Here is a 111,088-nt window from a genome sequence, read left to right as displayed (position 1 = left end):
GCCGTGCTACAGAGCGCCGCGAGCAGCAGGAATCTTCGCATTCTTGGAGCCTTCCTTGAGGGACCGCGCCAGTGTAGTGGCTTCGTCCGAATCCGCCATAGGAGAGGAAATAGCGGTCGAAGTTTCTGCCGCTCTGGGTTTACACTGGCCGCGTTCTTGTCGGGGTGCGCTACGAGGCGCTGAGATCGGGTAGTCCCGGATCCCGTTGAACCTGATCAGGCTAGGCGCGCCGCATGGCGGTGCGTCAACCTGCGTAGGGAACAAGAGGGCGTCCGCTGTCTCCATCCGTGGTCGCCATCCGTCCGGGCTTGCGTCTCCTTGCGTGCCCACCCTTCGTCCAGGTTCTTCCCTCGGCAACGCGCCCACCAGGAGAGCCTCGATGAACAAGCAGAACAACGTCACCGACTTCACCCGCGTCGACCGCCAGTCCACCCAGCCGCTGCCCAATTCGCGCAAGGTCTATCTGACCGGCTCGCGTCCCGACATTCGCGTGCCGGTGCGGGAAATCTCCCTCGCCGATACCCCCACCGCGTTCGGCGGTGAAAGGAACGCCCCGGTGTGCGTCTACGACACCTCCGGCCCCTACACCGATCCGGCGGTGCGCATCGACCTGCGCAAGGGCCTGCCGGACGTGCGTTCGCGCTGGATCGAAGAGCGTGGCGACACCGAACTGCTGACCGGTCTCTCCTCCGACTTCGGCCAGGCGCGCCTCGCCGATCCGAGCCTGGCCGCCCTGAGATTCGACCTGGCGCGCCAGCCGCGGCGGGCCAAGGCCGGGCGCAACGTCTCCCAGATGCACTATGCCCGCCAGGGCATCGTCACGCCGGAGATGGAATACATCGCCCTCCGCGAGAACATGAAGCTGCAGGAAGCCCGCGCCGCCGGCCTGCTCGGCAATCAGCACCGTGGCCAGAGTTTCGGCGCCAGCATTCCTCGGGAGATCACGCCGGAGTTCGTCCGCGACGAAGTGGCTCGCGGCCGCGCCATCATCCCGGCCAACATCAACCACCTGGAGCTGGAGCCGATGATCATCGGCCGCAACTTCCTGGTGAAGATCAATGGCAACATCGGCAACAGCGCCCTGGGCTCCTCCATCGAGGAAGAGGTCGAGAAGCTGACCTGGGGCATTCGCTGGGGCGCCGACACCGTGATGGACCTGTCCACCGGCAAGCACATCCACGAGACCCGCGAGTGGATCATCCGCAACTCGCCGGTCCCCATCGGCACCGTGCCCATCTACCAGGCCCTGGAAAAGGTCGATGGCGTCGCCGAGGAGCTGACCTGGGAGCTGTTCCGCGACACCCTCATCGAGCAGGCGGAGCAGGGCGTGGACTACTTCACCATCCATGCCGGGGTACGCCTGCACTACGTGCCCCTGACCGCCAAGCGCGTCACCGGCATCGTCTCCCGCGGCGGCTCCATCATGGCCAAGTGGTGCCTGGCGCATCACAAGGAAAACTTCCTCTACACCCACTTCGAAGACATCTGCGAAATCATGCAGGCCTACGACGTGAGCTTCTCCCTGGGTGACGGCCTGCGTCCGGGCTCCATCGCCGACGCCAACGACGCCGCCCAGTTCGGCGAGCTGGAAACCCTCGGCGAGCTGACCAAGATCGCCTGGAAGCATGACGTCCAGACCATGATCGAAGGTCCGGGCCACGTGCCCATGCAGCTGATCAAGGAAAACATGGACAAGCAGCTGGAGTGCTGCGACGAGGCGCCGTTCTACACCCTCGGCCCGCTGACCACCGACATCGCCCCCGGCTACGACCACATCACCAGCGGCATCGGCGCCGCCATGATCGGCTGGTTCGGCTGCGCCATGCTCTGCTACGTGACGCCCAAGGAGCACCTCGGCCTGCCCAACAAGGACGACGTCAAGACCGGCATCATCACCTACAAGATCGCCGCCCATGCCGCGGACCTGGCCAAGGGGCACCCCGGCGCCCAGATCCGCGACAACGCCCTGTCCAAGGCGCGCTTCGAATTCCGCTGGGAAGACCAGTTCAACCTGGGCCTGGACCCGGACACGGCGCGCGCCTTCCACGACGAGACCCTGCCCAAGGACTCGGCCAAGGTGGCGCACTTCTGCTCCATGTGCGGCCCCAAGTTCTGCTCGATGAAGATCACCCAGGAGGTCCGCGACTACGCCAAGGAAAACGGCCTGACCGACGAGCAGAAGGCCATCGAGGCCGGCTTCCAGGAACAGGCGGCGCGTTTCAAGGACGAAGGCGGCGTGATCTACAAGCAGGTCTGACGACCGTAGGTTGGCGCTGAGCGCAGCGAAGCCCAACAATGCCCGGCGTCACCCAACGACGTCGGGCGCCCTCAACCCCTTGCTCAAGAGACCCATCATGGCCCAGGCCCCCGGCCTCTATATCCCCACCGTCCCCGTTCCGGCGGACCGCCGCATCCTTGGCGGGCGCGATCTCTTCACCCTCTGGTTCTCCCTGGGCATCGGCCTCATGGTGGCGCAGGCCGGCGCGCTGCTGGCGCCCGGGCTGGGCCTGGCCGATGGCCTGCTGGTGCTGGTGCTCGGCACCGGGGTCGGGGTGCTGCTGCTGGCGGCGGCCGGCCTGGTGGGCAGCGACACCGGCCTGGCCGGGATGAGCGCCCTGGGCCAGAGCCTCGGCCAGCGCGGCGCGCTGTTGCCGGCGGTACTCAACATCACCCAGCTGATCGGCTGGGGCGCCTTCGAACTGGTGGTGATGCGCGAGGCGGCCAGCGTGCTGCTGGGCAGCTGGGGCCTGCAGGCCTGGTCCTCGCCCGTGCTCTGGACCCTGGTGTTCGGCGCCCTGGCCACGGCCCTGGCGGTGGCCGGTCCGCTGACCTTCGTGCGCCGTTTTCTCAGTCGCTGGGGCATCTGGCTGCTGTTGGGCGCCTGCACCTGGCTGACCCTGGACCTCTTCCTGCGCGCCGACCTGGCCGCGCTCTGGCAGCGCCCGGGCGACGGTTCCCTGACCCAGGCGCTGGGCTTCGACCTGGTGGTGGCCATGCCACTGTCCTGGCTGCCGGTGATCGCCGACTACACCCGCTTCGCCCGCACCGGCCGCAGCGCCGGTCGCGGCGTCCTGCTCGGCTACTTCTGTGGCAACCTCTGGCTGATGGGCCTGGGCTTCGCCTATACCCTGGCCTTCGCCAGCGGCGGTGAAGCCGACGCCCTGCTACGCGCCCTGGCCGTGGCCGGCCTGGGCCTGCCGCTGCTGCTGATCCTGCTGGACGAGTCGGAAAACGCCTTCGCCGCCTATCACTCGGCGGCCGTAGCGACGGGTTTCCTGGCCCAGGTGAAGATCTGGCAGCTGACCCTGGCCATCGGCATCCTCTGCACCCTGCTGGCGCTCCTGGTGCCCCTGGCCCAGTACGAACACTTCCTGCTGCTGATCGGCTCGGTGTTCGCCCCGCTGTTCGGCGTGGTGCTGGTGGACCACTTCCTGCTGCGCCGCCGCAAGGCTCCGCAGCGGGTCCGGGCGCTGCGCCTGGAGTCCCTGATCGCCTGGGCCCTGGGCGTGGCCGTCTACCACCTGCTGCCGACGCTGCTCCCCGCCTGGGGCGCGACCCTGCCAGCCGTCGTGGTGGCGGGTACCGCGCAGGCGCTGCTGGGGTTGAAGCGAGTTTAGCGTCCGGCCGTTGGGCTTCGCTGCGCTCAACCCAACCTACGCCTAACTGCCCCCTCTCCCGCTTGCGGGGGAGGGTTGGGGTGGGGGCAAGTCGGCACGCGTGGATGAGGCTGCGCCGTCATCCACCCTACGACTGAGTCGGACCTGTCGGGCTTCGCTGCGCCCAACCCAACCTACGGCGGCCGACGTGACACCGCAGGTTGGGTTGAGGCGGCTCCATCGTCGAAGCCCAACAACGCGGACTACGGCTGGCGGCTTTTGCCACGCCCCGGGAAATACTCGCCCTTGAGGATGCCATTGAGCTTGGGATAGGGGATCTTCAGCTCCGGGTGGCCCATGGCGTAGGGGGCGATGCTGCCGATGTCGTACTTGAGCGTCAGGGCGCCGAAGTCCAGGGCCACGTTGTTGGTCTTGAGGAAGGGCCACTGCTGGCGGAACTCGGCATCGCCGACGCCATTGCTGACCATCCAGGCCTCGCGCGACAGCTGCGCCAGCCGCCAGAACTCGGCTTCCTGCCCCGGCACCAGCATGTCGCCCAGGGTGATCTGCCGGTTGAGATGGCGATCCCAGGTGACGAAGTCGCGGCCGGCCAGGCCATGGGCGCCGCCATTGGCCAGGTAGCTGGAGAATTCGATGATCACCAGGCCGTCATGCTGTTCACGCACCTTGGCCTGCAGATAGCTGCTCCAGCGTGGCTGCGCCTTGGCGAGGAAATCCCGCTCGTAGCTCCCCAGCGAGGCCGGGATGGGCGCACCCGGCTCGGCGCGGGCCAGGCCCAGCAGGTGCCGCTGCACCAGGGCGTCCAGGGCCGGGTCGCCGAATTCGACGTAGTCGATGTTGATCAGCGGGCAGTCTTCGCCCTGGCAACCGGTCGGGCGGTGCTCCCAGGCCTGGTGGCGAGGCGTGAGAGGTTTGTCGAGGTTGGGGCCGAAGACGCTTTGGCAACCACCGAGCAGCAGGCCGGCGAGCAGGAGGAGCGGGCGGATACGCATGGGATTCCTTGTCATGGAAACAGAGAATGACGGCTTTCGAACCCGTCTGGCCCCATAAGTTTGCCAGGGCCGGGCGGAGGTTTCCCGGCTTGTTGTCCTTTTCGCGACTTGGCGCGCCAGGGGCTGCACGAGTGCAGGCGGCACGCTAGGATGATCTGATCACTCTTCAATCAGCGCTGGAGCGCCCATGACCGAAGCCAACGAATCCCAGGCGCCCGCCGTTGAAATCCTGAGCCGCGAGATCTGCTTCCAGGGTTTCTATCGCATGGCCCGCTTCCGGTTGCGCCATCGCCAGTTCTCCGGCGCGCTGGGGCCGGAACTGGAGCGCGAGGTCTTCGTGCGTCCCGATGCCGTCTGCGTGCTGCCCTACGACGCCGTGCGCGACGAGGTGGTACTGATCGAGCAGTTTCGCGTCGGCGTCATGGAAAAGACCGCTCATCCCTGGCTGCTTGAGCCGGTGGCGGGCTTGGTGGACAAGCAGGGCGAGGCCGTCGAGGCGGTCGCTCATCGGGAAGCCGAGGAAGAAGCCGGGCTGACCTTGCAATCGCTCTGGCCCATCTCCACCTACTTCCCCTCGCCTGGCGGCAGCGACGAACAGGTCTATCTCTACCTGGGTCGCTGCAGCACCGCGGATGCCGGCGGCGTCCATGGCCTGGAGGAGGAGGGCGAGGACATTCGCGTCCATGTCTGGTCGCTGGACGAGGCACTGGCAGGGGTTCGCGACGGTCGAATCAATAACGCAGCGGCAATCATCGCCCTGCAATGGTTGGCGCTCAATCGCGCCGAGGTACGGGGGTTATGGGGCTGAAACTGCGAGATCGCTATCGAGTTGACCTGCCGGGCCTGCAGGCCACGTGCGAGGCCAACTACGTGCGGCTGATGCGGCTTCTGCCCAAGATGCGCGAAGCCGTGGTATCGCGCCGCGTCATGTTGTCGCAAGGCGAGCGCCCGCTGGGCGTGCTCGCCCTGGAAGTCACCGAGGCCTGTCCCTATACGACGGTCCTGCGGGTCCGCCAGGAACTGGGGTTGCCCTGGTTGCCGGTGCCCGAACTGGAAGTGCGCGTCTATCACGATGCGCGGATGGCGGAAGTGGTGTCGGCCGGGGCCTCCCGGCACCTGCTCGGGCGCTATCCCTATCCCAATCAGGCCATGTATCAGCCTGACGAGAAGAGTCAGCTCAATCTGTTTCTCGGCGAGTGGCTGAGTCACTGCCTGGCCTGTGGCCACGAAGCTGAACCTATCCTGCAGCGATGAGCACTGGGGCGCAACGCTGACAGCCGTAGCTTCCCTCACGCTGTGCAAGCTGCGAAAATGTGAAGCATGCACGCAAGTTTCCGGGAACTTTTCTGCACCCTGCCTGCGCTCGTTGTCCCCTTATGCCCCTAGGAGGCTTTGGTGAGTTTGCCGGATAGTGTCAACGCTCCCCTCGTCGTCCAACTGACCGATAGTCATCTGTTTGCACGCGCCAATGGCCGGTTGCTGGGTATCGATACGGCAGCCAGCCTGCAGCAGGTGGTGGCGCAGGTGGTACGGGAGCAGCCACGCATCGATCTGCTGCTGGCCAGCGGTGATCTCTCCCAGGACGGCTCCGTGGCCTCCTATCAACGCTTTTGCGAGCTGACCGAACCCCTGGCTGCGCCCATGCGCTGGCTGGCCGGCAACCATGACGAGAACGCGCCCATGGCCAAGGCCTGTGGCAATCGCGACTTCCTGGAAACCGTCACCGACCTGGGCGCCTGGCGCCTCGTCCTGCTCGACAGCACCGTGCGCGGCTGCGTGTTCGGCGAACTGGAGCAGGCGCAGCTGCTGGCCCTGGACGAGGCCCTGAGCGCCGCGCCCGAGCGTCCGGCCCTGATCTGCCTGCACCATCACCCGGTACCCGTGGGTTGCGGCTGGATGGAGCCCCTGGGCCTGCACCGGGCGGACGAGCTGTTTGCCGTGCTGGACCGCCATCCCCAGGTCAGGGTGGTGCTCTGGGGGCACATCCACCAGGAGTTCGATCAGCTGCGCAACGGCGTGCGCCTGCTGGCGTCGCCGTCCACCGGTCTGCAATTCGAGCCGGGCAGCGAGGACTTCAAGGCGGGCGACCAGGCCCCGGGCTACCGCTGGTTGCGCCTGTTGCCCGACGGCACTCTGGAAACCGGTGTCTCGCGCCTGCAACAGCACACCTTCACCGTGGATCACAGCGCCGCGGGCTACTAGGGCTGACGCCGGTCGGCTGCCTTGGTCGCGAGGGTCGAAACGGGTTACCCTTTACCTGTTTTTTTATCCAGTAGGAGCGGCCCGATGCCGTCGATCCTCTATATCCATGGCTTCAACAGCTCACCCGCGTCCCTGAAGGCGCGGCAGCTCACCGCCTGCATGAGCCGACTCGGCCTGGCGGACCGCCTGCGCGCGCCGGCGCTGCCCAATGATGCCGACGCCGCCTTCGCCCTCCTGGAGCGCGAACTGGCCGAGCTGGACGCCCCCTTGCTGGTCGGCAGCTCCCTGGGCGGCTACTATGCCACCGTCCTGGCCGAGCGCCACGGGCTCAAGGCCGTGCTGATCAATCCGGCGGTCCGGCCCTGGCGCTTCATGGAGCACTACCTGGGGCCCCAGCGCAATCACCATACCGGCGAGAGCTGGACCCTCACCGAGGCCCACGTCGAGGCCATGCGCGCGCTGGAAGTCGCGGCGCCGGCGGATCCCGAGCGTTTCCACGTCTGGCTGCAGACCGGCGACGAGACCCTCGACTACCGCGACGCCGAACGCTACTACGGCGGCTGCACCCTGCGTATCGAGCAGGGTGGCGACCACGGCTTCCAGGGCTTCCATCGCCAGCTGCCGCTGCTGCTGGAGCTGGCCGGCTTCGACCCGGCGCTCTGGCGCGAGCTGGATTTCAACACCTTCGAATAGAGACCCCATGGCCACGCAGAACGCCTATAACGCCGACGCCATCGAAGTCCTCTCCGGACTCGATCCGGTGCGCAAGCGCCCTGGCATGTACACCGACACCTCGCGGCCCAACCACCTGGCCCAGGAAGTCATCGACAACAGCGTGGACGAGGCCCTGGCCGGTCATGCGCGGCAGGTGCAGGTGATCCTGCACGCCGACAACTCCCTCGAAGTGATCGACGACGGCCGGGGCATGCCGGTGGACATCCATCCGGAAGAGGGCGTCTCCGGCGTCGAGCTGATCCTTACCAAGCTACATGCCGGTGGCAAGTTCTCCAACAAGAACTACCAGTTCTCCGGCGGCCTGCACGGCGTGGGCATCTCCGTGGTGAACGCCCTGTCGACCCGGGTCGAGGTGCGCGTCAAGCGCGAGGGCAACGAATACGGCATGGCCTTCGCCGATGGCTTCAAGGCCAGCGAACTGGCCGTGGTCGGCAGCGTTGGCAAGCGCAATACCGGCACCAGCGTGCACTTCTGGCCGGATCCCAAGTACTTCGATGCGCCCAAGTTCTCCGTCAGTCGCCTGAAGCACGTGCTCAAGGCCAAGGCGGTGCTCTGCCCGGGCCTGGCGGTGAGCTTCCACGACGAAGCCAGCGGCGAGCGCAGCGAATGGCATTACGAAGACGGCCTGAGGTCCTATCTGATCGACACCGTGGGCGATGCCCTGCGGCTGCCCGAGGCACCCTTCCACGGCAGCCTGGCCTCGTCCCGGGAAGCGGTGGACTGGGCACTGTTCTGGCTGCCCGAAGGCGGCGAGTCGGTGCAGGAAAGTTACGTCAACCTGATTCCCACCGCCCAGGGCGGCACCCATGTGAACGGCCTGCGCCAGGGCCTGCTGGATGCCATCCGCGAATTCTGCGAATTCCGCAACCTCTTGCCGCGCGGCCTCAAGCTGGCCCCGGAAGACGTCTGGGAGCGCATCGCCTTCGTTCTCTCGATGAAGATGCAGGAGCCGCAATTCTCCGGCCAGACCAAGGAGCGCCTGTCCTCCCGCGAGGCCGCGGCCTTCGTCTCTGGGGTGGTCAAGGACGCCTTCAGCCTCTGGCTCAACGCCCATCCGGAGCTGGGTCAGCAGATCGCCGAACTGGCCATCAACAATGCCGGCCGCCGCCTCAAGGCCGGCAAGAAGGTCGAGCGCAAGAAGATCACCCAGGGGCCGGCGCTGCCCGGCAAGCTGGCCGATTGCGCCGGTCAGGATCCGATGAGATCCGAGCTGTTCCTGGTGGAGGGCGACTCCGCCGGCGGCAGCGCCAAGCAGGCGCGCAGCAAGGAATTCCAGGCCATCATGCCGCTGCGCGGCAAGATCCTGAATACCTGGGAAGTGGACGGCAGCGAGGTGCTGGGCAGCCAGGAGGTGCACGACATCGCCGTGGCCATCGGTATCGACCCGGGCAGCGCCGACCTGAGCGGCCTGAGATACGGCAAGATCTGCATCCTCGCCGACGCCGACTCCGACGGCCTGCACATCGCCACCCTGCTGTGCGCGCTGTTCGTGCAGCACTTCCGGCCGCTGGTGGATGCCGGCCACGTCTATGTGGCCATGCCGCCGCTGTACCGCATCGACCTCGGCAAGGAGGTGCACTACGCCCTCGACGAAGCCGAGCGCGACGGTGTCCTGGATCGCCTGGCGGCGGAAAAGAAGCGCGGCAAGCCCCAGGTGACCCGCTTCAAGGGCCTCGGCGAGATGAATCCGCTGCAGCTGCGCGAGACCACCATGGACCCCAACACCCGGCGCCTGGTGCAGCTGACCCTGGAGGACGTGCCCGGCACCCTCGAGATGATGGACATGCTGCTGGCCAAGAAGCGATCCGGCGATCGCAAGAGCTGGCTGGAATCCAAGGGCGATCGCGCCGAAGTGCTGCTTTGAGCGCCTGACTCATTGGTCGTGCCCATCGCGGCCATGGGCCGCTCCTCCGGTAGGAGCAACCCATGGCCGCGATAAAGGCACGCCATCCGATTACCGACGTAACACCAAAGGATTCCCATGAGTGCACCCCTCGACCTGAGCCTGGATGGCGTCGAACGCCGTTCGCTGGCCGACTTCACCGAGCAGGCGTACCTGAACTACTCCATGTACGTCATCATGGACCGCGCCCTGCCGCATATCGGCGACGGCCTCAAGCCGGTCCAGCGCCGCATCATCTACGCCATGAGCGAACTGGGCCTGGACGCCGACGCCAAGCACAAGAAATCCGCCCGTACCGTGGGTGACGTGCTCGGTAAGTACCATCCCCATGGCGACTCGGCCTGCTACGAAGCCATGGTGCTCATGGCGCAGCCGTTCTCCTATCGCTATCCGCTGGTGGATGGCCAGGGCAACTGGGGTGCGCCGGACGATCCCAAGTCCTTTGCCGCCATGCGCTACACCGAGGCGCGGCTGTCGCGCTATTCCGAGGTGCTGCTCAACGAGCTGGGGCAGGGCACCGTGGACTGGGTGCCCAACTTCGACGGTACCCTGAACGAGCCGGCCGTGTTGCCGGCACGGCTGCCCAACCTGCTGCTCAACGGCACCACCGGCATCGCCGTGGGCATGGCCACCGACATCCCGCCGCACAACCTGCGCGAGGTGGCGGCCGCCTGCGTGCGCCTGCTGGACGATCCCATCGCCGGGATCCCCGAACTGCTCGAACACGTGCCGGGCCCGGACTTCCCCACCGAAGCCGAGATCATCACCCCCCACGCCGACCTGCGCAAAATCTACGAGACCGGTCGCGGCTCGGTGCGCATGCGCGCCGTCTACCGCCGCGAAGATGGCGACGTGGTCATCACCGCGCTGCCGCACCAGGTCTCCGGTTCCAAGGTGCTGGAGCAGATCGCCGCCCAGATGCAGGCCAAGAAGCTGCCCATGGTGGCGGACCTGCGCGACGAGTCGGACCATGAGAACCCGACCCGCATCGTCATCGTGCCGCGCTCCAACCGCATCGATGCCGACGAGCTGATGCAGCACCTGTTCGCCACCACCGATCTCGAATCCAGCTACCGGGTCAACCTCAACGTCATCGGCCTGGACGGCAAGCCCCAGGTCAAGGACCTCAGGCAGATCCTCCAGGAATGGCTGATCTATCGCATCGGCACCGTGCGCCGCCGCCTGCAGTTCCGCCTGGACAAGGTCGAGCGTCGCCTGCACCTGCTGGATGGCCTGCTGATCGCCTTCCTCAACCTGGATGAGGTGATCCACATCATCCGCACCGAAGAGCATCCCAGGCAGGCGCTGATGGCCCGCTTCGAACTCTCCGAGGACCAGGCCGACTACATCCTCGAGACCCGCCTGCGCCAGCTGGCGCGCCTGGAAGAAATGAAGATCCGCGGCGAACAGGCCGAGCTGCTCAAGGAGCAGAAGCGCCTGCAGACCCTGCTGGGCAGCGACAAGAAGCTGCGCAACCTGGTCCGCGACGAACTGATCAAGGATGCCGAGACCTATGGCGACGCCCGCCGCTCGCCCATCGTCGCCCGGGCCGAGGCCAAGGCCCTGTCCGAAACCGAGCTCATGCCCACCGAGCCGGTGACCGTGGTGCTTTCCGAGAAGGGCTGGGTGCGCCAGGCCAAGGGCCATGACGTCGATCCGACCGGGCTGTCCTACAAGGCCGGCGACGGCTTCAAGGCAGCGGCCCTGGGCCGCTCCAATCAGTTCGCCGTCTTCATCGACTCCACCGGCCGCAGCTATTCCGTCGCCGCCCATTCGCTGCCGTCGGCGCGTGGCCAGGGCGAGCCCCTGACCGGACGCCTGACGCCACCGCCGGGGGCCAGCTTCGAGTGCCTACTGCTGCCGGATGACACCGGTCTCTATGTCATGGCGTCGGACGCCGGCTACGGCTTCGTGGTCAGGGGCGAGGACCTGCAGGCCAAGAACAAGGCCGGCAAGGCGCTGATCAGTCTGCCCAATGGCGCCAGGGTGCTGCCGCCCAAGCCGGTGTCCTCTTTGGAAGACACCTCCCTCGCGGTGGTCACCAACGAGGGGCGGCTGCTGGTGTTCGCCATCACCGAGCTGCCGCAACTGGCCAAGGGCAAGGGCAACAAGCTGATATCCATTCCCGGCGATCGGGTCGCCAAACGCGAGGAATACGTGATCGATCTGGCCGTGGTGCCGGCCGGCGCCTCCCTCACGCTGCAGGCCGGTAAACGGCCCTATACCCTCAAGGGCAGCGACCTGGAGCACTACCGTGCCGAGCGCGGCCGGCGGGGCAACAAGCTGCCACGGGGCTTCCAGCGGGTGGACTCGCTGCAGGTGGAAACTTGAGCCGCCCGCGGTCAGCCGCTAGCATAGCCCGGATTTTTTCGACCAGGACTCGCTGGGCCTTGATGCCCGTCGAGAGAGAGCCTCGATGAAACGGATGTGTCTTGCCAGGCTGGCGCTCGTCGGCCTGCTGGCTGGCCTGGGTGGCTGTGCCAGCCTCGACCCCAGCCACTACTACCAGCTCGATGGCGGCAATGCGCGTGCGCCGGCGAGCAGTGAGCGCGGCCTGGCGGTGTGGATCGAAAGCCTGCAACTGGCCGACTACCTGCAGCGCGACGTGCTGCTGGAGCGCCAGCCCGACGGCAGTCTCAAGACCACCCGCGATCACTGGGCCGGACCGCTGGACGCCAATGTGCGCCAGTTGCTGCAGCGCCAGCTCGCCGGTCGCCTCAATAGCGGCCGGGTGGTGGTGGGCGAGCAACCCGCAGGCTTCGATCCGCAGTACCGGGTGGAACTGGTGGTGACCCGCCTCGATGCGGGTGACCAGGCGCCTGCCACCCTCGATGCCAGCTGGCAGTTGCGCGACGGCCAGGGCCGGCTGCTGGACACCGAGGTGATCCACCTGCAGACCCGGCACGCGGGCGATCGCGCGGCCCAGGTGCGGGCCCAGGGCGAATTGCTGCAGCAACTGTCGGCGCGGCTGGCCACCGATCTCACCAAGGTCGCCCAGCGCGGCCGCCGCGAGACCGAGATGGCGCGCAAGGAGCCGAAGAAACTTGTCGAAGAGGCCCAGGCTCGGCCAACGCTGCCGGCCGTGGTGCCCATCCGCACCGGCGCCGAGGTCTACCGCTTCTGACCCGACCAGGCTCCCGCGCGTCGCCGCGCGGGAGCCTTCGGCGGCGCTCGATGCTCTATCCAGCAGGACCCTCAAGCCCCGGAGGTTTCATGACGCTGCCCCTGTTTCCGCTCAACACCACCCTGTTTCCCGGTTGCCGCCTTGATCTGCAGCTGTTCGAAGCCCGCTATCTGGACATGCTCGGTCGCTGCCTCAAGCAGGGCAGCAGCTTTGGCGTGGTGACCATCCTCGAGGGCCGCGAGACCGGTGCGGCGCCCAATCGTCTGGGCGCCTATGGCTGCGAGGCGCTGATCCGCGACTGGCAGCAGCAGAGCAACGGCCTGCTGGGCATCCGCATCGAAGGCGGACGGCGCTTTCGCCTCCTGAGCCAGGAAGAGCAACCCGATCACCTGGTGGTGGGTGAGGTGGAGTGGCTCCCCGAGACCGATCCCCAGCCGCTACGCGATGGCGACGCCGACCTGATGGCGCTGCTGGCGGCCCTGGCCCAGCATCCGATGGTGGCCAGCCTGGATATGGGCGGCGAGGTTGTCGACCGCCAGGCACTGGGCTGCCAGCTGGCCTACCTGCTGCCGTTCGAGACGCACCTCAAGCTAGATTGGCTGGGCATGAGCGATCAGGGCCAGCGCCTGGCCGACATCGAGCGCCATCTGGTGGATCTGCAAGGTGATTTCCAGGCCTGAGAGCCTGTACATGATCTGCTGGGCGTAGGCCAAACGGCGTTTTAAAACGCCCTGGAAGGCCAGCCCCGCCTGGGCGGCCCCGCATTACCCTACGTAAACCCGAGCGCGGGTCCGATCCGCTTTCTCAGGCGTTTTTGCGGGGCCGCCTGGGCCTTGTCTGGCGCTAGCTCGCAAGATTCCGGACAGGCTCCAGGCCCAAACGCCGGGCAAAAGAAAGCCCGCCGGGCAGGGCGGGCTAAAAGTGCTTTGGGGGCACTCGATAAGACTCTGGCACTTTGCCATAAGTTCAGTCTTATGAGATCAAAGTGCCAGTCTTGCTGATTCAGCCTGCCAGCAGCTTGATGAACTCGCGATTGAAGGCCGGAATGTCGTCTGGCTTGCGGCTGCTCACCAGTTGACCGTCGACGATGACCTCCTGGTCCTGCCAGGTGGCGCCAGCGTTCTTGAGGTCGTCGGTCAGCGAGGGCCAACTGGTCAGGGTCTTGCCCTGCACCAGGCCGGCGGAGATCAGCAGCCAGGCACCGTGGCAGATGACGGCGACCGGCTTGCCGGCGTCGGCGATCTGCTTGGTCAGCTGCTGGGCCTGCGCGTCGATGCGGATGGTGTCGGCATTGACCACGCCGCCGGGCAACAGTACGGCGTCATAGTCGCCGGCATTGGCTGCGGCGAAGGTGAGGTCCACCGGAAAGCTGTCGGCCGGCTCGGTGCCGTCCCAGCCGCGCACCTCACCCTTCTCGGCGGAGATGATGTGAGTCTGGGCGCCCGCCTGTTCCAGGGCCTGCTTGGGGCCGGTGAGTTCGGCCTGTTCGAAGCCGTCGGTGACCAGGATGGCGATTTTCTTGCCGTTCAGGGATGTAGCCATGGTTGCGGATACCTCGATAGTAATTCGGTCAGGCTAGCCTTTTGCCAGCGCTCCTGAATCCGGCTCGTTTTGCCGCTGCTAAGTTCCTTCGTCGCGCCCGATGGCATCGCCGAGCGGCGCGGAGTAGATTTGCGACATCCATCGCAGAGTAGTCCCCATGTCCCAAGCGTCCCCTCAGCTGACCGAGGAGCAGATCCGTCAGGCCCTGCAAGGCATCAGCATTCCCCCGCAGCCGCAGATCATGGTGGATCTGCAACTCGAACAGCTCATGCCCAACCCCGATCTCAAGGTCATCTCCCGCCTGATCGGCCAGGATCCGGGGCTCTCCGGTGCCCTGCTCAAGCTGGTGAACTCGCCGTACTTCGGCCTCAGCAACCGCATCACCTCGATCCAGCGGGCGGTCAACCTGCTGGGCAGCCAGTCGGTCATCAACCTGATCAACGCCCAGTCGATCAAGGGCGAGCTCACCGACGAGACCATCGTCATCCTCAACCGCTTCTGGGACACCGCCCAGGACGTCGCCGAGACCTGCCTGAGCCTGGCCAAGAAGACCGGCTATCCGACCCCGGACGAGGCCTATGCCCTGGGTCTGTTCCACAACTGCGGCATCCCGCTGATGCTCAAGCGCTTCCCCAACTACATGGCGGTGCTGGAAGAGGCCTATGCCAGCGTCAACGAGCAGGTGCGGGTAGTGGACGTGGAGAACCGCATCTTCAGCACCAACCATGCCGTGGTGGGCTATTTCATCTCCCGCTCCTGGCGCCTGCCGGAACACGTCGGCCAGGCCATCGCCAATCACCACAACGCCCAGTCGGTCTTCGACGAGGACTCGTCGGCCGACATCCAGATCAAGAACCTGCTGGCGCTGCTGAAGATGGCCGAGCACATCTGCCGCTGCTATCGCGCCCTCGGTGGCCAGGACGAGGATCACGAGTGGCAGGCCATCGCGCCGCGGGTACTGGATCACGTCGGCCTGTCCGAGTACGACTTCGAGTCGCTCAAGGAGACCATCCTTGAAATGGGCAGCGGCCGGATCAATTACTAAGGCATCTGCAAGCCTCCTGGACCTCCATGCCCGAACTACCTGAAGTCGAAACCACCCGCCGGGGCATCGAGCCCCATGTCGTCGGTCAGCGCGTGCGCCGGGTCATCGTCCGCGATGGCCGGCTGCGCTGGCCGGTACCCGAGGACCTGGACGTGCGCCTCTCCGGGCAGCGCATCGAGGCCGTCGAGCGGCGGGCCAAGTACCTGCTGATCCACGCCGAGAGCGGCACCCTGATCGGCCACCTGGGCATGTCCGGCAGCCTGCGCCTGGTGCCGGCCGACCAGCCGCCGGCCAAGCACGAGCACGTCGACATCGAGCTGGAATCCGGGCTGTCGCTGCGCTACACCGATCCGCGCCGCTTCGGCGCGCTGCTCTGGACCCAGGATCCCCATGCCCATGTGCTGCTCAGCAAGCTGGGGCCCGAGCCGCTGACCGAGGCCTTCGACGGCGGTCGGCTGTTCGAGCTGTCGCGCGGGCGCAGCATGGCGGTCAAGCCCTTCATCATGGACAACGCCGTGGTGGTGGGGGTGGGCAACATCTACGCCGCCGAGGCACTGTTCGCCGCCGGCATCGATCCCCGCCGTGCCGCCGGCAGCGTTTCCCGGGCGCGCTACGAGCGCCTGGCCGAAGAGATCAAGAAGGTCCTGGCGCGCTCCATCGAGAGCGGTGGCACCACCCTGCGCGACTTCATCGGCGGTGACGGGGCGCCGGGCTATTTCAAGCAGGAGCTGTTCGTCTACGGGCGCAAGGGCGAATTCTGCAAGGTCTGCGGCACGGGCCTGCAGGAGATCCGCCTGGGCCAGCGCGCCAGCGTCTATTGCCGCAAGTGCCAGCGATGAGGCCCCTGGTCGGGGTGGTCCTGCTGACGCTGCTGAGCGGGGAGGTGGCCTGGGCCGATGCCGACAATGGCCGCAACCTCTTCCTGCGCCGCTGCCACAACTGCCATTCGGTGGGGCCGGGCGCCCAGTCCGGCTTCGGCCCCCAGCTCAACGACCTCGTCGGTCGCCAGGCCGGGAGCCTGGCCGGCTACAACTACTCCGACGCCATGCGCCAGGCCGGCTTTGCCTGGGACCGCGAGGCCCTGGCGGCCTTTCTGCGCGATCCCGAAACGAAGGTGCCAGGCACCAAGATGAGATTCTGGGGCATCGGCGACGCCGAGGACCTGCGCGACATCGCCGACTACCTGGAGACCCAGCACGGCACTCCCTGAATGCCGGGCTAGTGGTCGCCCCCACCGGCCCCCGGCTTGGCCGCGAAGGGCGGCTTGGCCAGCCAGATGATCAGGAACAGGCCCATGAAGATCCAGCCGAGCAGGGTGAAGTAGTCCACCGTGGAGAGCATGTAGGCCTGGCTCTCCACCACCTTGTCCAGCTGGGCATAGGCCTGCTGCGACGGCCCGCCGAGGGCGTCCAGGTAGTGCTGGGTGGCCGGGCTGTAGACGGTGACGTCCTCGGTCAGCTGGGCATGGTGATGGATGGCGCGGCGCTGCCACAGCCAGGTGGTCAGGGAGGAAGCGAAGCTGCCGCCGAGGACCCGCAGGAAGGTCGCCAGGCCGCCGCCATCCGCCAGCTCCGACGGCTTGAGGCTGGACAGCAGGATGCTGGTGGTGGGCATGAAGAACAGCGCTACGCCCAGGCCCATGAAGGTCTGCACCTCGGCGATGTGGCGATAGTCCACCTCGTTGTTGAAGGTGGCGCGCATGAAGCAGGATGCCCCGATCACCAGGAAGGAGCCACCGGCCAGCAGGCGCAGGTCGGTCTTGTGCGCGAACTTGCCCACCAGCGGCGAGAGGATCACCGGCAGGATGCCGATGGGCGCCGCCGCCAGACCGGCCCACACCGGGGTATAGCCGAGCTGGGTCTGCAGCCACTGGGGCAGCAGCAGGTTGATGCCGAAGAAGCCCGAATAGCCCAGCACCAGCGCCAGGGTGCCAAAGCTGAAGTTGCGATAGCGGAACAGCCGCAGGTTGACGATGGGATGCTTGTCGGTCAGCTCCCAGATCACCAGGGCGGTGAGGGCCACGGCGGAAAAGGCCGCGCCCAGGCAGATCAGGTTGGATTCGAACCAGTCCAGGTCGTTGCCCTTGTCCAGCACCACCTGCAACACGCCCACACCCAGCACCAGGAGGATCAGCCCGACGTAGTCGATGGGCTGGTGCACCAGCTTTTCCGGCTTCTTGCCCAGCTGGCTCCAGACCACCAGGGTAGCGAAGATGCCGATGGGGATGTTGATGAAGAAGATCCACGGCCAGCTGTAGTTGTCGGTGATCCAGCCGCCGGCGATGGGGCCGATGATGGGCGCCACCACCGTCACCATGGCCAGCAGCGCCAGGGCCATGCCGCGCTTGGCCGCCGGGAAGATCGCCAGCAGGAGGGTCTGGGCCATGGGATAGAGCGGGCCGGCGACGAAGCCCTGCATGGCGCGGAAGATCACCAGCTCGGGCATGGAGGTGGCGATGCCGCAGAGAAAGGAGGTGATGACGAACAGCACTACGGCGGCCATGAACAGCTTGACCTCGCCAAAGCGGCGCGCCATCCAGCCGGTCAGCGGCAGGGCGATGGCATTGCTCACGGCGAAGGCGGTGATGACCCAGGTGCCCTGTTCCGAACTCACCCCGAGGTTGCCGGAAATGGTGGTCAGGGCGACGTTGGCGATGGTGGTGTCGAGCACCTGCATGAAGGTGGCCAGGGACAGGCCCACCGTGGCGAGCACCAGGCTCGCCGGGCGAAAGGCGTTATCGCTCATGACGGATTACCAGAAGGGGTGGACGGGGAGGCTCGCCAGGAGCCTCCTTGGCTGTCAGCGCTTGGCGACGCCCGCAGCGCGCGCCGCCGGACCGTTGTTGTGAACGATCTGCTGGATCAGCTGATCGGCATCGGCCAGCTGATGGTCGTAGACGTCGGTGCTGTAGCGCGGCTGCTGCGGCGTGGTGGTGGGCAGGCGGGCGCCGTCCTGGTCGTGCAGGTCGACGTCGACCACGGTCGACAGGCCGATGCGCAGCGGGTGCTTGTCCAGGTTGTCGCCTTCCAGGCGGATCCGCACGGGCAGGCGCTGGACGATCTTGATCCAGTTGCCCGTGGCGTTCTGCGCCGGCAGCAGCGAGAAGGCGCTGCCGGTACCCACGCCCAGGCTTTCCACCACGCCGCGATAGCGCACGTCGTCGCCATAGAGGTCGGAATGGATTTCCACCGGCTGGCCGATACGCATCTCGGCGAGCTGGGTTTCCTTGAAGTTGGCGTCGATCCAGATCTGGTCCAGGGGCACTACGGCCATCAGCGCCGCGCCGGGCTGCACGCGACTGCCGACCTGCACCGAGCGCTTGGCGACATAGCCGCTGACCGGCGCCACCAGGGTGCTGCGGGCATGGTTCAGATAGGCCTGGCGCAACTGGGCGGCGGCGGCCTTGACGTCCGGGTGCGAGGCGATCTCGGTGTCGTCCACCAGCGCCTGGTTGGTGTCCAGTTGCTGCTGGGCGGAGGTCAGGGAGCTCTGCGCCGCGACCAGGGTGTCCCGGGCATGGGCCAGTTCTTCCTTAGAGATGGCGCCGCCCTTGGCCAGTTGCTGGCGGCGGGCGTAGTCGGCGCGGGCCCGTTCGACCTCGACGCGCCGCGCGGCCACCTGGGCCTTGTAGCTGTCGACGTTGCTGTACAGGCCGCGCACCTGGCGCACGGTCTTGGCCAGATTGGCCTCGGCGCTCTGCTGGGACACGGCGGTGTCGCTGGGGTCGAATTCCACCAGCGGCTGGCCCTGACGCACGAAGTCGCCATCGTCCACGGCGATGCGGGTCACGGTGCCGACGACCTGGGGCGTGATCTGCACCAGGTTGCCGTTGACGTAGGCATCGTCGGTGCTGGCATGGAAGCGGCCATAGAACAGGTGGTAGCAGTAGACGCCCACGCCAGCCAGGATCACCACCAGCAGCAGAAGCAGCAGGAGGACCTTGCGTTTGCCGGAGCGCTGCGGTTTCTGCTCCTGGGCATTGTCGTTGGGGGTTGCGGCGGAATCGGCCATGGTCGGGCTCTCGGTATCAGTGTGTGGCCGCTGCGGCGGGCGCCGGCGGCAGTTCGGACGGTTGGAAGCCGCCACCCAGGGCCTGCATCAGCAGCACGCCGCTGTCGACGCGATCGGCCTGGAGGCTGGCCAGCTGGCGCTCGGCCTGCAGCAGTTGCTGCTCGACGGTCAGGGCGTCGAGGTAGTTGCCAATGCCAGCGCCATAGCGCTGCATGGCGATGTCGAAGGAGCTCTTGGCGATGTCGCGGGCCCGTTGCTGCTGGACGATCTGCTGATCCAGCGAACGCTGGCGGGTGATGGCGTCAGCGATGTCGCCCAACGCCTGCACCAGGGTCTGGTTGTACTGGGCCACGGCCAGGTCGTAGTCGGCGTCCCGGCTGGCGAGATCGGAGCGACGGCGACCGCCGTCGAAGATCGGTAGTGACAACGCCGGACCCACGTTGAAGAAACGCGCCGGACCGCCGAACAGGGCATCGCCAAGGATGGCCTTGCTGCCGGCCGCTACCGTGAGGTTGAGGTTGGGATAGAAGTTGGTCTTGCTGGCGGCGATGTCCTTGCTCGCGGCCTCCACCCGCCAGCGGGCGGCGATCAGGTCCGGGCGACGACCGGCCAATTCGGCGGGCAGCTGGCCGGGCAGGTTGACCGCGGCGGGAGCTATCAGCTTCGGCCGCGGAATCTCGGCGCCACGGTCGGGCCCCTTGCCCAGCAGCACGGCGAGGCGGATCTGGGCCGTACGCACCTGCTGCTCGGCGGCGGTGTGGGCCGAGGCCGAGCTGGCTTCCAGGCTCTGGGTCTGCTGCAGCTGGTAGTCGCTGTCGAGACCGGCGTCCACCCGGCGCTGGGCCAGATCGAGCATGCCGCGCGTACGCTCCAGGTCCTGCTGGGCTACGTCCATATTGGCGTAGGCCAGGCCGAGTTGGTTGTAGGCGCGGCTGACGTTGGCCGCCAGGGTCAGGCGGGCGGCCTGGCGATCCACCTCGCCGGCGCGAGCACGGCCGAGAGCGGCTTCCCAGGCGGCGCGCTGGCCACCCCAGAGGTCGAAGCTGTAGCTGCCGCTCACATCGAACTGGCGCAGCGTGCTGTAGCGTTCGCCCTGGCCGACGGGATCGTCCGGCCGTGCGAGGCGCGAACGGGTGACGCCGCCATTGGCGTCGATCTGCGGATAGCGGTCGGCATCGGCGGCGAGTACCGCAGCATCGGCCTGGCGGCTGCGTGCATCGGCTTCCTGCAGCGAGGGGCTGTCACGCAAGGCCTCGCGGATCAGGCTGTCGAGTTGCGGATCGCCCAGCCGGGTCCACCAGTCGGCGCTCGGCCACTGGGCGGGGGAGAGGCGATCGCTGGCAAAGGTGGCTTCGCCCTTGAGCGTCGCCGGGTCCACAGCGCGCCCCTGGGTGTGCAACCCCTCGGACGACACGCAGCCGGCCAGCAGCAGGGCGGCGCAGAGGGCGGTCAATGGCAGGCGAAAGGTCATGGGTCAGAGGTCTCCAGAGGTCTCCGGCAACAGGCCGGAGGGGCTGAGCAGGCGGCGGAGCAGGCGTTCAAGGTCGTCCAGCTCCTGGCGGTCCAGGCACTGGGTAAGGTCGTTGAGGGCGTCGACGCCGATCTGCATGAGTTCACTGCTCAGGGCCTTGCCCTGTTCGGTCAGTTCCAGGCGCACCTGGCGACGGTCGCTCAGGCTGCGCACGCGGCGCAGCAGACCCTTGGCTTCCAGACGATCGAGCATGCGGGTCATGGCGCCGCTGTCCAGCGACAGGCAGCGGCTGAGTTCGGCCGGGGTGTCGGTCAGGTCGCGGGCGAGCAGCAGCAGCACCTTGAACTGGGCAGCCGTGATGTCGTAGGGCACCAGGTGACTGTCCAGCAGGCGATCCTTGTACTGATTCGCCAGGTGGATCAGATGGCCTACGGAATAGCGCAGGGGAAAGTTGCTACGGTCGAAATGTGACATTGCAGTATCTGCCCAGGCAATGAAGCGGATCCAGAATACTGCCTAGGCAGTGAAATATTCAGACACCTTTGCGCAGGGGAGAGTTGCGCATTTTGAAACAATTGGAAAAGTCCCTTGGCGAACCCTTGTCCTGTAGCGGCCCGGACGTCGATCATGGGGGCAACTTCGCCGTGAACCGAGCCATGACGCCTCACTTGGATCTAGACCGCCTGCGCCAGGCCCTGGTGCCCTTGCAGCATGACCTGCCGCCGAATCTTGATCACCAGGCCTATCGCCGCCATTACCGCCTGGCGGACAGCCTCGCGCGGCCGGAGGTGACGGTGGCCCTGGGCGCGCTGGCCGCCGGCGGCTACCGGCTCGCGGTGCAGGGCTGGTGGCCGCGCGAGCCGCGGGGCAGCCTGCTGATGCTGCATGGCTACTACGACCATATGGGCCTCTATGGTCACGTGGTGGACTGGGCCCTGTCACGGCGGTTGGCGGTGCTGGCCTGCGACCTGCCCGGACATGGCCTGTCGAGCGGGGCCCGCGCCAGCATCAACGACTTCGCCGAATACCAGACCGCCCTGGCGGCCCTGATCGCCGAGGCCCGGCGCCTGGACCTGCCGCGGCCCTGGCACCTGCTCGGCCAGAGCACCGGCGGCGCCATCCTGCTGGACTATCTGCTGCGCGGTGAGCCCGCCCCCGAACTGGGCGAGACGATCCTGCTGGCGCCCCTGGTCAGGCCCCACGCCTGGCGCCAGGGCCTGTGGACCTATCGCCTGGTGAAGCCCTTCGCGCGCGCCCTGCCGCGGCGCTTCTCGGTGAATTCCGGGGATCCGGCCTTTCTCGACTTCCTGCAGCGGGACAGTCTGCAGCCACGCGAGCTGCCGGCGCAGTGGGTGGGCGCCCTGGCGCGCTGGATTCCGCAACTGGAGAGGGCGCCGGCCAGTACCCGGAGCCTGCTGGTGATCCAGGGCGAGCAGGATTTCACCGTCGACTGGCGGCACAACCTGGGAGTGCTGGAGGCCAAGTTCGCGCGGCCCGAGGTGCTGCGCCTGCCGGAGGCGCGGCACCATCTGGTCAACGAGACCGAGGCCCTGCGCCAGCGCTATTTCCGCTGGCTGGACGACCGTCTCGTCTGAGCCGTCCTACTGGCCGCCGCCACCCAGGCCGGCGCGCAGGGCAGCCACGGCGGCGCGGTAGTAGGCGCTGCCATTGGCCGAACTGGCGAAGTCGGCGAACTGGCCGAGTTCGCTGTCGTTCAGGGTGCGATAGACATAGAGCAGGGTGTTCTCCAGGTCACCGGCATTCATCTGCTGGATGAATCGCTGGCGCTGCTGCTCGATCATGCCTCCGGACTGCTGCTGGCCCATCAGGCCCGGCAGCATCGAACTCAGGCTGTCGGCGGCGAGGCCCGCCAAGGCCACGCTGACCTCGGCCCCGGCTTCGCGCACGGGCAGGGCGGTGGCCAGGCGCTTGGCCTGGGCACGCCGGGCCGGACTGGCCTGCATCTGGGGTACGCCATTGGCGTTCTTGGCCAGTTGATCGCTGCGAGTGGCGGCGATTTCCGCGGCGACCACCTTGCGTCCCACCGGTGACTGGAAAAACTGCAGTGCGGGGCCGTCGGCAGGCAGGCTCTGGCGCAAGGCGGCCAGGGCGCGCTGATCGATGGCCGCGGCGGTGTAGCGCTTGTTGCTGTTGTCCACCAGGCTCTGGTAGAGCGCCGGCGGCAGGCTGTTCTGGTAGCGCTGCTGGGCAGCCTGCAGGGCGTCGCGGAAGTGTCCGCGCTGCTCGGGCCAACCTGCGGCCTGATAGAGACTGACCGTATCGTCGGCCAGGGCGGGCAGGCTGATGGCGAAAAGCAGGGAAGCGAACAAAACGCGCATGGACACCTCGGGCAGCGGCGCGGAGCCGGAAAGTCCGCCATTGTCGGCAACCCCAGGCTGGCTGTCGAGGCGCTCATCCCGGGCATTCGTCGCCTGGTCAAGGCAGGCGCGCAGCCGTGGCCGACTTCTCTTACACTCGGCATCCCGCCGGCCTGGCCCGGTTCTGACGGTTTCCGCGATGGCTCTGCACCCCGAGCATCCCCTACTGCAACGTATCGTCGACGATCTCGCCGAGCACGGCTGGTCACGGCAGAGCATCTTCCTGCCCCTGGACCTCACTGCCGAGCTGGCCGCCGAGTGCCGGTTGCGCCACGCCCGCGGTGAGCTGGAGCGCGCCGGCATCGGTCGCGGCGAAAGCCCGCTAATCCGCGAAGGGGTACGAGGCGACCATATCGCCTGGCTGGAGCCGGACGATGCCCATCCCGGCGTGCAGCGCTATCTGCAACTCATGGACACCCTGCGCGAGGCCTTCAACCGCTCCCTGTTCCTGGGGCTGGAAGACTACGAGAGCCACTTCGCCTTCTATCCGCCCGGCGCCTTCTATGCACGCCACCTGGATCGCTTCCGCGACGATGACCGGCGCATGGTCTCCCTGGTGCTCTATCTCAACGACGCCTGGTTGCCGGAGCAGGGCGGCGAGCTGCGGCTCTATCTGGACGAGCAGCGCCAACAGGATGTCCTGCCCCTGGGCGGCAGCCTGGTGTGCTTTCTCTCCGGCCAGCTGCCTCACGAGGTGCTGCCGGCCACCCGCGAGCGGCTGTCGCTGACCGGCTGGTTCCGCCGGCGGGGCGACAATCCGCTGCAGGCTTAGGTAGGTAGACTGGCGGCGGACCGGGAGGACACATGGAAAAGATACTGGTGAGTCGCTGCCTGCTGGGGCATCGGGTGCGCTATGACGGCGGCGCCCACGGCCCCTTCGACCTGCTGGCGGTCTGGCAGGCGCAGGGCCGTATCGTGCCGCTCTGTCCGGAAGTGGCCGGTGGCCTGCCCACGCCCCGTCCGCCGGCGGAAATTCCCGGCGGCCAGGGTGGCGCAGTGCTCGACGGTCGGCTGCCGGTGGTGACCGATGGCGGCGAGGACGTGACCCTGGCCTTCGTCGCCGGGGCCGAGGCCGCGCTCGAACTGATCGCGCGCCATGGCATCCGCCTGGCGGTGCTCAAGGCGCGCAGTCCGTCTTGCGGCAATGTGGAAAACTACGACGGCAGCTTCAGCGGCACCCGGGTGGCGGGCGAGGGCGTCACGGCGGCGGCGCTGAAGCGCGCGGGCGTCGCCGTCTTCAACGAGACCGAGCTGCATGAGGCGCAGCGCCTGCTCGCGGCGCTGGAAGGCAACGCCTAGAGGGTCTCCGGCTGGCGGCCCAGCAGACTCTGGAAGTGCGCCTTCTGTACGAAGCAGCCCTTGGGAAAGCGCCAGCCGACCAGTTCGCCCGGCCGCTTTTCAAGGTTCTGGGCAAAGACGGTGGCGCCCATGGCACGCGCCAGGACGGCATATTCGCGCAGCGGGACCTTAACGACAGGAACATCCGGGCTGATCATGGGCGCTCTGCTGGGTGGGTCGCCCACGGTCGAAACGACGATCGCGGCAAGCCCACAGGTGACTTGCCAGGCTTATCGGCATCCCTGCGCGGAACTTCAGCCCGCGGATGAAAAAGCCCGGTCTAGTCGGCGGCTCTGGGCGTCTCCGGCAGGAACCAGTTCATCAGCAGCGCGCACAGGCCGCCGGTGGCGACGCCGGATTCCAGTACCGCTCTCAAGCCGGCCGGCATATGGGCGAGAAATTCCGGTACCTGGGAAATGCCCAGCCCCAGCGCCAGGGACACGGCGATGATCAGCAGCGCGCGTCGGTCCAGCTCGACGCTGGCGAGGATGTTGATCCCCGAGGCGGCGACCGCGCCGAACATCACCATGGCCGCGCCGCCGAGCACCGGCTCGGGCACTGCCTGGATCACCCCGGCCACCGCCGGGAACAGCCCCAGCAGGACCAGGATGGCGGCGATCCACAGGCCGACATGGCGACTGGCGATGCCGGTCAGCTGGATCACCCCGTTGTTCTGCGCGAACACCGAACTGGGAAAGGTATTGAACAGCCCGGCCAGTAGCGAGTTGGCGCCGTTGACCAGCACCCCGCCCTTGATCCGCTGCATCCATAGCGGACCCTCCACCGGTTCGCGGGAGACCTTGCTGGTGGCGGTGATGTCGCCGATGGCCTCCAGCGAGGTCACCAGGTAGATCACCAGCAGGGGCACGAACAGCGACCAGGAAAAGCCCAGGCCGAAGTGCAGCGGCATGGGGATCTGCACCCAGGCGGCCTCGTGCATGCCGGTGAAATTCAGCCGACCCAGCCAGGCTGCCAGGGCATAGCCCAGCAACAGGGCGACGACGATGGCGCTGCTGCGCAGGCCGCGCAACGGGAGGCGATTGAGCACCACGATGGTGGCCAGCACGGTGCCCGACAGCAGCAGGTTCTCGCCGTTGGCGAAGGTGCCGTTGCCCAGTGCTGCGAAGCCGCCACCCATGCTGATCAGGCCGACCTTGATCAGCGTCAGGCCGATCATGAGGACCACGATGCCGGTCACCAGCGGGGTGATGAGGCGCTTGACGAAGGGCAGCACCCGCGACACCCCCATCTCGACGAAGGAACCGGCCATGACCACGCCGAAGATGGCCGCCATCACGGCCTCCACCGGGGTGCCGTTCTTCACCATCAGGGCGCCACCGGCGATCAGCGGGCCGACGAAGTTGAAGCTGGTGCCCTGGACGATCAGCAAGCCGGCACCGAAGGGCCCGAAGCGACGACACTGGACGAAGGTGGCGATACCCGAGATCACCAGCGACATGGACACGATCAGGTTGGTATCGCGCGGCGAGACGCCCAGGGCCTGGCAGATCAGCAGACCGGGGGTGACGATGGGCACGATGATCGCCAGCAGGTGCTGGATGGCAGCGAGCAGGGCGATCAGCGGGCGCGGTCGGTCCTGGGGACCATAGAGCAGTTCGGAGCGGGAAGGCTGGGACATGGGCGGAGTCGTCGCGGAAAAAGCGCCGATCTTACCGGATGCTCGCCCCGTGGCGCAGGGTCTTCGGCCAGGACGCAGCCGCCGGCCCGGAGGCGGCGGCTGTGTTTGCGTGGTTACAGGATGAAGCGGGCCACGTCGCGATTGAGGTCGGCAGCGTGATGCTGCAGGGAGCGCGACTGGCGTTCCGAATCCTCGGCGCCGCTGGCCAGGGTGTCGCCGAGGCCCTTGATGGTGATGACGTTGCGAGTGATCTCCTCGGTGACCGAGGTCTGCTCCTCGGCTGCCGTGGCGATCTGCAGGGACATCTCGGAGATGACGCCGGCACTCTGGGCGATCTCTTCCAGGGCGCTGGAGGCGCGTTCCACGTCGGCGACGCTGCGCTCGGCGATGGCCATGCTGCTGTCCATGCGCTGCACCGCCTGGCGGGTCATCTGCTGCAGGGTGCCGATGGTCTCGTTGATCTCCCGGGTCGACGCCTGGGTCCGCTGCGACAGTGTCCGCACCTCGTCGGCGACCACCGCGAAGCCCCGGCCATGCTCGCCGGCGCGGGCCGCTTCGATGGCCGCGTTGAGCGCCAGCAGGTTGGTCTGCTCGGCGATGCTCTGGATGCTGTCCAGCACCTTGGCGATGGCCTGGGAGTGGTGGTCCAGTTCGCCGATCACCCGGGTGGCGTCATCCACTTCCCGGGCCAGGCTGTTGATGGATTCCTTGCTGGTCTGCACCAGGGTCAGGCCCTGGGCGGTGCTGTCGGAAGACTGGCGGATGGCCTCGGCGGTCTGCTCGGCATTGCGGGCGATCTCCTGGGTGGCGGAAGCCATTTCCGTAACGGCCGTGGCCACCAGGGTGATCTCCTGCTGCAGGCGACCCAGCTCCTGGGTGGCCGCGGCGCTGCGTTGCAGGACCTTTTGCGATTCGGCGTCCACGCTCCGGGCATGCTGGCGCACGCCACCGATCAGGCCGTGCAGGCTGGCCACGAACTGATTGAAGTGGCCGGCCAGACCGCCGACCTCATCGGTGCTCTGTACGGCGATGCGGCGGGTCAGATCGCCCTGGCCATCGGCGATCACCTGCAGGCCGCTCGAGACCACGCCCAGGGGCCGGAGCAGATAGCTGCACAGCAGGTTGATGAGCAGCAGCGAGCCACCCAGCACCACGGCCAGGATGGCGAGGCTGATCCACAACTGGCGTTGCAGCGGTGCCATGAGCACGCCGCTGTCGACGATCATCACCAGGGTTTCGCCATTGTGATTCATGGGCGCGGCATAGAGGCGCTGGCCGGCGGCGGTTTCGACATGGCGCTCGCCGGGCGCCTGGGCCAGGCGCTGGAGGGTGTCCGCGTCGAGCTGAGGAAAGAGTTCGGTGATCGGCTTGGCCAGCAGGGCGGCGTCCTCGTGGCCCAGGACGATGTTCTGGCCGTTGACCAGCACGGCGCTACCAGCGCCCGGTAATTGCACGCGCTTGAGCTGGTCGAGGATGTCGCCGATGCTGACGTCCGCGCCAAGGATCGCCGTGGTCTTGCCCGCCGACTGCAGCGCCCAGCCCAGCGACAGCACGTTCTGCTTGGTCGCCGCCGCCACGGTGGGAATGGAAAAGAACACCTTGCCGGGATTCTGCTGCGCCTGCTGGTACCACAGCCACTTGCGCGGATCGTTATTGTCCGGCGGCAGCTGGACGCCATTGGCATTGACCTGGCTGCCATCGCTCCGGGCATAGAAGACGTTGTCGAAGGCGCCGGAGTTCTTGACCTGGTTGAGCCCGGCCGGAAGGTTCGCCTCCTGGGTGTCGGCGGCCAGGGCGCCCAGCGCCGCGGCCTTGCCGTCCAGCCACTGGCGAACCCCGCCGTTGAAGACGAAGCTGACCGTTTTCAGCTGCTCGACCGTGGAGGCTTCCAGCGCCGTTCGGGTATTGAAGAAGTTGATGGCGGTAAGACCCACCCCCACGACCAGGACGGCCGCGGTGGCAGACAACGAGAGTTTCTGTTTCAACGACAAGGCAGGCACGGCGGGGTGACTCCGATAATTAATTAATTGTCGGACTTTATCGGTGCCTGCCGGAGATAACTTGAGCGGCCAGTCAGGTTTTTGCGGTGGGGCCGGATCAAGGGCGATCAGGCAGGCCCCGGGGCTCCCGCTCAGCCGTGGCCTGGGAGCGCCGGGGCCTGGCCTGCGCCTAGGCGGCGACCGTCTGGGCGCCGGTCATCAGCGCCACGGCGTCGGCCATCGAGTGCTGGCGCGGATCGATCACCGTCAGCCGGCGGCCCAGGCGATGGATGTGGATGCGATCGGCGATCTCGAACACATGGGGCATGTTGTGCGAGATCAGCACGATGGCGATGCCGCGGGCGCGCACATCGAGGATCAGCTCCAGCACCTTGCGCGACTCCTTCACCCCCAGCGCCGCGGTGGGTTCGTCGAGGATGATCACCTTGGAACCGAAGGCCGCCGCCCGGGCCACGGCTACGCCCTGGCGCTGGCCACCGGACAGGGTTTCCACCGCCTGGTTGATGTTCTGGATGGTCATCAATCCCAGTTCGGAGAGCTTTTCCCGAGCGATGCGCTCCATTTCCTTGCGGTCCAGGGTGCGGCAGAGGGTGCCCAGCAGCCCCGGCTTGCGCAATTCGCGACCCAGGAAGAGGTTGTCGGCGATGGACAGCGCCGGCGACAGCGCCAGGTTCTGGTAGACCGTCTCGATGCCGGCCCGCCGCGCCGCGATGGGCGAGGCGAACTGCACGGGCTGGCCCTCGAAGCGGATCTCGCCTTCATCGGGCCGCAGGGCACCGGAGATGGCCTTGATCAGCGAGGACTTGCCGGCGCCGTTGTCGCCGATCACGGCGAGGATTTCGCCGGGCAGCAGGTCGAAGTCGGCGTGGTCGAGGGCGGTGACGCGGCCATAGCGCTTCACCAGGCCACGGGCCATGAGCAGGGGTTCGGTAGTCATCAGCTGGCCGCCTTTCTGATCCATTGGTCGATAGCCACGGCCGCGATGATGAGCGTGCCGATCAGCAGATAGGTCCATTGCACGTCGGTGCCCAGCAGCCGCAGGCCGAGGGCGAAGACGCCGACGATCAGGGCGCCGAACAACATGCCGAGGATGGAGCCGCGGCCGCCGAACAGCGAGATGCCGCCGATCACCACGGCGGTGATGGACTCGATGTTGGCGAACTGGCCAGCGGTGGGCGAGACCGAGCCGATGCGGCCGATCAGCACCCAGCCGGCGAAGGCGCAGATGAGCCCCGACAGCCCGTACACGGTGATCAGCATGCGGCGGACGTTGACCCCGGCCAGTGCCGCGGCCTCGGGATCGTCACCCACGGCATAGAGGTGCCGACCCCAGGCGGTGTGGTTGAGCACGTACCAGAGCAGGGCGACCAGCACCACCAGGGCGATCACGCCATAGGTGAAGACCGCGCCCCCCAGGCGGAAATTGTCGCCGAACACCTGCAGCAGCGGCGCGGTCGCGCCGATTTCCTGGGCGCGGATGGTCTCGTTGCGCGAATAGAGGAAGTTGGCCGCGAGCACGATCTGCCACATGCCCAGGGTGACGATGAAGGGCGGCAGCTTGATGCGGGCGATCAGCCAGCCGTTGGCCATGCCGCACAGGGTGCCCACCGCCAGGCCGCAGAGGATCGACAGCTCCACCGGCAGGCCGTAGCGGAAGGTGAACTGGCCCATGACCACCGAGGACAGCACCATGATGGCGCCTACCGAGAGGTCGATGCCGGCGGTGATCACTACCAGGGTCTGGGCCGCGCCGACGATGCCGGTGATGGCGACCTGCTGCAGGATCAGGGTGAGGGCGAAGGCGGAAAAGAACTTGCCGCCCAGCAGGGCGCCGAAGATGGCTAGCGACAGCAGCAGCACCAGCAGTGATACCGCCGAGGGGCGCGAATGCAGGAAGTGACGGAATTTGACCAGCGGGCTGCGCTCGTCACGGGCGAAGGAGGCGACCTCCGTGGCACTGTGCTTGAGCACCTGTTTGAAAGGCTGGCCGGACGGGGAGGGCGAGGTCGGATCGCTCATGGCAATCTCCTGAGAGCGGGAAAGCGGCCGAGAGTCGATCGCCCGCGCCGGCGCGGCAGGCGCTGCGATCGATCTTCTCTAGCGTAGACGAGAGGCCATCAGCCCCAGCATTTCTGCAGGGCGGTCTTGCTGTCGATGGACTGGATGCCGGGGACCGGCTTGTCCGTCACCAGCTTCACGCCGGTGTCGACGAAGCTCTTGCCTTCGGTGGGCGTCGGCTTCTTGCCGGTGTCGGCAAAGGTCTTGATCGCCTCGATGCCCAGCGCCGCCATCTGCAGCGGGTACTGCTGGGAGGTGGCGCCGATGACGCCGTCGGCGACGTTGTGCACGCCCGGGCAGCCGCCATCGATGGAGACGATCAGCACGTCCTTCTCGCGACCCACGGCCTTGAGCGCCTCGTAGGCGCCGGCAGCGGCCGGTTCGTTGATGGTGTGCACCACGTTGATGGTCGGATCCTTCTGCAGCAGATTCTCCATCGCGGCGCGGCCGCCTTCTTCGTTGCCGTTGGTCACGTCGTGGCCGACGATGCGCGGATCGGTCTCGTCGCCGATGCGACTCTGATCCTTGGGATCGATGCCGAAGCCGAGCATGAAGCCCTGGTCGCGCAGGACGTCCACCGAGGGCTGGGAGGCGTTCAGGTCGAGAAAGGCCACCCGGGCATCCTTGGCCTTGTCACCCAGGGTTTCCCGCGCCCACTGGCCGATCAGCTTGCCGGCCAGCAGGTTGTCGGTGGCGAAGGTCATGTCGGCGGCGCTCACCGGATCCAGCGGGGTATCCAGGGCGATCACCAGCAGACCGGCTTCGCGCGCCTTCTGCAGGTTGGGCACGATGCCCTTGGTGTCCGAGGCGGTGATGAGGATGCCCTTGGCACCGTCGGCGATGCAGGTCTCGATGGCGGCCACCTGGCTTTCGCTGTCGCCGTCGATCTTGCCGGCGTAGGCCTTGAGCGTCACCCCCAGCTCCTTGGCCTTGGCGGTGGCGCCTTCCTTCATCTTCACGAAGAAGGGATTGGTATCGGTCTTGGTGATGAGGCAGGCGGAAACGGGGGCTGCCTGGGCGGTGCCGCTGGCGAGGGCAGCCGCCAACAGGCAACCGGCGAAGGACGCGAGGGAGACGGTTCTTTTCATTGTTGTGCGCTCAGGTTCGGAGACAGGAACGCGACCGGCGGAGCGCCGGTCGCGGTGGAGCTGTTACCACCACTGCTCGATCTGGAAGCCGACGTTGGAGCCGTGCAGATCGTTGCCGAAGCTGCCGGTGCTCGACAGCGCGGAGCCGGCGTCGAATTCATCGGCTGCCTGCTGGGCTGCCCGGTTCCAGGCGGCATAGGTGTAGAACAGGCGGAATTCGGGACGCGACTTGAATTCCGGACCCTTGGGCGACCAGGTCGGTGCCAGGGTCAGCTTGGTCAGCTTGCGGGTACCACCCGGGGCCTGCACCTGGTCATGACCGAGTTCGGTGGAGAACTTGAACTGGTCGCTGATGCCGTACACCAGACGGCCGCCCAGCGAGGTCCAGCGCAGGTCGTTGCCATTGGGACGCTCGTCCTTCTGGTAGACCGCGGCGACCTGGCCACCCCAGTAGCGGCTGATCTGCCAGTCGAAGAAGTCGACGACGCGATAGGAGACGTCGGCGCTGCTCAGGGTCGGATCGCCGGTGCTGCCCAGGGCGGTGCCCGGGCCCTGGCCGCGCTGCACGGCAAAGGTGTTCACGCCGCCCCAACCCATGAAGTTGGCCTGCTTGTGCTGCAGCGTCACGGCTACACCACTGTTGGCGTTGGGCTGATTGGTGGGCTTGTCCAGGTAGCTGACGCCGATCTCCAGCGAACCATTGGGATTGGTGTTGAAGCCGGCGACGTTGAAGTCGATGCGGTTCTGGAAGTCCTTCTGGTTCTGGTTGTCCTTGCGCGAGAAGGCCAGGCTGTACTTGAGACCGCCGATGTTGACGTCCTCGATACCGCCGCCGGTGGCGCTCTGGTTCCAGTAGAAGAAGTCGGAGATATGGATGTCGTTACGCTTGTAGTAACGCCGACCGGCCCAGAGGTTACCGCCGTTCAGTGCGGCGATGTTGTTCCAGTAGGCGTAGGCCTGGACTGCACGGATCGCCCCGTTGTCACCATTGAAGGTCGGGGTGCGGTCGTATTTGTTGAAGAAGCTGCCCATGCCGTAGACGCCGATTGCCGAGCCGTCGTCGAGATTGAATACATTCTGCTTCAGCGCCAGTTCGCCGTACTGCTCGCACTCGTTGCCCAGGCGGTACTTGGACTGCGCGCCCTGCAGCTTGAAGCAGCGCATGGAGTCCGAACCGGAGGAATCACCGAGACCGGTACGGAAGTAACCGGTGGTTTCCAGGGCGTGCGCCGCAGGAATCAGGAGAAGGGTACTCATCAAGGACGCGACCGAAACCCTGGCCAAGGGCATAGCCTTTTTCTTATTCATTTATGTTCCCTGTTTATTGTTGTTGTGTAACTCAGTGCCTGGCCTGCACCTGATCCGCCGTGCTCGAGCGGAAGATCAGCATAGGTGTGACCATTGGAAACCAACCTGACTACAAACCTATCGCTGAATCAATTCAGCGGCAGACGGAGGGTAGCCTTTGATCACTCAACGGCCTAGCGGCTCCATTCCAGCGATGTGTGAGCTGAATCACAGGCTGTGCTTCTGCAAAAATAGCAAGCCAAGCAACTGTGGAACCCCTCTGGAATGGGGTCGTGGCGCGGGCTGTTCCAGGTGAAGAAGCGGCTGGCGAAGCGGAGAGGAAAGGAGGCGAGCGGAAGGGCGAAATAGAGCGGAGAAAGCTGGAGGGAGGGTGGGGCGGAGCGTCCGGGAGACGGCGGATGCCGTCCCCCGGAGCCTGCGAATCAGCCCAGCAGGGCCTTGTCGCGCACGCCGCCCTTGTCGGCACTGGTGGCCAGCAGGGCATAGGCCTTGAGCGCGGTGGTCACGCGGCGGGCACGGGGCTGTGCCGGCTTCCAACCCAGCTTGTCCTGCTCGATGCGGCGGTGGGACAGCTCTTCGTCGCTCACCAGCAGGTTGATGCTGCGCTGGGGAATGTCGATCAGCACCTTGTCGCCATCCCGCACCAGGCCGATGGCACCGCCCGCCGCGGCTTCCGGCGAGGCATGGCCGATGGACAGGCCCGAGGTGCCGCCGGAGAAGCGACCGTCGGTGAGCAGGGCGCACTGCTTGCCCAGTCCCTTGGACTTCAGGTAGCTGGTGGGATAGAGCATCTCCTGCATGCCCGGGCCGCCCTTGGGCCCTTCGTAGCGGATGATGACGATGTCGCCGGCCTTGACCTCGTCGGCGAGGATGCCGCGCACCGCGGCGTCCTGGCTTTCGAAGACCTTGGCATTGCCCTCGAACACATGGATGGATTCATCCACGCCGGCGGTCTTCACCACGCAGCCGTCCAGGGCGATGTTGCCGTAGAGCACGGCCAGGCCGCCTTCCTGGGAATAGGCATGCGCGACGCTGCGGATGCAGCCCTCGGCGCGGTCGTCGTCCAGGGTGTCGTAGCGAGTCGCCTGGCTGAAGGCTTCCTGGGTCGGGATGCCGGCGGGACCGGCGCGGAAGAAGGTCTTCACCGCCTCGTCCTGGGTCAGGGTGATGTCCCACCGCTCGATGGCTTCGCCCAGGGTCCGGCTGTGCACGGTGGGCAGATCGGCATGCAGGAGACCGCCGCGGGCCAGTTCGCCGAGGATGCTGAAGATGCCCCCGGCGCGGTGCACGTCTTCCATGTGGTACTTCTGGATGTTCGGCGCCACCTTGCACAGCTGCGGCACCTTGCGCGACAGGGCGTCGATGTCGCGCAGATCGAAGTCCACCTCGGCTTCCTGGGCGGCGGCCAGCAGGTGCAGGATGGTGTTGGTCGAGCCGCCCATGGCGATGTCCAGGGTCATGGCATTCTCGAATGCCGCATGGCAGGCGATGTTGCGCGGCAGCGCCGACTCGTCGTTTTCCTGGTAGTAGCGACGGCACAGCTCGACGATGGTGCGGCCGGCTTGCAGGAACAGCTCCTTGCGGTCGGCGTGGGTGGCCAGGGTCGAGCCGTTGCCGGGCAGGGCCAGGCCGAGGGCCTCGACCAGGCAGTTCATGGAGTTGGCGGTGAACATGCCCGAGCAGCTGCCACAGGTGGGGCAGGCGCTGCGTTCGTATTCGGCGACCTTCTCGTCGCTGGCCGAGCTGTCGGCGGCGATGACCATGGCGTCGACCAGGTCCAGGCCATGGCTGGCCAGCTTGGTCTTGCCGGCTTCCATGGGGCCGCCGGAGACGAACACCACCGGGATGTTCAGGCGCAGGGCGGCCATCAGCATGCCGGGGGTGATCTTGTCGCAGTTGGAGATGCACACCAGGGCATCGGCGCAGTGGGCATTGACCATGTATTCCACGGCGTCGGCGATGATCTCGCGACTCGGCAGCGAATAGAGCATGCCGTCGTGACCCATGGCGATGCCGTCGTCGACGGCGATGGTGTTGAATTCCTTGGCCACGCCGCCGGCCTTCTCGATCTCCCGGGCGACCAGCTGGCCGAGGTCCTTGAGGTGGACATGGCCCGGCACGAACTGGGTAAAGGAGTTGGCGATGGCGATGATGGGCTTCTTGAAATCTTCGTCCTTCATCCCGGTGGCGCGCCAGAGCGCCCGGGCGCCAGCCATGTTGCGGCCCTGGGTGGAGGTTTTCGAGCGATAGTCAGGCATGAAGCGTCTCTCCGAGGCGGCTTTCTAGATCACGGTTCTGGTCATCGTGAGCGCAGACGAGGCACGGTGCAAACGCGGAGTGACGGTTGCCGGGCCGGAGGGCGGCCACGCCATGCGGGATCTCCACAGGGGCTGCCAGGGCTCACGAACCCGCCGGAGGATGCTGGCGGAGGGGAATTCGGATCATACACCCGGGCGCCAGCACTGCACAGCAGGCCGGCGCCCAAGGGTTAGGACCTGTCTGAAAGTCGCCGGGCGCAGGCACTTTTCAGGCAAGGCCTAGGGCGCTTCCTGTTCGCCGTCGGGGGCGTCTTCCAGGTATTCGTCCATGGGCTCCTGGCCGGCCAGGGTCTTGAGACTCAGGTCCACGGCTTCGGGCAGGGTGATGTCGACGCGCTGCTTGTCGCTGCCTTCCAGCGAGGACTCGTAGCTCAGCGCATGGCGCAGGTGGCCGTTCTCGAGGATGGCGCCGACGCTGGCCAGCTGCGCGGCGGCCGGCGCCAGGCGCTCGAGGGCGGCCTTGGGCCAGGTGGCCTCGACGGTCGCGTTGCAGGTATAGAAACCCGCTTCGCCGCTGTCCGAGGGTTCTTCCTGGGTCTTGATGTCGACCAGCGAGACCTGGCCGCCTTCCAGCGCGGGCTGGCCGGCGGCGATGTCGTCCGCATAGATCTCGTTGATGGTCTGGGCGTATTGCTGACGGACCAGCTCGGCGGTCTTGGCCGCATCGCAACTGTAGTCATAGCCACCGCAGCCAGTCAGGGAAAGCACCGCAGCTGTGAGTATGAGGTGACGTCTGGACATGCCTGAATTCCTTGGAACGATGGGTAGAGCCTGGCGGCGCTGGCCGCGCCTGCGTCGATCCACAGTGCAGGAGGTTGGCGCAGCGATCGGGGATGGCGAGGGCCCATGGTGCTGCCGCTCGCCCATCCTGTCCATCAGACGCCGCCAGCGTCCTTCAGGACACCCGGCCTGGGCGGCCGGTCAGTTCCCGACTCAGGCGCGATCGGCGCTTTCGCAGGTCTCGAAGTCCTTGCTGTCGACGCGGTTCATGCTGTCGAAGCCGATCGAATAGACCTGCTCCTTGCCGTCCTTGTTAAGCACATAGTTGTTGCAGGTGCCGGGGCGGAACTTGCGGGTATAGGTGCTCGACGGGGTGCCACCGATGCGCAGCACGTCAGCCTTACTCATGCCCTTGTCCACCTGCTTCACCAGCGGTTGCTCGCGAAATTCGACGCGGCCCACGGTGTAGTCGGCGGTGTTCTTCACCGAGGAGCAGCCCGCCAGCACGGTGCCAGCCAGCAGCGCGGTCGCGACAGCAATCTTCTTGTTCATGGTGTGATCCCTTCAAAGGCGGAAGTGCCTGACACTTCGACGATGGCGGCGCCGATAAATTCGCTCTCCGTCGCACTTCTCGCGGTTTGTCACTTTGACGGACCGGACGCTGGCCTCGGCAAGTGACTGTATCTAAAGCTGATTCTGCAAACGGACGCTATGCCCCCGTTTTCTAAGGATTATTTTGTCCGAATGGCAGTTGACAGAGGCCAGGCGGCAGGCGATCTTTAGCGTTATGTTGTAACTTCCCAGCCGTTTCTCGTTTCTCGCGAGGACCTCATGAATCGCCGTCGTCTGCTCAATCTGATCCTGGCTGGCATGACCTTGCCCGTCGGGTTGCCGGCGTTTGCCGCCCGGCAGCAACTCAAGGGTGCCCGGGCCTGGCAGGATGCCGACAAGCTCCGCCTGGTCTTCGATCTCACCGGCCCGGTGCGTTACAAGACCTTCACCCTGGTCGCGCCGGATCGCATCATTCTCGACCTCGCCGATACCCAGGCCCCCGCAGTGCTCAATCACCTCGCCCTGCAGGGGTCGCCGGTGCGGGCCGTGCGCAGCGCTCACTATGGCGCCCAGGACACCCGGGTGGTGCTGGAACTGGCCCATCCGGTAGAGGTGGAAAGCTTCATCCTCGGTCCGGGCGAGGGCGCGGCCAATCGTCTGGTGCTCGATCTCAAGCGCGCCGGAGCGCCGGTGGTGGCTGCACGCAAGCCGGCCGACGCCGAGCCGCCACTGGAGATCAAGCGCGGCAAGGGCCTGGCCACGGGGCGCGACATCATGGTGGTGGTCGATGCCGGTCACGGCGGCAAGGACCCGGGTGCGCTGAGCGCCCGGGGCGATCGGGAAAAGGACATCGCCCTGATCGTGGCGCAGAATCTGGCGCGCCGCATCAATCTGCAGAAGGGCTTCAAGGCCAAGCTGGTGCGCAACGACGACTTCTTCGTGCCGCTGCGCAAGCGCGTCGAGGTCGCACGCAGCTACAACGCCGACATGTTCGTCTCGGTGCATGCCGATGCCGCGCCGCGACGCACCGCCTACGGCGCCTCGGTCTATGCCCTGTCCGAGGGTGGAGCGACTTCCACCACGGCGCGCTTCCTGGCCGACAGCGAGAACAACGTCGACCTGATCGGCGCCAACGAGATTCTCAAGGGACGCGATCCCATGCTCGCCGGCGTGCTGCTGGACATGTCGATGAACGCCACCATCTCGTCGAGCCTGGACCTGGGCCACAAGGTGCTGGGGCAATTGTCGAGCATCACCAACCTGCACCAGAAACGAGTGGAGCAGGCGGGCTTCGCTGTGCTCAAATCGCCGGACATCCCCTCGATCCTGGTCGAGACGGGCTTCATTTCCAATGATCGTGACTGCCGACGCCTGCTTGACAGTCGCCACCAGAAACAGCTGGCCGATTCGATCTTTGCCGGCCTACATGGCTATTTCCAGGAGCGTCCCCCGCTGGGCACCTACCTGGCCAGCCTCAAGAACACCCAAGGAGTGACATGAGTTTGCAAGACAAGGCGCGTCGTTACTGGCGCGTGGTGGTGCTGGTGATAGGCGCGCTCTGTATCGTGGCCGGACTGATCGGCTACGGTCAGGGCGGGCGCGACAAGCAGGGCAGTGCCCAGGAAGGCTTCGTCAACAAGGTCTGGCAGATCAAGACCAGCAACAGCATCGAGCCGGGGATGCTCTACGTCTTCCTCAGCGACGGCACCCTGGTGATGGCGTCGCCGAGCAGCCAGCCCTCCCTGGGCCGCTGGACGCGCACCGAGAAGGGTCTGAACATGATCGAGGAAGGCATCACCTATCCCACGGAAATCCTCAGTCTCAGCCGCGACGAATTCCGTATCCGCAGCCTCAATCCCGGCGATCCGGTAGAGCTGCAACTGGCCCCGGCGGCGCACTGAGGCGCCTTCAGGCGTCCTCGGAATAGCGCTGCTCCTGCCAGGGATCGCCGCGGTCGTGATAGCCGCGCATTTCCCAGAAGCCAGGCGTGTCGCCGACCCGGAAGTCGATGCGCCTGAGCCACTTGGCGCTTTTCCACAGATAGAGATGCGGGATCAGGGCCCGTACCGGCCCCCCGTGCTCGGCCGTCAGCGGCTGGCCTTCCCAGCTGTGCACCAGCATGGCGCCCGGTGCGGCGAAATCGGCCAGCGGCAGATTGGTGATGTAACCGTCATGGCTGTGCAGGAGCACATGGGTCGCCTCGTCCCGCGGCTGCACCTCGTCGAGCAATTCAGCTATCGGCAGACCGATCCAGTGATTGTCATAGCGTGACCAGGTGGTGACGCAATGCATGTCGCTGACGGCCTCGCGGGTCGCCCGCGCGGCGAAGGTCTCCCAGTTCCAGCGCAGCGTCTTGCGGACCGCGCCGGTCACCGCCAGTTGCCAGCGCTCCCGGCTGACCTCCGGGCGTATGCCCAGGTCCAGGACCGGCCAGTTGCTGACGCGGTGCTGGCCAGGTGGCAGACGCTCGCTTTCCGCACGTGCACCCTGGCCGGTGAGGAAGCGTCCCTCCTGGGCCCAGCGCTCCTTGGAGCGGGTCAGCTTGCTCGGCTCGTCGCTCATCGATGGATCCTCTTCGCAGGTGTCGGGCTTTTGACTGCCAGGCGGGCCATTCGTCGGCAAAGGTCGAACCCAGACGCTGTCCCGTGCCTCCTATCCAGCAGGCACTCAGAGAGCAGCCTCTTAATTCTTAACCTGCCGGAGAACCACCATGGTAGATGCAACCCAGATCAAAGAGCATGCGGAAGTTGTCGGTTCGGACGGCCAGCACGTGGGCACCGTCGACCATATGGAAGGCGCCGATCGCATCAAGCTGACCAAGCGCGATCAGGATGCCGATGGCAAGCATCACTACATCCCGCTGAGCTGGGTCCAGTCGGTGGATGGCAGCCAGGTACGCCTGTCCAAGACCCGCGACGAAGCCGAAAGCGAGTGGCAGGCCGCCTAAGGCACGCCGCCCAACAAAAAGCCCCGCTGATGCGGGGCTTTTTGTTGGGCGGCGAATACGGATCAGTTGATGTATTCGAACAGCTTGACGATGCGCTGCACGCCCGAGACGCTCTGGATCAGTTGCACGGCATGGGCGCCTTCCTGCTGGGTCACCAGGCCCAGGAGATAGACAATGCCGTTCTCCGTGACCACCTTGATGCGCGAACCGGGAATGTCTTCATCGGCGAACATCTGGGTCTTGATGCGGGTAGTCAGCCAGGAATCGTTGCTGCGCGCCAGCAGCGAGGAGTTGCCGGTCACCTGCAGTTCGTTGTGCACCGTCTTGACCCGCTGCACGCTGCGCACGGCCTGTTCGGCCTGGGCCTTGAGATCGGCACGCGGCGTCTGGCCGGCAATCAGCACCACGCCGTTGTAGCTCACCACCACGATGTGCGAGCTGGCCAGATCGGCATTGGCCTTGGAGATGTTGACCGAGGCCTTGGTCTCGATCAGCGCGTCGTCCACGGTGCTGCCCAGGGTGCGGGTGCCGCGGTTGTCGTCGATGGGCTTGTCGCGGCTGGCGGTGACCACGTTGCTGCAGCCGGCGACCGCAAAGGACAGCGCCAGGATGGCGAGCAGGGGAGCCTTCTTCATTCTTCGCTTCCAAACAGTTGCTGATCGATCTGGTCGCACAGGCAGTGGATCACCAGCAGGTGCACTTCCTGGATGCGGGCGGTGACCTTGGCAGGCACGCGAATCTCGACGTCCTCGGGCAGCAGCAGGGAGGCCATGCCGCCGCCGTCGCGGCCGGTCAGGGCGACCACGGTCATCTCGCGGTCGTGGGCAGCCTGGATCGCCTGGATCACGTTGGCCGAATTGCCGCTGGTGGAGATGGCCAGGAGGATGTCGCCCGGTTGACCCAGGGCGCGGATCTGCTTGGAGAACACCTCGTTGTAGCTGTAGTCGTTGGCGATGGAGGTCAGCGTCGAGGTGTCGGTAGTCAAGGCCAGGGCCGGCAGGCTGGGCCGCTCGCGCTCGAAGCGATTCAGCAATTCCGAGGAGAAGTGCTGGGCGTCGCCGGCGGAACCGCCATTGCCGCAGGTGAGGATCTTGCCTTCGTTGAGCAGGGCCGCAACCATGACCTGGCTGGCCAGATCGATATGCGGAATCAGGACTTCCATGGCCTGACGCTTGGTTTCGATGCTGTCCCGGAAGAGCTTCTGGATGCGGGCGTGGGTGTCCATCGCGATATCTTTGACCTGTGCTGTGGAGGGCCTCAGGCGTCGAAGGCCTGTTTGATCCATTCGAGTGCCTGAGGGGATGCGTCGGCCCCGGGGCCGATCGCGATCACGTCGAAACGACAGGGCCGCTTGGCCCAGCGCGCTTCGGATTGCAGAAAGAGGGCGGCGCTGTTGACCAGTCGCTGCCGCTTGCGGGCATCTATGCTTTCCGCGGCGCCGCCCCAGGCGGTGTGCCTGCGGGCGCGTACCTCGACGAATACTACTGTATCGCCGTCGAGCATGACCAGATCGAGCTCGCCACCCTGCCAGCGCCAGTTGCGAGCGATCAGCCGGAGGCCGCGCGTCTGCAGGAACTGCAGGGCGCGATCCTCGGCTTGCCTGCCGCGCTGGAGATGCGGCGCCTGCTTCACGGGGTGCTGAGCGAAGCCGGCACGCTGGTGGTGGGCAGCGGTGCATTGTTGGCGGGCAGCGGCTGCGCCACGCCGTTGCGGAATTCCGCCCAGGGCAGGTGACGCACCACGCGCTGGTCGGGCGCCACGCTCAGATTGCCGGACAGGCCGGGCAGCTCGGAGTTGGGCAGGGCCTTGAGCTGCTGCAGATGCAGCGCCAGCAGGTAGGCGTCGGCGCCCATGGCATAGAGCCGACCGATGCTGGTACCGGCCTGGGGCCATTGGGCGGTGATCTTGGCACGCAGCGGATTGCTCGGGTCGAGCAGCCAGGGGGTCTCGCAGAACAGGATGCCGTTGAGATCCTGGTTCACGCCGGGTTCGTTGACGCCGCTGTTGAGGTTGGAGGTGGCGTACACCGGCAGATCGCGGGCGTTCTGGTAGACCAGGATCGGCTTGATCTGGCGGGCCTGGGCCGGGGTCGAGGCGAGGAAGATGAAGTCCATGCCCTGACGCATCTGCAACAGGCTGGTGATGCGATTGGCGATCTCGACCGGTTGGCCGATGCGCTCGGCCGCCACCAGGCGACCGCCCAGCTGCTGCCACTCGTTCTGGAAGGCGGCCAGCACGCGGGCACCCCAGTCACCCTGGGGCACCATGGCGCCGGCACTGCGCTTGCCGTCGGCCCAGGCACGGCGCGCGGCCTCGCGGGCCTCGTCCTCGGCGGCCAGGCCGAACTGGAAGAGTTGCGGCGGCTGGGCGCCCTGGCTGTCGCCATAGTTCAGCGCCAGGGTATTGATCGGCAGTTGCGGGCGATCGCCCAGCTGCTTGACGAAGTTCTTCTCCAGCGGGCCGACCACCAGCTGGATGCCGGCGGCCTGCGCCTGGCGGTAGAAGGCGTCCAGCGAACCCATCTGGGTACTGTCGTAGACGGTCACGGCGGGGGCACTCTGGCCGGCGGCCAGGGCTTCGTAGCGAGCGGCCATGAAACCATCCTGCAGCGCGCGCGCGACGCCGGCGAGCTGGCCCTGCAGGGGCAGCAGCAAGGCGACGCGATTGAGCGGTTCCCGCGCCAGGGTCTTCAGGCGCTCCAGGTCGTCGGGCAGATTGCGCGCGGCGGGATGGCCGGGGTTCTGCTTCTGCCATTCCTCGATGGCGGCGAGCTGCTGATCCAGCGCCAGGTTGCCGCGGGTGATGGCGGCCAGCGCCAGCCAGCCATTGAGGTCGGCGTCCTTCACGCTCTGGCGCAACTGCGCGTCCGGGAGGCTGGTGACCAGTTGCCAGATCCGCTCGCGGTTGTCATGGGCGGCATCGCCGTCCAGCAGCGGGCCGAGGAAGATGCGTTCCTGGGCGGCGGCAAGCGGCTGGCCGTTGGCGGCCTGGGCCTCGGCCTTGGTCAGGCCGCTGCGGATCTGCTGCTGGGCCGGCAGTTCGCCCAGTTGGGCGAAGCTCGGGTGGTCGAAACGCTTGAGCGCCTGGGCCGGCTGCTTGTCGAGCAGGTCGAGCTGGGCCAGCAGCGTCTGGGCGAACATCTGCTGTGCCGGCTTGAGGCCTTCGACATTGATGGAGCCCAGGATCTGCCGCGCTTCGCGGGAATTCTGCTGGGCATAGGCCTTGTCGGCGGCGGTCAGGCGCAGCAGATTGGCCTGCTCGGACTGACTGGAGCCGGCCTGATTCAGCAGCTGCTCGATGCTGGCCTGGCTGGACTGGGGCAGGTCGCCGAGGGCGTTGTTGACGGGCGAGCTGCTGCAAGCGGCGAGCAGGGCGAAGGCGGTGGCGCAGAGCAGCGGACGCAGGCGGAACTTCATGCTGTGGTTCCTGAGCAAAATTCTGGAAAGGGGGCGATTGTCTCACAGCACCCAAGCGCTGCGAACGCCGAGGGCGAGAGCGGCGTACACTGTTGGGCTATTTCCAGTCCGTCAGGTTTCATCATGATTTCGCCGGGTACTCTTTATGTGGTTGCCACGCCCATCGGCAACCTGGACGACATCACCGCCCGCGCGCTCAAGGTGCTGCGCGAAGTGGCCCTGATCGCCGCCGAAGACACCCGTCATTCGGCGCGCCTGCTGCGCCATTTCGGCATCGAGACGCCGCTCGCGGCCTGTCACGACCACAACGAACGCGATGCCGGTGGCCGCTTCATCACCCGGCTGCTGGCGGGGGAAGACGTCGCCCTGATCTCCGATGCGGGCACGCCGCTGATTTCCGATCCGGGCTTTCACCTGGTGCGCGCGGCGCGCGCCCAGGGCATCCGGGTCTCGCCGATTCCCGGCGCCTGCGCCCTGGTCGCGGCGCTGTCGGCGGCCGGTCTGCCCTCGGATCGCTTCAGCTTCGAAGGCTTCCTGCCGGCCAAGGCGGTAGGCCGGCAGGCACGCCTGGCGGCGCTGCGCGAAGACCCGCGCACGCTCATCTTCTACGAGGCGCCCCATCGGCTCGAGGATTGCGTGGCCGACATGGCGAGCACCTTCGGGCCTGAGCGGCACATCGTCCTCGGTCGCGAACTGACCAAGACCTTCGAGACCCTGCGCGGCCTGCCCGCCGGCGAGCTATTGGCCTGGATTCGCGCGGATCTGGATCAGCAGCGCGGCGAGTGCGTGCTGCTGGTGGGTGGCTGGGCGGCGCCGGAGGACGCGGAGGTCGATGCCGAGACCCTGCGCATCCTCGATCTGCTGTTGGCCGAGCTGCCGATCAAGCGCGCCGCTGCCCTGGCCGCCCAGATCACCGGCGCGCGCAAGAACCAGCTCTATCAGCTGGCCCTGGAGCGCAAGGGCGAGCCGGGCTGAGTCAGGGTGAATTAGTGGGCATCTTTCCTTGTTATCCGCCCCCAGTCTCTATACCCTTGCGCCGCGAGAGCCGACCGGGCAGTCGCTGTCGTGATCCGCAAGGGTTGCGAGGGAGGAAAGTCCGGGCTCCATAGGGCGAGGTGCCAGGTAACGCCTGGGAGGCGTGAGCCTACGGAAAGTGCCACAGAAAATAACCGCCTAAGCGCGCAAGCGCCGGTAAGGGTGAAAAGGTGCGGTAAGAGCGCACCGCACGGCTGGCAACAGTTCGTGGCTAGGTAAACCCCACCTGGAGCAAGACCAAATAGGAATCCATAGGCGTGGCCCGCGCTGGATTCGGGTAGGTCGCTAGAGGCAATCAGCGATGGTTGTCCCAGAGGAATGACTGTCCTCGACAGAACCCGGCTTACAGGTCGGCTCTCGCACCCCTCCCTCCTGGGCCTCTGCGCCCGGCGTCTGAGACCTCTTCTTAAGACATCACTTTAATCAATTGAGCCAATCAATTGACTTCATTTCCGTTTGTCGGAAATCGATGTCGTTCGTCCTGGTCGTGAACTCGTGCAATTTGCTCGAAATCCCCGTCCCACGCGGCCTGGCTACCCCCTCGCTTACCTTGACTGAAAGTGGCCCTCATCAATATAGTGGCGGCCGGTGGTACGAAGTGGGGCGAAGTGGGATTTAATGGCAAGGACAGCCTATTAGAGGACGCGAAATTGTTCCGGGGAGCGAACGCCATCAGTCTCGACGCCAAGGGGCGCGCCGCGATGCCGAGCCGGTATCGTGACGAGCTGCTGGAACGTTGTGCCGGCCAGCTCATCGTGACGATCGACGCCGTCGACCCCTGCCTTTGCGTCTATCCACTCCCGGAATGGGAAATCATCGAAAGCAAGCTGCGGCAGTTGCCCTCGCTACGTGAGGAGACTCGCCGCCTGCAACGCTTGCTGATCGGCAATGCGGTGGATCTGGAGCTCGACGGCAGTGGCCGTTTCCTGGTTCCGCCGCGCCTGCGTGAATACGCCAAGCTGGACCGGCGCGTGATGCTGGTCGGTCAGCTCAACAAGTTCCAGTTATGGGATGAGGACGCCTGGAGTGCCGTGTGCGACGCGGATCTCCTGGCGATTAAGGAACCCGGCGGTATGCCGGATGAAATGCGCGATTTGATCCTGTGACCATGAACCCAGTCTTCCACCACGTCTCCGTTCTCCTGGACGAGGCCGTTCAGGCATTGGCAATCCAGCCTGCCGGCCGTTATCTGGACGGCACCTTCGGCCGCGGCGGACACAGCCGGGCCGTGCTGCGCCTGCTGGGTGGAGAAGGGCGGCTGCTGGGCTTCGACAAGGATCCCCAGGCGATCGCCGCCGGCCAGGCCCTGGCTGCGGAAGATCCGCGTTTCGAGATCGTCCAGCGCAGCTTCGCCGAACTGGGTGATGAACTCGTCAGCCGTGGCTGGTCCGGCCAGGTCGATGGCGTGCTGCTGGATCTGGGCGTGTCCTCGCCCCAGCTCGACGATCCCGAGCGCGGTTTCAGCTTCATGCAAGACGGTCCCCTGGACATGCGCATGGATCCGAGTCGGGGGCAGAGCGCCGCCGCCTGGATCGCCACGGCGCCCGAGGCCGACATCGCCCAGGTATTCAAGGAATTCGGCGAAGAGCGCTTCGCCAAGCGCATGGCGCGCGCCGTGGTGCAGCGTCGTGAAGTCCAGCCCTTCGAACGTACCGGCGATCTGGCCAAGGTGCTCACCGAGGCCAATCCGGCCTGGGAAAAGGGCAAGCATCCTGCTACCCGTGCCTTCCAGGGGCTGCGCATCTACATCAATCGCGAACTGAGCGATCTGGAGCAGGGCCTGCAGGCGGCCTACGAGCAACTGGCCGTGGGTGGCCGGCTGGTAGTGATCAGCTTCCACTCGCTGGAAGACCGCATCGTCAAACAATTCATGCGCCGACTGGCCAAGGGCGAGGCCGACCAGCTGCCGCGCGACCTGCCGATCCGCGCCACGGTCTTCGAGCCCTCGCTGCGCCTGCTGGGCAAGCCGGCCTATGCCAGCGAAGCCGAACTGGCCGCCAATCCCCGCGCCCGCAGCGCCGTGATGCGCGTTGCCGAGAAGCTGAAATGAGCCGGCTCTTCGTCAAGAAACTGCCCCTGGGCAGCAGCGTCATGCTGGTGCTGTTCGCCGGCGTACTGCTGTCGGCGGTAGCCGTGGCCTATAGCGCCCACTGGAATCGCCAGCTGCTCAACACCCTCTATGGCGAGATGGCCATCCGCGACAAGGCCCAGGCCGAATACGGTCGGCTGCTGCTGGAGCAGAGCACCTGGACCGCCCACAGTCGCGTCGAGGCCCTGGCCAGCGGCCAATTGCAGATGCGCATTCCCGATCCGACCGAAATCCGGATGGTCAATCCGTGAAAGGCCTGATCGCGCGCCTGCCATGGCGCTTCAGCCTCATTATCGGGCTGTTGCTGGTCATGGTCGGCACCATCATCTGGCGCATCGTCGATCTGCACGTGATCGACCGGGCCTTTCTGAAGGGGCAGGGCGATGCGCGCAGCGTGCGCACCATCCCCATTCCCGCGCACCGTGGCCTGATCACCGATCGCAACGGCGAGCCCCTGGCCGTGAGTACGCCGGTCACCACCCTGTGGATCAATCCCAAGGAACTGCTGGGCGCCGAGGATCGCTGGGCGACCCTGGCCGATGCCGTTGGCCAGCCGCGTGCGGAATTGGCCAAGCGCATCGAGCAGAACGCCAGCAAGGAATTTCTCTACCTGGCCCGTGGCCTCACGCCCGAGCAGGGTGAGGCGGTGATGAGCCAGGTCAAGGCGCACAAGATTCCCGGGGTCTACGACATCGAGGAATTTCGGCGTTTCTATCCGGCGGGTGAGGTGGCGGCCCATGTGGTCGGCTTCACCGACATCGACGACCACGGCCGCGAAGGCATCGAACTGGCCTTCAACGAATGGCTGTCCGGCGTGCCGGGTCGTCGCCAGGTGGTCAAGGATCGCCGCGGTCGGCTGATCCGCGATGTCCAGGTCGCCAAGAACGCCAAGCCGGGCAATACCCTGGCGCTGTCCATCGACCTGCGGCTGCAGTATCTCGCCGCGCGCGAACTGCGCAATGCCCTGACCCAGTTCGAAGCCGAGGCCGGCAGCCTGACCATCGTCGACGTCAAGACCGGCGAGGTCCTGGCGATGGTCAACATGCCCACCTACAACCCCAACAATCGCCGCAGTCTCGAACCGGCCGCCATGCGCAACCGGGCGATGATCGACGTCATGGAGCCCGGCTCGGTGATGAAGCCGATCTCCATGACCGCGGCGCTCGCCAGCGGGCGCTGGAAGCCCACCGACAAGGTCAACGTCTATCCCGGTTCGTTGCAGATCGGTCGTTACACCATCAAGGACGTCTCCCACAGCGACGGCGCCCTGGACCTGACCGGCATCCTCATCAAGTCCAGCAACGTCGGCATGAGCAAGATCGCCTTCGACGTGGGTGGCGAGAACATCTACAACGCCATGCGCGCCGTGGGCCTCGGCCAGGACACCGGTTTGGGCTTTCCCGGCGAGCGGGTCGGCAATCTGCCCAACCATCGCAACTGGCGTCCGGCCGAGACCGCGACCCTGTCCTATGGCTATGGCCTGGCGGTGACCGCCGTGCAACTGGCCCATGCCTATTCGGTGCTGGCCAACGACGGTCGCTCGGTGCCGCTGTCCATGGTGCGCCTGGACAAGGCCCCGGCCAGCGATCAGGCGGTGGAAGAACGCGTGGCCAAGACCCTGCAGGGCATGCTGCAGCAGGTCGTGGAAGCTCCGGGCGGGGCCTTCCGCGCCCAGGTACCGGGCTACCACGTCGCCGGCAAGAGCGGTACCGCGCGCAAGACCAGCACCGGCACCCGTGGCTATGCCGAGAATTCCTATCGCTCGCTGTTCGCCGGCTTCGGCCCCACCAGCAATCCGCGCCTGGCCGCGGTGGTGGTGATCGATCGTCCGAGCAAGGGCGGCTACTACGGTGGCGTGGTCTCGGCACCGGTGTTCAGCCGCGTGATGTCCGGCGCCCTGCGCCTGATGAACATCCAGCCGGACAACCTCCAGCCGCTGCCGGTGCAGCAGGCCCAGGCCGGCAAGCCGCTGCTGGTCGGGGAGCGTGATCGATGAGCCGCCTGCTGACCGACCTCCTGCCTGAAGCTGCCACGGCCGTCGACATTGGTGGCCTGGCACTGGACAGTCGCGACGTCCGCCCGGGCTCGCTGTTCCTGGCCATTCCCGGTCTGCACAGCGACGGCCGCGCCCATATCGCCAGCGCTGCCGAGCGCGGCGCGGCGGCCATCGCTTATGAGGCGAAGGATGCTCCCGCACTGCCGGCCCTGGACATCCCCCTGGTCGCCGTCGAGGGCCTGGCCGCGCGGCTTTCCGCCATCGCCGGTCGTTTCCACGGCGAGCCGAGCCGGCGCCTGGCGCTGGTCGGCATCACCGGTACCAATGGCAAGACCAGTGTCAGCCAGTTGATCGCCCAGGCCTGCGACCTGCTCGGTCAGCGTTGCGGCATCGTCGGCACCCTCGGTAGCGGCTTCCATGGCGCCCTCGCCGAAGGCCGTCACACCACCCCGGATGCCCTCAAGCTGCAGGCGACCCTGGCCGAACTGGCCGAGGACGGCGCCGCTACAGTCGCCATGGAAGTATCCTCCCATGGCCTGGCGCAGGGTCGGGTGGCGGCGCTGGCCTTCAAGGTCGCGGTCTTCACCAACCTGTCTCGCGATCACCTCGATTACCACGGGACCATGGCCGCCTATGGCGAAGCCAAGGCCCAGTTGTTCGCCTGGCCGGGGCTCGGTGCCCGCGTCCTCAATCTGGATGACGCCTTTGGCCGCGAACTGGCGGCTCGTCCCAGCCCGGCAGCGACCCTGACCTACAGCCTGAGCGATCCGGCTGCCAACCTCCACTGCCAGGCCATCCAGTTCGATGACCACGGCGTACGCGCCCGGCTGGTCACCGCCCAGGGCGAGGGTGAATTGCGCAGCCAGCTGATCGGGCGCTTCAACCTGAGCAACCTGCTGGCCGCCATCGGTGCCCTGCTGGGGCTCGGTCATGCGCTGGCCGACATCCTCGCCATCCTCCCGCAACTGCAGGGCCCGGCCGGGCGCATGCAGCGACTGGGTGGCGCCGGGCGACCGCTGGTGGTGGTGGACTACGCCCACACCCCCGATGCCTTGGACAAGGTGCTCACGGCCCTGCGGCCCCATGTCGGTGCCCAGGGTCGGCTGGTCTGCGTGTTCGGCTGTGGCGGCGATCGCGATCGCGGCAAGCGGCCGGAGATGGCCGCGGTGGCCGAGCGCCTGGCCGATCAGGTGGTGGTGACCGACGACAACCCCCGTACCGAGGATCCGGCCACCATCGTTGCCGACATCCGCGCCGGCTTCGTGCATCCCGAGCAGGTGAGCTTCGCCGGCCGGCGCGAAGCGGCCATCGCCCAGGCCGTGGTCGCGGCGACCGCCCAGGACATCGTGGTGCTGGCCGGCAAGGGCCATGAGCCCTACCAGGAAATCGCCGGTGTCCGTCATCCCTTTTCCGATCTCGACCAGGCCGAGCGGGCCCTGACCGCCTGGGAGCGACAGCATGCTTAGAACCTTCACCCTCACCGAAGTGGCCGAGGCCCTGACCGGCAATCTGCTGGGTACCGATGCCCTGTTCGACGGCGTCGGTACCGACAGTCGCAAGGCCGTGGCCGGCCAGCTCTTCGTCGCCCTGAGCGGGCCGCGCTTCGATGGTCATGCCTATCTGGCCGACGTGGCCGCCCAGGGTGCCGCGGCAGCCCTGGTGGAGCGGGCCGTGCCCGAGGTCCATCTGCCCCAGCTGGTGGTCGCCGATACCCGCCTGGCGCTGGGTCGTCTGGGCGCCTTCAATCGTGACCTGTTCCAGGGCAAGCTCGCTGCCGTGACGGGCTCCAGTGGCAAGACCACGGTCAAGGAGCTGCTCGCCGCCATCCTGCGTCAGCAGGGCGCCACCCTGGCCACCCCGGGCAATCTGAACAACGATCTCGGCGCGCCCCTGACCCTGCTGCAACTGGCTGCCGAGCACGCCTTTGGCGTCATCGAACTGGGTGCTTCGCACGTCGGCGACATCGCCTATACCGTGAGCCTGACACGCCCGGATGTCGTTATCATTACCAATGCCGGCCAGGCCCATGTGGGCGAATTCGGCGGCGTCGATCGTATCGTCGAGGCCAAGGGCGAGATCATCGAAGGCGTGGGCGAGGCGGGCACCGTGGTACTCAACCGCGATGACGCCGCCTTCGAGACCTGGCAGCGCCGCGCGGCCGGTCGCACCGTCGTCGCCTTCGGCCTGGATGTCCGCGCCGACGTCCGCGCCAGCGAGGTGACCCTGGATGCCCAGGGCCGCCCGAGCTTCCTCTTGCACAGCGCCCAGGGCGAGGCGCCGGTCACCCTGCAGCTGCTGGGTGCCCACAACGTCGGCAACGCCCTGGCCGCTGCCGCTGCGGCGCTCAGCTTCGGCCTGGACCTGAACACCGTCGCCCGTGGTCTCGCCGTGGCGGCGCCGGTGCAGGGGCGCACCCTGACCCGCACCAGCCAGCACGGCGCCCAGGTCATCGACGACAGCTACAACGCCAACCCCGCGTCGGTGAAGGCCGGGATCGACCTGCTGGCTGCCCTGTCGGGCCGTCGGGTGGTGGTCCTGGGCGACATCGCCGAGCTGGGCGAGTGGACCGAACAGGGCCATCGCGAGGTGGGCGAGCACGCCCGCGGCAAGGTGGATGCCTTCTACAGCGTCGGTCCTTCGATGGCCCATGCGGCCCGCGCCTATGGCGTCGAGGCCCGGCATTTCGCCGATCGCGAACAGCTGATCGAGGCCCTGGCGGACGAGGACCGGGCCGGAACCACCCTGCTGATCAAGGGATCCCGCAGCGCCGCGATGGACAAGGTCGTCGCCGCGCTCTGCGCTATCAACACCGAGGAGAAACACTGATGCTGCTGCTGTTGGCGGAGTTCCTGCAACAGTTCTACAAGGGCTTCGCCGTCTTCCAATACCTCAGCCTGCGCGGCATTCTGGGCGTTCTGACCGCCCTGTTGCTGTCGTTGTGGCTCGGCCCCTGGATGATCCGCACCCTGCAGATCCGCCAGATCGGCCAGGCCGTGCGCAACGATGGGCCCCAGTCGCACCTGTCCAAATCCGGTACCCCCACCATGGGCGGCGCCCTGATCCTGACCACCATCGGCATCAGCACCCTGCTGTGGGCCGATCTGCACAACCGTTACGTCTGGACCGTGCTGGCGGTGACCTTCCTGTTCGGCGCCATCGGCTGGGTCGACGACTATCGCAAGGTGATCGAGAAGAATTCCCGCGGTCTGCCCAGTCGCTGGAAGTACTTCTGGCAATCGGTATTCGGCCTGGGGGCGGCGATCTTCCTCTATGTCACGGCCAAGGCGCCGATCGAAACCACGCTGATCCTGCCGCTGCTGAAGAACATCGAGATCCCGCTGGGGATTTTCTTCGTTGTGCTGACCTACTTCGTCATCGTCGGCTCCAGCAACGCGGTCAACCTCACCGATGGCCTCGACGGCCTGGCGATCATGCCCACCGTGATGGTCGGCGGCGCCCTGGGCATCTTCTGCTACCTGTCGGGCAACGTGAAATTCGCCGACTACCTGCTGATTCCCTATGTGGAAGGCTCCGGCGAACTGATCGTCTTCTGCGGCGCCCTGATCGGGGCGGGCCTGGGCTTTCTCTGGTTCAACACCTATCCCGCCATGGTCTTCATGGGTGACGTCGGCGCTCTGGCGCTGGGCGCCGCCCTGGGCACCATCGCCGTCATCGTCCGCCAGGAAGTGGTGCTGTTCATCATGGGTGGCGTCTTCGTCATGGAGACCCTCTCGGTGGTCATCCAGGTCGCCTCGTTCAAGCTGACCGGCAAGCGCGTCTTCCGCATGGCGCCGATCCACCACCATTTCGAATTGAAGGGTTGGCCCGAACCGCGGGTCATCGTGCGCTTCTGGATCATCACCGTGATCCTGGTGCTGTTCGGTCTCGCCACCCTGAAACTGAGGTAATCGCAGTGCTCATCGCTTCCGACCAGTTCCGTATCGTCGTCGGCCTCGGCAAGAGTGGCATGTCGCTGGTGCGCTTTCTCGCGCGCCGGGGCGTGCCCTTTGCCGTGGCCGACACGCGGGAACAGCCGCCGGAACTTGCGACCCTGAAAACCCAGTATCCCCAGGTCGAGGTGCGCTGCGGCGAGCTGGATGTCGACTTCCTCGCCCGTGCGGCCGAACTCTATGTGAGTCCCGGCCTGGCCCTGGAAACGCCGGCGCTGCAGGAGGCCGCCGCCCGGGGCGTGCGGCTGTCCGGCGATATCGAGCTGTTCGCGCGCCACGCCCAGGCACCCATCGTCGCCATTACCGGTTCCAACGCCAAGAGCACCGTCACCACCCTGGTGGGTGACATGGCGCTGCGCGCCGGCAAGCGCGTGGCCGTGGGGGGCAACCTCGGTACCCCGGCGCTGGACCTGCTGGCCGATGACGTCGAGCTCTATGTGCTGGAGCTGTCGAGCTTCCAGCTGGAGACCTGCGAGCGGCTCAACGCCGAGGTGGCCACGGTGCTCAACCTCAGCGAAGACCACATGGATCGCTACACCGGCATGCCGGCCTATCACCAGGCCAAGCACCGCATCTTCCGTGGCGCCCGCCAGGTGGTGGTCAATCGCGACGATGCGCTGTCGCGGCCGTTGATCGGCGATGATGTGCCGCGCCTGACCTTCGGCCTGGGACGGCCAGATTTCCGTGCCTTCGGCATTCGCGAGGAGGAGGGCCGTCGCTATCTGGCGCTGGCCTTCGACAACCTGCTGGATGTCGAGGAACTCAAGATCCGCGGTACGCACAACCACAGCAATGCCCTGGCCGCGCTGGCCCTCGGCCAGGCCGCCGGTCTGCCGCTGGCACCCATGCTGGAGGCCCTGCGCGCCTTCCCGGGTCTGGAGCATCGCTGCCAGTGGGTCGGCGAGGTCGCGGGCGTCAACTACTACAACGATTCCAAGGCGACCAACGTCGGCGCTGCCCTGGCCGCGGTCGAAGGCCTCGGCGATGACATCGCCGGCCAGTTGGTGCTGATCGCCGGTGGCGACGGCAAGGGCGCCGATTTCAGTGCCCTGCGCGAGCCCATCGCGCGTCACTGTCGCGCCGTGGTGCTGCTGGGTCGCGACGCGGCACGGATCGCCGAGATCCTGCCGGCCACCGTGCAACAGGTGCGTGTCACCACCCTGGAAGAAGCCGTGGCCGAGAGCCGCCGGCTGGCCCAGCCGGGCGACGCCGTGCTGCTGTCGCCGGCCTGCGCCAGTCTCGACATGTTCCGCAACTTCGAAGAACGCGGGCGGCTGTTCGCCCAGGCCGTGGGAGCCTTGGCATGATCCTCAGCCTGTTGCGCCCCTATCCCTCGCCGCTGGCCAGCCGCCATGGCATCGACCTGGACTTCCCGCTGCTGGCGGGCTGCCTGCTGCTGCTCGGCCTCGGCCTGGTGATGGTGACCTCGGCTTCCTCCGAGGTAGCCGCCGCCCAGTCGGGCAATCCGCTGTACTTCATGTACCGCCACCTGGTCTATCTGGCGATCGGCTTCGTCTCCTGCGGCGTGGTGATGCTGATCCCCATGGCCACCTGGCAGCGCTTCGGCTTTCCGTTGCTGATCATCGCCTTCCTCCTGCTGGTGGCGGTGCTGGTGCCCGGCATCGGCCGCGAGGTGAACGGTTCCCTGCGCTGGATCGGCTTCGGCATCTTCAACGTGCAGCCCTCGGAGATCGCCAAGGTCTTCGTGGTGCTCTATCTGGCCGGCTACCTGGTTCGTCGTCAGCATGAGGTGCGCCACACCTGGGCCGGCTTCTTCAAGCCCTTCATCGTGCTCCTGCCGATGGCCATGCTGCTGCTGCGCGAACCCGACTTCGGTGCCACCGTAGTGATGATGGGCGCCGCCGGTGCCATGCTGTTCCTTGGCGGCGTCGGTCTGTTCCGCTTCCTGATGATGGTCGCCCTGGCCGTGCTGGCGGTGTTCGTGCTGGTGCAGACCCAGTCATACCGGATGCAGCGCCTGATCACCTTCACCGATCCCTGGGCCGACCAGTTCGGTTCCGGCTACCAGCTGACCCAGGCGCTGATCGCCTTCGGTCGCGGCGGCTGGACCGGTCTCGGCCTGGGCAACAGCATCCAGAAGCAGTTCTATCTACCCGAGGCCCATACCGACTTCCTCTTCGCCGTGCTGGCCGAAGAACTCGGCCTGATCGGTGCCATGGCCACCGTCGGCCTGTTCCTCTTCGTCTGCGTGCGCGGGCTGTTCATCGGTCACTGGGCCGAGCAGTCCAAGCAGTTCTTCTCGGCCTATGTGGCCTACGGCCTGTCGATGCTCTGGATCGGCCAGTTCCTGATCAACATCGGCGTGAACGTCGGCCTGCTGCCGACCAAGGGCCTGACCCTGCCGTTCCTCAGCTACGGCGGCAGCTCCCTGGTGATCTGCTGCGTGAGCATGGGCCTGCTGCTGCGCATCGAGTGGGAGAGACGCACCCTGGTGGATACCGAGGATGTGGAATTCACCGAAGAGGATTTCGCCGATGTCCGCTAACGTCCTCATCATGGCCGGCGGCACCGGCGGGCACGTCTTCCCGGCCCTGGCCTGCGCTCGTGAATTCGAAGCCCGCGGCTATACCGTGCACTGGCTGGGTACCCCGCGCGGCATCGAGAACGACGTGGTGCCCAAGGCCGGCATCACCCTGCACCACATTCCGGTCACCGGCCTGAGAGGCAAGGGCGTGCGCTCCCTGGTGAAGGCGCCGCTGCAACTCAGCGGGGCGCTCATGCAGGCCGTGGGGCTCATGCGCCGGCTCAAGCCGGTCTGCGTGCTGGGCCTGGGCGGCTTCGTCACCGGTCCCGGTGGTCTGGCCGCCAGGCTGTGCAACATTCCTCTGGTGATCCACGAACAGAATGCCCATGCCGGCACCGCCAACCGCCTGCTGGTGCCCATGGCCGCACGGGTCTGCGAAGGCTTTGCCGACACCTTCCCGGCGTCCGCCAAGCGCCTGTCCACCGGCAATCCGGTGCGCGCCGAACTCTTCGCCCCGGTGACCCGCGCGCCGCTGGAAGAGCGCGCCGCCAATCTGCTGGTCCTGGGCGGCAGCCTGGGCGCCGAGCCGCTCAACAAGCTGCTGCCCGACGCCCTGGCCCAGCTGCCCGCTGGCCTGCGGCCCAATGTGCGCCACCAGGCCGGTCGCCAGCATGCCGAGGTGACCGCCGAGCGCTATGCCAACGTCGCCGTGGAGGCCGATGTCCAGCCCTTCATCGCCGACATGGCCGCCGCCTATGCCTGGGCTGATCTGGTGATCTGCCGGGCCGGTGCCCTGACCGTCGCCGAGCTGACCGCCACCGGTCTGCCGGCGCTGCTGATCCCCCTGCCGCATGCCATCGACGACCACCAGACCAGCAATGCGCGCTTTCTGGAGCGCGCCGGTGCCGGTGTGGTGCTGCCGCAACATTCCACCCGCCCGGCGGATCTCGCCGCGCAGCTTACCGAGGTCCTGATGCATCCCGAACGTCTTGCCGGCATGGCCGCTCGCAGCCGCGCCCTGGCCAAACCCGATGCCACCCGCGCAGTCGTCGACGCCTGTCTGGAGGTTGCCCGTGGTTAAGTCGCAAAGTGCCATTCAGGCCGAGGTTCGGCGCATGCGCAGCATCCGGCGCATCCACTTCGTCGGTATCGGCGGCGTCGGCATGTGCGGCATCGCCGAGGTGCTGCTGAACCTGGGTTACGAAGTCTCGGGCTCGGACCTCAAGGAATCCGCGGTAACCGCGCGCCTGCAGCAATTTGGCGCGCGCATCTACATCGGCCATCGCGCCGAGAACCTGGATCAGGTCGACGTGCTGGTGGTGTCCAGTGCCATCAACAGATCCAATCCGGAGGTCTCCGCCGCCCTCGAGCAGCGCATTCCCGTGGTGCCCCGCGCCGAGATGCTCTCCGAACTGATGCGCTATCGCCACGGCATCGCCGTCGCCGGTACCCATGGCAAGACCACCACCACCAGTCTGATCGCCTCGGTGTTCGCGGCCGAAGGCCTGGACCCGACCTTTGTCATCGGGGGCCGCCTCAATGCCGCCGGTACCAATGCCCAGCTCGGCACCAGCCGCTACCTGATCGCCGAGGCCGACGAGAGCGACGCCAGTTTCCTGCACCTGCAGCCCATGGTTGCCGTGGTCACCAATATCGACGCCGACCACATGAGCACCTACGAAGGTGACTTCAATCGGCTCAAGCGCACCTTCGTCGATTTCCTGCACAACCTGCCGTTCTATGGCCTGGCCGTACTCTGCGTCGATGATCCGGTGGTGCGCGAGATCATTCCCCAGGTCGCCCGGCCCACCGTCACCTACGGCACCGCCGAAGACGCCGACGTCCGTGCCGTGGACATCCGCCAGGAAGGCATGCGCACCTATTTCACCGTGCTGCGCGAGGGCCGCGCGCCGCTGGCGGTCTCGGTCAACATGCCGGGCGTGCACAACGTGCTCAACGCCCTGGCGACCATCGCCATCGCCACCGACGAAGGCGTCAGCGACGAGGCCATCCTCAATGGGCTGTCCGGCTTCCAGGGGGTAGGGCGGCGCTTCCAGGTGTACGGCGAACTGCCGGTCGCCGGTGGCAGCGTCATGCTGGTGGACGACTACGGTCACCATCCCCGTGAAGTCGCCGCGGTGATCAAGGCCGTGCGCGGTGGCTGGCCCGAGCGCAGGCTGGTAATGGTCTATCAGCCGCACCGCTTCAGTCGTACCCGCGATCTCTACGAAGACTTCGTCCAGGTGCTGGCCGATGCCAACGTCCTCTTGCTGATGGAAGTCTATCCGGCCGGCGAAGAACCCATTCCCGGAGCCGACAGCCGCCAGCTCTGCCACAGCATCCGCCAGCGCGGTCAGCTCGATCCCATCTATGTCGAGCGCGGCAGCAACATCGCGCCGCTGGTCAAGCCACTGTTGCGCCCGGGCGACATCCTGCTCTGCCAGGGCGCGGGCGACATCGGCGCGCTGGCGCCGCAACTGCTCAACCATCCGCTGTTCGCCACTGCCGCGACCACCGGGAGTTCGGCATGAGCCGTCATCCGTACAACCCCTTGCCGGCAACCACTGTTGCCGGCGCGCACGTGGAGGGCTGAACCTTGGTCGCCACCCTACGTCACAACCAGCCCGGCTTCGGTCGGTCGCGCAACGTCGAACAACGGGGCGCCAGTCGCCTGGTCGCCGAAGAGCCGCTGTCGACACGCCTGCCACGCCCGAGCCTGGGTCTGCTCAAGCGTATCCTCTGGCCGTTCCTGCTGCTGGGCCTGGGCTTCGGCACCTACGAAGGCGCCCAGAAATTGCTGCCCTATGCCGACCGACCGATCGCCAAGGTCAGCGTCAAGGGCGATCTCTCCTACATCAGCCAGGCCGCGGTGCAGCAGCGAATCGCGCCCTTTGTCGGCACCACCTTCTTCCAGGTCGACCTGGCAGACATGCGCCACGAACTGGAAACCATGCCGTGGATCGCCCACGCCGAGGTGCGCCGGGTCTGGCCGGACGAGATCAGCATCCGCCTGGAAGAGCAGATGCCCATCGCCCGCTGGGGCGACGAGGCGCTGCTGAACAACCAGGGTGAGGCTTTTGCCCCGCAGGATCTGGCCAACTATGACAATCTACCGCGGCTGTACGGCCCCAAGCGGGCCCAGCAGCAGGTGATGCAGCAGTACCAGATGTTCAGCCAGATGCTCCGGCCGCTCGGTTACACCGTGTCGCGCCTGGAAATGCATGAGCGCGGCAGCTGGTACCTCACCACCGGTCAGGGCCTGGAACTGGTGTTCGGCCGCGACCAGCTGGTGGAAAAGATGCGGCGCTTCATGCGCCTGTACGATCAGGTGCTCAAGGCACAGATGGACAATATCGCGCGGATCGATCTGCGTTATCCGAACGGTCTGGCCGTGGCCTGGCGTGATCCCGCTGTCGCCGCCACCCCCGTGACCGAACCGGCCAAGCATTGAGGAGAAGTTTTTTACTATGGCAAGCGTGCAAAGCGGCAAGATGATCGTCGGCCTCGACATCGGCACTTCCAAGGTCGTGGCTCTGGTCGGCGAGGTGTCTTCCGATGGTCAGATCGAGATCGTCGGGATCGGCACCCATCCGTCGCGCGGGCTCAAGAAGGGCGTGGTGGTCAATATCGAATCCACCGTCGCCTCCATCCAGCGGGCCATCGAAGAAGCCCAGCTGATGGCCGGTTGCCGGATCCATTCGGCCTTCGTCGGCATTGCCGGCAATCACATTCGCAGTCTGAATTCCCACGGTATCGTGGCGATCCGCGATCGTGAAGTGAGCCCTGCGGACATCGAGCGGGTGCTCGATGCCGCCCAGGCGGTGGCCATTCCCGCCGACCAGCGCGTGCTGCACACCCTGGCCCAGGACTATGTCATCGACAACCAGGAAGGGGTGCGCGAGCCCCTGGGCATGTCCGGCGTGCGTCTGGAAGCCAAGGTCCATGTCGTTACCTGCGCCGTCAACGCCGCGCAGAACATCGAGAAATGTGTTCGTCGTTGCGGCCTGGAAGTCGACGACATCATTCTCGAGCAGCTGGCTTCGGCCTATTCGGTGCTGACCGACGATGAAAAGGAACTGGGCGTCTGCCTGGTGGATGTTGGCGGCGGCACTACCGATATAGCCATCTTCACCGAGGGCGCCATCCGCCATACGGCGGTAATACCCATTGCTGGCGACCAAGTCACAAACGACATCGCCATGGCCTTGAGAACCCCAACGCAATATGCCGAAGAAATCAAGATTCGGTATGCTTGTGCCTTGGCGAAACTGGCTGGACCGGGCGAAACCATCAAGGTGCCCAGCGTGGGTGATCGTCCGCCGCGAGAATTGTCGCGTCAGGCCCTCGCGGAAGTGGTCGAGCCCCGTTACGATGAGCTATTCACATTGGTGCAAGCGGAACTGCGCCGCAGTGGTTACGAGGATCTGATCCCCGCAGGGATCGTACTCACCGGTGGCACCGCGAAGATGGAAGGCGCGGTCGAGCTGGCGGAAGAGATTTTCCATATGCCGGTACGCCTGGGGGTGCCCCAGACGGTCAAGGGTCTGACTGACGTGATCAGCAACCCGATCTATTCCACAGGCGTCGGCCTGTTGCTCTATGGTCTGCAAAAGCAGACCGATCCCTTGCCGGTTGTTTCTGGCGGATATAGCAGCGAAACCAAATCCACAGTCCTGGAACGCATGAAGCGTTGGGTCCAGGGCAACTTGTAATTCACAATTAAACCGCGGCAGTAGGCGAAGATCCGAAAGGAAGAGAGGGGACCATGTTCGAACTCGTAGACAACATTCCACAAAGCGCCGTGATCAAAGTCATCGGCGTGGGCGGTGGCGGTGGCAACGCCGTCAACCACATGGTCAAAAGCGGTGTTGAAGGCGTCGAATTCATCTGTGCAAATACCGACGCCCAAGCCCTGAAGAACGTCACATCCCGTACCGTGCTGCAACTCGGCCCGGGCGTCACCAAGGGTCTTGGTGCGGGCACCAACCCGGAAATCGGCCGCCAGGCGGCCATGGAAGATCGTGAGCGTATCGCCGAAGTCCTCGAAGGCGCCGACATGGTCTTCATCACCACCGGCATGGGCGGTGGCACCGGTACCGGTGCCGCGCCGATCATCGCTGAAGTGGCCAAGGAGATGGGTATCCTGACCGTTGCCGTGGTCACCCGTCCGTTCCCCTTCGAAGGCCGCAAGCGCATGCAGGTCGCCGACGAAGGCATTCGCTCCCTGTCCGAATGCGTCGACTCGCTGATCACCATCCCCAACGAGAAGCTGCTGACCATTCTGGGCAAGGACGCCAGCCTGCTGGCCGCCTTCGCCAAGGCTGACGACGTCCTCGCCGGCGCCGTTCGCGGTATCTCCGACATCATGCAGCGTCCCGGCCTGATGAACGTCGACTTCGCCGACGTCAAGACCGTGATGGGCGAGATGGGCATGGCCATGATGGGTACCGGTCACGCCAGCGGTCCGAACCGTGCGCGCGAAGCCACCGAAGCCGCCATCCGCAACCCGCTGCTGGAAGACGTCAACCTGCACGGCGCTCGCGGCATCCTGGTCAACATCACCGCTGGGCTGGACCTGTCCCTGGGTGAATACGCCGCCGTTGGCGAGATCATCGAGGACTTCGCGTCCGAGCACGCCACCGTCAAGGTGGGCGCGGTGATCGATCCGGAAATGCGCGACGAGCTGCACGTCACCGTGGTCGCCACCGGCCTGGGTGCGCGCATCGAGAAGCCGGTCAAGGTGGTGGACAACACCGCTCAGACCCTGGCCGCGGCCCGTCAGGAAAGCGCTCCGGTCAACTACGACGACCTCAAGTACCCGACCTCGATGCGCTCCGGTCGTGGCAGCCAGAATCATGGCGGCTCGGCAGCGGCGACCAAGGTCAATCCCAACGACGACCTGGATTACCTGGACATCCCGGCCTTCCTGCGTCGTCAGGCTGATTGATCGGGTATATCACAAGCCAGGGTGTGATTAGTGGGCATCGATTTTCGCATCTGCTATCATCGCGACTTCGTTGAACACCATTCGCACCCTGCGACCGAGCGGCCCTGGCATGATTAGACAACGCACCCTCAAGAACACCATTCGCGCCACTGGCGTCGGCCTGCATTCCGGGGAAAAGGTTTACCTGACCCTGAAGCCGGCTCCGGTCGATACGGGGATCGTGTTCCGTCGCACCGATCTCGATCCGGTCGTGGAAATCCCGGCCTGGGCCGAGAACGTGGGTGAAACCACCATGTCGACCAACCTGTTCAGTGACAGTGGCGTCAAGGTTGGTACCGTTGAGCACCTGTTGTCGGCCATGGCCGGTCTGGGAATCGACAATGCCTACGTCGAGCTGTCCGCGGTCGAAGTACCGATCATGGACGGCAGTGCCGGTCCCTTCGTGTTCCTGATCCAGTCCGCCGGTCTGCAGGAACAGGAAGCGGCCAAGCAGTTCATCCGCATCAAGCGTGAAGTGAGCGTCGTCGACGGTGACAAGCGCGCCACCTTCGTGCCCTTCGACGGCTTCAAGGTGACCTTCGAAATAGATTTCGATCACCCGGTGGTCAACAACCGTACCCAGAAAGCCTCGGTGGACTTTTCGAGCACCTCCTTCCTCAAGGAAGTCAGCCGTGCCCGTACCTTCGGCTTCATGCGTGACCTGGAATTCCTGAGATCGCACAACCTGGCCCTGGGTGGCAGCGTCGACAACGCCATCGTGGTCGACGAGAAGGGTGTGATCAACGAAGACGGCCTTCGTTACGAAGACGAATTCGTCAAGCACAAGATCCTCGACGCCATCGGCGACCTGTACCTGCTCGGCAAGAGCCTCATTGGCGAATTCCGCGGCTACAAGTCCGGCCATGCCATGAACAATCGCCTGCTGCGTGCGCTGCTGGCCGATCGTGATGCCTGGGAAGTGGTGACCTTCGAAGACTCCGGTCTGGCACCGATTTCCTACATGAGACCCGCGGCTGCCGTCTGAGCCCGGTCCACGAAAAAGCCCTGCATCTGCAGGGCTTTTTTATGGTCGCGCAAAGGTCTAGCGACGCGTCAAGGGCTCGCCCTGGAAGCTCACGCCGGCCAGGCCTTGAGCGACAAGGGTGCGGATATTGGCGTGATCGCTACCCTCGGGCGTCTGCAACACGCTGCGATAGTGCTCGCCAAAGGCCAGCAGCGCCTCTTCATCGCTCAGGCCCTCGAGTCTGGCCAGACCCAGGGTCTTGCAGGAGCCTTCGTTCTGCCCCGCGGCATTGTCCACCTCGCCGTTGCGAAAGGCCGTGGGCTGGTAGCGGTAGTGCTCGGCGACGAAGGCCAGGGTGTCGGCGAAGGCATGGTCGCCCCGGGCCAGGCTGGCGCGGAAGCTGGCGAGATCGCTCATTTGCTCTGCTGCTCCTGGAAGGCCGCGGCCTGGGCCGGCGATGCCTCGGTCTGGTACTGGGCTTTCCAGTCGGCATAGGGCATGCCGTAGACGGCCTCGCGGGCATCGTCCAGGCTCAGTTCCAGGCCCTTGTCGTCGGCCGCTGCCTTGTACCACTTGGACAGGCAGTTGCGGCAGAAGCCGGACAGATTCATCAGGTCGATGTTCTGCACATCGGTGCGCTTGCGCAGGTGCTCGACCAGGGTGCGGAAGGCAGCGGCTTCCAGTTCCAGGCGGTCTTGTTCGGTCATGACGGATTCCTCTTGCTAGCGGCGGCCGTGGCGCAGGTGGCGCCCGCCGTTGACGGTGAAGGTACTGCCGGTGGCGTACTGGGTCGACAGCAGATAGAGCACGGTATCCACGATGGGATCGGCGCCGGGTTCGAAATCCAGCAGCGCCTTGTCCAGGGTCGCCTGGCGATAGGCCTCGGCGGCGCCTTCCTTGAAGATCAGTAGCCCCGGCGCGATGGTGTTGACCCGCACCCTGGGTGCCAGGGCTTCGGCAAAGGACAGGGTCAGATTGTGCAGGGCGGCCTTGGTGGCGGCGTAGCCAATGTGGTTGCGGCTGCCGCGCGTGGCGCTGTCGTCGCCGATATGGATGATGTCGGCCCGCGGCGCGGCCAGCAGCAGGTCCTGCAGGCCCAGATTGAGGTGGTAGGGCGCTTCCAGATGCAGACGATAGAGCAGCCGCAGGTTTTCCAGGCCGTCTTCGGCCCAGACCGAAGCATTGTGCACGATGCCGCGCAATGCCGGATGGCGTTCATGCAATTGCTGCAGCAGGGTGTCGCGCTGTGCCTCTTCCGCCAGATCGACCTGATAGGCCTCGATCTCGAGGTCACGCAAGGGGCCCGGATCGTCGCGATAGACGGCGATGACGGGTTGGCCCTCCGCCAGCAGCCGGCGGGTCAAGGCGAGACCGACGCGGCGATTGGCGCCGGTGACCAGAAGGGGAAGGGTTGCGGACATGAGGGTACCCGATCCTGATGAGCGAAGCGGCCAGGGTACTGGCCGCGGCTATTGTACGCATTCGACGCGTCAGGATGCAGGCCGATCCGTGCGGGCCTAGCGGGCGCTGCCGCGCCAGTCGCTGGCCCGCGACGAGGCGTTGTGCAGCCAGCCCCTCAGCGCCCGGGTGATCAGGGGAATGAAGACGCAGACCATGACCGGGGTGAGGATCAGGGTACTCAGCAGGATGCGTGGCAACAACGGCAGATGCGCCAGGTAGTCGCCGAAAGCGGCATTGAACAGCAGCGAGATCGGAAAGAACGCCAGCCAGACGGCGATGCTCTGCTTCCAGCGCGGCGGCGGCTGGAGGCCCGCGCCGAACCAGTCGTCCATGCCCTGGGCGCGCCGCGCCAGGGGTGCTTCGAACAGGCCCTGGCCACGCTCCAGCCAGAGGCGCCGCGTCTCCGAGTGTTCCCAGGCGTCGAGGGTCTGGGGACAAGCGAAGCGAAAGATGATCTGTACCAGGTTGTCGCCTGGAGGTGGCGTCAGGACCCCCGAACCGAGATAGCCGGGATGCCCGGTGGCCAGGGCCTCGCCTTCGCGCAGCCAGATTAGAAAGGCATCGTATTGGCCGGCCGCGACGCGCCGCGCGACCATGAGGGTAACAGGCTGATTCATGCTCCAACTCCGGGCGATCGGGCCGGATAGGCCGGATGCCGTCACGCCGCCGGGTAGGCGGACAGGTGGCGAAAACGCCTGGGGTAGCAGGCGGCGCTAGCATACCAAGCCTTGAGACCCCTGGCTGCAGCCGGGGTTGCCAGCGGAGCCATCTTGCTGACGGAGCGCCAAGCCGGGCCGCGCCAGGCATACTGGAGGGGATTCCACGCAAGAGGTCCGTATGAAAGTCGCACTGTTGAATGGCTCGGTCTATGGCACCGCGGAAGATATCGCCCGGCAGGTGAAGGCGCGGTTGACCGCGGCAGGCCATGAGGTCTGGCACCAGCCCAATGCCGATCTCGCCAGCCTGGAGGCCTTCGCACCCGAAGCCTTGCTGGCCATTACCTCCACCACCGGCATGGGCGAATTACCTGCCAATCTGGAATCCCAGTATTTCCAGCTGCGCGATCGGTTGCCGCCCTGGTCCGGTCGGCCCGGCGCGGTACTGGCCCTGGGTGATTCCAGCTATGGCGACACCTATTGCGGTGGCGGCGAGCTGATGCAGGAGTTGTTCGCCGAGCTGGGGCTGCGCGAACTGCTGCCCATGCTGCGCATCGATGCCAGTGAAACGGTGACGCCGGACGAAGATGCCGAGCGCTGGGTCGCCGAGGTCATCGCCGCCCTGGGCTGATCTCGCCCAGGCCGCAAAGCTGCTTTACCCGTCCTGATCCCGCCGCCTAGCCCGGTCTGCTGTCCTCGTCCCCTTAGCCTCGGTATCCTTGGGCGCCTGATGAAGATTTGAGATGGAGCCCTGGGTGAATAGATATCTGCGCCTGGCTCTGGAGCTGTGCGGACTGGGCGCGCTGTGGGGCGTGGGTACCTGGCTGGCCACCTATTTCGCCTTGCCGGTACCGGGCGGCGTGGTGGGCCTGGCCATGCTGCTGGTGCTGCTGGCCACGCGCCTCGTGGAGCCCGAATGGTTGCAGGGCGGCGTGCGCCTGCTGCTGGGTGAGATGCTGCTGTTCTTCATTCCCGCCCTGCTGAGCCTGCTCGACTACGGCCCGCTGCTGCGGCAGGAAGGCGTGCGCATCCTGCTGGCCATCCTGCTCAGTACCGTGCTGACCATGGTCGCGACCGCCTGTACCGTGGACTGGATGTTCCGCCGCCGGGGGCGTCGCGATGCTTGATCTGCCCGGACTCTTCTGGCTGCTGCTGACGGTGGCGGGTTATGCGCTGAGTCGGCTGCTCTATGCCCGGCTGCGCTGGTATGTGGTCAGTCCGATCATCTTCGTCACGGTGCTGCTCTATGCCGCCACCCTCTGGCAGCAGGCGAGCTATGCCGAATACGCCCACTACAGCCACTGGCTGATCACCCTGCTGGGACCGGCGACGGTGGCCTTCGCCGTGCCGATCTGGCAGCAACGCCGCTTACTGGCGCGCTACTGGCAGGCGCTGCTGGCCGGTCTCTGCGTCGGCAGTGGCGTGGCCATCGGCAGTTCCTGGCTGCTGGCCCGCCTGCTGCTGCTCGATGACCGGGTGCTGCTGTCCATGCTGCCGCGCTCCATCAGCACCCCCTTCGCCATGCCGATGTCCGCCACCGTGGGGGGTGTCCCCGAGTTGACCGCGGCCTTCGTGATGATCACCGGCCTAGGTGGGGCCATCCTCGGCAGCCTGCTGATCAAGCTGCTGCCGCTCAAGTCGGCCCTGGCCCGTGGCGCCCTGTTCGGCATGGGTGCCCATGGCGTGGGGACCAGCAAGGCCTACGAGGTCGGTCTGGAGGAGGGCACCGTGGCCGGCCTGGTCATGGTGCTGGCCGGGCTGAGCAATCTGCTCTGCGCCCAGCTGGTGCTCTGGTTGCTGCGTGGCTAGTGCAGGGTGGCGGAAGGCGCGCCCAGCTGCTCCAGCCGCCGTCGCACCTGCTCGCGTTCGGCGTCGTCTTCGCTGATCAGCAGGGCGTGCTGCAGGTCGTAGCGCTCGGCCTGGGGGCAGTCGAGCTGGCGGTACAGGTCGGCGCGCGCCAGGTGATCGATGACCCCGACCGCGCCCAGCTCGATGACCCGCTGGGCATCCTTGAGCGCGGCCAGCGGCTGGTCGCACTGGCGATGCAGTTCACGCAGATTGCGCGAGAGGCGCTGCATCATCTGCCGCGGACCGAGGGGCGCCAGGTAGCTCGCCTGCAGTTGCGCGGCGGGACCGAACTGATCCACCAGCAACTGGCGGCAGTCGTTCATGTACAGGCGGCGTCCGCCGAAGGGCTCGAGCAGATGATCCGCACCGGGAACGCGCAACAGGAAATGCCCGGGAAAGCCGATGCCCTGCAGGTCGATCTCCAGGCGCCGGGCCAGCTCCAAGGCCACCAGGGCGATCGACAGGGGTTGGCCGCGCCGGCGCGCCAGGACCTCGTCGAGCAGGGCGGCGGTGGGATTCAGGGGCCACTCGGCGGCGCGAAAGCCGGCGTCGCACAGCTGCCGTAACAGGGCCTGGGCACGCTCGGAGTGACTGGCATCGCCATCCAGGGTGGCGACCAGGCGCAGCGCCAGGTCGTCCAGTGAGTGCAGCAGAGCGGGGGGATCGATCCGCTCATGGTGCTCGGCCGCGATCCACAGGGCGGCTTCCAGCAGCCGGGGATCGGGCCGGTCCAGGCAGGCGAGGCAGGAGAGGCGCGCTTCCACATTAGACTCCAGAGCCCTTGCGGGCTTTTCCCCAGGTTTTAGCCTGCCAGCGCCGGGCCGTCCAGTCTGCGACAGTTGCGCACTGGTCGGCGGTCCGGCTTCTCGCTATAAGAGCGGCTGGTGCCAGAGCAACCTTGAGAACGGGAATTTCAACATGGACGAGTCTGCAGGTGGGTGTTTTCGGGCGCGGGGATGGGGCGGCAGACCATGAAATGGGCAGACAGCGGTCGCAAGCGCATGCACGACGGGGCGAATTCCCTCGGCAACCTGCTGGTGGAAGGCTTCCACTACTTCGGCCTGTTCGCCATCGGCGCGGCCACGGCCTGGGCCTCGGTGATGGCCTTCATGGAGATGTTCAACAAGGGCCAGGCGAGCATCGATGACATCCTGCTGCTCTTCATCTACCTGGAGCTGGGGGCCATGGTCGGCATCTACTTCAAGACCAACCACCTGCCCATCCGCTTTCTGCTCTATATCGCCATCACGGCCCTGACCCGCTACCTGATCGGTGATGTCTCTCATCATCGGCCGCCGGATGTCGGGCTGCTGTATCTCTGCGGCGGCATCTTCCTGCTGTCCCTGTCGGTGCTGGCGGTCCGCGTCGCCTCGAACAGATTCCCTTCCAGCAAGGTGCTGGACGCGACGGGCGATGGGGTGGGCGAGGGCGACAAGTAGCGCCGAAGGCTTTCCCGCCCTGCTCCTGACGACGCCGGTTGTACCGCGTCGTCAGGAGCGACAGCTGGCCTGGCCTGCTAGCGATCCAGCGGCGCCAGCAACTGGGCCAGGTCGCTTTCGGTCAGGCGCCAGTCGCCGCTGTTCTCGCTGAGGATCCCGGCGCTGAGCCGCGCCTTTTCCTGCTGCAGCTGCTGGATGCGTTCTTCCAGGGTGCCGCGGGCGATCAGCTTGTAGACGAACACCGGACGATCCTGGCCGATGCGGTAGGCACGGTCGCTGGCCTGCTGCTCGGCGGCCGGATTCCACCAGGGGTCGAAGTGGATCACCGTGTCCGCCGCCGTCAGGTTGAGACCGCTGCCGCCGGCCTTGAGACTGAGCAGGAACACCGGCACCTCGCCACTCTGGAAGCGTTGCACCGGGGTGCGCCGATCCCGGGTTTCGCCGGTCAGGGTGACGTACTCGATGCCGCGCTGGTCGAGGTCGGCGGCGATGAGATCGAGCATGCTGGTGAACTGGGAGAACACCAGGACCCGACTGCCGCCGGGGAGCAGGGCGTCGAGGCGCTCGTTCAGCGCCGCCAGTTTCGCCGAGGGCTTGGTCACACTGGCGTCTTCGTTGGGTACCAGGCGCAGATCGCAGCAGACCTGGCGCAGCCGCAGCAGGGCATCGAGGATCAGCAACTGGCTGCGACCGATGCCCTGGCGGGCGATCTCGGCGCGGACGCGTTCGTCCAGCAGCAGCCGCAGGTCTTCGTAGCGCTCGCGTTGCGCCGTGCTGAGCTCGACCAGCTGGACGATCTCGGTCTTGGGTGGCAACTCGCTGGCGACCCGCTGCTTGGTGCGACGCAGCATGAAGGGTCGCACCCGCGCCTTGAGCGCCGCCAAGCGCTGTGCGTCGCCTTCGCGCTCCACCGGAATGCGATAGGCCTGCTTGAAGCCTTTCTCGTCGCCCAGCCAACCGGGCATCAAAAAATGGAATTGCGACCAGAGTTCGCCCAGGTGGTTTTCCAGCGGCGTGCCGGTCAGGCAGAGGCGATGACGGGCGCGCAGATGGCGTGCGGCCTGGGCCGCCTTGGTGGCGGCGTTCTTGATCGACTGGGCTTCGTCCAGTACCTGCAGGTGGAAGTCGTAGTCGGCCAGCCGTTCCGCATCGCGGGGCAACAGGGCATAGGTGGTGAGCACCACGTCGTGCTCGGGAATCCGCTCGAAGCGACTGCTGCGGGCGCTGCCCTGCAGCGTCAGCACGCGCAGGCCGGGAGCGAAGCGGGCGATCTCGTCCTGCCAGTTGGGGATCAGGCTGGTCGGCATGACGATCAGCGCCGGTGCGGTCAGACGCCCGGCGGCCTGTTCGACGAGGATGTGCGCCAGGGTCTGCAGCGTCTTGCCCAGGCCCATGTCGTCGGCCAGGATGCCACCCACTTCCAGTTCGCGCAGCGCCTGCAGCCAGGCCACGCCGTCGCGCTGATAGGGGCGCAGCTCGGCGTGCAGGGTGTCCGGCAGGACGACGGGCTCGGCCGCGTAGCTGCGCAGCCGCTCGGCGAAGCTGCGCAGGCGTTCACCGCCTTCCCATTCCAGCGGCAGGCGCTCGTCCAGCTCGGCCAGGCGCGCGGCGTCCAGGCGCGGCAGGCGCAGGGCACGGTCCTGGGTGAGGCGGTCGGTCGCATAGAGCTCGCCGAGGATCTGCAGGATCGGCTTGAGCCGACCCAGGGGCACGGCGACCCGTTGTACCCGGCCCTGCGGGCCGGCGAGGCGCGGAGGATCGATGCGCAACAACACGGGTTCGTCGTCGGCGCGCTTGGCCAGCATCGCCGGCTCGTACTGGGAGGGTTCGCGGCGCAGGGCGTCGATCAGCAGCGGAATCAGGCTGACGCGGCGCTGGCCCAGGCGGATACCCAGCTCGACATCGAACTGGCCGTTCGCGGCGGTCGGATCCTGCACCTCTTCGAGGTGACCGTACCAGCCTTCCACCGGTGTCAGGTCGAAGGTGAATTCGGGATGGGCCTCGATCTGCCAGCCGGCTTCGCGCAGACCGGGGATGACCTGCTGCACGAATCTGAGCCAGGCGGGGTCGTCCGGCAATTCGAACATCTCGCCACTGTCGTCGGGCAGCGCGGCGCTGCGCCGGGTGGCCAGGCGCAGGCCGTGATCGAGCAGCGTCTGCCGCCAGCGTTGTTCGGCCGGCAACTGGCGTGCGGGATAGGCGGCGTCCGGGGTACGCGGCGGGGTGCCGAACAGTCGCCGCGGGCCATAGGCAAAGGCCAGGGCGGCGCGATGGCGCACCGTGGGTCGCATCTTGCCGATGTGCCGGTCGTAATCGATCTGGGTATGGCTACCGAGGGTCAGGACCGGTTGCGGCAGCTCCGGATTGGCAACCGGCGTGGCCGGCAAGTCGGCCTCGCTGCGTTGCAGCCGTTCGAGCTCGATGAGGGCGGCGGCGGCATGCTTGCAGTTGCGGCCGACCGGGCAGGTGCAGCGGGCGTCGACCCGCCAGGCGGTCTCGCCCGCGCGCAGGCTGATCGCCTGCCGATAGGCCGGTCCGGCCGGGCTGCTGCACTCGGCATAGAGCTGGCCCCTGGCCGCCGAGCGCAGCTGCACCAGGCCGTCGAGTGCCAGGCGCCGACCGCGCTCGTAGTTGCGCTCCGTGAAGGCGCCTTTCCAGTCCTGCCACTTGAGCCGTTCGAAACGTAACGCCATCGTTCACCCAGGCTGTTCGCACCAAACCGGCTATTCTGCCACAGTCCGGCAGACGCTCGTCGGACTCCCTTGATCTATGTGAGAATGAGAATATAGTGCATTAAGAGACCGGGGGAGCGAAACGATGCGTGAATCACCGTTGGCCAACGTTGCGCTGCTCGATGCCACGCGCCTGGCGGCCCGCCGTGAGGGGCGCTTGCGCTCGCTGCAGCGTGGCATCCTCATCGTCTGTAGCCTGGGCGTGCTGGGTGCGGCGGCCTTGCACCTGGCCTACCTCGCCTTCAAGGGTCTCTAGCGCTGCCCTGTAGGTGCCACCCGCGCCCAAGAAAAAGCCCCGAGCAGTCGCCTGTTCGGGGCTTTTCGTCAGCACCGGTCAAGGACCGGCGGCAGGGATCAGACCAGCAGGTCGCCCACGCGGTACATCTTCATGGTGTTGGTGCCGTCACGCTTGGTGTAGCTGTCGCCCTTGGTGAGGATGACCCAGTCACCGTGCTCGACGATGCCGCGCTTGAGCAGCTCGTCCACCGCCGCCTGGCTCACCTTGTTCGCCGGCATGGTGGTCGGGTCGAAGGGAATGGTGTGCACGTTGCGGAACAGCGCGGTGCGGGCCTGGGTGGCGCGGCTGGAGGCGAAGGAGAAGATCGGCACCGAGGAGCGCAGGCGCGACATGATCAGCGGGGTGTAGCCGGTGTCGGTCAGGCTGATGATCGCCTTCACGCCCGGGAAGTGGTTGGCCACGTAGATGGAGGCCAGGGCGATACTCTCGTCCCACCGGGTGAAGGTATGGCCCAGGCGGTGGCTGGACAGCTTGCTGGTGGGCTGCTTCTCGGCACCGACGCAGACGCGCGCCATGGCCTTGACCGCTTCCACCGGGTACTGGCCGGCGGCGCTCTCGGCGGAGAGCATCACCGCGTCGGTGTTGTCCAGCACGGCGTTGGCCACGTCGGAGACTTCCGCACGGGTCGGCATCGGGCTGCTGATCATCGACTCCATCATCTGGGTCGCGGTGATCACCGCCTTGTTGAGGCGCCGGGCGTGGGAAATGATGCGCTTCTGGATGCCCACCAGTTCGGCGTCGCCGATTTCCACGCCCAGATCGCCCCGGGCCACCATCACGGCGTCACTGGCATGGATCAGGCCGTCCAGGGCTTCGTCGTCGGCCACGGCTTCGGCGCGCTCGATCTTGGCTACCAGCCAGGACTTGCCACCGGCGGCTTCCATCAGGCGACGGGCTTCGTGCATGTCTTCGGCATCACGCGGGAAGGACACGGCCAGGTAGTCGACCTCCATGGATGCGGCCAGCTTGATGTCATCCCGGTCCTTGTCGGTCAGCGCGGGGGCGGTGAGACCGCCGCCACGCCGGTTGATGCCTTTGTGATCGGACAGCGGGCCGCCGATCAGGGTGGTGCAATGCAATTCGGTGGCGGTCATGCCTTCCACGCGCAGGACCACGCGGCCATCGTCCAGCAGCAGTTCGTCACCCACGCGGCAGTCGGTGACCAGGCCCGGGTAGTCGATGCCGACCACTTCTTCGGTGCCTTCGGTGCGGGGATGGGCGATGGACAGGCGGAAGGGATCGCCGACCTTGAGTTCGATGCGCTTGTTGACGAACTTGGCGATGCGGATCTTCGGACCCTGGAGGTCGCCGAGCAGGGCGACATGGCGACCGTGCTTGGCGGCGAGATCCCGTACCAGCTGACCACGGGCCCGGTGCTCGTCGGGCGTTCCATGCGAGAAGTTCAGGCGGGCGACGTCGATGCCGGCGATGATGAGCTGCTCGAGGACTTCCGGAGAATTGCTGGCCGGGCCGAGGGTGGCGACGATCTTGGTACGGCGATAAATCATGCAGTCTTTCCTTTAGCGGATTGCAACCATGAGTCGGCGCCTCAGCGCCGAGTCGACGTAGAACACGAAGCGCACCTCATTGTAGCGCTGTCGCGTGGCCAGCACATGACGGCTTTTCGCAGCTCCGTCACACCAATGGTCGTTTGCCCTCAAGAAGCGCGCCCCGGCGCCGATCTAGCGAACAGGAGGACTTTCCATGCGCCCTTATCTCTGCCTGTTCCTGCTGTTCGGCCTGACCGGCTGCACCAGCGTTTCGATGAATTCCTATCTCGACGCCGCCTACAAGTCCTATGCTGAAGGCGACTGCACCAATGCCCTGCTGCAGATCTCCCAGGCCGAGCGCAAGGGTCGCGCCCGCCCCTGGCTGCAGCCGGAATTCTCCATGCTGCGTGGCCAGTGTCTCGAGCAGCAGCAGCTGTACGCCGACGCCGCTCAGACCTATCGTTTCATCCAGGTCCGGTTTCCGGCCAGCGAATACGCCTTTCGGGCCCAGGCCCGACTGGACACCCTGCGCCAATTGGGGCTAGATGGCGGAACGGCCGTTGCGACGCCCCAACCGGTGCGAAAACTACCGCAGCGCTGAGCTTTCCAGGACGTTGTCGGTAAAGTGGCTTTACCGTGTGCAGGATGAATCGCACCATGACTCAGAATCGTCGTATCGAGCGCCACCAGCTGCCCTACTATCTAAAGGTGTTCAACCGCTTCACCGACAAGCCCATGGGCTACATCGGCAACATCTCCCGCGAGGGGTTGCTGATGATCAGCCAGCTGCCCATGCTGGTGAATGCGCGTTTCGAACTGCGGCTGAAGATTCCGGGGCAGGACGGCCAGTTGCACTTCGTCGACTTCGACGCCCGTTGCCAGTGGAGCCACGAAGACGTGACCCCGGGCAATTACGATTCCGGCTTCAGCGTCGCCGAACCGCCAGCGGAATTCGCCGAGCTGATCGGGGTGCTGCAGCACTATTTCACCTTCGGCCGTCTTTCTCAGTCGGCGATCTGATCCGGGTCACCGGCATTCCATAGCTGCAACAGGCGGGTCTGCAGATCCGCCGTCGCGCTGGCAGGCAGCCAGTGGATTCCCCTTCTCTCCAGGCGCGCGGCCAGACGCTCGCCCTGAAGCCTGGTCTGCCAGGCCTCGGCATAGCGGCAGGCGTCGCGCCAGGTACGGATGTCGTCGGGCTCTGCCAGCTCCTCCAGCGCGGTATCGACCAGCCAGAGCTGCAGGCCGCGTCGGCCCAGATCCAGACGACCGAGCCAGGCCACCCTGGCTTCATCCAGTGGCGCCAGAACCACCAGGACACTGCCGGGTCGCGCCTGGCTGCAAAGCCGCGCCAGCGCCGCCTTGAAATCAGCCGTCGCGCCTGGGACCGACCGAGGAAGGACATCAGGCTTCAGGGGGCGAGCGGGCGTGGCCGCCGCCAGCAGGCGCAGCTCGGGATCGAGGCCGTAGAGCCGCAGCTCATTGCCACTGGCCGCCAGCGCCTGCCAGAAGCCCTGCACCTGTTCGTGGCTTCCGCGTCCGTCGGTCTTTACCAGTCCCGGGCTAGCGATCAGCAGTTGCACAGGCGTGTTCGCCCGCAGGCGTGCCCTGGCTGGCTGCGCGATGAGCGGATTCGCCCGGATCTTTCGCCAGTGCCGGCGCTCCAGCAGGGCCAGCCCCAGGAGCAGCGATGCCCCTGCGGCCGGCAGGGCCTGCCAGCGCAGAGGCGCCAGCCAGCCCAGGATCAGGCTGAGCAGGGCCAGGGCGCCCAGCGCCAGTGGCAGCCAGCGCTGGATCATGGGCGCGGTGCCGGACACTGTCCCAGCAGCTTGAGGATCTGGCCATCCAGGCTGTCGCCCTCGAATTCGCGCTCTGGGGTCAGCCGCAGGCGTGGACGCAGCACGGCGGGCAGCAGGGTGCGCACATCCTCGGGCGTCACGCTGTCGCCACCCCGCAGAAAGGCCTGTGCCTGGGCCAGACGCAGCAAGGCCTGTCCGGCGCGCGGCCCGGCGCCCTGCTCGAAGGCCGGCCACTCCCGGGTGAGGCGGATCAGGCGCACGGCATGCTCGAGGACCGGCTCCGCGACCGGCAGGCCGGCCACCAGTCGCTGCAGGGCTGGCAGATCCCGCGCCTGCAGCAGCGGGCGCAGGGTCGCAGCTTCCAGGGGATCGCCGTGACCCTGCTGGACAGCCTGGCGCAGGGCGGCGAGCTCCTGGCCTTCTGCCGGCCACTCCAGTCGCAGGTGCGCCAGGAAGCGATCCCGTAGCGCCAGCGGCAGATCGCTGTTCGAGGAGCGGGTAGCGATCACCATGAAGGGCGCTGGCAGGGGCACCGGGCGGCCGCCCAGACTCAGCTGGCGACCCTGCAGGGCGTCGTCCAGCAGAGTGAGGATCGCTGGCGGAGCCCGCTGCAGCTCTTCGAGCAGGACCAGGGAGTTGAACAGGGGCCCCCGACGCAGGCGGGCACTGTCGCTGCCGGCGTCCGTGACGATTTCGCCGGCCACCTCGGCAGGGGTCAGGGCCGGATGGCACTGCAGCCGGGCGAAGCCGGCGTCCAGGCTGGCGGCCAGGGCGCGAACCAGCAGCGTCTTGCCGGAGCCGGTCGGACCTTCCAACAGCAGGTGACCGCCGGCCAGCAGGGTGGCGAGCAGACCGTCCACGGCGGCCTCCTGCTGCGGCAGCACCTTGAGCAGCGCCTGTCGCAGGGCCTGCAGTCGGGCCAGGGCGCGGGCCTTGACGCCGCTTTCGCCGGGGTCCGCCGGGGTGGCGTCAGAAGCAGAGCTGTCGGTCATCGGAAGTCCTCGGAAACGGGGGCGCGCACGGCCAGGCGCAACAGGCGCAGCTGGGCGATGCGGCGGGTGAAGTCGCGGGTCGAGAGGCGCGCCGGGCTGGGCCGCATCGCCTCGCCCACCACGCGGGTACTCAGGCCGCTCAGGCGCGCCAGATATTGCCAGCGCTCGGCCACAGTCTGGTCGGTGAGTTCGGGGCGGCGACGGTGCACCTCGCGCTGGATATCGCGCTGCAGGGTGGCGATCAGTTCGGGCCAGCGTCTGGCGTCACGCCGGGGCGCCGGATGGTCCTGGCGGCGTCTCAGCCAGAGACCCGCCGCCAGCGTCAGGAGCAGCAGGGCCAGGCCATAGCGTCGCAAGGCGTCCAGCCACAGGGGGAGCGGTGGCGCCGGGGCGATCAGGGTCACCGGCGCGCCCTGGGTGAGGTACCACAACAGCCAGGCATTGTCGTACTGGGCGAGGTGGGCGTTGCTCCAGAGATCGGTGTCCGACAGCAGCGTCACGCTGCCGTCGCCCCAGGGCAGCATCAGCATATGGGTGGCGCTGGCGCTGCTGGCCCAGGCCACCGCCTGATCACCGACATCGAACAGATGGCGGCTGTCGTCGAAGCCGAGGTAGGCGGGGGCGTCGTCCTCGGCGAGATAGAGCTGGGTCAGGTTGGGCCAGAGCGGCAGCGCCATGATGGGTGGGGCGGCATCCCCCAGCTCGCGGGTCGGCATGGGGCGAACGCCCAGGGTCGCGCTGAGCGCCAGAGTGCTGTCATCGGCGACGGCCACCAGATGGCCGCCCGCCTCGACCCAGTCCAGCAGCGTCTGCGCCTGAGTCTCCGCCAGGGGCGGATTGCCGGCCAGCCAGAACAAGACGTCCCCGGCCGGTAGCTCGGCGAGTTGCTCGGCTTGGCCGTGCCGCACCCGACTGCCGAAATGCTGCAGGTAGGCCGCAGCCAGCGCCTGGGGATCGGCGTTGTGCGAGGTGGCGGCGAGCTGGATGGCGGTCTGCCGCGCCGTCCGGCTGTCGAGCCCCTGATGGGTCAGGCGCAGGCTGCCCGGGCCGCTGTCGGACTGCGGCGGCAGGGGACAGGACAGCGGTTCCTGCTGCGCGAGGCAGGCCAGGGACAGGGTCAGCGCCCAGACGGCGGCGCCCAGGCGTACGCCGATACCTCGGCACCTGGAGCGAAGGGAGAGCCGATCGACTGAACGCATGGGCAGGGAGAATACGCGGTAGACAGGCGCCAGAGCCTAGCGGGTGCGGGCGTTCGGGAGCAAGGCGCACGACGATGCTAGACTGCGCCGATTCTAGGGGAGGGCGGTGTGACGCAAAGTATCTTCTGGTACGACTTCGAGACCACGGGCATCGATCCACGGCGGGATCGACCGCTGCAGGTGGCCGGGGTGCGTACCGATCTGGAACTCAACGAAATCGAGGCGCCGCTCAACCTGCATTGCCAGCTGAGCGAGGATGTCCTGCCCCATCCCGCGGCCTGCCTGGTCACCGGTATCCTGCCGGCCACCCTGCAGCGGCTGGGGCTGCGCGAGCGCGACTTCGTCCAGCGCCTCCACGAGGAGTTGCGGCGTCCCAATACCTGCGCGGTCGGCTACAACAACCTGAGATTCGACGACGAAATGGTACGGCACAGCCTGTACCGCAACTTCCACGATCCCTATGCCCGCGAATGGCAGCAGGGCAACAGTCGCTGGGATGTGCTCGGCCTGATCCGGGCGCTCTATGCCTTCCGCCCGGAGAGTCTGAGCTGGCCGCGGGACGCTGAGCGCGTTTCCCTGCGCCTGGACCGTCTGACCGTCGCCAACGGCATCGAACACGCCCAGGCGCATGACGCCCTGGCGGATGTGCGCGCGACCCTGGCCCTGGCGCGTCTGGTCAAGCAGAGGCAACCAAGGCTCTACGACTATCTCTGGACGCAGCGTCAGAAGAAGGCGGCGCTGGCGCGCGTTCGTCTGCTCGAACCCCTGTTGCACGTCTCCGGTCGCTTCAGCGCCGAGCGACATTTTCTCGCACCCGTCCTGCCGCTGGCCTGGCATCCGGTCAATCGCAACGCGCTGATCGTCTGCGATCTCGGCCTGGCGCCGGAGCCGCTGCTGGAACTGGATGTCGAGACCCTGCGCGAACGCCTCTATACCCGGCGGGAGGCGCTGGCCGAGGGTGACCTGCCGGTGCCGCTCAAGCTGGTACAGATCAACAGATGTCCGATTCTGGCGCCCTTCAGCGTCTTGCGCCCTGCGGACACGGAGCGGCTGCAATTCGATCTGGCCGCCGTCTGGCGCCGCGTCCGTCAGTTGCTCGACCAGCGCGCCACCTGGCAACCCAAGGTGCAGGCGCTGTATGGCGAGGCATCGGGTTTTGCCACCCAGGAACAGGACGCCGAGGCGAGACTGTACGACGGTTTCATTGCCGCCGAAGAACGGCAACTCTGCGAACAAGTTCATCAGTGTCCGGCAGAGCAACTTGGCAGCCGGCCGTGGCCCTTTCAGGATGAGCGACATCCGGAGCTGTTCTTTCGCTATCGTGCGCGCAACTTTCCCGACCTGCTGACCGCGGAAGAGAGGACTCGCTGGCGAGAATTCTGTCGGCAGCGCCTGCTGGGTGAAGAGGGTCAAGGCCATATGACCTGCACGCAGTTCATTACCCTGGCCGAACAACTGCAGCGTGAGGTGGCCAGCGAGCAGGTACCGATTCTCGCGGCCTGGTCCGCCCATGTTCGGGCGTTGATGCGGCGGTTGGACAATCCTGTTGCCTGAAGTCGCGAACAACAACTGTCGTTGGAGACGTCTGCTAACAGAAAAGACGTGCATAGCCAAAGGTGCTACGGCCAATGGCCGCAGCCTCAGCTAAAAGATATGTTGCCTGGACAATATGAAAGACGCGGCGAACGGTCGCGTCAGCGGAGTATCACGCTGGCAATCGGCGTTTAGGGGTTGGCCGGTTGCGCAACCGTTTGCCGCCTAGGCAAAAAAAACGCCGGCTGGCCGGCGTTTTTTCTGATCAATCCAGCAGGGTTACCCAGGACTCTACGTCGTCCGAACCCCACTTGGCTTTCCACTCTTTCAGCGTCTTGTGATTGCCACCCTTGGTTTCAATCACTTCGCCATTGTGCGGATTCTTGTATTGCTTAACTTTACGGGCGCGCTTGGGCGTACTGCCACTGCTGGCCTTGGGAGTACGGCTCTGGCGAGCGGGCTTGGCTTCGGTATCGAGAATGCCGATGATGTCGCGCAGGGATTTCTGATACTCACCCATCAACGCGCGGAGTTTCTTCTCGAACTCCAGCTCGCGCTGCAGTTTGTCGTCCTCTTGCAGCGACTTCAGGCGCTCCTGCAATTCCTTGATGGCTTCTTCGGTCTGACGATATTCGTTGATGAGCGACATAAACGGCCTTTGTTCTGAGTGATGCAGAGATGAAATTCCGCATCGATCATAGATTGGCTATTGGAATAAGTAAACTGCCCGCATGACCGCCCGATAATTAAAGCGGCGTTCGTCGCAACAATGATGTTGGTAAAAGGCGCGCAACTTTCAGCACGGCGGCAGTGGAACTTGTCGATCCTTACTTGTCCTTTGCAAAGTCTTTACCCTCGTCGTACAGGCGCGCGCCGTGGCGCCTTGCGCCGCTCGACGCTGCAGGCGACTGCGCCTAGAATGCAGCCCCTTTTCGTTCGAGGTTGTGCTATGCAAACGTTTCGTCTGGTGATCGCCTGTCCGGACGGGGTAGGTATCGTGGCCAAGGTCAGCAACTTCCTGGCGACCTATAACGGCTGGATTACCGAAGCGAGTCATCACTCGGATACGGAGAGTGGCTGGTTCTTCATGCGCCATGAGATCCGCGCCGATTCACTGCCCTTCGATCTGGCCGGTTTCAGTCAGGCCTTCGCGCCCATCGCGCGGGAATTCTCCATGCAGTGGCGGATCACCGATTCGGCTCAGCGCAAACGCGTGGTGCTCATGGCCAGTCGCGAGTCCCACTGCCTGGCCGACCTGCTGCACCGCTGGCACAGCGGCGAGCTGGATTGCGAGATCCCCTGCGTCATCTCCAACCACGACACCCTGCGCAGCATGGTCGAGTGGCACGGCATTCCCTTCTTCCACGTACCGGTCGATCCCGCCAACAAGCAGCCGGCCTTCGACGAGGTATCGCGGCTGATTGATCTGCACCAGGCCGATACCGTGGTCCTGGCGCGCTACATGCAGATCCTGCCGCCGGATCTCTGCGCGCGCTATGCCCACCAGGTGATCAACATCCACCACAGCTTCCTGCCGTCCTTCGTCGGCGCCAAGCCCTATCACCAGGCGTCGCAGCGCGGCGTGAAGCTGATCGGCGCCACCTGCCACTACGTGACCGAAGAGCTGGATGCCGGGCCCATCATCGAGCAGGACGTGGAGCGCGTCAGCCACCGGGACAATGTCGAGGACATGGTGCGGCTGGGCAAGGACGTCGAGAAGATGGTGCTGTCCCGTGGTCTGAGATACCACCTGCAAGAGCGGGTCATGGTCCATGGCAACAAGACCGTCGTCTTCGACTGACAGCGACTCGCCGATGACTGCTCCCGGTACCGCGGAGCAGCCGCCGCGTCTGGGCGAAGGTTGCCTGGCCCGCTACGACCTGCAGGCGATGCCCCTCGAAGGCGGCGCCGACTTCACGGCCGCCGCGGCGCTCTGGCGGCAACTGCAGGCACGGCAAGGCGACGAAGACGTCGTGGCGGACGCTTCGGACAGCGGGGCTGAGGACTCGCCTCAGGTGTCCTGAGTGATGGACTCGTCGCTGGCTTTGGCCTTGAGATCGGCGATCTTGCGCACTTCCGAGGCGAATACCTCGTCCTGCACGGTCGGCCGTTTCTTCCAGGGCTTGCGGTCGGGTTTGGGTTGCGCGGCGTAGGTGACGATTTCGCCACCGTAGACATCCTGATAGCGCTGGGCCTGGCGTTCCAGTTCAGCGCGAAGTTGATCTTTGGTCACGGGTTCGATCTTGTTCGAGTGTCGCGAGAGGCGAGCGGTCGTCAGGACCGCTCGAAGCCGGTGCGCAAGAGGCGCGGCTGCGGAGTCTAGCCGCCGCGAGGGCCTTTGCCTATCCCGCTCGGTTCAGGATGCGCATGGACAGGTCGACGGCCTTGACGTCCTTGGTCAGGGTGCCGATGGAGATGTAGTCGACGCCGGTCTGGGCGATGCCGAGCAGGGTGTCCTGGTTGACGCCGCCCGAGGCCTCCAGCTTGGCGCGGCCGGCGGTCAGGGCCACCGCCGTGCGCATGTCGGCCAGACTCAGCTCGTCCAGCATGACGATGTCCGCGCCGGCGGTCAGGGCCTGTTCCAGCTCCTGCAGATTTTCCACCTCGACTTCCACCGGACGCCCCGGCGCCAGTTGCCGGGCGGCGGCCACGGCCTGGGCGATGCCGCCGCAGGCGGCGATGTGGTTTTCCTTGATCAGGAAGGCGTCGAACAGCCCGATCCGATGGTTGTAGCAGCCGCCGCAGGTGACCGCGTATTTCTGCGCACGGCGCAGGCCGGGCAGGGTCTTGCGGGTATCCAGCAGCCTTACGGCGGTGTCCTGCACCAGGTCGGCATAGTGGCGGCAGCGGGTGGCAGTGCCGGACAGCAGTTGCAGGAAATTCAGCGCGCTGCGCTCGCCGGTCAGCAGGGCGCGCGCGGGACCCGCGAGTTCGAACAGCACCTGGTCCGGTGCGACCCGCTCGCCATCGGCCACCTGCCAGCGGACCTCCACCGCGGGATCCAGCACCCGGAACACCTCGTCGACCCAGGCCGTGCCCGCCACCACCGCGGCGTCGCGGGTGATGATCCGCGCCCGGGCATGCTGGTGAACGGGGATCAGGCCGGCCGTGAGATCACCACTGCCGACGTCTTCGCGCAGCGCGGCGGCGACATTGTCGGTGATGACCTGGGCAAGATCGGTGAGGGTGGCGCTGGACATGAAAAGACTCCGAGAGGGGCTGCGGGAGGCGAGCGGGCAACTTTAGGTGAGGTTGACGATCTGAGATAGACAACGTTGAATTATTTGAAGGGCAGGCGCTGACTGACAGGTGCCTTGTGAACCCTGTCATGTACTGTGCAGATGTCGATTGGTCGATGCCTTAGCAAAGCAAATAATGGCACATCGACAACGTTTCACCTCGCGGCCAGGGCGGCCAACGTTGTTCAATGCTCCTGTAGTGGAACGCGATTCAGCCGAACGCAAGAACGGTTGTGGGAGGCGGTGGTGCAGAACGACGTAAACGTAGTTCATTTCAAGGCGCTCGGGGAATCTTCTTCCCGATTGCCCGCAGTGCTTTTACCGGTCAGGGATCGCGCCGCTCAGCGACTCAATGCTTCCTTGCAGCAGCTGTTCGACAACGCCGACGATGCGCTGTTTGAAATGGCCGATCGGGCTGGCAGCAACCAGGAACAAAGTCTCTACTTCGAAGCGATGCGCGACCTGCGCCTCCGACGCAAGAGTATCGAGCGCAGCTTTCTCCAGCAGTACTTCGAGCGCTTCGCGGCGCTGAACAACCTGGTTGGCAGCAAGCCGGAGATGCGCCTGGACAGTGTCTCCTACGAAGACCTCAGTCTGGTGCAGAACGATGCGCTGGAAGAGAGCGTCGCCGTGGACACCATGGTGGCCAAGGCGCTCAGCAACAACGCCATGGCCATCAGCCACCTGACCATCAGGTTCAATACCCAGCTGTCGAGCAAGCTGGACGACTCGACCCATCCGCTGGGGCCGCGCCGTCTGTGCGAGGCCTTCGTCGAAGCCTGTCGCGATCTCGACACCGACATCAAGGTCAAGCTGATCATCTACAAGCTGTTCGAGCGCTTCGTGCTCAACGGGCTGGGTCAGCTGTATGCGGAATCCAATCGTCAGCTGGTCGATGCGGGCGTACTGCCCCAGCTCAAGGCCATTCCCCAGCAGGTGCCGAGCCGCTCGGCCAAGGGCTACAGCGGCCGTACCCCGGCCCACGTCAACAGCGAGGACGACGGTCAGGAGCTCTTCGGCACCCTGCAGGGCCTGCTGGCCCAGCTGCGGACGCCGACCAGTGCGGCCCTGGGTGGCGCCATGACCGCGGATGAAGGCGCCGCGGCCGGTGATGGCCAGGTCATCACCAGCTATGACCTCATGCGTTTGCTGTCCCACCTGCAGCAGCAGATCTCCAGTCAGTCCCTGGATGGCTACGACCTCAAGGCGCAACTGGGTGTGGCCCTGGGCCGCATCAGCGAGCGCTCGGGTCGAAAGCGCGTGGTGGGGCAGGTCGACGAAGACGTCATCAACCTGGTGGCGATGCTGTTCGAATTCATTCTCGACGACCTCACCCTGCCGGATTCGCTCAAGGCGCTGATCGCTCGCCTGCAGATTCCCATGCTGAAGGTCGCGGTCCTCGACAAGACCTTTTTCAGCCGTGGCAGCCACCCGGCCAGGCGCCTGCTCAACGAGATCGCCGCCGCTTCCCTGGGCTGGGGCGAGCAGAGCGATCTGCAGCGTGACGGCCTGTACCAGAAGATCGAGCAGATCGTGCAGCGCCTGCTGTCCGACTTCGTCGACGATCCGGAGATCTTCGCCGAGCTGCTGGCCGACTTCATGGCCTATGTCAGCGACGAGCAGCGGCGCAGCGAACTGCTCGAACAGCGCACCCGTGATGCCGAGGAAGGTCGGGCGCGCGCCGAGATCGCTCGCTTGCAGGTCGAGCACGTTCTCAGTCAGCGCCTGCAGGAACACCAGTTGCCAGCTGCCGTGCAGCGCGTCCTGCGCGAGGCCTGGAGCCAGGTACTGCTGCTGACCTGCCTGAAGCAGGGCTATGATTCCAGCGAATGGCGCGCAGCCCTCAAGACCATGGATGACCTTATCTGGAGCATCCAGCCGCACCACGACGTCGCCTCGCGGCAACGCCTGCTGGAAATGGTGCCCGGTTTGCTCAAGGCACTGCGGGAAGGCCTGGCCAGCGCGGCCTTCGATCCCTTTTCCACCTCCGAATTCTTCACCGAACTCGAATTCCTGCACGTCCAGACCTTTCAGCAGACCCGTCCCGAACTGGCGGATGCGGCGGCGGATAAGGCGGTCGTGGTGCCGGCATCGGCGCCCGCCGACGAGCCCTTCGAGCTGCCGCGCGCGGCTGCGCGGATCACCGGGCTGACCAGCGACTCCCTGGAGTGGGTGGATGTCCTCTCGGTGGGCGCCTGGTTGGAGATCCAGGATGTCGAGCAGAAGCTGCGCTGCAAGCTGGCCGCGGTCATTCGGCCCATGGGCCGCCTGGTGTTCGTCAATCGCACCGGCATGAAGGTGCTGGACCGGACCCGCGAGGAACTGGCGCTGGATTACCAGGAGGGTCGGGTACGGCTGCTGGACGATGCCCTGCTGTTCGACCGGGCCATGACCTCGGTGATCGGCAATCTGCGGGGCCAGTCGTCGTCCTGAGTGTTCTGCGCAGGGCAAAAAGCCGTCCCTGGGGACGGCTTTTTTATGCCCGGGCCAGGGCCTAGTGCAGCTTCAGGCGCGGCTCGGTCTTGCGTCTCAGGTGATCGCCGGCAAACAGCGCCAGGGCACGCAGCGGGCCATAGAGGGCGACCTGGTGCATCCGGTAGAGCGAGACATAGAAGGTCCGCGCCAGCCAGCCTTCCAGGGTCAGACTGCCGAGGGCGCCGCCCATGAGATTGCCGACCGCGCTGAAGCGCGACAGCGAGATCAGCGAGCCGTAGTCCTTGTAGACATAGTCGGGCAGCGGCTTGCCTTCCAGGCGCGCCTTGAAGGTCTTGACCAGCAGGGAGGCCTGCTGGTGGGCGGACTGGGCGCGCGGCGGCACGGTACGGGTGTCGCCGGGCGTCAGCGGGCAGGCCGCGCAGTCGCCGAGGGCGAAGACGTTCGGGTCGCGGGTGGTCTGCAGCGTCGAGTTGACCACCAGCTGGTTGATGCGATTGGTCTCGAGGCCCGCCAGGTCCTTGAGAAAGGCCGGAGCGCGGATACCGGCGGCCCAGACCTTGAGACTGGCCGGAACGAACTCGCCCGCGGTCTGCAGGCCGTCGGCGCGGACTTCCTTGACTGCCGAGCCGGTCAGCACCCGTACGCCAAGTTTCTCCAGGGTGCGGTGCGCCTGGCCGGCGATCCGCTCGGGCAGCGCCGGCAGGATGCGTGGACCGGCCTCGACGAGGGTGATGCGCAGGTCTTCGGGACGGATGCGGTCCATGCCGTAGGCCTGCAACTCTTCGGCGGCGTTGCGCAATTCGGCCGCCAATTCCACGCCGGTGGCACCGGCGCCGACGATGGCCACCTCGATGTATTCACCCGGCTGCTCGCTGACGTGGGCGCGCAGGTAGTGGGTCAGCAGCTTGCGGTGGAAGCGTTCGGCCTGGGCACGGGTGTCGAGGAAGATGCAGTTTTCCGCAGCGCCTGGCGTACCGAAATCGTTGGTGGTACTGCCGATGGCCAGCACCAGGGAGTCGTAGCCGATCTCCCGTTCCGGGACCAGGACGGCGCCGTCGTCTTCGATCGCGGCCAGCTGCACCTTGCGGCGCTCGCGATCCAGGCCGGTCATGCGTCCGAGCTGGAATTCGAAGTGGTTCCACTTGGCCTGGGCGACATAGCTGAGTTCGTCCTCGGTGGAGTTGAGCGAGCCGGCGGCCACCTCGTGCAGTAGCGGCTTCCACAGGTGGGTGGCGTTGGCGTCGATCAGCACGATCTGCGCCTGGTCGCGTTTGCCGAGGCTACGTCCCAGGCGGGTAGCCAGTTCCAGGCCGCCGGCGCCGCCGCCGACGATAACGATGCGATGGGTCATGGAGAGCACTCATAGAGAAGGAAAGCGGGGGCCGGACCGGGCGCGTCGCCGCAAGCGGGCGCAGTCCCGGGTCGGTGGAAATCTGGGAGTCGTCGCAACGCGCGATAGTCGCGCCATCTAGCAGAGAAGATGGGCGAAAAGTCGTGACTTTCAAGGGAGGCGGCTTGCATCTGCTCTGGCACGGACGTCTGCGGCGACGAGAGGTAGCGCTAGTTTAACCGGGCTGACCCGGCCATTCGACCACGGAGAAACTGGGGTCAATCCAGGACCTCCACCCGATCGCCCAGGCGGATGATGCCGCTTTCCAGCACCCGGGTCGTGAGGCCGCCATGGCCGCGCATGGCCTGGAAGGTTCCCGGGCCCAGGCGTTCTTCCAGGCGCGCGCAGGGCTGGCACCAGCCCGTGGTTTCCAGTACCGCCTGGCCGATGCGAAAGCGCCGGTTCTTCAGGCTGAACAGATTGATCCCGGCGATGGCCAGATTGCGGCGCAGATCGGCGGGTGCGACCGTCTTGCCGATCAGCGCGGCCACTACCGGCAGGTGTTCCCACTGGATGAGGGTGACCTGGCGCTGGTTGCGCGGGGTAGGGCGGGCGTGATCGCCGGTCAGGCCCGCGTCGCGCCGGGCTTCCACGGCCTCGATCTCGACCATGGGCGCGCGGGAGGCGGGTCGCACGCCGATCCAGCGCACCTCGCCGGACTGGGGGACCTGGGCGAGCAGTTCTTTGAGCGGGATCATGGGGCTCCTCGACGCGATGGTGGTGCCAATTCGAGCGGTAGGGCAGGATAGCGGCCTCGATAGACCGTTCAAGAGAGAATGCCATGCGCGCTGGAATTCTGGCGTTGTTGCTGTCGTGTCTGCTGCTGCCCCTGAGCGCCCTGGCACTCGAACCCGGCGAACGGGTGGCGCCCTTCACCCTGCTCGATCAGCGTGACCAGCCCTATACCTTCGACGACCAGCTGCAGGTCCTGCTGGTGGCGCGCAGCATGAGCGGCTCCGGCCTGGTCAAGGAAGCCATGCGCGAGCAACCGGCGAACTATATCGATGGCAGCCGGGTGGCCTACATCGCCGACATCAGCAGCATGCCGGCGGCCATCACCCGGATGTTCGCCGTACCGGCCATGCGCAAGTATGGCTACCGGATCCTGCTCGATCGCGAATCGCGGATCGTGCCGCGCTTTCCGGGCGCGGCCGACCAGGTGCTCTGGGTGACCCTCGACCATGGCCGCTTCGTCAGCCAGCGCGAATTCAGCGACGCCACGGCGCTGCGCGACGCGCTCAAGGCCAAGGCCCGCTGATGGATCGGGCGTTCGTCGAGGGCTGGTATCGCGAGGCGCGACGCTGTCCTTCGCCCAACCACAACGAGCGCCCGGCAGGGACCGAGGTGTCCCTGCTGGTGATCCACAACATCAGCCTGCCGCCCGGGCAATTCGGCACCGGCTGCGTCCAGGCGTTCTTCCAGAATTGCCTGGATCATTCGGCCCATCCCTTCTTCGCGGAGATCGCCGAACTGAGGGTGGCGGCGCACTTTCTCATCGAGCGCGACGGGGCGGTGACCCAGTTCGTCTCCTGCGAGCAGCGCGCCTGGCATGCCGGCGTCTCCTTCTTCGACGGGCGCGAGAACTGCAACGATTTCTCCCTGGGCATTGAACTGGAAGGCACCGACGACCTGGCCTACACCGACGCCCAGTATCGTGCCCTGGGGCGGCTGACGCGGGCGCTGCAGCGCGCCTATCCGGCGATCAGCGCCGAGCGCATCCGGGGTCACAGCGACATCGCCCCGGGGCGCAAGACCGATCCGGGGCCGGCGTTCGACTGGCAGCGCCTGGCAGCCGAGTTGCAGCCTGGCGAGGATTAGGCCAGCGCGTCCGCGTCCCAGCCAAACACCGCGCAGGCATTGCGCGTAGTGGTCGCCGCCAGCGTCTCGGCCGAAACCTGCCACAGCGGCGCCAGGGCGGCGCAGATGGCCGGCAGATGGGTGGGGCTGTTGCGCACGTCCGGATGCATGGCGGGTGGCATGTCGGGAGCATCGGTCTCCAGCACGATGCCCTCCAGCGGCAACTGTGGCAGTACCCGCTGCAGTCTTTTCGCCTGCGGCCAGGTGGGTGCGCCGCCCAGGCCGATCTTGAAGCCCAGGCGCAGGTATTCGCGAGCTTCTTCATAGCTGCCGGAAAAGGCGTGGGCGATGCCGGCTCGGGGGGGCTTGAGACGCTTCAGGATCCTGACCACATCGGCATGGGCGCGGCGCACGTGCAGCAGCACCGGCAAGTCCAGCTCCATGGCCAGGCGCACCTGCTGTTCGAAGAACCAGGCCTGGCGCGTCTTGTCCGGCGTCTCGATGAAATAGTCCAGACCGATCTCGCCCAGGGCGCAGAGGCGGGGATCGCTCCGGCGTTCCAGGCAGAAGGCCCGAAGCGCCTCGATATCGGCTTCCTGATGGCGCTGCAGGTACAGCGGGTGCAGGCCGGGCGCCGCATGGAGGCCGGCGTTGTCCGTGGCGACCCGCCAGAGTTGCGGCCACTGGCTGCGCTCGACGCCGATCAGCACCTGGCGGATCACCCCGAGTCGCGCGCATTCGGCCAGCAGGCCCGGTCGCGCAGCGTCGAAGTCCGGGTAGTCCAGATGGTTGTGGGTATCGATCAGCAGGCTCATGACAGGCGGCGTTTGAGCACCCGCGGGATGGCCTGCACACCGGGCAGGTAGTGGTCGTTTTCCAGGGCGTCCAGCATCAGCTCCAGGGCGCGCTCGGTGATGACCTCGTGCTGCTGGGAGATGGCGTTGACCTTGAACGGCAGGTAGTCGAGCAACTGGGTGTCGCCAAAGGTGGCCAGGCGCAGGGTGTCGCCTGCGGCCAGCGGATGATCGCGCAGCACGTCCAGCACGCCCTGCAGCAGGACGTAGGAGGTGGTCAGCAGCGCCTCGGGCCAGTGGCCGAGTTCTTCGATCATGGCCAGCGCCCGGGCGCGACCGCCTTCCCGGCTGTAGTGGGGCGCATGCCGCTCCCAGTGGCGCGCCGGGTGGTCGGCGAGGGCCGCGGCGAAGCCGGCGGCGCGGGCGCGGCTGATGGCCAGGTCGGGACGGGCGCCGATCAGCGCGATGCTGTGGGTGTTCGGTGTCAGCAGCGTGGCCGCCAGTTGCCGGCCGGCGGTGTGGTCGTCGCTGACCACCGAGCAGAATTGCGCCGGATCGAGCTGGCGATCGATGGCGATGATCGGGATGTTGTGTTCCTGCAGCTGGCGGTAGGGCGCGTCGTCCTCGGCCAGGCTGCTGGCGGTGAACAGGCCGTCGCAGCGGCGGGCACGAAACAGCGCGATGAGCTGGCGTTCGCTGTCGGGATTGTCGTCGGTGCAGGCGATCAGCAGCTGATAGCCACGCGCCCGTGCCCGGCGTTCCAGCTGCTTGGCCAGGCGCGCGTAGCTGGGATTCTCCAGGTCGGGCAGCAGGAAGCCCAGGGTGTGGGTGGCACCACGGCGCAGGCCGGCGGCGCGCTGGTCGGGCTGGTAGCCGTGGGCTTCGACCACGGCCATGACCCGCGCCACGGTCGCCGCGCTGATGCGTCTTTGCGCCGCCTTGCCGTTGATGACGTAGCTGGCGGTGGTGAGGGATACGCCGGCTAATTGGGCGATGTCGCTGAGTTTCACGCCTGTTCCTCATGGGACCTGAATGGCCTGGCGCTGTACGGCGCTGGCGAGACGGTCTTTATTGTGTGTTGTGCTTCAAGGATCGGCGATTATCGAGTAACGTTCCAGTCCCATTGGGTGAAACGTTTCAGCTTTCTGTTGTCCGAGGGCTGGCACGAATCTGCCAAGGGCCCTGCCACGCCTCTCCCGACGCGATTGCAGGGCTGAGCGAGCCGGCAAGCATCTATTACAAGAAAGGCACGGCGCCAGGATCAGGCGCGCGGCGCCGGAGGTATCCTTCCATGTTCGAACTCAATGCCCAGCATATCCGCATGGCCCAGCAGGCGCCGGACAAGGCGACCGCCCTGGCCATGCTCGCCGAGTCCCTGGTGACCGACGGTCTGGTCGCCCCGGGTTATCTCGAAGGGCTCAAGGCCCGCGAGGCCCAGGGCTCCACCTACCTCGGCCAGGGTATCGCCATTCCCCATGGTACGCCTCAGACCCGCGACCAGGTGTTCGTTACCGGCGTGCGGATGATGCAATTTCCGCAGGGGGTGGACTGGGGTGATGGTCAGCTGACCTACCTGGCCATCGCCATCGCCGCCAAATCCGACGAACACCTGCGCATCCTGCAGCTGCTCACCCGGGCCCTGGGTGAAAGCGACCTGCAGCAGGCCCTGCGCGAGGCCCGCGAACCCCAGCAGATCCTCGACCTGCTGCAAGGCGCGCCCCAGGCGCTGGCGCTGGACGAAGAACTGGTGCAACTGGCCATCGATGCCGAGGACCTGGAAGACCTGGCCTGGCAGGGTGCGCGCATGCTCAAGCACATGGAATGCGTGGGGGCCGGTTTTGCCGGTGCCCTGCAGGCCAGCCAGCCGCTGCCCCTGGGCGACGGCCTCTGGTGGCTGAACAGCGAGACCGCGGTGAAACGCCCCGGCCTGGCCTTCGTCACCCCGCTGCAGACCCTGCAGGTGCAGGACCAGCCGGTGCGCGGCCTGTTCTGCCTGGCCAGCCTGGGCGAGGGCCATCGTGCCCTGCTCGAACGTCTCTGCGATCTGCTCGTCGCCGGCCGTGGCCAGGAGCTGGCCCAGGCCACCTCCCGCCGCGCCGTGCTCGAAGCCCTGGGTGGCGAAGTCGCTCCCGACTGGCCCAGTGCCCAGGTGGTGCTGGCCAATGCCCATGGCTTGCACGCCCGTCCGGCCAAGGAGCTGGCGCGGCTGGCCAAGGCCTATGACGGCGAGATCCGCGTGCGCGTCGACAACGGCGCCCCGGTCTCGGCCAAGAGCCTGTCGCGGCTGCTGGCGCTGGGTGCCCGTCGCGGCCAGACCCTGGAATTCCTCGTCGAGCCCGGCACCCCGGCCGAGGCCGCGCTGAACGATCTGATCGGCGCCGTCCAGGCCGGACTCGGTGAAGAGGTGGAACCGGTCACCGCCAGCACCCCGGCCCCGGCCGGGGCTGCCCGGGTCACCGCCATCAGCCTGGTGGACCCTTCCGAACAACTGCCACTGGCCCCGGGCGATCGCGCCCAGGCCGTGGCCGCCGCCCCCGGTCTGGCCGTGGGCCCGGCCCATGTGGTGGCACCCCAGCACTTCGACTACCCCGCCACCGGCGCAGGCGCCGCCGCCGAACGCCAGCGCCTGGATGCGGCCCTGGCCGCGGTGCGCGCCGACATCGAGGCGCTGATTGCGCGCAGCGAAGCCAGCGCCCTGCGCGAGATCTTCCTGACCCACCTGGAGATGCTGGAAGACCCCGACCTGCAGCAGGGCATCGCCGCCCGCCTCAAGGCCAACGCCAGCGCCGCGGCCGCCTGGGAGGCGCAGATCGAGGAAGCAGCCAGCCAGCAGGAAGCCCTGCAGGACAAACTCCTCGCCGAGCGCGCCGCCGACCTGCGCGACGTCGGTCGGCGGGTACTGGCCCAGCTGTGTGGCGTCGAATCGGCACGCGAGCCCGAAGAACCCTATGTGCTGGTGATGGATGAAGTCGGCCCGGGCGATGTGGCCCGGCTGGATCGCGAGCGCGTGTGCGGCATCCTCACCGCCCGCGGCGGCGCCAGCTCCCACAGCGCCATCGTCGCCCGCGCCCTGGGCATTCCGGCCATCGTCGGCGCCGGTCGCCGCGTACTGGACCTGGCGCCGCGCAGCGTGCTGCTGCTGGATGGCGACAAGGGCACCCTGGAAATCGCCCCGGGTGCCAGCCGTATCGAGGCCGTGCAGCGTGAGCGCGAGGTCCAGGCCGAGCGCCGCCGCGCCGCCGAAGCGCGCCGTTTCGAAAGTGCCTCCACCCGTGACGGCCACCACGTCGAGATAGCCGTGAACCTGGGCGACACCGCCCAGGCCGCCGCCGCGGTGGAGCAGGGTGCCGAAGCCGTCGGCCTGCTGCGGACCGAACTAGTGTTCATGAGCCATGACAGCGCACCCGACGAAGCCGCCCAGGAAGCGGAATACCGCCGCGCCCTCGATGGCCTGGCCGGCAAGCCGCTGGTGGTGCGCACCCTGGACGTCGGTGGCGACAAGCCGCTGCCCTATCTGCCGCTGCCGCCGGAAGAGAACCCCTTCCTGGGCATCCGTGGCATCCGCCTGACCCTGCGCCGTCCGGAACTGCTGGAGACCCAGCTGCGTGCCCTGCTCAAGGCCGCCGATGGCCGTCCGCTGCGGATCATGTTCCCCATGATCGGGCGGGTCGAGGAGTGGCGCCAGGCGCGTGACATCCTCGACCGCCTGCGCCAGGAGATCCCCACGACCGACCTGCAGGTCGGCATCATGATCGAGGTGCCCTCGGCCGCGCTGCTGGCGCCGGTGCTGGCTCCGGAAGTGGACTTCTTCAGCGTCGGTACCAATGACCTGACGCAATACACCCTGGCCATCGACCGCGGCCACCCGCTGCTGTCCGGCGAGGCCGATGGCCTGCATCCCAGCGTGCTGCGCCTGATCGACATGACGGTGCGCGCCGCCCATGCCCACGGCAAGTGGGTCGGTGTCTGCGGCGAGCTGGCGGCCGACCCGCTGGCGGTGCCGATCCTGGTCGGCCTGGGTGTGGACGAGCTGTCGGTCTCGGCCCGCAGCGTGCCGCTGGTCAAGGCCCGGGTCCGCGAACTGGAGCTGCGCCTGGTGCAGTCCTGCGCCGCCCGCGCCCTGGAACTGGCCACGGCCGCGGAAGTGCGGCAGAGCGTGGAGGCCCTGCAATGAGCCGCATCCTCACCCTGACCCTCAATCCGGCGCTGGACCTCACCGTCCAGTTGCCGGAGCTCAAGCCCGGCGCGGTGAATCGCAGCGAGGCGGTGATCGTCCATGCCGCTGGCAAGGGCATCAACGTCGCCCAGGTGCTGGCCGATCTCGGCCATGAACTGACGGTGAGCGGTTTTCTCGGTGCCGACAACGCCGCCGCCTTCGAGGCCCTGTTCGCCCGCCGCGGCTTCACCGATGCCTTCGTCCGGGTCGCCGGCGAGACCCGCAGCAATCTAAAGCTGGCCGAGGCCGCTGGGCGCATCACCGACATCAACGGGCCTGGCCCGGAGGTGTCCGCTGCCGCCCAGCAGGAATTGCTGGAGACCCTGGATCGCCTGGCCCCTGGCCACGACGCCGTGGTGGTCGCCGGCAGCCTGCCGCGTGGGGTGACGCCCGAGTGGCTGGCCGCGCTGGTCGGTCGGCTCAAGTCGCTGGGCCTGCCGGTGGCCCTGGACACCAGTGGCGCCGCCCTGCGCGCCGCCCTGGCCGCCGGCCCCTGGCTGATCAAGCCCAATACCGAAGAACTGGCCGAGGCCTGCGGTGCACCCGCCGAGACCGTCACCGAGCAGGCGCTGCTGGTCGAGCAACTGCGCGCCCTCGGCATTGAGCACCTGGTGATCTCCCAGGGCGCCGACGGCGTGCGCTGGTACGGTCAGCAGACCCTGGAGGCGCAGCCGCCCAAGGTCACCGTGGCCAGTACCGTCGGGGCGGGGGATTCCCTGCTGGCCGGCATGCTGCACGGCCTGCTCACCGGTCAGACGCCGGAACGCACCCTGACCACGGCCACGGCCATCGCCGCCCTGGCGGTCACCCAGATCGGCTTCGGCATCAACGATTCCGCGGAACTCGCCACCCTCGAAGACCAGGTGCGAGTCCGCGTCCTTCCCGACTTTCCGCTAGAACAAGAATCAGGGGTAAACCCATGAACATCGCCATCGTCACGACCTGCCCGACCGGCATGGTCACCAGCGTGCTCAGTGCGCGCCTGCTGGACGCCGCCGCCCAGCGTCGCGGCTGGACCACCAGCGTCGAGATCCACGACGGCCCCGAGGCCACCCTGCTGACCGACGACCAGGTGGCGCGCGCCGAACTGGTGGTGGTGGTCCACACCGGGGCGGTCGACCTGTCCCGCTTCGTCGGCAAGCGCGTCTACCGCGCCGCCCCGGCCGAAGCCTTGCGTGATGTCGATGCCTTCCTGCAGCGCGCCGCCAGCGAAGCCAAGGTCCTGGAACAGGCCCCGGCCACCACCGGCGCTGCGCCGAGCGCGCCCGCCAGTGCCAGCGAGACGCCACGCCTGGTCGCCATCACCGCCTGCCCCACCGGCGTCGCCCACACCTTCATGGCCGCCGAGGCGCTGCAGAACGCGGCCAAGAAGCTCGGCTATCGCCTGCACCTGGAAACCCAGGGTTCGGTAGGGGCGCGCAATCCGCTGCCGGCCGAGGCCATTCGCGATGCCGACGTGGTGCTGCTGGCCACCGACATCGAGGTCAATGTCGAGCGCTTCGCCGGCAAGCGCGTCTATCGCTGCGGCACCGGGGTCGCGCTCAAGCAACCCGAGGCGACCCTCAAGAAGGCCCTGGCCGAGGGCGAGACCCTGGCCGGCAGCGCCGCACCCGCCGCGGGCGAGGGCGCCAAACCCGCCAAGAAGGAAGGTGCAGGCGTCTACAAGCACCTGCTCACCGGGGTGTCCTACATGCTGCCGATGGTGGTGGCGGGCGGTCTGCTGATCGCCCTGTCCTTCGTCTTCGGCATCGAGGCCTTCAAGGAGCAGGGCACCCTGGCCGCGGCGCTGATGCAGATCGGCGGTGAATCGGCCTTCAAGCTGATGGTCCCGGTGCTGGCCGGCTACATCGCCTATTCCATCGCCGACCGTCCGGGCCTGGCGCCCGGCATGATCGGCGGCTGGCTGGCGGCCAGCCTGGGCAGCGGCTTCATCGGCGGCATCATCGCCGGTTTCCTGGCCGGCTACGTGGCCAAGGCCATCGCCCAGCACGTCAAGCTGCCGGCCAGCGTCGAGGCGCTCAAGCCGATCCTGATCATCCCGCTGTTCGCCAGCCTCATCGTCGGCCTGGTGATGATCTACCTGGTCGGCACCCCGGTGGCCGGCGCCCTGAGTCGGCTCACCGGCTTCCTCAACAACCTCGGCACCAGCAATGCCGTGCTGCTCGGCCTGATCCTCGGCGCCATGATGTGCATCGACTTCGGCGGCCCGATCAACAAGGCGGCCTATGCCTTCACCGTCGGCCTGCTGGCGTCCAAGACCTACGGGCCGATGGCCGCCACCATGGCGGCCGGCATGGTGCCGCCCATCGGCATGGGCATCGCCACGCTGCTGGCCCGTCACAAGTTCGCCCAGAGCGAGCGCGAGGCCGGCAAGGCGGCCTCGGTGCTGGGGCTGTGCTTCATCTCCGAGGGAGCGATTCCCTTCGCCGCCAAGGATCCGCTGCGGGTGATCCCGGCCAGCGTCATCGGCGGTGCCCTGACCGGCGCCCTGGTGATGCTGTTCAACTGCAAGTTGATGGCGCCCCACGGCGGTCTCTTCGTGCTGCTGATCCCCAACGCCATCAGCCATGCCTGGCTGTACCTGGCGGCCATCGCCGCCGGCAGTCTGGTGACCGGGGTCATCTACGCGGTGCTCAAGCGCAACGAAGCCGCCACCGAACTGATCCCCGCTGCCTGATCAAGGCCCTGGGAACAGCGCTGTAACAAGAGGTTACACTGGGAGGCCCCTGCCTCCTGGTGTCCTCGTCTCCATGTCCGATCCCGTCTTTCCCGATACCGATCCCGAAGTCGCCGCCCGGCGTCGGCTGCATCTGCTGCGCCATCGCCGACGTCGCCGGTTGCGCCAGTGGCGCCAGCGCATCGCCTTCTGGGTCGGCGCGGTGCTGGTGGGCCTGGCCGGTCTGGCCTTCGCCTGGCTGGCCGACGCCTCCTTTGGTCTCTTTCAGCAACTGTTGCACCACAGCGCCTTCTGGCCCTGGCTGGTGACGCCGCTCGGCTTCGCCGGACTGGTCTGGTTGACGCAAGGCGTGTTGCGCGATGCCCGTGGCAGCGGCATCCCTCAGGTCATCGCCACCCTCGAACGGCCTGAAGCGGATCTACGTGCCCGGCTGCTGGCGCCCCCCATCGCCCTGGCCAAGCTGCTGCTCACTGCCGGTGCCTTGCTGGTAGGCGGCTCGGTGGGTCGGGAAGGGCCTACCGTGCATGTCGGTGCGGCCCTGCTCTACGGCTTCGGCAAGCGCCTCGGCCTGCATGGTCGCCGCACCCTGTCCGGACTCATCCTGGCCGGGGGCGCCGCCGGGATCGCCGCTGCCTTCAACACGCCCCTGGGCGGGGTGGTCTTCGCCATCGAGGAACTGACTCACACCTTCGAGCAGCGCTTCAGCGGCCTGGTGCTGACCGCCGTGCTGCTCGGCGGCATCGTCACCCTGGGCATCGTCGGCCCCTACAGCTATCTCGGCGCCCTCGATCTGCACCTGACCTGGGGGCTGGGCTGGATCGGCGTGGCGGTGATCGGCGTCATCGGCGGACTGCTGGGCGGTTGCTACGGCCGCCTGGTGCTGCCCACCGACCGGGGCTGGCTGGGTCGCCTGAACGCCCTGCGCGGGCGGCGTCCGGTAGCTTTCGCCGCCGGTTGTGGACTGGTGCTGGCGGCGCTGGGGTTGCTTTCTGGCCAGCACGTGTTCGGCACCGGCTATGCCGAGACCCATGCCATCCTGGCCGGCGAGCCGGTGACCGGGGGCGATTTCCTGCTGTGGAAATTCCTCGCCAACGTCGTTTCCTACCTGGCCGGGGTGCCGGGTGGCCTGTTCTCGCCCTCGCTGGCGGTGGGGGCGGCCCTGGGCCCCTGGCTGGTCGACTGGCTGCCGGGCATCAGTCTAGCCCAGTGCGCCCTGCTGGGGCTGGCCGCCTACCTCGCCGGCGTCACCCGTACCCCGCTGACCGCCACCGTCATCACCCTGGAGCTGGCCCACAGCCCGGACATGGCGCTGCCGGTGCTGGCGGCCTGTCTGCTGGCCGCCGCCGTCTCCGGCTGGCTGATGCCGGTGCCCCTCTACCATGCGCTGTCGCAGCAGGTACTCAACGCCCTCACGCCCCGCCGTGACTAGGCCCTAGCGCCCGCCACCGATGTCCAGCAGCGCGCCGGTGGTGTAGGAGGCTTCGTCCGACAGCAGCCAGAGGATGCCGGCAGCGATCTCCTCGGCCTCGCCCGCACGCCCCAGCGGGGTGCTCACCCCCAGGCGCTCGGCACGCCCCGGCTGGCCGCCGCTGGCGTGGATGTCGGTGAAGGTCACGCCCGGCCGCACCGCATTGACCCGCACCCCATGCGGGCCCAGCTCCTTGGCCAGGCCCAGGGTCAGGGTGTCCAGCGCCGCCTTGCTGGCGGCGTAGTCCACGTATTCGTTGGGCGAGCCCAGGCGGGCGGCGATGGAAGAGACATTGACGATGGCGCCACCGCGACCACCCCGTTCGCGGGACAGGTGGCGGGCCGCTTCGCGTGCGCAGAGAAAGGCGCCATAGACGTTTACCTCGAACATCCGTCGCAGGCGCTCGGCGCTCATGTCCACCAACGGCTGGGATTGGTCGACGATCCCGGCATTGTTGACGAAGCCGTCCAGCCCGCCGAAGCGCGCCACCGTGCGCTCGAACAGCGCCAGTACCTGGGCCTCGTCGGCCACGTCGCCGCGCAGCGCCAGGCCTTCCGCGCCCAGGCCCTCGATCTCGGCCAGGGTGGCCCGGGCCGCGGCCTCGTCCTGGCGATAGTTGAAGGCGACGTTCCAGCCGCGGCGGGCGGCGCCGAGGGCTGTGGCGCGGCCGATGCCACGGCTCGCGCCGGTGATGAGCAGGGTCTTGCGCATGATGAAAACCTCGGGCTAGAGAGAGGGGAGGGGGACGGCTAACCGTCTGATGTGTCGAAATAAAGCTTGGACGTCCTCGTCGTTTCGCCTAAAAGTAAGGCGAACGGCACGCGCCGCATTATCCGCGGCCACTTCGCGATCTGATTCCTAAGCGCTTGCAGAGGTCAATCCTGATGACGAGACCCCGCTTCATCTCGCCCAACGAAGTTTCCGCGCTCCGTACCAACATCCTCTCCAAGCTCACCTACGCCGTCGGCAAGGATCCCGACAACGCCCTCGACCATGACTGGTTCCAGGCCACCGCCCTGGCCGCCCGGGACTACATCGTCGACCGCTGGATGAGTCGCACCCGCGATGCCTATCGCACCGGCCAGAAGCGGGTCTACTACCTCTCCCTGGAATTCCTCATCGGTCGCTTGCTGATCGACAGCCTATCCAACCTCGGCATCCTCGAAGAGACCCGCCGCGCCCTGGCCGACCTCGGCGTCGACCTGGAGCGCATCCGCGGCCTGGAACCGGACGCCGCCCTGGGCAACGGCGGTCTCGGCCGGCTGGCCGCCTGCTTCATGGAAAGCATGGCCACCCTGGGCATCGCCAGCCATGGCTACGGCATCCGCTACGAGCACGGGCTGTTCCGCCAGGTGATCGCCGACGGCTTCCAGCTGGAGCAGCCGGAGAACTGGCTGGATTTCGGCAACCCCTGGGAATTCGAGCGCGCCGAGGTGGTGTACGAGATCGGCTTCGGCGGTCACGTCGCCCCCTATGGCGAAGGCGATCCGCGCCGCCAGGTGTGGACGCCCGGCGAACGCATTCGCGCGGTGGCCTACGACACCCCGGTGATCGGCTGGGGCGGAGAGGGCGCTAACACCCTGAGACTCTGGCGCGCCCGACCGCTGGAGATCCTCCACCTGGAAACCTTCAATGCCGGCGACCATGTCGGCGCCGTGGCCAACGAGGCCCGCGCCGAGAGCATCTCGCGGGTGCTCTATCCAGCCGACAGCAGCGAAGCCGGCCAGGAACTGCGCCTGCGCCAGGAGTACTTCTTCGTCGCCGCCTCCCTGGCCGACCTGACCCGCCGCCATCTCAAGCAGCACAACGACCTGCTCAGCCTGCCCGAGCACGTGTCCATCCAGCTCAACGACACCCACCCGGCGATCGCCGTGGCCGAGTTGATGCGGCTGCTGGTGGACGTCCACGGCATTCCCTGGGACGCGGCCTGGAACACCACCGTCGGCACCCTCAGCTACACCAACCACACCCTGCTGCCCGAGGCCCTGGAGACCTGGCCGGTGCAGCTGATGGAGCGTCTGCTGCCGCGGCACATGCAGATCATCTACCTGATCAATGCGCAGTTCCTCGACTCCCTGCGCGCCCGCGGCGAGACCGATGGCGCCATGATCTCCTATGTCTCCCTGATCGACGAAAGCCAGGGTCGCCGGGTGCGCATGGGCAACCTGGCCTTCCTCGGCTCGCACAGCACCAATGGCGTGTCGGGACTGCACACCGACCTGATGCGCAAGACGGTCTTCCGCTCGCTGCACCGCCTCTATCCGGATCGCATCAACAACAAGACCAACGGCATCACCTTCCGCCGCTGGCTGCACCAGGCCAATCCGGCGCTCACCGACCTGCTGGTGGATACCCTGGGGCAGGGCGTGCTGCACGATCCGGAAAAGACCCTGCCGCAGCTCAAGCCCTATGCCAACGATGCCAACTTCCGCGAGCGCTTCGCCCTGCAGCGCCAGCGCAACAAGGACACCTTCACCGGCCTGGTGAAGCAGCGGATGGAGATCGACCTCGACCCCGCCGCGCTGTTCGACGTCCAGATCAAGCGCATCCACGAGTACAAGCGGCAGCTGATGAATCTGCTGCAGACCATCGCGCTGTACCAGGCCATCCGCGACAACCCCAACTGCGACTGGACGCCGCGGGTCAAGATCTTCGCCGGCAAGGCCGCCGCCAGCTATCACCAGGCCAAGCTGATCATCAAGCTGGCCAACGACGTGGCCAGAGTGGTCAACAACGATCCCCTGACCCGCGACCTGCTCAAGGTGGTCTTCCTGCCCAACTACAATGTCAGCCTGGCCGAGGTCATCATTCCGGCGGCGGACCTGTCCGAGCAGATCTCCACCGCCGGCATGGAGGCCTCGGGCACCAGCAACATGAAGTTCGGCCTCAATGGCGCCCTCACCATCGGCACCCTGGACGGCGCCAACGTGGAAATGTGCGAGCTGATCGGTGAGGAGCACATGTTCATCTTCGGCCTCAAGGCGGCCGAGGTGGAGGAGCGCCAGCGCAGCGGCGGCATCTCCTCGGACATCATCGAGAATTCGCCACGCCTGGCCCAGGTACTCGCCGGATTGCGCGGCGGCCAGTTCTCGCCCGAGGATCCGGCTCGCTACAACAGCCTGCTCGACGTGCTCACCTGGCACGACCGCTTCCTGGTCTGCGCCGACTTCGACGCCTACTGGGACGCCCAGCGCCAGGTGGAAATGCGCTGGCAGCAGCCGGACAAATGGTGGCAATCGGCGGTGATCAACACCTCCAGCATGGGCTGGTTCTCCTCCGACCGTACCATCCGCGAATACGCCACGGAGATCTGGAGGGCGCTGTAGGTCGTTAGGGGGTCTACCGCGGCCATGGCGGTCCGCCGATGCGGCCGCTCCTACAGGATCCCGCCTTGCCCGTAGGAGCGGCCCATGGCCGCGATAAAGGCCACAACAGAGCCGGCGCTCAGTCAGGATTTGTTGGGCTTCGCTACGCTCAACTCAACCTACGGAGGCCTGTAGGAGCGGCCCATGGCCGCGATCACCTGGCCCCTCGGTTGAGAACCCCCGCCTTCCACGACGTCTACATCCTTGCAGCATCCGCCCCGCACGCCTGTCACCGGAGTCCCCATGCCCCGCACCTCTACCCGCCTCGAAGCGGGCAATCCCGCCCATTACGGTGCCACCCTCGTCGACGGCGGGATCAACTTCGCCGTCTGGTCGCCGGCCGCCGAAGCGGTCGAACTCTGCCTCTATGACGCCAAGGGCGACGCCGAGACGCAGCGCCTGGCCTTTCGCGAACACGAGGGCGGCGTCTGGCATGGTTTCCTGGCCGGTGCCAAAGCGGGTCTGAAATACGGTTTGCGCGCTCAGGGTGCCTACCGTCCCCAGGACGGCCTCAGATTCAACGCCAACAAACTGCTGGTGGACCCCTGGGCCCTGGCGGTGGACCGGCCCTTTCAGCTGCATCCCAGCACCTACGGTTTCCACCCCGATGATCCCAATCGTCCGGACGCGCGTGACAGCGGTGCCCATGTCCCCAAGGCCATCGTCCTGCCGCCGGTCGATAGCCTGACGCCAGCGCCCAAGCGCCGCGACGCCGGACTGATCTACGAATTGCACGTACGCGGCCAGACCCAGCTGCATCCAGAGGTGCCCGCCCGCCAGCGCGGAACCCTGGCGGCGCTGCGCCATCCGGCGCTGATCGAGCACTGGCAGCGCCTTGGCGTCACCACCCTGGAGTTGCTGCCCATCGCCGCCTGGGCCGACGATCGCCATCTGCCCGCCCTGGGGCTGGCCAACTACTGGGGCTACAACCCGGTGGTGATGGCTGCGGTCGATCCGCGCCTGGCGGGGGGCGAGGCTCTCGCCGAATTGCGCGAGACGGTGGCCACCCTGCAGGCGGCCGGCTTCGAGGTGCTGCTCGACGTGGTCTTCAACCACACCGGCGAAGGCGACGAACTCGGCCCCACCTTCAATCTGCGCGGCCTGGACAACGCCGGCTACTACCGGCTTCAGCCGGACGATCCGGCGCGCTATATCAACGACATGGGCTGCGGCAACTGCCTGGCGCTCTACAGCCCGCCGGCGTTGCGCCTGACCCTGGACGGCCTCCGCCACTGGGTCACCGCCGCCGGCGTCGACGGCTTCCGCTTCGACCTGGCGCCGGCGCTGGGTCGCCTGGAAAGCGGCTTCGATCGCGACGCACCGCTGCTCCAGGCCTTGGCCCAGGATCCGGTCCTGCGCCAGGTGCGGCTGGTGGCCGAGCCCTGGGACATCGGTCCCGGCGGTCATCAGGTCGGCGCCTTCCGCGCGCCCTGGCAGGAATGGAACGACGCTTTCCGCGACGACGTCCGCCGCTTCTGGCGCGGTGACGAAGTGCTGCGTGGCGCCCTGGCCACCCGCCTGGCCGGTAGCGCCGATCTCTTCGGCGCGGGCGATCGCTCCTTGCGCACCAGCGTCAACTTTGTCACCGCCCACGACGGCTTCACCTTGGCCGACCTGGTCAGCTACGCCGAAAAGCATAACGAGGCCAATGGCGAAGGCAATCGCGACGGCACCACCGACAACAAGAGCTGGAACAACGGCGAGGAAGGCCCGAGCGACGATCCGGCCATCCAGGAGGCCCGCGCCGCCGACCAGCGCGCCCTGCTGGCGACCCTGATCCTGGCCGGGGGTGAACCCATGCTGACTGCCGGCGATGAATTCGGCCGCACCCAGCAGGGCAACAACAACGCCTATGTACAGGACAACGAACTGTCCTGGCTGGACTGGCAGCAGGCCGCCAGCCCCGCCGGGCAACGGCAGAGCGCCTTCGTTGGCCGCCTCATGGCCTTGCGCCAGGAATTGCCGGCCCTGCAGGCACGGCGACTGCTCGGACGACCCGATTCCCGCGGCTGGGTCAGGATCGAATGGCTCGATGCCGACGGCGCGCCAATGGACGACAGCCGCTGGCAAGCCGGCGGCAGCCTGCCGCTCGCCCTTACCCTGGAGCCCCTCGATGGCGACGACCAGCCCCAGGCCACGCGGATCTGGCTGGCCTTCCAGCCGCGCCGGGAGGAAATCGACCTGCGACTGCCCTCGTCACGTGACGGACATCACTGGGTGATACAGCTGGACAGCCGTCAGCCTGAACTGGAACCCGCCTCGGCAGTCTATCCCAGCGCCGAAAATCTCCGTGTTGGCCGAGGCGTACTGCTGGCCGTGGAGACCCCGAACGCGCGCTAGGCGCGCGTTCCCTGTCGGCCGCCGGTGCCCGGCGCCTCGTCGCCCTGGCGATCAGGCCCGGAATCGGCACTGGCTGGCAGACCTGGCCTGACGGTCCGCTCTGCTTGAGACGGAGCTTGAGCTTTGGCGCTACACTCGCGCCCATCATTACAAGGAGCACCGCGATGTCCCGGATATCCCTCAGTCGTTACCTCATCGAGCAGACCCGCAGCCACAAGACCCCGGCCGACCTGCGCTTCCTCATCGAAGTCGTGGCCCGGGCGTGCAAGCGCATCAGCTACGAGGTGTCCAAGGGGGCGCTGGGTGGCGTGCTCGGCAGCATGGGCACCGAGAACGTCCAGGGCGAGGTGCAGAAGAAGCTGGACGTGCTGTCCAACGAGATCCTGCTGGAAGCCAACGAGTGGGGCGGTACCCTGGCCGGCATGGCCTCCGAGGAAATGGACCAGGTCCACCAGATCCCCGGTCACTACCCCAAGGGCGCCTACCTGCTGATGTTCGATCCCCTGGACGGCTCGTCCAACATCGACGTCAACGTCTCCGTCGGCACCATCTTCTCCATCCTGCGCAAGGACTTCGTCAGCAGCACCACCGGTGACGTGACCGAAGAAGCCTTCATGCAGAAGGGCACCGAGCAGGTCGCTGCCGGCTACGCCATCTACGGTCCCCAGACCATGCTGGTGCTGACCCTGGGCGACGGCGTCAAGGGCTTCACCCTGGATCGCGAACTGGGCAGCTTCGTGCTGACCCACGAAGACATCACCATCCCCGAGACCACCGCCGAATTCGCCATCAACATGTCCAACCAGCGCCACTGGGAAGCCCCGGTCAAGCGCTACGTGGACGAGCTGCTGGCCGGCAAGGAAGGTCCCCTGGGCAAGAACTACAACATGCGCTGGATCGCCTCCATGGTGGCCGATGTCCATCGCATCCTTACCCGCGGCGGTCTCTTCATGTACCCGCGCGACGCCCGCGAGCCGGAAAAGCCCGGCAAGCTGCGCCTGATGTACGAGGCCAATCCCATGGCCCTGCTGGTGGAGCAGGCCGGTGGCGCTGCCACCAACGGCCACCAGCGCATCCTCGACGTCCAGCCCGACGGCCTGCACCAGCGGGTCGCGGTGTTCCTGGGCTCCAAGGAAGAAGTGCAACGCGTGACCGAGTACCACCGTCAGCGTTGATCGCCTTCACGCCGGGCCGCCTGCAACGGGCGGTCCGGTTCACTTCTTGCGTCGTGGCTCAGCGTTCAGCTCCGATTCAGTCCCCTTAATCCGCCGCTAATCCGCCTCCGCCGAAGATGGCCCCGCAGCCGGTCGGGCTGTATCCGAATCGCGTGAGGATCTTTTCACCATGAACGCCCTGAAATCCCGTGTCGTCCTCTTTGGCCTGCTGGCCCTGGCCAGTCATCAGGTCTTTGCCGCCGATGCCCAGAACTTCGCCGGCCTCACCTATGGCAAGAGTTTCGACAACTTCAGCAACAGCCACGCCCTCGACCGCAACCTGAACAGTCCTGATACCGACGGCGTCATCGACGGCGGCAACGCCTGGGGCCTGCGCCTCGGTCGGCAGAACGACACCGGTCGCTACTACGCCACCCTCGACCAGGCCAGCGGCAGCAGCGCTGGCCTGAAGCTCAAGCAGCAGGACCTGACCGGCAGCTACGATGCCTTCTATCCCCTGGGCAGCAATACCAAGCTGTTCGGTGGCGGGACCCTGGGCGTCGCCCGGGTCACCCAGGATGGTTCCAGTTTCAGCCACGACAGCGACCTCGGCTATGTGGCCGGGGTCCAGGCCGGCATCCTGCAGCAGGTCAACGAGCGCACCTCCCTGGAAGCCGGCTATCGCTACCTGCGCAGTAACGCCAAGCCCGATATCGATCAGGACGGCGCCAAGCTCGGTTCGAGCCAGCTCGACAGCAGCAAGGAAATCTACCTGGGCATGAACGTCTACTTCTGAGGCAGGGCCGGGGCGGCAGCGGGCGCCTCGGCTTTCAGCTGAAGGGATCCAGACCTGAGAAGGCCGCCACCAGCGCGACGGCGACCACCCCCAGGGCGATCTCCACGGCCGTGGCCTGGCGCAGCAGCTGCCATGCCCGAGTTCCCTGGCCCAGTCGCGGGACCAGCAGATAACGATTGGTCAGCGCCAGGACGACCATCGTCGCCACCACCAGTACCTTGGCCAGCAGCAGAGCGGAGTAGGGCGTCGGCCGCAGCAGGCCGTCCGGCCCGAGGATCAGCAGGCTGTTGAACACGCCGCTGAGCAGGGCCAGCGCCACGCAGATCTGCCCGGGTAGCGAATAACCGCGCAGCAAGTGCTGGACGTCATATTTCAAGTCCGAGGGTGGCTGCCCCAGGCACAGCAGCACCCCGGGCAGACTGCCCAGCCAGAGCCCCGTCGTGAGCAGATGCAGGGCCTGATTCAGCTGGTGCGCCAGGCCCAGCCCGCCCGCCGTCGCGGCGGCATGGCCACCCAGGGCCAGACTGGCCAGCAGCAGGCCGCTGAACCCCCATAGCCACCGACTGCCGTGAATCCCGGAGCCTACCAGCAGCCACAGCGCCAGCAGCAGACCCAGGGGCAGTTGCCAGCGCCAGCCATGGCCGGCCTCGGTGGCCAGATACAGCTGCCACAGCGGCAGGTTGAAGGCGTCCGCCCAGCCATTTCCTACCATTGCTGCCTGTAGCGGCAACAGGCTCAGCACCCCGAGCAGCAGCAGCGTGCCCAGCAGGCGGGCAGCGGGTCGTGCCCGCTCCAGCAGCCAGAGACGCAATGCGGGTCGGCCCAGCCAGAGTGCCAGCGCCAGATAACCCCAGGTCAGCAGCAGCGGCAGCAGCAGGAGGGCACGGGCAAGGGGGCGCCAGGCATCGGGCGTCGCCAGTCCGCCGTCCATCCTTACTGCACGATGAAGCGATAATCGCCCTGGGTCTTGTGCCCGTCCTTGGCCAGCACCTGCCATTTCACCTGGTAGCGACCCGGTTCCAGCGGCGCTTCCAGCGGCACGTCCAGGGTGCGCTCGTCGCGCCCGGAAACAGCCTTGCCGGTAGTGATCGCCGTGCTGGCCTGGCCATCCAGACGTTGCAGCAGCACCTGACTGAGAGACGCCTCGACCCCTTCGGAAAAGCTCAGGCTCAGTTGTTTCGGTGCCGCACTGGTGCTGTCCGGCGCGGGCTCGGCGCTTTTGAGATGGCCGTGGGCCAGGGCCAGGCCTGGCAGCAGCAGAGCGGTCAGGGCGAGGCGGCGAGCGAGACGCAGGGCAGCGGTCATGAAGGATCTCCGGCGGCAGAAGGAAACCGCCAGCTTAGCAGTCCGTCCGGGTGGCGTCCGCGCCTGGCGCCCGCTCCGCCGCGCGCGCCGCGCATTCGACGAAGGTGCGCGCGGTGCAGGTGCGGCAGACCTCCGGATCCAGCCGCGGATAGATGCTGCGCAGGGCCTGATCCTTGGACGAGAAGACGTGGCCGTCGCCCAGCTCCTTGAGAAAGCCGGTCTTGGCGAACAGCTGCAGGACTGGCGTGCGGGGACGATGGAAATAGAGATCGCCACCCTGGGCCCGGCGCTCGCGCCATTCCCGGCGCCACAGGTCATTACCCGCCAGGTCGATGAAGTTCATGCTCTTGGTCATGAACAGGGCATGCTTCTGACCGGGCTGGGCACTGCGAAAGCCATCCAGCTGGTCGCCGACATGGGGTACGGCGCCAAAGAACACCGAGCCTTCCACCCGTACCAGCTTGAGTTGCGGACACTCCTGCGCCGGCTGGCCCAGTTCGTCCAGTGGGGTGAAGCGGCGCTCGGGGGTACGGGGATCCGGCACCAGCGGGCGGATCGCCGGGTGCGAGGTGCGATAGAGATAGGCCACCAGGGACACCAGGGTGCCCAGCAGCACGGCGCGGTCCAGGGGGATGGTCAGGGTCGCCAGGAAGGTCACCCCGGCCACCAGGGCCTCGGTGCGGCTGACCCTCAGCACCTCGCGCCAGCGACCCAGGTCCAGCAGGCCGCGCGCCACCAGCAGGAGGGTGGCGGCGATGGCCGCCAGTGGAATGGCGGCGATCAGGGCACCCCCGAAGGCGACCAGGGCCACCACCAGCAAAGCGGCGAACACCGCGGCCAGCGGGGTGCGCGCTCCGGCTTCGAAATTGGGCATGGAGCGATTCAGCGAGCCGCAGGAGACATAGGCCGAAAAGCAGCCGCCGACTAGATTGGCCAGCCCCTGGCCGCGGAATTCGCGATTGACGTCCAGCCGCTGCCCGGAGCGCTGGGCCACCGCCTTGGCGATCGACAGCGACTGTCCCAGCGCCACCAGGGTCAGGGCCACGGCGATGCCGGAGAGATTGCCCAGATCCTGCAGGGTGACGTCGGGCAGATGGAAGGGCGGCAGCGCCGAGGGGATCCGTCCAACCGTGGCGATCCCCTGAGCCGCGCCCGGCACGCCGCGCTCCAGGATCCAGGCGCTCAGGCAACCGGCCAGCAGCCCCAGCAGCATGGTCGGCCAGCGCGGGCGCAGCCGGCGCAGCAGCAGGGTGGCGAGCAGGGTCACCACACCGATGACCAGCGAGGGCCAGTGGATCGCCAGCGGATGGGCAAGCACATAGCCGAGGATGCCGAAGGCTGAGGTACCCAGTGGCGGTGACAACCCCAACAGGTCCTTGAGCGAATAGAGCCCGATCAGCACGGCCGCACCGCTCATGAAGCCGAGCAGCACCGAAGGCGAGATGAAGTTGGCCACGGCGCCCAGGCGCAGGGCGCCCACGGTCAGTTGCAGCAGACCGACCAGCAGGGTTACCGCCAGCGCCAGATCGATGTAGGGGCCGGAGCCCGCCAGCGCCAGCGGCGAGAGCGCCGCCAGCAGGGCCAGGGAGTTGGCGTTGGTCGGACCGGTCACCACATGGCGGCTGGAACCCGCCAGGGCGGCGACGATGCAGGGCACCACGGCGCCATAGACGCCGTATTGCGGAGGCAGTCCGGCCAGGGTGGCGAAGGCCACGCCCTGGGGTAGCGCCAGCACCGCGCCCAGCAGACCTGCACCCAGATCCGCCTTCAGGGTGGTGCGGTCCACCTCGCGGAGCCAGGGCAGCAGGGTCGAGAGGGCGGGCATGGGGCACTCCTGGAAAAAGGATCGCCCACTCTACCGATTCCGCTTACCGGCCGGCTACCGGATGCCCGCCATCCACGGTTGCCACCACGACACCGGCGACGTGCTCATTTCTTCACCAGTCGCCGCCAGACCGGTCTCCGTGGCGTTCTCGTGACTTCATGCACGGGTTATCCACATCACTGTACACGCTACCTGTGGGTAACCTGGGCAACTAGCCATCATGGCTGTTGGCGGCGATACGATGGATCGACAGATCGGCGCCCTGGTATTCCTCTTCCTGACTCAGCCGCAAGCCCAGCACGGCCTTGAGCAGCCCGTAGACGGCCAGTCCACCGAGCAGGGCGATCGCGATACCCAGGACCGTGCCGGCCAACTGCGCCGGCAGGCTCACCCCGCCCAGGCCACCCAGCGCCGTCTGGCCGAACAGGCCGCAGGCGATGCCACCCCAGGCGCCGCAGAGGCCATGCAATGGCCAGACGCCCAGCACATCGTCCAGCTTCCAGCGCGTCTGCACCGCGGTAAAGGCCCAGACGAACAGCGCGCCCGCCACCAGGCCCGTGGCCAGCGCGGCGATGGGATGCATCAGGTCGGAGCCGGCGCAGACGGCGACCAGTCCCGCCAGGGGGCCGTTGTGCAGGAACCCGGGATCGTTGCGCCCGAGCAGCAGGGCAGCCGCCGTCCCGCCGACCATGGCCATCAGCGAATTCAGCGCCACCAGCCCGCTGACATCCGCCAGGCTCTGGGCGCTCATCACGTTGAAGCCGAACCAGCCGACGATCAGGATCCAGGAGCCCAGCGCCAGGAAGGGAATGTTCGATGGCGGAAAGGCCACCAGCCGGCCTTCGCGATAGCGACCCTGACGCGGCCCCAGCAGCATCACCGCGGCCAGCGCCAGCCAGCCGCCCACGGCGTGCACCACCACGGAGCCGGCGAAGTCGTGGAAGCGCGCGCCGAACAGGCCCTCGAAGTGGTCTTGCAGACCCAGGTTGTTGTTCCACATCAGGCCTTCGAAACAGGGATAGACGAAGGCCACGATCAGCGCGGTGGCACAGAGCTGCGGCACGAAGCGCGCTCGCTCGGCGATGCCGCCGGAGATGATCGCCGGAATGGCCGCGGCGAAGGTGGCCAGGAAGAAGAACTTCACCAGTCCGTAGCCGCTGTCGGCGGTCAGCGCCTGGGCGGGCGCGAAGAAGGTCACGCCGTAGGCGATCCAGTAGCCGACGAAGAAGTACACCAGGGTGGAAATGGCGAAGTCGGCGAGGATCTTGGACAGGGCATTCACCTGGTTCTTGTGCCGCACGGTGCCGGCTTCGAGAAAGGCGAAGCCGGCGTGCATGGCTAGCACCATCACGGCGCCGAGCAGGAGAAAGAGGGTATTGGCACTGTGGACCAGGGTCGCCACGGCAGAAGGCAATTCGTTCATCAGGGCAGTCATCTGAAAGGGTTGCACCAAAAACATGCCTGTCGGCTGCTTGGTGCGCGCTTTTGGGGCGGGCTGCAGCTCTTGGCAGGTTCAGTCTTGCCGCCAGACAAGGCACAACCCAGGTAGGGCGCAGGAATGCGCCAGGGCGGTGCAAGTCGGAGAGGCGTGCACCACCAGACAGCAAAGGTCGTGCCGCTAGAGCGAGCGTAGAACGATCCGACCGCTGCTCAGATTGGTCAGCAAGGTCGCCACCTCGTCGCGACGCTGCGGTTCCACGGCGATCCGCAGGGCGATCTCCAGCGCCTGGTAGTCCTCTTCGAGCAGCACCACCGCCAGGGTGGCCAGGCGCGCCTTGATCAGCGGCCACTCCGCATAGGTACAGGTGAAGCCATAGTCCTGCCGCACCACCAGCAGCTGCCTGTCCGCCTGCTGCAGGCAGCGCGCAGCGCAACCGCCATAGGCGCGCACCAGGCCTCCGGTACCCAGCTTGATGCCGCCGTACCAGCGGATGACCACCACCACCACCTGGTCGCAATCCTGCCCCTCGATGGCGGCGAGGATGGGCCGGCCCGCGGTACCGCCGGGCTCGCCGTCGTCATTGAAGCGGTATTGATTGCCAAGTTTCCATGCCCAGCAGTTGTGGGTCGCGGTCGGTACGCTCACGCGCTCGATGAAGGCCATGGCCGCCTCCACGGTGCCGACGGGCGCGGCTAAGGCCAGGAAACGACTCTTGCGCACCTCTTCCTCGAAGGCGGCATCCCGGATCAGGGTGAAGGTCATGGCGCCTGGAGACCCAGCCCCTTGAGGATGACATGGGTCAGGGTCCGCGCCGCTTCGTCGAAATCCTGCCGGGTCAGGCGGCTGCGTCCCGTCACCTGGCAGATCTGGCTGGCGAAGTCGGCATAGTGCTGGGTACTGCTCCACAGCAGGAAGATCAGGTGGACAGGATCCACCGGATCCATCTTGCCGGCCGCGATCCAGGCCTCGAACACCGCTGCCCGGCTGCGAAACCAGGTCTGGTAGTCCTGATCGAAGTACTCGTACAGGCAGTGACCGCCGCCAATGATCTCCATGGCGAATATCCGCGAGGCCAGCGGCTGGCGCCGCGAGAATTCCAGCTTGGCGCGGATGTAGCGGCTGAGGGCCTCGGCCGGATCATCATCCACGGTCAGGTGATTGAAGGTGCTGTCCCAGAGTTCGAGGATGTTGCCCAGCACGGCCATATAGAGGCCGAGCTTGTTGTTGAAATAGTAGTGGAGATTGGCCTTGGGCAACCCGACGCGCTGGGCGATGGTGTTCATGCTGGTGCCCTTGAAGCCGTGGCGAGCGAATTCTTCCTCTGCCGCGCTCAGGATCGACTCCTCATTCTTCTGCCGGATGCGTCCGGCCGGCTTGTCCTGGCCGGCGTGATGGGCGGGTACGAGAAGTGTCATGACAACTATAGGATCCAAAGGCGCGGCAGGCATCAATAGCGTACCCCCGGTCCCGGACACAAGGGCTCTTTTACGGGTGTGGCGCGGGCGAGCTGCATTCCGTCAGCGCTGCGCTGCGCTCCTCGGGCAGCAGCAGGTTGAGCAGGATGGCGGTGATGCCGCCGCTGGTGATCGCGGTGTCGAAGAGACTCTTCACCAGTGGCGGCAACTGATCCAGCAGTGGCGGCTGGCTGGCGATACCCAGGCCCACGCCAAGGGAAGTGGCGATGATCAGCAGACTGCGACGATCCAGCGTGCACTGCGCCAGCAACCGTATGCCAGCCGCAGCGACACTGCCGAACAGCACCAGGGTCGCACCGCCCAGCACCGGCTTGGGAATCTGCTGCAGGACGGCGCCCAGGATGGGGAACAGGCCCAGCACCAGCAGGATGGCGCCTATCCAGTAGCCGACATGGCGGCTGGCCACGCCGGTCAGCTGGATCACCCCGTTGTTCTGCGCGAAGGTGGTGCTGGGAAAGGTGTTGAAGGTGGCCGCGAGCAGGCAGGCGACGCCGTCACCCAGGACCCCGCCCCGCAACCGCCGCAGATAGCCGGGGCCTTCGATGGGTTGCCGCGAGATCAGGCAATTGGCGGTCAGGTCGCCGGTGGTCTCCAGGGTGCTGATCAGATAGATCAGCGCGACCGGCAAAAAGGCCGACCAGTCGAAGGCGAAACCGAAACGAAAGGGGAGGGGGACGCTGATCAGGGGCAGATCCGGCAGCGCCTGGGGTTTCAGCAGGCCACAGCTCCAGGCGACCAGGGAGCCCACCAGCAATCCGATCATCACCGCCGACAGCCGCAACCAGGGTCGCCGTGACAGGTTCAGGCCAATGATGACCACCAGGACCAGGCTGCCGAGGGCCAGGTTGAGCGGTGCGCCGAAGTTGGCGGCCTTGGCGCCCCCGCCGAGATCGGTGACGCCCACCCTGATCAGGCTGATGCCGATCAGGGTGATGACGATGCCGGTCACCAGTGGCGTGATCACCCGGCGCAACAGGCCCAGGCAGCGACTCAGGCCGATCTGGACGAAGGCGCCAAAGAAGCAGACGCCGAAGATCATCGCCAGGATGTCCTCCGGTGTCCCGCCGCGTTGCTTGACCAGCATCCCGGCTGCCAGCACCGCGGACAGAAAGGAGAAGCTGGTGCCCTGCAGGCAGATCATGCCCGCCCCCAGCCCACCGGCACCGCGAGCCTGCAGAAAGGTGCCGACGCCCGACACCATCAGCCCCATGCTGATCAGGTAGGGCAGGTGCTCGTGCAGACCCAGGGCCCCGGCAATGATCAGCGGTGGAGTCACGATCCCCACGAAGCTTGCCAGGACGTGCTGCAGGGCCGCGCAAAAGGCAGCGAGCGGGGCCGGACGTTCGTCGAGGCCATAGAGCAGATCATCGCGGACGGGACTGGGCATGATGATTACCTTGCAACGGCGCGGCTGGCCGGAAAGGCGGCTACAGCGCCGCAAGTGGGTCTGGCCTGACTAGAACTGATACTTCACCAGGAAGCTGAAAACGCTCTGGTCGGTACGGAATCCCTCGCTGTCTTTGATGCCGTACTTGTCCGACCAGTAGTCGTACTCGGTACCCACATAAAGGTGCTTGGCCTCGTAACCCATGGCCTTGCCCAGGTCGTACTTGACCTGTGGATTGAAGTGCAGGTTGGCGTGGTAGCTACCCTTGTTGTTCATCACCCAGTCCATGTAGCCATCGATGAGCAGATCCGAATTGCCCAGGGGCAGGGTGTAGGCCCATACCGGCGTGAGCTGCCAGGCACCCGAAGGCGCACTGCCGCCATCCGGCTTGCGGTAATAGAGGTTCAGCTGGAAGTAGTCGAAGCCCGGCACCTTGAGGTCGAAACCCGGACCGACCAGGTAGTTGCGCTGGTCACGGTTGGCGCCCTCGCCGTCGTTCTGGTCGTATTCCAGGGTCGTGGCGAGCAGCACATCGGTGACCGGGCCAAAGGAAAGATCCCGGCCGGACAGCTTGCCAAAGGACAATCGTGGGCTGAGTTCGCCATAGAAGCCCTGGTGGCCGTCGCTGGCATTGGTCGCGCCGTTGAACCAGATGCTGTCGACGAAGAGGAAGAGATCGCCCCAGGTCCAGCTGCTGGCATGCTCGAAGGTGACGGTCTGCTGGATACGGGGATCGACCCGGAAATCCTTGCCATATAGATAGGTGAGGCTTTCGCCATGCCACAGCAGTGGACTGTCTGCGGCGTTGGCTACACCGGCTGCGAGCAGGCTGGTGGTCAGCAGCGCGGTAGTTAGGGTCTTGCGCATGTAGGCTCCTGAAAGTGCTTTCTCGTTATGTGCAGCGTTCGCCGTGCTCAGCAAGATCGACGCCAAGCCTTGGCGGGCGAGAGAAAATAGTTATTTTTCAACGCTTTGTATAAGGATTCTGGGAATTTTCAGCTGCTTGGCGCGGCACCAAACCTGACCACTTGCTCAGTTTTCGTGCCCTGAAGCGGCGCCTGCAGCGGCCCTGCTGCGAAACAGCGCACGGGGCGCTGCGCAGTGCTAAGGTGCTTGGCGACCCCGCAGGAGATAGTCATGAAGTTGCTTATCGGTGTGCTGACGGCCTTGCTCTGCAGCTCTTTCGCCTCGGCTCAGGTCCCCCAGGGCGGGACGGGGCAGCCGGGCATCCTCATGATCACCCGGGGCGATGCCTATTCCGGATCAGGATGCGATATAGGTCTGGTGATTCAGGGGCGACTGGCGGGTACCCTCATGGCAGGCCAGAGTGCTTCCTTCAATCTGCCGCCTGGCGAAATCGCCGTGAGTCTTACCTCTTCCGGTCCGGGTGGCTGCGCAGCACCCATGGCGAGCAGCATCTCCCAGTCCATTCTGCTGACGCCTGGCGAGATCAAGCAGTACCGGATCATCGCGACCGAAGCGGGTTATCGCCTGGCGCCCATCCCGCTTTATTGAAGTTTCTTGAAATAAGCTGTTGACCTGCTCTGAAACTCCCCTATAATGCGCCCCACTTCCGGCGCAGATGCTGAAGCGGCTTGAAAATCAAGCACTTAGGTCTGAGTCGGGC

Annotated in this window: 106 protein-coding genes, 1 other RNA gene, 1 pseudogene and 1 riboswitch (1 of these 109 only partly in view); of the genes and pseudogenes, 58 read left to right on the top strand and 50 right to left on the bottom strand. The window is 66.5% G+C overall.

Features of this window, described 5'->3' with window-relative positions:
* Positions 1–41 carry the 5' portion of a TolC family outer membrane protein gene (locus QE393_RS14855; protein WP_310044312.1) on the bottom strand. 1,492 nt of this gene lie to the left of the window's left edge, so only the first 41 of its 1,533 coding nucleotides appear in the window; its start codon is at positions 39–41; the stop codon falls past the left edge of the window.
* 109 nt (positions 42–150) lie between these two features.
* Positions 151–277, top strand: a riboswitch (TPP riboswitch).
* A gap of 102 nt (positions 278–379) precedes the next feature.
* Here QE393_RS14855 and thiC point away from each other — a divergent pair.
* Positions 380–2,257 carry a phosphomethylpyrimidine synthase ThiC gene (gene thiC / locus QE393_RS14850; protein WP_310044310.1) on the top strand — a complete coding sequence of 626 codons (1,878 nt, stop codon included), beginning with the start codon at positions 380–382 and terminating at the stop codon, positions 2,255–2,257.
* Between the two features lie 97 nt (positions 2,258–2,354).
* On the top strand, positions 2,355–3,617 hold the full coding sequence (gene cytX, locus QE393_RS14845) for a putative hydroxymethylpyrimidine transporter CytX (protein WP_273806482.1): 1,263 nt from the start codon (positions 2,355–2,357) through the stop codon (positions 3,615–3,617).
* Positions 3,618–3,859: 242 nt separating this feature from the next.
* Here cytX and QE393_RS14840 read toward each other — a convergent pair whose 3' ends face one another.
* The gene (locus QE393_RS14840; protein ID WP_273806481.1) at positions 3,860–4,609 is read right to left on the bottom strand and encodes an RsiV family protein; all 750 of its coding nucleotides are present in this window, start codon (positions 4,607–4,609) and stop codon (positions 3,860–3,862) included.
* A gap of 187 nt (positions 4,610–4,796) precedes the next feature.
* On the opposite strand from QE393_RS14840, the gene QE393_RS14835 reads away from it, so the two are divergent.
* From QE393_RS14835 to QE393_RS14800, 8 genes are all read left to right on the top strand, one after another.
* Positions 4,797–5,417, top strand: a complete 621-nt coding sequence (locus QE393_RS14835) for an NUDIX domain-containing protein (protein WP_007162102.1) — start codon at positions 4,797–4,799, stop codon at positions 5,415–5,417.
* On the top strand, positions 5,408–5,863 hold the full coding sequence (locus QE393_RS14830) for a DUF1249 domain-containing protein (protein WP_132832828.1): 456 nt from the start codon (positions 5,408–5,410) through the stop codon (positions 5,861–5,863). The genes QE393_RS14835 and QE393_RS14830 overlap by 10 nt, the downstream gene beginning before the upstream one ends.
* Before the next feature lie 141 nt (positions 5,864–6,004).
* Positions 6,005–6,811 (top strand): 3',5'-cyclic-AMP phosphodiesterase, encoded by an 807-nt coding sequence (cpdA, locus tag QE393_RS14825; RefSeq protein WP_405046255.1) that lies wholly within the window; start codon positions 6,005–6,007, stop codon positions 6,809–6,811.
* 84 nt (positions 6,812–6,895) lie between these two features.
* Entirely contained in the window at positions 6,896–7,504 is a 609-nt protein-coding gene (locus tag QE393_RS14820; protein ID WP_310044307.1) for a YqiA/YcfP family alpha/beta fold hydrolase, read from the top strand.
* A gap of 7 nt (positions 7,505–7,511) precedes the next feature.
* Complete coding sequence (gene parE, locus QE393_RS14815) at positions 7,512–9,410, top strand: DNA topoisomerase IV subunit B (protein WP_273806478.1); 1,899 nt, start codon at positions 7,512–7,514, stop codon at positions 9,408–9,410.
* A gap of 117 nt (positions 9,411–9,527) precedes the next feature.
* Positions 9,528–11,780 carry a DNA topoisomerase IV subunit A gene (gene parC, locus QE393_RS14810; protein ID WP_310044304.1) on the top strand — a complete coding sequence of 751 codons (2,253 nt, stop codon included), beginning with the start codon at positions 9,528–9,530 and terminating at the stop codon, positions 11,778–11,780.
* Between the two features lie 85 nt (positions 11,781–11,865).
* Positions 11,866–12,573, top strand: coding sequence for an ABC-type transport auxiliary lipoprotein family protein (locus QE393_RS14805; protein WP_310044303.1), 708 nt, complete (start codon positions 11,866–11,868; stop codon positions 12,571–12,573).
* 89 nt (positions 12,574–12,662) lie between these two features.
* The gene (locus tag QE393_RS14800) at positions 12,663–13,253 is read left to right on the top strand and encodes an LON peptidase substrate-binding domain-containing protein (RefSeq protein ID WP_310044301.1); all 591 of its coding nucleotides are present in this window, start codon (positions 12,663–12,665) and stop codon (positions 13,251–13,253) included.
* A 322-nt stretch (positions 13,254–13,575) separates the two neighbouring features.
* Here the strand turns inward: QE393_RS14800 and QE393_RS14795 are convergent, their stop codons facing one another.
* Entirely contained in the window at positions 13,576–14,115 is a 540-nt protein-coding gene (locus tag QE393_RS14795; protein WP_273806474.1) for a type 1 glutamine amidotransferase domain-containing protein, read from the bottom strand.
* 220 nt (positions 14,116–14,335) lie between these two features.
* Here QE393_RS14795 and QE393_RS14790 point away from each other — a divergent pair, with 220 nt between their 5' ends.
* The 3 genes from QE393_RS14790 to QE393_RS14780 are packed head-to-tail and all read left to right on the top strand — an operon-like array spanning position 14,336 to position 16,370.
* On the top strand, positions 14,336–15,160 hold the full coding sequence (locus tag QE393_RS14790; RefSeq protein ID WP_273806660.1) for an HDOD domain-containing protein: 825 nt from the start codon (positions 14,336–14,338) through the stop codon (positions 15,158–15,160).
* Positions 15,161–15,186: 26 nt separating this feature from the next.
* A complete protein-coding gene (gene mutM, locus QE393_RS14785) occupies positions 15,187–15,999 on the top strand; it encodes a bifunctional DNA-formamidopyrimidine glycosylase/DNA-(apurinic or apyrimidinic site) lyase (protein WP_310044298.1) in 813 nt (270 codons plus the stop codon).
* On the top strand, positions 15,996–16,370 hold the full coding sequence (locus QE393_RS14780; RefSeq protein ID WP_310044295.1) for a c-type cytochrome: 375 nt from the start codon (positions 15,996–15,998) through the stop codon (positions 16,368–16,370). The genes mutM and QE393_RS14780 overlap by 4 nt, the downstream gene beginning before the upstream one ends.
* Before the next feature lie 8 nt (positions 16,371–16,378).
* Here QE393_RS14780 and QE393_RS14775 read toward each other — a convergent pair whose 3' ends face one another.
* From QE393_RS14775 to QE393_RS14760, 4 genes are read right to left on the bottom strand one after another with little or no spacing between them, the layout of a single operon-like run.
* Positions 16,379–17,905 carry a DHA2 family efflux MFS transporter permease subunit gene (locus tag QE393_RS14775; RefSeq protein ID WP_133862577.1) on the bottom strand — a complete coding sequence of 509 codons (1,527 nt, stop codon included), beginning with the start codon at positions 17,903–17,905 and terminating at the stop codon, positions 16,379–16,381.
* Positions 17,906–17,959: 54 nt separating this feature from the next.
* A complete protein-coding gene (locus tag QE393_RS14770) occupies positions 17,960–19,171 on the bottom strand; it encodes an efflux RND transporter periplasmic adaptor subunit (RefSeq protein ID WP_133862576.1) in 1,212 nt (403 codons plus the stop codon).
* A gap of 16 nt (positions 19,172–19,187) precedes the next feature.
* Positions 19,188–20,642, bottom strand: coding sequence for an efflux transporter outer membrane subunit (locus QE393_RS14765; RefSeq protein WP_310044292.1), 1,455 nt, complete (start codon positions 20,640–20,642; stop codon positions 19,188–19,190).
* A 3-nt stretch (positions 20,643–20,645) separates the two neighbouring features.
* Entirely contained in the window at positions 20,646–21,116 is a 471-nt protein-coding gene (locus tag QE393_RS14760) for a MarR family transcriptional regulator (RefSeq protein ID WP_273806470.1), read from the bottom strand.
* Positions 21,117–21,298: 182 nt separating this feature from the next.
* Between QE393_RS14760 and QE393_RS14755 the strand changes: the two genes are divergently transcribed.
* Positions 21,299–22,237: an alpha/beta hydrolase gene (locus QE393_RS14755; protein WP_310044290.1), complete on the top strand. Its 939-nt coding sequence runs from the start codon at positions 21,299–21,301 to the stop codon at positions 22,235–22,237.
* Between the two features lie 6 nt (positions 22,238–22,243).
* Here QE393_RS14755 and QE393_RS14750 read toward each other — a convergent pair whose 3' ends face one another.
* Positions 22,244–22,981 carry a DUF2059 domain-containing protein gene (locus QE393_RS14750; protein ID WP_144957080.1) on the bottom strand — a complete coding sequence of 246 codons (738 nt, stop codon included), beginning with the start codon at positions 22,979–22,981 and terminating at the stop codon, positions 22,244–22,246.
* 178 nt (positions 22,982–23,159) lie between these two features.
* Here QE393_RS14750 and QE393_RS14745 point away from each other — a divergent pair, with 178 nt between their 5' ends.
* Both QE393_RS14745 and QE393_RS14740 read left to right on the top strand, forming a co-directional pair.
* The gene (locus tag QE393_RS14745; RefSeq protein ID WP_310044287.1) at positions 23,160–23,792 is read left to right on the top strand and encodes a 2OG-Fe(II) oxygenase; all 633 of its coding nucleotides are present in this window, start codon (positions 23,160–23,162) and stop codon (positions 23,790–23,792) included.
* Positions 23,793–23,824: 32 nt separating this feature from the next.
* Positions 23,825–24,319 carry a DUF523 domain-containing protein gene (locus QE393_RS14740; RefSeq protein WP_310044284.1) on the top strand — a complete coding sequence of 165 codons (495 nt, stop codon included), beginning with the start codon at positions 23,825–23,827 and terminating at the stop codon, positions 24,317–24,319.
* On the opposite strand, the gene QE393_RS14735 is transcribed toward QE393_RS14740, so the two are convergent.
* From QE393_RS14735 to osmE, 11 genes and pseudogenes are all read right to left on the bottom strand, one after another.
* Positions 24,316–24,516, bottom strand: coding sequence for a hypothetical protein (locus QE393_RS14735; protein ID WP_273806466.1), 201 nt, complete (start codon positions 24,514–24,516; stop codon positions 24,316–24,318). The two genes, QE393_RS14740 and QE393_RS14735, sit on opposite strands and share 4 nt — an antisense overlap.
* A 122-nt stretch (positions 24,517–24,638) precedes the next feature.
* Positions 24,639–25,997: a nucleobase:cation symporter-2 family protein gene (locus QE393_RS14730; protein ID WP_273806465.1), complete on the bottom strand. Its 1,359-nt coding sequence runs from the start codon at positions 25,995–25,997 to the stop codon at positions 24,639–24,641.
* 113 nt (positions 25,998–26,110) lie between these two features.
* Entirely contained in the window at positions 26,111–26,836 is a 726-nt protein-coding gene (locus QE393_RS22595) for a methyl-accepting chemotaxis protein (RefSeq protein ID WP_405046303.1), read from the bottom strand.
* Positions 26,837–26,968: 132 nt separating this feature from the next.
* Positions 26,969–27,931: pseudogene (locus QE393_RS22590) on the bottom strand (cache domain-containing protein); the annotation flags it as partial.
* Between the two features lie 235 nt (positions 27,932–28,166).
* Positions 28,167–28,934, bottom strand: a complete 768-nt coding sequence (locus QE393_RS14720) for an ATP-binding cassette domain-containing protein (RefSeq protein ID WP_042137188.1) — start codon at positions 28,932–28,934, stop codon at positions 28,167–28,169.
* Positions 28,934–30,016, bottom strand: coding sequence for an ABC transporter permease (locus QE393_RS14715; RefSeq protein ID WP_310044275.1), 1,083 nt, complete (start codon positions 30,014–30,016; stop codon positions 28,934–28,936). The genes QE393_RS14720 and QE393_RS14715 overlap by 1 nt, the downstream gene beginning before the upstream one ends.
* Positions 30,017–30,114: 98 nt before the next feature.
* Positions 30,115–31,143: a sugar ABC transporter substrate-binding protein gene (locus QE393_RS14710; protein ID WP_007162077.1), complete on the bottom strand. Its 1,029-nt coding sequence runs from the start codon at positions 31,141–31,143 to the stop codon at positions 30,115–30,117.
* A gap of 63 nt (positions 31,144–31,206) precedes the next feature.
* Entirely contained in the window at positions 31,207–32,400 is a 1,194-nt protein-coding gene (locus QE393_RS14705) for a carbohydrate porin (protein WP_310044273.1), read from the bottom strand.
* A 473-nt stretch (positions 32,401–32,873) separates the two neighbouring features.
* Entirely contained in the window at positions 32,874–34,709 is a 1,836-nt protein-coding gene (ilvD, locus tag QE393_RS14700; RefSeq protein WP_133862566.1) for a dihydroxy-acid dehydratase, read from the bottom strand.
* A 279-nt stretch (positions 34,710–34,988) separates the two neighbouring features.
* Positions 34,989–35,510, bottom strand: a complete 522-nt coding sequence (locus tag QE393_RS14695; RefSeq protein ID WP_310044270.1) for a hypothetical protein — start codon at positions 35,508–35,510, stop codon at positions 34,989–34,991.
* Between the two features lie 192 nt (positions 35,511–35,702).
* Complete coding sequence (gene osmE / locus QE393_RS14690) at positions 35,703–36,041, bottom strand: osmotically-inducible lipoprotein OsmE (protein WP_273806461.1); 339 nt, start codon at positions 36,039–36,041, stop codon at positions 35,703–35,705.
* 279 nt (positions 36,042–36,320) lie between these two features.
* On the opposite strand from osmE, the gene QE393_RS14685 reads away from it, so the two are divergent.
* Together QE393_RS14685 and QE393_RS14680 are read left to right on the top strand one after the other, a co-directional pair.
* On the top strand, positions 36,321–37,541 hold the full coding sequence (locus tag QE393_RS14685; RefSeq protein WP_310044267.1) for an N-acetylmuramoyl-L-alanine amidase: 1,221 nt from the start codon (positions 36,321–36,323) through the stop codon (positions 37,539–37,541).
* Positions 37,538–37,942 carry a hypothetical protein gene (locus tag QE393_RS14680; RefSeq protein ID WP_133862563.1) on the top strand — a complete coding sequence of 135 codons (405 nt, stop codon included), beginning with the start codon at positions 37,538–37,540 and terminating at the stop codon, positions 37,940–37,942. Before QE393_RS14685 ends, QE393_RS14680 begins: the two co-directional genes overlap by 4 nt.
* A 7-nt stretch (positions 37,943–37,949) precedes the next feature.
* Here QE393_RS14680 and QE393_RS14675 read toward each other — a convergent pair whose 3' ends face one another.
* Entirely contained in the window at positions 37,950–38,603 is a 654-nt protein-coding gene (locus QE393_RS14675; RefSeq protein WP_310044266.1) for a sulfite oxidase-like oxidoreductase, read from the bottom strand.
* Positions 38,604–38,751: 148 nt separating this feature from the next.
* Here QE393_RS14675 and QE393_RS14670 point away from each other — a divergent pair, with 148 nt between their 5' ends.
* Entirely contained in the window at positions 38,752–38,988 is a 237-nt protein-coding gene (locus QE393_RS14670) for a DUF2171 domain-containing protein (protein ID WP_133862561.1), read from the top strand.
* 62 nt (positions 38,989–39,050) lie between these two features.
* On the opposite strand, the gene QE393_RS14665 is transcribed toward QE393_RS14670, so the two are convergent.
* From QE393_RS14665 to QE393_RS14650, 4 genes are read right to left on the bottom strand one after another with little or no spacing between them, the layout of a single operon-like run.
* Entirely contained in the window at positions 39,051–39,623 is a 573-nt protein-coding gene (locus tag QE393_RS14665; RefSeq protein WP_208692486.1) for a BON domain-containing protein, read from the bottom strand.
* Positions 39,620–40,213, bottom strand: a complete 594-nt coding sequence (locus QE393_RS14660; protein WP_007162067.1) for a phosphoheptose isomerase — start codon at positions 40,211–40,213, stop codon at positions 39,620–39,622. The genes QE393_RS14665 and QE393_RS14660 overlap by 4 nt, the downstream gene beginning before the upstream one ends.
* 32 nt (positions 40,214–40,245) lie before the next feature.
* Complete coding sequence (locus QE393_RS14655; protein ID WP_183632876.1) at positions 40,246–40,620, bottom strand: YraN family protein; 375 nt, start codon at positions 40,618–40,620, stop codon at positions 40,246–40,248.
* Positions 40,617–42,404, bottom strand: coding sequence for a penicillin-binding protein activator (locus QE393_RS14650; RefSeq protein WP_273806459.1), 1,788 nt, complete (start codon positions 42,402–42,404; stop codon positions 40,617–40,619). The genes QE393_RS14655 and QE393_RS14650 overlap by 4 nt, the downstream gene beginning before the upstream one ends.
* 123 nt (positions 42,405–42,527) lie before the next feature.
* Between QE393_RS14650 and rsmI the strand changes: the two genes are divergently transcribed.
* The 17 genes from rsmI (at position 42,528) to lpxC (ending at position 60,930) form a co-directional block, all read left to right on the top strand.
* On the top strand, positions 42,528–43,379 hold the full coding sequence (gene rsmI / locus QE393_RS14645; RefSeq protein WP_310044265.1) for a 16S rRNA (cytidine(1402)-2'-O)-methyltransferase: 852 nt from the start codon (positions 42,528–42,530) through the stop codon (positions 43,377–43,379).
* 66 nt (positions 43,380–43,445) lie between these two features.
* Positions 43,446–43,801: RNase P RNA component class A (rnpB, locus tag QE393_RS14640), an RNA gene on the top strand.
* A 288-nt stretch (positions 43,802–44,089) separates the two neighbouring features.
* Positions 44,090–44,545, top strand: coding sequence for a division/cell wall cluster transcriptional repressor MraZ (gene mraZ / locus QE393_RS14635; RefSeq protein ID WP_007162063.1), 456 nt, complete (start codon positions 44,090–44,092; stop codon positions 44,543–44,545).
* A gap of 2 nt (positions 44,546–44,547) precedes the next feature.
* Positions 44,548–45,489 (top strand): 16S rRNA (cytosine(1402)-N(4))-methyltransferase RsmH, encoded by a 942-nt coding sequence (gene rsmH, locus QE393_RS14630; protein ID WP_187980180.1) that lies wholly within the window; start codon positions 44,548–44,550, stop codon positions 45,487–45,489.
* Complete coding sequence (gene ftsL / locus QE393_RS14625; protein ID WP_017640714.1) at positions 45,486–45,779, top strand: cell division protein FtsL; 294 nt, start codon at positions 45,486–45,488, stop codon at positions 45,777–45,779. The genes rsmH and ftsL overlap by 4 nt, the downstream gene beginning before the upstream one ends.
* A gap of 59 nt (positions 45,780–45,838) precedes the next feature.
* Positions 45,839–47,524: a peptidoglycan D,D-transpeptidase FtsI family protein gene (locus tag QE393_RS14620; RefSeq protein WP_372240063.1), complete on the top strand. Its 1,686-nt coding sequence runs from the start codon at positions 45,839–45,841 to the stop codon at positions 47,522–47,524.
* On the top strand, positions 47,521–48,990 hold the full coding sequence (locus tag QE393_RS14615; protein ID WP_310044263.1) for a UDP-N-acetylmuramoyl-L-alanyl-D-glutamate--2,6-diaminopimelate ligase: 1,470 nt from the start codon (positions 47,521–47,523) through the stop codon (positions 48,988–48,990). The genes QE393_RS14620 and QE393_RS14615 overlap by 4 nt, the downstream gene beginning before the upstream one ends.
* Positions 48,983–50,350: a UDP-N-acetylmuramoyl-tripeptide--D-alanyl-D-alanine ligase gene (murF, locus tag QE393_RS14610; protein ID WP_310044261.1), complete on the top strand. Its 1,368-nt coding sequence runs from the start codon at positions 48,983–48,985 to the stop codon at positions 50,348–50,350. The genes QE393_RS14615 and murF overlap by 8 nt, the downstream gene beginning before the upstream one ends.
* On the top strand, positions 50,350–51,432 hold the full coding sequence (gene mraY, locus QE393_RS14605; RefSeq protein WP_007162057.1) for a phospho-N-acetylmuramoyl-pentapeptide-transferase: 1,083 nt from the start codon (positions 50,350–50,352) through the stop codon (positions 51,430–51,432). The genes murF and mraY overlap by 1 nt, the downstream gene beginning before the upstream one ends.
* A 5-nt stretch (positions 51,433–51,437) precedes the next feature.
* On the top strand, positions 51,438–52,781 hold the full coding sequence (gene murD / locus QE393_RS14600) for a UDP-N-acetylmuramoyl-L-alanine--D-glutamate ligase (RefSeq protein ID WP_310044258.1): 1,344 nt from the start codon (positions 51,438–51,440) through the stop codon (positions 52,779–52,781).
* Positions 52,781–53,980: a putative lipid II flippase FtsW gene (ftsW, locus tag QE393_RS14595; RefSeq protein ID WP_133862632.1), complete on the top strand. Its 1,200-nt coding sequence runs from the start codon at positions 52,781–52,783 to the stop codon at positions 53,978–53,980. Before murD ends, ftsW begins: the two co-directional genes overlap by 1 nt.
* Complete coding sequence (gene murG / locus QE393_RS14590; protein ID WP_273806453.1) at positions 53,970–55,040, top strand: undecaprenyldiphospho-muramoylpentapeptide beta-N-acetylglucosaminyltransferase; 1,071 nt, start codon at positions 53,970–53,972, stop codon at positions 55,038–55,040. Before ftsW ends, murG begins: the two co-directional genes overlap by 11 nt.
* 34 nt (positions 55,041–55,074) lie before the next feature.
* The gene (murC, locus tag QE393_RS14585; protein WP_308709504.1) at positions 55,075–56,490 is read left to right on the top strand and encodes a UDP-N-acetylmuramate--L-alanine ligase; all 1,416 of its coding nucleotides are present in this window, start codon (positions 55,075–55,077) and stop codon (positions 56,488–56,490) included.
* A gap of 65 nt (positions 56,491–56,555) precedes the next feature.
* Positions 56,556–57,410, top strand: coding sequence for a cell division protein FtsQ/DivIB (locus QE393_RS14580; protein WP_133862549.1), 855 nt, complete (start codon positions 56,556–56,558; stop codon positions 57,408–57,410).
* A gap of 16 nt (positions 57,411–57,426) precedes the next feature.
* On the top strand, positions 57,427–58,671 hold the full coding sequence (gene ftsA, locus QE393_RS14575) for a cell division protein FtsA (RefSeq protein WP_017640704.1): 1,245 nt from the start codon (positions 57,427–57,429) through the stop codon (positions 58,669–58,671).
* A gap of 53 nt (positions 58,672–58,724) precedes the next feature.
* Positions 58,725–59,906: a cell division protein FtsZ gene (ftsZ, locus tag QE393_RS14570; protein WP_133862548.1), complete on the top strand. Its 1,182-nt coding sequence runs from the start codon at positions 58,725–58,727 to the stop codon at positions 59,904–59,906.
* 109 nt (positions 59,907–60,015) lie between these two features.
* Positions 60,016–60,930: a UDP-3-O-acyl-N-acetylglucosamine deacetylase gene (gene lpxC / locus QE393_RS14565; RefSeq protein WP_017640702.1), complete on the top strand. Its 915-nt coding sequence runs from the start codon at positions 60,016–60,018 to the stop codon at positions 60,928–60,930.
* Positions 60,931–60,987: 57 nt separating this feature from the next.
* Here the strand turns inward: lpxC and QE393_RS14560 are convergent, their stop codons facing one another.
* The 4 genes from QE393_RS14560 to QE393_RS14545 form a co-directional block, all read right to left on the bottom strand.
* Positions 60,988–61,326 carry a HopJ type III effector protein gene (locus QE393_RS14560; protein WP_310044254.1) on the bottom strand — a complete coding sequence of 113 codons (339 nt, stop codon included), beginning with the start codon at positions 61,324–61,326 and terminating at the stop codon, positions 60,988–60,990.
* On the bottom strand, positions 61,323–61,616 hold the full coding sequence (locus tag QE393_RS14555) for a DUF1244 domain-containing protein (protein ID WP_183632855.1): 294 nt from the start codon (positions 61,614–61,616) through the stop codon (positions 61,323–61,325). Before QE393_RS14555 ends, QE393_RS14560 begins: the two co-directional genes overlap by 4 nt.
* Positions 61,617–61,631: 15 nt before the next feature.
* Entirely contained in the window at positions 61,632–62,330 is a 699-nt protein-coding gene (folM, locus tag QE393_RS14550) for a dihydromonapterin reductase (RefSeq protein ID WP_310044252.1), read from the bottom strand.
* Positions 62,331–62,426: 96 nt separating this feature from the next.
* A complete protein-coding gene (locus tag QE393_RS14545; protein ID WP_273806449.1) occupies positions 62,427–62,987 on the bottom strand; it encodes an antibiotic biosynthesis monooxygenase in 561 nt (186 codons plus the stop codon).
* Positions 62,988–63,207: 220 nt separating this feature from the next.
* Between QE393_RS14545 and QE393_RS14540 the strand changes: the two genes are divergently transcribed.
* The 3 genes from QE393_RS14540 to QE393_RS14530 all read left to right on the top strand — a co-directional run bounded on the left by QE393_RS14540 (position 63,208) and on the right by QE393_RS14530 (position 64,835).
* A complete protein-coding gene (locus QE393_RS14540) occupies positions 63,208–63,657 on the top strand; it encodes a flavodoxin (protein WP_310044248.1) in 450 nt (149 codons plus the stop codon).
* 112 nt (positions 63,658–63,769) lie between these two features.
* On the top strand, positions 63,770–64,153 hold the full coding sequence (locus tag QE393_RS14535; protein WP_273863210.1) for a CidA/LrgA family protein: 384 nt from the start codon (positions 63,770–63,772) through the stop codon (positions 64,151–64,153).
* Positions 64,146–64,835 carry an LrgB family protein gene (locus QE393_RS14530; protein WP_310044246.1) on the top strand — a complete coding sequence of 230 codons (690 nt, stop codon included), beginning with the start codon at positions 64,146–64,148 and terminating at the stop codon, positions 64,833–64,835. Before QE393_RS14535 ends, QE393_RS14530 begins: the two co-directional genes overlap by 8 nt.
* On the opposite strand, the gene QE393_RS14525 is transcribed toward QE393_RS14530, so the two are convergent.
* Positions 64,832–65,638, bottom strand: a complete 807-nt coding sequence (locus QE393_RS14525; RefSeq protein ID WP_310044244.1) for a transglutaminase family protein — start codon at positions 65,636–65,638, stop codon at positions 64,832–64,834. The genes QE393_RS14530 and QE393_RS14525 overlap by 4 nt on opposite strands.
* A 207-nt stretch (positions 65,639–65,845) precedes the next feature.
* On the opposite strand from QE393_RS14525, the gene QE393_RS14520 reads away from it, so the two are divergent.
* Positions 65,846–66,313: a phosphate-starvation-inducible PsiE family protein gene (locus QE393_RS14520; RefSeq protein WP_310044242.1), complete on the top strand. Its 468-nt coding sequence runs from the start codon at positions 65,846–65,848 to the stop codon at positions 66,311–66,313.
* Between the two features lie 77 nt (positions 66,314–66,390).
* Here QE393_RS14520 and QE393_RS14515 read toward each other — a convergent pair whose 3' ends face one another.
* Positions 66,391–69,006, bottom strand: a complete 2,616-nt coding sequence (locus QE393_RS14515; protein WP_310044239.1) for a DEAD/DEAH box helicase — start codon at positions 69,004–69,006, stop codon at positions 66,391–66,393.
* Positions 69,007–69,130: 124 nt separating this feature from the next.
* Between QE393_RS14515 and QE393_RS14510 the strand changes: the two genes are divergently transcribed.
* Positions 69,131–69,301, top strand: a complete 171-nt coding sequence (locus QE393_RS14510; protein WP_166655937.1) for a hypothetical protein — start codon at positions 69,131–69,133, stop codon at positions 69,299–69,301.
* Between the two features lie 98 nt (positions 69,302–69,399).
* On the opposite strand, the gene pyk is transcribed toward QE393_RS14510, so the two are convergent.
* Positions 69,400–70,851 carry a pyruvate kinase gene (gene pyk / locus QE393_RS14505; protein WP_133862537.1) on the bottom strand — a complete coding sequence of 484 codons (1,452 nt, stop codon included), beginning with the start codon at positions 70,849–70,851 and terminating at the stop codon, positions 69,400–69,402.
* A 196-nt stretch (positions 70,852–71,047) separates the two neighbouring features.
* On the opposite strand from pyk, the gene QE393_RS14500 reads away from it, so the two are divergent.
* Entirely contained in the window at positions 71,048–71,434 is a 387-nt protein-coding gene (locus tag QE393_RS14500) for a tol-pal system YbgF family protein (protein WP_133862536.1), read from the top strand.
* Positions 71,435–71,490: 56 nt separating this feature from the next.
* Positions 71,491–71,853 (top strand): PilZ domain-containing protein, encoded by a 363-nt coding sequence (locus QE393_RS14495; protein ID WP_026083800.1) that lies wholly within the window; start codon positions 71,491–71,493, stop codon positions 71,851–71,853.
* Here QE393_RS14495 and QE393_RS14490 read toward each other — a convergent pair.
* Genes QE393_RS14490 through QE393_RS14480 form a run of 3 tightly spaced genes read right to left on the bottom strand, consistent with a single transcriptional unit; the run spans position 71,838 to position 74,823 of the window.
* Positions 71,838–72,632: a hypothetical protein gene (locus QE393_RS14490; RefSeq protein WP_309741487.1), complete on the bottom strand. Its 795-nt coding sequence runs from the start codon at positions 72,630–72,632 to the stop codon at positions 71,838–71,840. The two genes, QE393_RS14495 and QE393_RS14490, sit on opposite strands and share 16 nt — an antisense overlap.
* A complete protein-coding gene (locus QE393_RS14485) occupies positions 72,629–73,624 on the bottom strand; it encodes a MoxR family ATPase (RefSeq protein WP_285386391.1) in 996 nt (331 codons plus the stop codon). Before QE393_RS14485 ends, QE393_RS14490 begins: the two co-directional genes overlap by 4 nt.
* The gene (locus QE393_RS14480) at positions 73,621–74,823 is read right to left on the bottom strand and encodes a DUF4350 domain-containing protein (protein WP_310044237.1); all 1,203 of its coding nucleotides are present in this window, start codon (positions 74,821–74,823) and stop codon (positions 73,621–73,623) included. Before QE393_RS14480 ends, QE393_RS14485 begins: the two co-directional genes overlap by 4 nt.
* A gap of 108 nt (positions 74,824–74,931) precedes the next feature.
* Between QE393_RS14480 and sbcB the strand changes: the two genes are divergently transcribed.
* A complete protein-coding gene (gene sbcB, locus QE393_RS14475) occupies positions 74,932–76,377 on the top strand; it encodes an exodeoxyribonuclease I (protein WP_310044235.1) in 1,446 nt (481 codons plus the stop codon).
* 244 nt (positions 76,378–76,621) lie between these two features.
* Here the strand turns inward: sbcB and mvaT are convergent, their stop codons facing one another.
* On the bottom strand, positions 76,622–77,005 hold the full coding sequence (gene mvaT, locus QE393_RS14470; RefSeq protein WP_273806437.1) for a histone-like nucleoid-structuring protein MvaT: 384 nt from the start codon (positions 77,003–77,005) through the stop codon (positions 76,622–76,624).
* A 300-nt stretch (positions 77,006–77,305) separates the two neighbouring features.
* Between mvaT and purU the strand changes: the two genes are divergently transcribed.
* Both purU and QE393_RS14460 read left to right on the top strand, forming a co-directional pair.
* Positions 77,306–78,157 carry a formyltetrahydrofolate deformylase gene (gene purU, locus QE393_RS14465; protein ID WP_273806436.1) on the top strand — a complete coding sequence of 284 codons (852 nt, stop codon included), beginning with the start codon at positions 77,306–77,308 and terminating at the stop codon, positions 78,155–78,157.
* A 13-nt stretch (positions 78,158–78,170) separates the two neighbouring features.
* The gene (locus QE393_RS14460; protein ID WP_310044231.1) at positions 78,171–78,380 is read left to right on the top strand and encodes a hypothetical protein; all 210 of its coding nucleotides are present in this window, start codon (positions 78,171–78,173) and stop codon (positions 78,378–78,380) included.
* On the opposite strand, the gene QE393_RS14455 is transcribed toward QE393_RS14460, so the two are convergent.
* A complete protein-coding gene (locus QE393_RS14455; RefSeq protein WP_133862529.1) occupies positions 78,368–78,589 on the bottom strand; it encodes a hypothetical protein in 222 nt (73 codons plus the stop codon). The genes QE393_RS14460 and QE393_RS14455 overlap by 13 nt on opposite strands.
* 109 nt (positions 78,590–78,698) lie before the next feature.
* Positions 78,699–79,556, bottom strand: a complete 858-nt coding sequence (gene nadC, locus QE393_RS14450) for a carboxylating nicotinate-nucleotide diphosphorylase (RefSeq protein ID WP_310044229.1) — start codon at positions 79,554–79,556, stop codon at positions 78,699–78,701.
* 285 nt (positions 79,557–79,841) lie between these two features.
* On the opposite strand from nadC, the gene QE393_RS14445 reads away from it, so the two are divergent.
* Positions 79,842–82,028, top strand: coding sequence for a DUF1631 domain-containing protein (locus QE393_RS14445; protein ID WP_310044227.1), 2,187 nt, complete (start codon positions 79,842–79,844; stop codon positions 82,026–82,028).
* A gap of 61 nt (positions 82,029–82,089) precedes the next feature.
* On the opposite strand, the gene QE393_RS14440 is transcribed toward QE393_RS14445, so the two are convergent.
* Positions 82,090–83,382 carry an NAD(P)/FAD-dependent oxidoreductase gene (locus QE393_RS14440; protein WP_273806432.1) on the bottom strand — a complete coding sequence of 431 codons (1,293 nt, stop codon included), beginning with the start codon at positions 83,380–83,382 and terminating at the stop codon, positions 82,090–82,092.
* Between the two features lie 257 nt (positions 83,383–83,639).
* Positions 83,640–84,119, bottom strand: coding sequence for an MOSC domain-containing protein (locus tag QE393_RS14435; RefSeq protein ID WP_273806431.1), 480 nt, complete (start codon positions 84,117–84,119; stop codon positions 83,640–83,642).
* Positions 84,120–84,202: 83 nt separating this feature from the next.
* Between QE393_RS14435 and QE393_RS14430 the strand changes: the two genes are divergently transcribed.
* Together QE393_RS14430 and ampD are read left to right on the top strand one after the other, a co-directional pair.
* Positions 84,203–84,679 carry an FAD/FMN-containing dehydrogenase gene (locus QE393_RS14430; RefSeq protein WP_310044223.1) on the top strand — a complete coding sequence of 159 codons (477 nt, stop codon included), beginning with the start codon at positions 84,203–84,205 and terminating at the stop codon, positions 84,677–84,679.
* Positions 84,679–85,239, top strand: a complete 561-nt coding sequence (gene ampD, locus QE393_RS14425) for a 1,6-anhydro-N-acetylmuramyl-L-alanine amidase AmpD (protein WP_310044222.1) — start codon at positions 84,679–84,681, stop codon at positions 85,237–85,239. The genes QE393_RS14430 and ampD overlap by 1 nt, the downstream gene beginning before the upstream one ends.
* On the opposite strand, the gene QE393_RS14420 is transcribed toward ampD, so the two are convergent.
* Positions 85,236–86,033 (bottom strand): TatD family hydrolase, encoded by a 798-nt coding sequence (locus tag QE393_RS14420; RefSeq protein ID WP_310044219.1) that lies wholly within the window; start codon positions 86,031–86,033, stop codon positions 85,236–85,238. The two genes, ampD and QE393_RS14420, sit on opposite strands and share 4 nt — an antisense overlap.
* Complete coding sequence (gene cra, locus QE393_RS14415) at positions 86,030–87,022, bottom strand: catabolite repressor/activator (protein ID WP_310044217.1); 993 nt, start codon at positions 87,020–87,022, stop codon at positions 86,030–86,032. The genes QE393_RS14420 and cra overlap by 4 nt, the downstream gene beginning before the upstream one ends.
* 281 nt (positions 87,023–87,303) lie before the next feature.
* Between cra and ptsP the strand changes: the two genes are divergently transcribed.
* The 4 genes from ptsP to QE393_RS14395 all read left to right on the top strand — a co-directional run bounded on the left by ptsP (position 87,304) and on the right by QE393_RS14395 (position 94,334).
* A complete protein-coding gene (gene ptsP / locus QE393_RS14410; protein ID WP_310044214.1) occupies positions 87,304–90,186 on the top strand; it encodes a phosphoenolpyruvate--protein phosphotransferase in 2,883 nt (960 codons plus the stop codon).
* Positions 90,183–91,151, top strand: a complete 969-nt coding sequence (gene pfkB / locus QE393_RS14405) for a 1-phosphofructokinase (RefSeq protein WP_310044211.1) — start codon at positions 90,183–90,185, stop codon at positions 91,149–91,151. Before ptsP ends, pfkB begins: the two co-directional genes overlap by 4 nt.
* Entirely contained in the window at positions 91,148–92,905 is a 1,758-nt protein-coding gene (locus QE393_RS14400; protein WP_310044208.1) for a PTS fructose-like transporter subunit IIB, read from the top strand. The genes pfkB and QE393_RS14400 overlap by 4 nt, the downstream gene beginning before the upstream one ends.
* A 73-nt stretch (positions 92,906–92,978) precedes the next feature.
* Complete coding sequence (locus tag QE393_RS14395) at positions 92,979–94,334, top strand: chloride channel protein (RefSeq protein ID WP_310044205.1); 1,356 nt, start codon at positions 92,979–92,981, stop codon at positions 94,332–94,334.
* 3 nt (positions 94,335–94,337) lie between these two features.
* On the opposite strand, the gene QE393_RS14390 is transcribed toward QE393_RS14395, so the two are convergent.
* Positions 94,338–95,084 (bottom strand): SDR family oxidoreductase, encoded by a 747-nt coding sequence (locus tag QE393_RS14390; protein ID WP_273806422.1) that lies wholly within the window; start codon positions 95,082–95,084, stop codon positions 94,338–94,340.
* 173 nt (positions 95,085–95,257) lie between these two features.
* Here QE393_RS14390 and QE393_RS14385 point away from each other — a divergent pair, with 173 nt between their 5' ends.
* From QE393_RS14385 to QE393_RS14370, 4 genes are all read left to right on the top strand, one after another.
* Positions 95,258–97,699: a glycogen/starch/alpha-glucan phosphorylase gene (locus tag QE393_RS14385; RefSeq protein ID WP_310044203.1), complete on the top strand. Its 2,442-nt coding sequence runs from the start codon at positions 95,258–95,260 to the stop codon at positions 97,697–97,699.
* A gap of 282 nt (positions 97,700–97,981) precedes the next feature.
* Positions 97,982–100,078 (top strand): glycogen debranching protein GlgX, encoded by a 2,097-nt coding sequence (glgX, locus tag QE393_RS14380; RefSeq protein WP_310044201.1) that lies wholly within the window; start codon positions 97,982–97,984, stop codon positions 100,076–100,078.
* Positions 100,079–100,242: 164 nt separating this feature from the next.
* Entirely contained in the window at positions 100,243–101,253 is a 1,011-nt protein-coding gene (locus QE393_RS14375; RefSeq protein WP_133862513.1) for a class 1 fructose-bisphosphatase, read from the top strand.
* Positions 101,254–101,422: 169 nt separating this feature from the next.
* Positions 101,423–102,028 (top strand): hypothetical protein, encoded by a 606-nt coding sequence (locus QE393_RS14370; RefSeq protein WP_310044199.1) that lies wholly within the window; start codon positions 101,423–101,425, stop codon positions 102,026–102,028.
* A gap of 34 nt (positions 102,029–102,062) precedes the next feature.
* Here QE393_RS14370 and copD read toward each other — a convergent pair whose 3' ends face one another.
* The 8 genes from copD to QE393_RS14330 all read right to left on the bottom strand — a co-directional run bounded on the left by copD (position 102,063) and on the right by QE393_RS14330 (position 110,328).
* Positions 102,063–102,959: a copper homeostasis membrane protein CopD gene (copD, locus tag QE393_RS14365; RefSeq protein ID WP_310044197.1), complete on the bottom strand. Its 897-nt coding sequence runs from the start codon at positions 102,957–102,959 to the stop codon at positions 102,063–102,065.
* Positions 102,960–102,961: 2 nt separating this feature from the next.
* A complete protein-coding gene (copC, locus tag QE393_RS14360; protein WP_310044195.1) occupies positions 102,962–103,333 on the bottom strand; it encodes a copper homeostasis periplasmic binding protein CopC in 372 nt (123 codons plus the stop codon).
* Between the two features lie 34 nt (positions 103,334–103,367).
* Positions 103,368–105,158 carry a SulP family inorganic anion transporter gene (locus QE393_RS14355; protein ID WP_273806416.1) on the bottom strand — a complete coding sequence of 597 codons (1,791 nt, stop codon included), beginning with the start codon at positions 105,156–105,158 and terminating at the stop codon, positions 103,368–103,370.
* A gap of 211 nt (positions 105,159–105,369) precedes the next feature.
* Positions 105,370–106,581, bottom strand: coding sequence for an ammonium transporter (locus tag QE393_RS14350; RefSeq protein ID WP_310045640.1), 1,212 nt, complete (start codon positions 106,579–106,581; stop codon positions 105,370–105,372).
* A 195-nt stretch (positions 106,582–106,776) separates the two neighbouring features.
* Positions 106,777–107,361, bottom strand: a complete 585-nt coding sequence (locus tag QE393_RS14345; protein WP_310044193.1) for a YigZ family protein — start codon at positions 107,359–107,361, stop codon at positions 106,777–106,779.
* Positions 107,358–108,014 (bottom strand): TetR/AcrR family transcriptional regulator, encoded by a 657-nt coding sequence (locus tag QE393_RS14340; protein WP_310044191.1) that lies wholly within the window; start codon positions 108,012–108,014, stop codon positions 107,358–107,360. The genes QE393_RS14345 and QE393_RS14340 overlap by 4 nt, the downstream gene beginning before the upstream one ends.
* Positions 108,015–108,084: 70 nt before the next feature.
* A complete protein-coding gene (locus QE393_RS14335) occupies positions 108,085–109,461 on the bottom strand; it encodes a nucleobase:cation symporter-2 family protein (RefSeq protein ID WP_310044190.1) in 1,377 nt (458 codons plus the stop codon).
* 69 nt (positions 109,462–109,530) lie between these two features.
* Positions 109,531–110,328: a DUF5020 family protein gene (locus QE393_RS14330; RefSeq protein ID WP_310044189.1), complete on the bottom strand. Its 798-nt coding sequence runs from the start codon at positions 110,326–110,328 to the stop codon at positions 109,531–109,533.
* Positions 110,329–110,598: 270 nt separating this feature from the next.
* Here QE393_RS14330 and QE393_RS14325 point away from each other — a divergent pair, with 270 nt between their 5' ends.
* Entirely contained in the window at positions 110,599–110,976 is a 378-nt protein-coding gene (locus QE393_RS14325; protein WP_017640656.1) for a hypothetical protein, read from the top strand.
* Positions 110,977–111,088 lie beyond the last annotated feature (112 nt).

It is taken from the genome of Pseudomonas sp. SORGH_AS_0211 (genome assembly GCF_031453455.1).
GTDB classification, from domain to species: Bacteria; Pseudomonadota; Gammaproteobacteria; order Pseudomonadales; family Pseudomonadaceae; genus Chryseomonas; species Chryseomonas aestiva.
Note: the sequence above shows the minus strand (reverse complement) of the source record. Positions and strands in the feature narration are given on the sequence as shown.

Excerpts from the sequence above, each read along its gene's own strand:
- thiC (WP_310044310.1), top strand. The coding sequence starts at position 380 with ATGAACAAGCAGAACAACGTCACCGACTTCACCCGCGTCGACCGCCAG.
- cytX (WP_273806482.1), top strand. The coding sequence starts at position 2,355 with ATGGCCCAGGCCCCCGGCCTCTATATCCCCACCGTCCCCGTTCCGGCG.
- QE393_RS14840 (WP_273806481.1), bottom strand. The coding sequence starts at position 4,609 with ATGCGTATCCGCCCGCTCCTCCTGCTCGCCGGCCTGCTGCTCGGTGGT.
- QE393_RS14835 (WP_007162102.1), top strand. The coding sequence starts at position 4,797 with ATGACCGAAGCCAACGAATCCCAGGCGCCCGCCGTTGAAATCCTGAGC.
- QE393_RS14830 (WP_132832828.1), top strand. The coding sequence starts at position 5,408 with ATGGGGCTGAAACTGCGAGATCGCTATCGAGTTGACCTGCCGGGCCTG.
- QE393_RS14820 (WP_310044307.1), top strand. The coding sequence starts at position 6,896 with ATGCCGTCGATCCTCTATATCCATGGCTTCAACAGCTCACCCGCGTCC.
- parE (WP_273806478.1), top strand. The coding sequence starts at position 7,512 with ATGGCCACGCAGAACGCCTATAACGCCGACGCCATCGAAGTCCTCTCC.
- parC (WP_310044304.1), top strand. The coding sequence starts at position 9,528 with ATGAGTGCACCCCTCGACCTGAGCCTGGATGGCGTCGAACGCCGTTCG.
- QE393_RS14805 (WP_310044303.1), top strand. The coding sequence starts at position 11,866 with ATGAAACGGATGTGTCTTGCCAGGCTGGCGCTCGTCGGCCTGCTGGCT.
- QE393_RS14800 (WP_310044301.1), top strand. The coding sequence starts at position 12,663 with ATGACGCTGCCCCTGTTTCCGCTCAACACCACCCTGTTTCCCGGTTGC.
- QE393_RS14795 (WP_273806474.1), bottom strand. The coding sequence starts at position 14,115 with ATGGCTACATCCCTGAACGGCAAGAAAATCGCCATCCTGGTCACCGAC.
- mutM (WP_310044298.1), top strand. The coding sequence starts at position 15,187 with ATGCCCGAACTACCTGAAGTCGAAACCACCCGCCGGGGCATCGAGCCC.
- QE393_RS14780 (WP_310044295.1), top strand. The coding sequence starts at position 15,996 with ATGAGGCCCCTGGTCGGGGTGGTCCTGCTGACGCTGCTGAGCGGGGAG.
- QE393_RS14775 (WP_133862577.1), bottom strand. The coding sequence starts at position 17,905 with ATGAGCGATAACGCCTTTCGCCCGGCGAGCCTGGTGCTCGCCACGGTG.
- QE393_RS14770 (WP_133862576.1), bottom strand. The coding sequence starts at position 19,171 with ATGGCCGATTCCGCCGCAACCCCCAACGACAATGCCCAGGAGCAGAAA.
- QE393_RS14765 (WP_310044292.1), bottom strand. The coding sequence starts at position 20,642 with ATGACCTTTCGCCTGCCATTGACCGCCCTCTGCGCCGCCCTGCTGCTG.
- QE393_RS14760 (WP_273806470.1), bottom strand. The coding sequence starts at position 21,116 with ATGTCACATTTCGACCGTAGCAACTTTCCCCTGCGCTATTCCGTAGGC.
- QE393_RS14755 (WP_310044290.1), top strand. The coding sequence starts at position 21,299 with ATGACGCCTCACTTGGATCTAGACCGCCTGCGCCAGGCCCTGGTGCCC.
- QE393_RS14750 (WP_144957080.1), bottom strand. The coding sequence starts at position 22,981 with ATGCGCGTTTTGTTCGCTTCCCTGCTTTTCGCCATCAGCCTGCCCGCC.
- QE393_RS14745 (WP_310044287.1), top strand. The coding sequence starts at position 23,160 with ATGGCTCTGCACCCCGAGCATCCCCTACTGCAACGTATCGTCGACGAT.
- QE393_RS14740 (WP_310044284.1), top strand. The coding sequence starts at position 23,825 with ATGGAAAAGATACTGGTGAGTCGCTGCCTGCTGGGGCATCGGGTGCGC.
- QE393_RS14735 (WP_273806466.1), bottom strand. The coding sequence starts at position 24,516 with ATGATCAGCCCGGATGTTCCTGTCGTTAAGGTCCCGCTGCGCGAATAT.
- QE393_RS14730 (WP_273806465.1), bottom strand. The coding sequence starts at position 25,997 with ATGTCCCAGCCTTCCCGCTCCGAACTGCTCTATGGTCCCCAGGACCGA.
- QE393_RS14720 (WP_042137188.1), bottom strand. The coding sequence starts at position 28,934 with ATGACTACCGAACCCCTGCTCATGGCCCGTGGCCTGGTGAAGCGCTAT.
- QE393_RS14715 (WP_310044275.1), bottom strand. The coding sequence starts at position 30,016 with ATGAGCGATCCGACCTCGCCCTCCCCGTCCGGCCAGCCTTTCAAACAG.
- QE393_RS14710 (WP_007162077.1), bottom strand. The coding sequence starts at position 31,143 with ATGAAAAGAACCGTCTCCCTCGCGTCCTTCGCCGGTTGCCTGTTGGCG.
- QE393_RS14705 (WP_310044273.1), bottom strand. The coding sequence starts at position 32,400 with ATGAGTACCCTTCTCCTGATTCCTGCGGCGCACGCCCTGGAAACCACC.
- ilvD (WP_133862566.1), bottom strand. The coding sequence starts at position 34,709 with ATGCCTGACTATCGCTCGAAAACCTCCACCCAGGGCCGCAACATGGCT.
- QE393_RS14695 (WP_310044270.1), bottom strand. The coding sequence starts at position 35,510 with ATGTCCAGACGTCACCTCATACTCACAGCTGCGGTGCTTTCCCTGACT.
- osmE (WP_273806461.1), bottom strand. The coding sequence starts at position 36,041 with ATGAACAAGAAGATTGCTGTCGCGACCGCGCTGCTGGCTGGCACCGTG.
- QE393_RS14685 (WP_310044267.1), top strand. The coding sequence starts at position 36,321 with ATGAATCGCCGTCGTCTGCTCAATCTGATCCTGGCTGGCATGACCTTG.
- QE393_RS14680 (WP_133862563.1), top strand. The coding sequence starts at position 37,538 with ATGAGTTTGCAAGACAAGGCGCGTCGTTACTGGCGCGTGGTGGTGCTG.
- QE393_RS14675 (WP_310044266.1), bottom strand. The coding sequence starts at position 38,603 with ATGAGCGACGAGCCGAGCAAGCTGACCCGCTCCAAGGAGCGCTGGGCC.
- QE393_RS14670 (WP_133862561.1), top strand. The coding sequence starts at position 38,752 with ATGGTAGATGCAACCCAGATCAAAGAGCATGCGGAAGTTGTCGGTTCG.
- QE393_RS14665 (WP_208692486.1), bottom strand. The coding sequence starts at position 39,623 with ATGAAGAAGGCTCCCCTGCTCGCCATCCTGGCGCTGTCCTTTGCGGTC.
- QE393_RS14660 (WP_007162067.1), bottom strand. The coding sequence starts at position 40,213 with ATGGACACCCACGCCCGCATCCAGAAGCTCTTCCGGGACAGCATCGAA.
- QE393_RS14650 (WP_273806459.1), bottom strand. The coding sequence starts at position 42,404 with ATGAAGTTCCGCCTGCGTCCGCTGCTCTGCGCCACCGCCTTCGCCCTG.
- rsmI (WP_310044265.1), top strand. The coding sequence starts at position 42,528 with ATGATTTCGCCGGGTACTCTTTATGTGGTTGCCACGCCCATCGGCAAC.
- rsmH (WP_187980180.1), top strand. The coding sequence starts at position 44,548 with ATGAACCCAGTCTTCCACCACGTCTCCGTTCTCCTGGACGAGGCCGTT.
- ftsL (WP_017640714.1), top strand. The coding sequence starts at position 45,486 with ATGAGCCGGCTCTTCGTCAAGAAACTGCCCCTGGGCAGCAGCGTCATG.
- QE393_RS14620 (WP_372240063.1), top strand. The coding sequence starts at position 45,839 with ATGGTCGGCACCATCATCTGGCGCATCGTCGATCTGCACGTGATCGAC.
- QE393_RS14615 (WP_310044263.1), top strand. The coding sequence starts at position 47,521 with ATGAGCCGCCTGCTGACCGACCTCCTGCCTGAAGCTGCCACGGCCGTC.
- murF (WP_310044261.1), top strand. The coding sequence starts at position 48,983 with ATGCTTAGAACCTTCACCCTCACCGAAGTGGCCGAGGCCCTGACCGGC.
- mraY (WP_007162057.1), top strand. The coding sequence starts at position 50,350 with ATGCTGCTGCTGTTGGCGGAGTTCCTGCAACAGTTCTACAAGGGCTTC.
- murG (WP_273806453.1), top strand. The coding sequence starts at position 53,970 with ATGTCCGCTAACGTCCTCATCATGGCCGGCGGCACCGGCGGGCACGTC.
- murC (WP_308709504.1), top strand. The coding sequence starts at position 55,075 with ATGCGCAGCATCCGGCGCATCCACTTCGTCGGTATCGGCGGCGTCGGC.
- ftsA (WP_017640704.1), top strand. The coding sequence starts at position 57,427 with ATGGCAAGCGTGCAAAGCGGCAAGATGATCGTCGGCCTCGACATCGGC.
- ftsZ (WP_133862548.1), top strand. The coding sequence starts at position 58,725 with ATGTTCGAACTCGTAGACAACATTCCACAAAGCGCCGTGATCAAAGTC.
- lpxC (WP_017640702.1), top strand. The coding sequence starts at position 60,016 with ATGATTAGACAACGCACCCTCAAGAACACCATTCGCGCCACTGGCGTC.
- QE393_RS14560 (WP_310044254.1), bottom strand. The coding sequence starts at position 61,326 with ATGAGCGATCTCGCCAGCTTCCGCGCCAGCCTGGCCCGGGGCGACCAT.
- QE393_RS14555 (WP_183632855.1), bottom strand. The coding sequence starts at position 61,616 with ATGACCGAACAAGACCGCCTGGAACTGGAAGCCGCTGCCTTCCGCACC.
- folM (WP_310044252.1), bottom strand. The coding sequence starts at position 62,330 with ATGTCCGCAACCCTTCCCCTTCTGGTCACCGGCGCCAATCGCCGCGTC.
- QE393_RS14545 (WP_273806449.1), bottom strand. The coding sequence starts at position 62,987 with ATGAATCAGCCTGTTACCCTCATGGTCGCGCGGCGCGTCGCGGCCGGC.
- QE393_RS14540 (WP_310044248.1), top strand. The coding sequence starts at position 63,208 with ATGAAAGTCGCACTGTTGAATGGCTCGGTCTATGGCACCGCGGAAGAT.
- QE393_RS14535 (WP_273863210.1), top strand. The coding sequence starts at position 63,770 with ATGGAGCCCTGGGTGAATAGATATCTGCGCCTGGCTCTGGAGCTGTGC.
- QE393_RS14530 (WP_310044246.1), top strand. The coding sequence starts at position 64,146 with ATGCTTGATCTGCCCGGACTCTTCTGGCTGCTGCTGACGGTGGCGGGT.
- QE393_RS14520 (WP_310044242.1), top strand. The coding sequence starts at position 65,846 with ATGAAATGGGCAGACAGCGGTCGCAAGCGCATGCACGACGGGGCGAAT.
- QE393_RS14515 (WP_310044239.1), bottom strand. The coding sequence starts at position 69,006 with ATGGCGTTACGTTTCGAACGGCTCAAGTGGCAGGACTGGAAAGGCGCC.
- QE393_RS14510 (WP_166655937.1), top strand. The coding sequence starts at position 69,131 with ATGCGTGAATCACCGTTGGCCAACGTTGCGCTGCTCGATGCCACGCGC.
- pyk (WP_133862537.1), bottom strand. The coding sequence starts at position 70,851 with ATGATTTATCGCCGTACCAAGATCGTCGCCACCCTCGGCCCGGCCAGC.
- QE393_RS14500 (WP_133862536.1), top strand. The coding sequence starts at position 71,048 with ATGCGCCCTTATCTCTGCCTGTTCCTGCTGTTCGGCCTGACCGGCTGC.
- QE393_RS14495 (WP_026083800.1), top strand. The coding sequence starts at position 71,491 with ATGACTCAGAATCGTCGTATCGAGCGCCACCAGCTGCCCTACTATCTA.
- QE393_RS14490 (WP_309741487.1), bottom strand. The coding sequence starts at position 72,632 with ATGATCCAGCGCTGGCTGCCACTGGCGCTGGGCGCCCTGGCCCTGCTC.
- QE393_RS14485 (WP_285386391.1), bottom strand. The coding sequence starts at position 73,624 with ATGACCGACAGCTCTGCTTCTGACGCCACCCCGGCGGACCCCGGCGAA.
- QE393_RS14480 (WP_310044237.1), bottom strand. The coding sequence starts at position 74,823 with ATGCGTTCAGTCGATCGGCTCTCCCTTCGCTCCAGGTGCCGAGGTATC.
- mvaT (WP_273806437.1), bottom strand. The coding sequence starts at position 77,005 with ATGTCGCTCATCAACGAATATCGTCAGACCGAAGAAGCCATCAAGGAA.
- purU (WP_273806436.1), top strand. The coding sequence starts at position 77,306 with ATGCAAACGTTTCGTCTGGTGATCGCCTGTCCGGACGGGGTAGGTATC.
- QE393_RS14460 (WP_310044231.1), top strand. The coding sequence starts at position 78,171 with ATGACTGCTCCCGGTACCGCGGAGCAGCCGCCGCGTCTGGGCGAAGGT.
- nadC (WP_310044229.1), bottom strand. The coding sequence starts at position 79,556 with ATGTCCAGCGCCACCCTCACCGATCTTGCCCAGGTCATCACCGACAAT.
- QE393_RS14440 (WP_273806432.1), bottom strand. The coding sequence starts at position 83,382 with ATGACCCATCGCATCGTTATCGTCGGCGGCGGCGCCGGCGGCCTGGAA.
- QE393_RS14435 (WP_273806431.1), bottom strand. The coding sequence starts at position 84,119 with ATGATCCCGCTCAAAGAACTGCTCGCCCAGGTCCCCCAGTCCGGCGAG.
- QE393_RS14430 (WP_310044223.1), top strand. The coding sequence starts at position 84,203 with ATGCGCGCTGGAATTCTGGCGTTGTTGCTGTCGTGTCTGCTGCTGCCC.
- ampD (WP_310044222.1), top strand. The coding sequence starts at position 84,679 with ATGGATCGGGCGTTCGTCGAGGGCTGGTATCGCGAGGCGCGACGCTGT.
- QE393_RS14420 (WP_310044219.1), bottom strand. The coding sequence starts at position 86,033 with ATGAGCCTGCTGATCGATACCCACAACCATCTGGACTACCCGGACTTC.
- ptsP (WP_310044214.1), top strand. The coding sequence starts at position 87,304 with ATGTTCGAACTCAATGCCCAGCATATCCGCATGGCCCAGCAGGCGCCG.
- pfkB (WP_310044211.1), top strand. The coding sequence starts at position 90,183 with ATGAGCCGCATCCTCACCCTGACCCTCAATCCGGCGCTGGACCTCACC.
- QE393_RS14400 (WP_310044208.1), top strand. The coding sequence starts at position 91,148 with ATGAACATCGCCATCGTCACGACCTGCCCGACCGGCATGGTCACCAGC.
- QE393_RS14395 (WP_310044205.1), top strand. The coding sequence starts at position 92,979 with ATGTCCGATCCCGTCTTTCCCGATACCGATCCCGAAGTCGCCGCCCGG.
- QE393_RS14390 (WP_273806422.1), bottom strand. The coding sequence starts at position 95,084 with ATGCGCAAGACCCTGCTCATCACCGGCGCGAGCCGTGGCATCGGCCGC.
- QE393_RS14385 (WP_310044203.1), top strand. The coding sequence starts at position 95,258 with ATGACGAGACCCCGCTTCATCTCGCCCAACGAAGTTTCCGCGCTCCGT.
- glgX (WP_310044201.1), top strand. The coding sequence starts at position 97,982 with ATGCCCCGCACCTCTACCCGCCTCGAAGCGGGCAATCCCGCCCATTAC.
- QE393_RS14375 (WP_133862513.1), top strand. The coding sequence starts at position 100,243 with ATGTCCCGGATATCCCTCAGTCGTTACCTCATCGAGCAGACCCGCAGC.
- QE393_RS14370 (WP_310044199.1), top strand. The coding sequence starts at position 101,423 with ATGAACGCCCTGAAATCCCGTGTCGTCCTCTTTGGCCTGCTGGCCCTG.
- copD (WP_310044197.1), bottom strand. The coding sequence starts at position 102,959 with ATGGACGGCGGACTGGCGACGCCCGATGCCTGGCGCCCCCTTGCCCGT.
- copC (WP_310044195.1), bottom strand. The coding sequence starts at position 103,333 with ATGACCGCTGCCCTGCGTCTCGCTCGCCGCCTCGCCCTGACCGCTCTG.
- QE393_RS14355 (WP_273806416.1), bottom strand. The coding sequence starts at position 105,158 with ATGCCCGCCCTCTCGACCCTGCTGCCCTGGCTCCGCGAGGTGGACCGC.
- QE393_RS14350 (WP_310045640.1), bottom strand. The coding sequence starts at position 106,581 with ATGAACGAATTGCCTTCTGCCGTGGCGACCCTGGTCCACAGTGCCAAT.
- QE393_RS14345 (WP_310044193.1), bottom strand. The coding sequence starts at position 107,361 with ATGACCTTCACCCTGATCCGGGATGCCGCCTTCGAGGAAGAGGTGCGC.
- QE393_RS14340 (WP_310044191.1), bottom strand. The coding sequence starts at position 108,014 with ATGACACTTCTCGTACCCGCCCATCACGCCGGCCAGGACAAGCCGGCC.
- QE393_RS14335 (WP_310044190.1), bottom strand. The coding sequence starts at position 109,461 with ATGCCCAGTCCCGTCCGCGATGATCTGCTCTATGGCCTCGACGAACGT.
- QE393_RS14330 (WP_310044189.1), bottom strand. The coding sequence starts at position 110,328 with ATGCGCAAGACCCTAACTACCGCGCTGCTGACCACCAGCCTGCTCGCA.
- QE393_RS14325 (WP_017640656.1), top strand. The coding sequence starts at position 110,599 with ATGAAGTTGCTTATCGGTGTGCTGACGGCCTTGCTCTGCAGCTCTTTC.